The 112,526-nt window shown below is 70.7% G+C and carries 106 protein-coding genes and 1 pseudogene (1 of these 107 running past the window's edge); 47 read left to right on the top strand and 60 right to left on the bottom strand.

Translation table 11 applies throughout. The features are described from left to right. The 8 genes from AB0J91_RS06340 to AB0J91_RS06305 all read left to right on the top strand — a co-directional run. A protein-coding gene (locus tag AB0J91_RS06340; protein ID WP_363864722.1) for an ABC transporter substrate-binding protein crosses the window boundary here: on the top strand, nucleotides 1-117 show its 3' end. The gene continues 1,173 nt to the left of window position 1, outside the view; the window shows 117 of its 1,290 coding nt (coding positions 1,174-1,290); the start codon falls outside the window, past its left edge; it ends in the stop codon at nucleotides 115-117. A 58-nt stretch (nucleotides 118-175) separates the two neighbouring features. Then, nucleotides 176-1,186, top strand: a complete 1,011-nt coding sequence (locus AB0J91_RS06335; RefSeq protein ID WP_363864720.1) for a sugar ABC transporter permease — start codon at nucleotides 176-178, stop codon at nucleotides 1,184-1,186. Next, a complete protein-coding gene (locus tag AB0J91_RS06330; RefSeq protein ID WP_363864718.1) occupies nucleotides 1,186-2,028 on the top strand; it encodes a carbohydrate ABC transporter permease in 843 nt (280 codons plus the stop codon). Before AB0J91_RS06335 ends, AB0J91_RS06330 begins: the two co-directional genes overlap by 1 nt. A gap of 32 nt (nucleotides 2,029-2,060) precedes the next feature. Beyond that, nucleotides 2,061-3,701 carry a glycoside hydrolase family 13 protein gene (locus AB0J91_RS06325; protein ID WP_363864716.1) on the top strand — a complete coding sequence of 547 codons (1,641 nt, stop codon included), beginning with the start codon at nucleotides 2,061-2,063 and terminating at the stop codon, nucleotides 3,699-3,701. A gap of 557 nt (nucleotides 3,702-4,258) precedes the next feature. Beyond that, nucleotides 4,259-5,653 carry a LytTR family transcriptional regulator DNA-binding domain-containing protein gene (locus AB0J91_RS06320; protein ID WP_363864714.1) on the top strand — a complete coding sequence of 465 codons (1,395 nt, stop codon included), beginning with the start codon at nucleotides 4,259-4,261 and terminating at the stop codon, nucleotides 5,651-5,653. 22 nt (nucleotides 5,654-5,675) lie between these two features. After that, the gene (katG, locus tag AB0J91_RS06315; RefSeq protein ID WP_363864712.1) at nucleotides 5,676-7,874 is read left to right on the top strand and encodes a catalase/peroxidase HPI; all 2,199 of its coding nucleotides are present in this window, start codon (nucleotides 5,676-5,678) and stop codon (nucleotides 7,872-7,874) included. A 227-nt stretch (nucleotides 7,875-8,101) separates the two neighbouring features. After that, nucleotides 8,102-8,563, top strand: coding sequence for an MSMEG_3727 family PQQ-associated protein (locus AB0J91_RS06310; protein WP_363864711.1), 462 nt, complete (start codon nucleotides 8,102-8,104; stop codon nucleotides 8,561-8,563). 13 nt (nucleotides 8,564-8,576) lie between these two features. Continuing rightward, nucleotides 8,577-10,277, top strand: coding sequence for a PQQ-dependent dehydrogenase, methanol/ethanol family (locus AB0J91_RS06305; RefSeq protein WP_363864709.1), 1,701 nt, complete (start codon nucleotides 8,577-8,579; stop codon nucleotides 10,275-10,277). A gap of 132 nt (nucleotides 10,278-10,409) precedes the next feature. Here AB0J91_RS06305 and AB0J91_RS06300 read toward each other — a convergent pair whose 3' ends face one another. Next, nucleotides 10,410-11,081 carry a polysaccharide deacetylase family protein gene (locus AB0J91_RS06300; RefSeq protein ID WP_363864707.1) on the bottom strand — a complete coding sequence of 224 codons (672 nt, stop codon included), beginning with the start codon at nucleotides 11,079-11,081 and terminating at the stop codon, nucleotides 10,410-10,412. 352 nt (nucleotides 11,082-11,433) lie between these two features. Between AB0J91_RS06300 and AB0J91_RS06295 the strand changes: the two genes are divergently transcribed. After that, nucleotides 11,434-12,744, top strand: coding sequence for an MFS transporter (locus tag AB0J91_RS06295; protein ID WP_363864705.1), 1,311 nt, complete (start codon nucleotides 11,434-11,436; stop codon nucleotides 12,742-12,744). A 98-nt stretch (nucleotides 12,745-12,842) separates the two neighbouring features. Beyond that, nucleotides 12,843-13,352, top strand: a complete 510-nt coding sequence (locus AB0J91_RS06290; RefSeq protein ID WP_363787287.1) for a hemerythrin domain-containing protein — start codon at nucleotides 12,843-12,845, stop codon at nucleotides 13,350-13,352. A 31-nt stretch (nucleotides 13,353-13,383) separates the two neighbouring features. On the opposite strand, the gene AB0J91_RS06285 is transcribed toward AB0J91_RS06290, so the two are convergent. Beyond that, on the bottom strand, nucleotides 13,384-14,145 hold the full coding sequence (locus AB0J91_RS06285; RefSeq protein ID WP_363787285.1) for an IclR family transcriptional regulator: 762 nt from the start codon (nucleotides 14,143-14,145) through the stop codon (nucleotides 13,384-13,386). 138 nt (nucleotides 14,146-14,283) lie between these two features. Between AB0J91_RS06285 and AB0J91_RS06280 the strand changes: the two genes are divergently transcribed. The 7 genes from AB0J91_RS06280 (at nucleotide 14,284) to AB0J91_RS06250 (ending at nucleotide 21,062) form a co-directional block, all read left to right on the top strand. Beyond that, nucleotides 14,284-15,639 carry an NAD(P)-binding domain-containing protein gene (locus tag AB0J91_RS06280; protein WP_363864703.1) on the top strand — a complete coding sequence of 452 codons (1,356 nt, stop codon included), beginning with the start codon at nucleotides 14,284-14,286 and terminating at the stop codon, nucleotides 15,637-15,639. A gap of 48 nt (nucleotides 15,640-15,687) precedes the next feature. Beyond that, nucleotides 15,688-17,031, top strand: coding sequence for a TRAP transporter large permease subunit (locus AB0J91_RS06275; protein WP_363864702.1), 1,344 nt, complete (start codon nucleotides 15,688-15,690; stop codon nucleotides 17,029-17,031). 25 nt (nucleotides 17,032-17,056) lie between these two features. Beyond that, the gene (locus AB0J91_RS06270) at nucleotides 17,057-17,311 is read left to right on the top strand and encodes a hypothetical protein (RefSeq protein WP_363864700.1); all 255 of its coding nucleotides are present in this window, start codon (nucleotides 17,057-17,059) and stop codon (nucleotides 17,309-17,311) included. A gap of 160 nt (nucleotides 17,312-17,471) precedes the next feature. After that, nucleotides 17,472-18,386: an alpha/beta fold hydrolase gene (locus AB0J91_RS06265; RefSeq protein WP_363864698.1), complete on the top strand. Its 915-nt coding sequence runs from the start codon at nucleotides 17,472-17,474 to the stop codon at nucleotides 18,384-18,386. A gap of 17 nt (nucleotides 18,387-18,403) precedes the next feature. Next, on the top strand, nucleotides 18,404-19,279 hold the full coding sequence (locus AB0J91_RS06260; RefSeq protein ID WP_363787274.1) for a metal-dependent hydrolase: 876 nt from the start codon (nucleotides 18,404-18,406) through the stop codon (nucleotides 19,277-19,279). Between the two features lie 44 nt (nucleotides 19,280-19,323). Next, a complete protein-coding gene (locus tag AB0J91_RS06255; RefSeq protein WP_363864920.1) occupies nucleotides 19,324-20,343 on the top strand; it encodes a PDR/VanB family oxidoreductase in 1,020 nt (339 codons plus the stop codon). A gap of 101 nt (nucleotides 20,344-20,444) precedes the next feature. Continuing rightward, nucleotides 20,445-21,062, top strand: a complete 618-nt coding sequence (locus AB0J91_RS06250; protein ID WP_363864696.1) for a TetR/AcrR family transcriptional regulator — start codon at nucleotides 20,445-20,447, stop codon at nucleotides 21,060-21,062. 23 nt (nucleotides 21,063-21,085) lie between these two features. Here AB0J91_RS06250 and AB0J91_RS06245 read toward each other — a convergent pair whose 3' ends face one another. Genes AB0J91_RS06245 through AB0J91_RS06235 form a run of 3 tightly spaced genes read right to left on the bottom strand, consistent with a single transcriptional unit; the run spans nucleotide 21,086 to nucleotide 22,279 of the window. Beyond that, nucleotides 21,086-21,211, bottom strand: coding sequence for a hypothetical protein (locus tag AB0J91_RS06245; RefSeq protein WP_363864694.1), 126 nt, complete (start codon nucleotides 21,209-21,211; stop codon nucleotides 21,086-21,088). Continuing rightward, entirely contained in the window at nucleotides 21,208-21,963 is a 756-nt protein-coding gene (locus AB0J91_RS06240; protein ID WP_363864692.1) for an SDR family oxidoreductase, read from the bottom strand. The genes AB0J91_RS06245 and AB0J91_RS06240 overlap by 4 nt, the downstream gene beginning before the upstream one ends. After that, the gene (locus AB0J91_RS06235; RefSeq protein ID WP_363787266.1) at nucleotides 21,953-22,279 is read right to left on the bottom strand and encodes a hypothetical protein; all 327 of its coding nucleotides are present in this window, start codon (nucleotides 22,277-22,279) and stop codon (nucleotides 21,953-21,955) included. Before AB0J91_RS06235 ends, AB0J91_RS06240 begins: the two co-directional genes overlap by 11 nt. Before the next feature lie 84 nt (nucleotides 22,280-22,363). Here AB0J91_RS06235 and AB0J91_RS06230 point away from each other — a divergent pair, with 84 nt between their 5' ends. After that, nucleotides 22,364-23,293 (top strand): AraC family transcriptional regulator, encoded by a 930-nt coding sequence (locus tag AB0J91_RS06230; RefSeq protein ID WP_363864690.1) that lies wholly within the window; start codon nucleotides 22,364-22,366, stop codon nucleotides 23,291-23,293. Here AB0J91_RS06230 and AB0J91_RS06225 read toward each other — a convergent pair whose 3' ends face one another. From AB0J91_RS06225 to AB0J91_RS06205, 5 genes are read right to left on the bottom strand one after another with little or no spacing between them, the layout of a single operon-like run. After that, nucleotides 23,294-24,790: a sulfatase-like hydrolase/transferase gene (locus AB0J91_RS06225; RefSeq protein ID WP_363864689.1), complete on the bottom strand. Its 1,497-nt coding sequence runs from the start codon at nucleotides 24,788-24,790 to the stop codon at nucleotides 23,294-23,296. Beyond that, the gene (locus tag AB0J91_RS06220; RefSeq protein ID WP_363864687.1) at nucleotides 24,787-25,770 is read right to left on the bottom strand and encodes an aliphatic sulfonate ABC transporter substrate-binding protein; all 984 of its coding nucleotides are present in this window, start codon (nucleotides 25,768-25,770) and stop codon (nucleotides 24,787-24,789) included. The genes AB0J91_RS06225 and AB0J91_RS06220 overlap by 4 nt, the downstream gene beginning before the upstream one ends. Before the next feature lie 9 nt (nucleotides 25,771-25,779). Continuing rightward, a complete protein-coding gene (locus AB0J91_RS06215) occupies nucleotides 25,780-26,568 on the bottom strand; it encodes an ABC transporter ATP-binding protein (RefSeq protein WP_363864685.1) in 789 nt (262 codons plus the stop codon). Beyond that, nucleotides 26,565-27,368, bottom strand: coding sequence for an ABC transporter permease (locus AB0J91_RS06210; protein ID WP_363864684.1), 804 nt, complete (start codon nucleotides 27,366-27,368; stop codon nucleotides 26,565-26,567). The genes AB0J91_RS06215 and AB0J91_RS06210 overlap by 4 nt, the downstream gene beginning before the upstream one ends. Nucleotides 27,369-27,382: 14 nt before the next feature. Beyond that, nucleotides 27,383-28,594 carry an ROK family transcriptional regulator gene (locus tag AB0J91_RS06205; protein WP_363864682.1) on the bottom strand — a complete coding sequence of 404 codons (1,212 nt, stop codon included), beginning with the start codon at nucleotides 28,592-28,594 and terminating at the stop codon, nucleotides 27,383-27,385. Between the two features lie 165 nt (nucleotides 28,595-28,759). Between AB0J91_RS06205 and AB0J91_RS06200 the strand changes: the two genes are divergently transcribed. Further along, a complete protein-coding gene (locus AB0J91_RS06200) occupies nucleotides 28,760-29,332 on the top strand; it encodes a dihydrofolate reductase family protein (protein ID WP_363864680.1) in 573 nt (190 codons plus the stop codon). A 39-nt stretch (nucleotides 29,333-29,371) separates the two neighbouring features. Here AB0J91_RS06200 and AB0J91_RS06195 read toward each other — a convergent pair whose 3' ends face one another. From AB0J91_RS06195 to AB0J91_RS06135, 13 genes and pseudogenes are all read right to left on the bottom strand, one after another. Further along, nucleotides 29,372-30,946 (bottom strand): GMC oxidoreductase, encoded by a 1,575-nt coding sequence (locus AB0J91_RS06195; protein WP_363864918.1) that lies wholly within the window; start codon nucleotides 30,944-30,946, stop codon nucleotides 29,372-29,374. A 91-nt stretch (nucleotides 30,947-31,037) separates the two neighbouring features. Then, entirely contained in the window at nucleotides 31,038-31,595 is a 558-nt protein-coding gene (locus tag AB0J91_RS06190) for a TetR/AcrR family transcriptional regulator (RefSeq protein ID WP_363787250.1), read from the bottom strand. A gap of 58 nt (nucleotides 31,596-31,653) precedes the next feature. After that, nucleotides 31,654-33,591 (bottom strand): PIG-L family deacetylase, encoded by a 1,938-nt coding sequence (locus AB0J91_RS06185; RefSeq protein WP_363864678.1) that lies wholly within the window; start codon nucleotides 33,589-33,591, stop codon nucleotides 31,654-31,656. Next, nucleotides 33,588-35,822: a hypothetical protein gene (locus AB0J91_RS06180; RefSeq protein WP_363864676.1), complete on the bottom strand. Its 2,235-nt coding sequence runs from the start codon at nucleotides 35,820-35,822 to the stop codon at nucleotides 33,588-33,590. The genes AB0J91_RS06185 and AB0J91_RS06180 overlap by 4 nt, the downstream gene beginning before the upstream one ends. Further along, a complete protein-coding gene (locus tag AB0J91_RS06175) occupies nucleotides 35,819-36,250 on the bottom strand; it encodes a GtrA family protein (RefSeq protein WP_363864674.1) in 432 nt (143 codons plus the stop codon). Before AB0J91_RS06175 ends, AB0J91_RS06180 begins: the two co-directional genes overlap by 4 nt. Further along, nucleotides 36,238-37,281: a glycosyltransferase family 2 protein gene (locus AB0J91_RS06170; protein ID WP_363864672.1), complete on the bottom strand. Its 1,044-nt coding sequence runs from the start codon at nucleotides 37,279-37,281 to the stop codon at nucleotides 36,238-36,240. Before AB0J91_RS06170 ends, AB0J91_RS06175 begins: the two co-directional genes overlap by 13 nt. 411 nt (nucleotides 37,282-37,692) lie before the next feature. Then, nucleotides 37,693-39,165 carry an FAD-binding protein gene (locus AB0J91_RS06165; protein ID WP_363864670.1) on the bottom strand — a complete coding sequence of 491 codons (1,473 nt, stop codon included), beginning with the start codon at nucleotides 39,163-39,165 and terminating at the stop codon, nucleotides 37,693-37,695. 120 nt (nucleotides 39,166-39,285) lie between these two features. Next, nucleotides 39,286-39,663 (bottom strand): PH domain-containing protein, encoded by a 378-nt coding sequence (locus AB0J91_RS06160; protein WP_363787237.1) that lies wholly within the window; start codon nucleotides 39,661-39,663, stop codon nucleotides 39,286-39,288. 132 nt (nucleotides 39,664-39,795) lie between these two features. Continuing rightward, nucleotides 39,796-40,278 carry a hypothetical protein gene (locus AB0J91_RS06155; RefSeq protein WP_363864668.1) on the bottom strand — a complete coding sequence of 161 codons (483 nt, stop codon included), beginning with the start codon at nucleotides 40,276-40,278 and terminating at the stop codon, nucleotides 39,796-39,798. A gap of 448 nt (nucleotides 40,279-40,726) precedes the next feature. Next, on the bottom strand, nucleotides 40,727-41,551 hold the full coding sequence (locus AB0J91_RS06150; protein WP_363864666.1) for a fumarylacetoacetate hydrolase family protein: 825 nt from the start codon (nucleotides 41,549-41,551) through the stop codon (nucleotides 40,727-40,729). Between the two features lie 11 nt (nucleotides 41,552-41,562). Further along, complete coding sequence (gene gcl, locus AB0J91_RS06145; protein WP_363864664.1) at nucleotides 41,563-43,338, bottom strand: glyoxylate carboligase; 1,776 nt, start codon at nucleotides 43,336-43,338, stop codon at nucleotides 41,563-41,565. 24 nt (nucleotides 43,339-43,362) lie between these two features. Beyond that, nucleotides 43,363-44,250 (bottom strand): annotated as a pseudogene (locus AB0J91_RS06140) (2-hydroxy-3-oxopropionate reductase); the annotation flags it as partial. Nucleotides 44,251-44,274: 24 nt separating this feature from the next. Further along, nucleotides 44,275-45,087 (bottom strand): TIM barrel protein, encoded by an 813-nt coding sequence (locus AB0J91_RS06135; protein WP_363864662.1) that lies wholly within the window; start codon nucleotides 45,085-45,087, stop codon nucleotides 44,275-44,277. 130 nt (nucleotides 45,088-45,217) lie between these two features. Between AB0J91_RS06135 and AB0J91_RS06130 the strand changes: the two genes are divergently transcribed. Further along, nucleotides 45,218-45,904, top strand: a complete 687-nt coding sequence (locus AB0J91_RS06130; protein WP_363864660.1) for a dihydrofolate reductase family protein — start codon at nucleotides 45,218-45,220, stop codon at nucleotides 45,902-45,904. Here AB0J91_RS06130 and AB0J91_RS06125 read toward each other — a convergent pair. Next, nucleotides 45,885-46,565 carry a CDP-alcohol phosphatidyltransferase family protein gene (locus AB0J91_RS06125; protein ID WP_363864658.1) on the bottom strand — a complete coding sequence of 227 codons (681 nt, stop codon included), beginning with the start codon at nucleotides 46,563-46,565 and terminating at the stop codon, nucleotides 45,885-45,887. The genes AB0J91_RS06130 and AB0J91_RS06125 overlap by 20 nt on opposite strands. Nucleotides 46,566-46,592: 27 nt before the next feature. Between AB0J91_RS06125 and AB0J91_RS06120 the strand changes: the two genes are divergently transcribed. Together AB0J91_RS06120 and AB0J91_RS06115 are read left to right on the top strand one after the other, a co-directional pair. Then, the gene (locus tag AB0J91_RS06120) at nucleotides 46,593-47,564 is read left to right on the top strand and encodes a zinc-binding alcohol dehydrogenase (protein WP_363864656.1); all 972 of its coding nucleotides are present in this window, start codon (nucleotides 46,593-46,595) and stop codon (nucleotides 47,562-47,564) included. Further along, nucleotides 47,551-48,240, top strand: coding sequence for a creatininase family protein (locus AB0J91_RS06115; RefSeq protein WP_363864654.1), 690 nt, complete (start codon nucleotides 47,551-47,553; stop codon nucleotides 48,238-48,240). The genes AB0J91_RS06120 and AB0J91_RS06115 overlap by 14 nt, the downstream gene beginning before the upstream one ends. On the opposite strand, the gene AB0J91_RS06110 is transcribed toward AB0J91_RS06115, so the two are convergent. Genes AB0J91_RS06110 through AB0J91_RS06095 form a run of 4 tightly spaced genes read right to left on the bottom strand, consistent with a single transcriptional unit; the run spans nucleotide 48,166 to nucleotide 51,261 of the window. Next, nucleotides 48,166-49,104 (bottom strand): lysylphosphatidylglycerol synthase transmembrane domain-containing protein, encoded by a 939-nt coding sequence (locus AB0J91_RS06110; RefSeq protein ID WP_363864652.1) that lies wholly within the window; start codon nucleotides 49,102-49,104, stop codon nucleotides 48,166-48,168. The genes AB0J91_RS06115 and AB0J91_RS06110 overlap by 75 nt on opposite strands. Beyond that, on the bottom strand, nucleotides 49,101-49,874 hold the full coding sequence (locus tag AB0J91_RS06105) for a methyltransferase domain-containing protein (protein ID WP_363864650.1): 774 nt from the start codon (nucleotides 49,872-49,874) through the stop codon (nucleotides 49,101-49,103). Before AB0J91_RS06105 ends, AB0J91_RS06110 begins: the two co-directional genes overlap by 4 nt. Beyond that, the gene (locus tag AB0J91_RS06100) at nucleotides 49,871-50,866 is read right to left on the bottom strand and encodes a glycosyltransferase family 4 protein (RefSeq protein ID WP_363864648.1); all 996 of its coding nucleotides are present in this window, start codon (nucleotides 50,864-50,866) and stop codon (nucleotides 49,871-49,873) included. The genes AB0J91_RS06105 and AB0J91_RS06100 overlap by 4 nt, the downstream gene beginning before the upstream one ends. Continuing rightward, nucleotides 50,863-51,261, bottom strand: coding sequence for a 6-carboxytetrahydropterin synthase (locus AB0J91_RS06095; RefSeq protein WP_363864646.1), 399 nt, complete (start codon nucleotides 51,259-51,261; stop codon nucleotides 50,863-50,865). The genes AB0J91_RS06100 and AB0J91_RS06095 overlap by 4 nt, the downstream gene beginning before the upstream one ends. Nucleotides 51,262-51,344: 83 nt before the next feature. Between AB0J91_RS06095 and AB0J91_RS06090 the strand changes: the two genes are divergently transcribed. Then, a complete protein-coding gene (locus tag AB0J91_RS06090) occupies nucleotides 51,345-51,989 on the top strand; it encodes a GTP cyclohydrolase II (protein ID WP_363864644.1) in 645 nt (214 codons plus the stop codon). Here AB0J91_RS06090 and AB0J91_RS06085 read toward each other — a convergent pair whose 3' ends face one another. The 9 genes from AB0J91_RS06085 to AB0J91_RS06045 form a co-directional block, all read right to left on the bottom strand. Then, nucleotides 51,990-53,465 (bottom strand): MFS transporter, encoded by a 1,476-nt coding sequence (locus AB0J91_RS06085; RefSeq protein WP_363787209.1) that lies wholly within the window; start codon nucleotides 53,463-53,465, stop codon nucleotides 51,990-51,992. A gap of 155 nt (nucleotides 53,466-53,620) precedes the next feature. Next, nucleotides 53,621-55,117 (bottom strand): arylsulfotransferase family protein, encoded by a 1,497-nt coding sequence (locus AB0J91_RS06080; RefSeq protein WP_363864642.1) that lies wholly within the window; start codon nucleotides 55,115-55,117, stop codon nucleotides 53,621-53,623. A gap of 254 nt (nucleotides 55,118-55,371) precedes the next feature. After that, entirely contained in the window at nucleotides 55,372-56,028 is a 657-nt protein-coding gene (locus AB0J91_RS06075; protein ID WP_363864640.1) for a sulfotransferase family protein, read from the bottom strand. Between the two features lie 31 nt (nucleotides 56,029-56,059). Further along, nucleotides 56,060-57,328 (bottom strand): GTP-binding protein, encoded by a 1,269-nt coding sequence (locus tag AB0J91_RS06070; protein WP_363864638.1) that lies wholly within the window; start codon nucleotides 57,326-57,328, stop codon nucleotides 56,060-56,062. Continuing rightward, the gene (gene cysD, locus AB0J91_RS06065) at nucleotides 57,328-58,230 is read right to left on the bottom strand and encodes a sulfate adenylyltransferase subunit CysD (protein WP_363864636.1); all 903 of its coding nucleotides are present in this window, start codon (nucleotides 58,228-58,230) and stop codon (nucleotides 57,328-57,330) included. Before cysD ends, AB0J91_RS06070 begins: the two co-directional genes overlap by 1 nt. Next, a complete protein-coding gene (locus tag AB0J91_RS06060; RefSeq protein ID WP_363864634.1) occupies nucleotides 58,230-58,982 on the bottom strand; it encodes a 3'(2'),5'-bisphosphate nucleotidase CysQ in 753 nt (250 codons plus the stop codon). Before AB0J91_RS06060 ends, cysD begins: the two co-directional genes overlap by 1 nt. Next, complete coding sequence (locus AB0J91_RS06055) at nucleotides 58,979-59,860, bottom strand: sulfite exporter TauE/SafE family protein (RefSeq protein WP_363864632.1); 882 nt, start codon at nucleotides 59,858-59,860, stop codon at nucleotides 58,979-58,981. The genes AB0J91_RS06060 and AB0J91_RS06055 overlap by 4 nt, the downstream gene beginning before the upstream one ends. After that, the gene (gene cysC / locus AB0J91_RS06050; protein ID WP_363864630.1) at nucleotides 59,845-61,347 is read right to left on the bottom strand and encodes an adenylyl-sulfate kinase; all 1,503 of its coding nucleotides are present in this window, start codon (nucleotides 61,345-61,347) and stop codon (nucleotides 59,845-59,847) included. The genes AB0J91_RS06055 and cysC overlap by 16 nt, the downstream gene beginning before the upstream one ends. A gap of 443 nt (nucleotides 61,348-61,790) precedes the next feature. Then, nucleotides 61,791-62,732: a nitroreductase family protein gene (locus tag AB0J91_RS06045; protein ID WP_363864628.1), complete on the bottom strand. Its 942-nt coding sequence runs from the start codon at nucleotides 62,730-62,732 to the stop codon at nucleotides 61,791-61,793. 218 nt (nucleotides 62,733-62,950) lie between these two features. On the opposite strand from AB0J91_RS06045, the gene AB0J91_RS06040 reads away from it, so the two are divergent. Continuing rightward, nucleotides 62,951-63,349: a DoxX family protein gene (locus tag AB0J91_RS06040; RefSeq protein WP_363864626.1), complete on the top strand. Its 399-nt coding sequence runs from the start codon at nucleotides 62,951-62,953 to the stop codon at nucleotides 63,347-63,349. Between the two features lie 7 nt (nucleotides 63,350-63,356). Here AB0J91_RS06040 and AB0J91_RS06035 read toward each other — a convergent pair whose 3' ends face one another. Continuing rightward, nucleotides 63,357-64,574, bottom strand: a complete 1,218-nt coding sequence (locus AB0J91_RS06035; protein ID WP_363864624.1) for a cytochrome P450 — start codon at nucleotides 64,572-64,574, stop codon at nucleotides 63,357-63,359. Between the two features lie 113 nt (nucleotides 64,575-64,687). Here AB0J91_RS06035 and AB0J91_RS06030 point away from each other — a divergent pair, with 113 nt between their 5' ends. Beyond that, nucleotides 64,688-65,548, top strand: coding sequence for an alpha/beta fold hydrolase (locus AB0J91_RS06030; RefSeq protein ID WP_363864622.1), 861 nt, complete (start codon nucleotides 64,688-64,690; stop codon nucleotides 65,546-65,548). On the opposite strand, the gene AB0J91_RS06025 is transcribed toward AB0J91_RS06030, so the two are convergent. Continuing rightward, the gene (locus AB0J91_RS06025) at nucleotides 65,517-66,647 is read right to left on the bottom strand and encodes a class I SAM-dependent methyltransferase (RefSeq protein WP_363864620.1); all 1,131 of its coding nucleotides are present in this window, start codon (nucleotides 66,645-66,647) and stop codon (nucleotides 65,517-65,519) included. The two genes, AB0J91_RS06030 and AB0J91_RS06025, sit on opposite strands and share 32 nt — an antisense overlap. Nucleotides 66,648-66,889: 242 nt before the next feature. Between AB0J91_RS06025 and AB0J91_RS06020 the strand changes: the two genes are divergently transcribed. From AB0J91_RS06020 to AB0J91_RS06010, 3 genes are all read left to right on the top strand, one after another. Next, on the top strand, nucleotides 66,890-68,239 hold the full coding sequence (locus AB0J91_RS06020) for a sulfatase-like hydrolase/transferase (protein ID WP_363864618.1): 1,350 nt from the start codon (nucleotides 66,890-66,892) through the stop codon (nucleotides 68,237-68,239). A gap of 18 nt (nucleotides 68,240-68,257) precedes the next feature. Further along, a complete protein-coding gene (locus AB0J91_RS06015; protein ID WP_363864916.1) occupies nucleotides 68,258-68,638 on the top strand; it encodes a YchJ family protein in 381 nt (126 codons plus the stop codon). 83 nt (nucleotides 68,639-68,721) lie between these two features. Continuing rightward, the gene (locus tag AB0J91_RS06010; protein ID WP_363864616.1) at nucleotides 68,722-69,246 is read left to right on the top strand and encodes an isochorismatase family protein; all 525 of its coding nucleotides are present in this window, start codon (nucleotides 68,722-68,724) and stop codon (nucleotides 69,244-69,246) included. 59 nt (nucleotides 69,247-69,305) lie between these two features. Here AB0J91_RS06010 and AB0J91_RS06005 read toward each other — a convergent pair whose 3' ends face one another. The 5 genes from AB0J91_RS06005 to AB0J91_RS05985 all read right to left on the bottom strand — a co-directional run bounded on the left by AB0J91_RS06005 (nucleotide 69,306) and on the right by AB0J91_RS05985 (nucleotide 73,360). Then, the gene (locus AB0J91_RS06005; RefSeq protein ID WP_363787178.1) at nucleotides 69,306-69,851 is read right to left on the bottom strand and encodes a GNAT family N-acetyltransferase; all 546 of its coding nucleotides are present in this window, start codon (nucleotides 69,849-69,851) and stop codon (nucleotides 69,306-69,308) included. Between the two features lie 129 nt (nucleotides 69,852-69,980). Further along, nucleotides 69,981-70,460, bottom strand: a complete 480-nt coding sequence (locus AB0J91_RS06000) for a DUF4396 domain-containing protein (protein WP_363864614.1) — start codon at nucleotides 70,458-70,460, stop codon at nucleotides 69,981-69,983. Between the two features lie 411 nt (nucleotides 70,461-70,871). Continuing rightward, nucleotides 70,872-71,645, bottom strand: coding sequence for an aldolase/citrate lyase family protein (locus AB0J91_RS05995; protein ID WP_363864612.1), 774 nt, complete (start codon nucleotides 71,643-71,645; stop codon nucleotides 70,872-70,874). Between the two features lie 238 nt (nucleotides 71,646-71,883). Continuing rightward, nucleotides 71,884-72,057 (bottom strand): hypothetical protein, encoded by a 174-nt coding sequence (locus AB0J91_RS05990; RefSeq protein WP_363787172.1) that lies wholly within the window; start codon nucleotides 72,055-72,057, stop codon nucleotides 71,884-71,886. Between the two features lie 169 nt (nucleotides 72,058-72,226). Then, complete coding sequence (locus AB0J91_RS05985; RefSeq protein ID WP_363864610.1) at nucleotides 72,227-73,360, bottom strand: acyl-CoA dehydrogenase family protein; 1,134 nt, start codon at nucleotides 73,358-73,360, stop codon at nucleotides 72,227-72,229. Nucleotides 73,361-73,483: 123 nt separating this feature from the next. Between AB0J91_RS05985 and AB0J91_RS05980 the strand changes: the two genes are divergently transcribed. Then, entirely contained in the window at nucleotides 73,484-74,164 is a 681-nt protein-coding gene (locus AB0J91_RS05980) for a TetR/AcrR family transcriptional regulator (RefSeq protein WP_363864609.1), read from the top strand. 62 nt (nucleotides 74,165-74,226) lie between these two features. Here AB0J91_RS05980 and AB0J91_RS05975 read toward each other — a convergent pair whose 3' ends face one another. Further along, nucleotides 74,227-75,447 (bottom strand): cytochrome P450, encoded by a 1,221-nt coding sequence (locus tag AB0J91_RS05975; protein ID WP_363864607.1) that lies wholly within the window; start codon nucleotides 75,445-75,447, stop codon nucleotides 74,227-74,229. An 80-nt stretch (nucleotides 75,448-75,527) separates the two neighbouring features. Further along, entirely contained in the window at nucleotides 75,528-76,643 is a 1,116-nt protein-coding gene (locus tag AB0J91_RS05970; protein WP_363864605.1) for an amidohydrolase family protein, read from the bottom strand. A 190-nt stretch (nucleotides 76,644-76,833) separates the two neighbouring features. Here AB0J91_RS05970 and AB0J91_RS05965 point away from each other — a divergent pair, with 190 nt between their 5' ends. After that, entirely contained in the window at nucleotides 76,834-77,343 is a 510-nt protein-coding gene (locus AB0J91_RS05965) for an EF-hand domain-containing protein (protein ID WP_363864603.1), read from the top strand. On the opposite strand, the gene AB0J91_RS05960 is transcribed toward AB0J91_RS05965, so the two are convergent. From AB0J91_RS05960 to AB0J91_RS05925, 8 genes are read right to left on the bottom strand one after another with little or no spacing between them, the layout of a single operon-like run. Then, entirely contained in the window at nucleotides 77,307-78,923 is a 1,617-nt protein-coding gene (locus AB0J91_RS05960; protein WP_363864601.1) for a class I adenylate-forming enzyme family protein, read from the bottom strand. The genes AB0J91_RS05965 and AB0J91_RS05960 overlap by 37 nt on opposite strands. Next, the gene (locus AB0J91_RS05955; RefSeq protein ID WP_363864599.1) at nucleotides 78,920-80,413 is read right to left on the bottom strand and encodes a CoA transferase; all 1,494 of its coding nucleotides are present in this window, start codon (nucleotides 80,411-80,413) and stop codon (nucleotides 78,920-78,922) included. The genes AB0J91_RS05960 and AB0J91_RS05955 overlap by 4 nt, the downstream gene beginning before the upstream one ends. Further along, the gene (locus AB0J91_RS05950) at nucleotides 80,410-81,186 is read right to left on the bottom strand and encodes a methyltransferase domain-containing protein (protein ID WP_363864914.1); all 777 of its coding nucleotides are present in this window, start codon (nucleotides 81,184-81,186) and stop codon (nucleotides 80,410-80,412) included. Before AB0J91_RS05950 ends, AB0J91_RS05955 begins: the two co-directional genes overlap by 4 nt. Next, entirely contained in the window at nucleotides 81,183-82,766 is a 1,584-nt protein-coding gene (locus AB0J91_RS05945; RefSeq protein WP_363864597.1) for an AMP-binding protein, read from the bottom strand. Before AB0J91_RS05945 ends, AB0J91_RS05950 begins: the two co-directional genes overlap by 4 nt. Before the next feature lie 15 nt (nucleotides 82,767-82,781). Next, entirely contained in the window at nucleotides 82,782-84,074 is a 1,293-nt protein-coding gene (locus AB0J91_RS05940) for an NAD(P)/FAD-dependent oxidoreductase (RefSeq protein WP_363864595.1), read from the bottom strand. After that, entirely contained in the window at nucleotides 84,071-84,994 is a 924-nt protein-coding gene (locus AB0J91_RS05935) for a UbiA family prenyltransferase (RefSeq protein WP_363864593.1), read from the bottom strand. Before AB0J91_RS05935 ends, AB0J91_RS05940 begins: the two co-directional genes overlap by 4 nt. Then, nucleotides 84,984-86,102, bottom strand: coding sequence for a DegT/DnrJ/EryC1/StrS family aminotransferase (locus AB0J91_RS05930; protein ID WP_363864591.1), 1,119 nt, complete (start codon nucleotides 86,100-86,102; stop codon nucleotides 84,984-84,986). Before AB0J91_RS05930 ends, AB0J91_RS05935 begins: the two co-directional genes overlap by 11 nt. After that, nucleotides 86,102-87,238 carry a DegT/DnrJ/EryC1/StrS family aminotransferase gene (locus AB0J91_RS05925; protein WP_363864589.1) on the bottom strand — a complete coding sequence of 379 codons (1,137 nt, stop codon included), beginning with the start codon at nucleotides 87,236-87,238 and terminating at the stop codon, nucleotides 86,102-86,104. Before AB0J91_RS05925 ends, AB0J91_RS05930 begins: the two co-directional genes overlap by 1 nt. Nucleotides 87,239-87,489: 251 nt before the next feature. Between AB0J91_RS05925 and AB0J91_RS05920 the strand changes: the two genes are divergently transcribed. The 6 genes from AB0J91_RS05920 to AB0J91_RS05895 are packed head-to-tail and all read left to right on the top strand — an operon-like array spanning nucleotide 87,490 to nucleotide 92,972. Next, nucleotides 87,490-88,452, top strand: a complete 963-nt coding sequence (locus AB0J91_RS05920) for a Gfo/Idh/MocA family oxidoreductase (protein ID WP_363864587.1) — start codon at nucleotides 87,490-87,492, stop codon at nucleotides 88,450-88,452. After that, the gene (locus AB0J91_RS05915; protein WP_363864585.1) at nucleotides 88,442-89,281 is read left to right on the top strand and encodes a sugar phosphate isomerase/epimerase family protein; all 840 of its coding nucleotides are present in this window, start codon (nucleotides 88,442-88,444) and stop codon (nucleotides 89,279-89,281) included. The genes AB0J91_RS05920 and AB0J91_RS05915 overlap by 11 nt, the downstream gene beginning before the upstream one ends. Then, nucleotides 89,281-90,564, top strand: a complete 1,284-nt coding sequence (locus AB0J91_RS05910; protein ID WP_363864584.1) for a M20/M25/M40 family metallo-hydrolase — start codon at nucleotides 89,281-89,283, stop codon at nucleotides 90,562-90,564. Before AB0J91_RS05915 ends, AB0J91_RS05910 begins: the two co-directional genes overlap by 1 nt. After that, complete coding sequence (locus tag AB0J91_RS05905; protein WP_363864582.1) at nucleotides 90,548-91,615, top strand: Ldh family oxidoreductase; 1,068 nt, start codon at nucleotides 90,548-90,550, stop codon at nucleotides 91,613-91,615. Before AB0J91_RS05910 ends, AB0J91_RS05905 begins: the two co-directional genes overlap by 17 nt. Further along, a complete protein-coding gene (locus AB0J91_RS05900) occupies nucleotides 91,615-92,505 on the top strand; it encodes a Gfo/Idh/MocA family oxidoreductase (RefSeq protein WP_363864580.1) in 891 nt (296 codons plus the stop codon). Before AB0J91_RS05905 ends, AB0J91_RS05900 begins: the two co-directional genes overlap by 1 nt. Beyond that, on the top strand, nucleotides 92,502-92,972 hold the full coding sequence (locus tag AB0J91_RS05895) for a hypothetical protein (protein ID WP_363864578.1): 471 nt from the start codon (nucleotides 92,502-92,504) through the stop codon (nucleotides 92,970-92,972). Before AB0J91_RS05900 ends, AB0J91_RS05895 begins: the two co-directional genes overlap by 4 nt. 118 nt (nucleotides 92,973-93,090) lie before the next feature. On the opposite strand, the gene AB0J91_RS05890 is transcribed toward AB0J91_RS05895, so the two are convergent. Both AB0J91_RS05890 and AB0J91_RS05885 read right to left on the bottom strand, forming a co-directional pair. Beyond that, nucleotides 93,091-94,356, bottom strand: coding sequence for a nucleotide sugar dehydrogenase (locus AB0J91_RS05890; protein WP_363864576.1), 1,266 nt, complete (start codon nucleotides 94,354-94,356; stop codon nucleotides 93,091-93,093). Further along, nucleotides 94,353-94,664 carry a hypothetical protein gene (locus tag AB0J91_RS05885; RefSeq protein WP_363864574.1) on the bottom strand — a complete coding sequence of 104 codons (312 nt, stop codon included), beginning with the start codon at nucleotides 94,662-94,664 and terminating at the stop codon, nucleotides 94,353-94,355. Before AB0J91_RS05885 ends, AB0J91_RS05890 begins: the two co-directional genes overlap by 4 nt. Nucleotides 94,665-94,943: 279 nt before the next feature. On the opposite strand from AB0J91_RS05885, the gene AB0J91_RS05880 reads away from it, so the two are divergent. From AB0J91_RS05880 to AB0J91_RS05845, 8 genes are all read left to right on the top strand, one after another. Continuing rightward, complete coding sequence (locus tag AB0J91_RS05880; RefSeq protein ID WP_363864572.1) at nucleotides 94,944-95,540, top strand: hypothetical protein; 597 nt, start codon at nucleotides 94,944-94,946, stop codon at nucleotides 95,538-95,540. 124 nt (nucleotides 95,541-95,664) lie between these two features. Continuing rightward, nucleotides 95,665-96,456, top strand: coding sequence for a TIGR03084 family metal-binding protein (locus AB0J91_RS05875; RefSeq protein WP_363864570.1), 792 nt, complete (start codon nucleotides 95,665-95,667; stop codon nucleotides 96,454-96,456). Beyond that, nucleotides 96,453-98,159: an acyclic terpene utilization AtuA family protein gene (locus tag AB0J91_RS05870; RefSeq protein ID WP_363864569.1), complete on the top strand. Its 1,707-nt coding sequence runs from the start codon at nucleotides 96,453-96,455 to the stop codon at nucleotides 98,157-98,159. Before AB0J91_RS05875 ends, AB0J91_RS05870 begins: the two co-directional genes overlap by 4 nt. Further along, a complete protein-coding gene (locus AB0J91_RS05865; protein ID WP_363864567.1) occupies nucleotides 98,114-99,304 on the top strand; it encodes an acyl-CoA dehydrogenase family protein in 1,191 nt (396 codons plus the stop codon). Before AB0J91_RS05870 ends, AB0J91_RS05865 begins: the two co-directional genes overlap by 46 nt. Further along, entirely contained in the window at nucleotides 99,301-100,899 is a 1,599-nt protein-coding gene (locus AB0J91_RS05860) for a carboxyl transferase domain-containing protein (protein ID WP_363864565.1), read from the top strand. The genes AB0J91_RS05865 and AB0J91_RS05860 overlap by 4 nt, the downstream gene beginning before the upstream one ends. A gap of 11 nt (nucleotides 100,900-100,910) precedes the next feature. After that, nucleotides 100,911-102,905 (top strand): biotin carboxylase N-terminal domain-containing protein, encoded by a 1,995-nt coding sequence (locus AB0J91_RS05855; RefSeq protein ID WP_363864563.1) that lies wholly within the window; start codon nucleotides 100,911-100,913, stop codon nucleotides 102,903-102,905. Next, complete coding sequence (locus AB0J91_RS05850) at nucleotides 102,902-104,062, top strand: acyl-CoA dehydrogenase family protein (protein WP_363864561.1); 1,161 nt, start codon at nucleotides 102,902-102,904, stop codon at nucleotides 104,060-104,062. The genes AB0J91_RS05855 and AB0J91_RS05850 overlap by 4 nt, the downstream gene beginning before the upstream one ends. 28 nt (nucleotides 104,063-104,090) lie before the next feature. Next, nucleotides 104,091-104,699 carry a TetR/AcrR family transcriptional regulator gene (locus tag AB0J91_RS05845; protein WP_363864559.1) on the top strand — a complete coding sequence of 203 codons (609 nt, stop codon included), beginning with the start codon at nucleotides 104,091-104,093 and terminating at the stop codon, nucleotides 104,697-104,699. A gap of 72 nt (nucleotides 104,700-104,771) precedes the next feature. Here the strand turns inward: AB0J91_RS05845 and AB0J91_RS05840 are convergent, their stop codons facing one another. Further along, nucleotides 104,772-105,230 carry a L,D-transpeptidase gene (locus tag AB0J91_RS05840; protein ID WP_363864557.1) on the bottom strand — a complete coding sequence of 153 codons (459 nt, stop codon included), beginning with the start codon at nucleotides 105,228-105,230 and terminating at the stop codon, nucleotides 104,772-104,774. Nucleotides 105,231-105,391: 161 nt separating this feature from the next. Further along, nucleotides 105,392-106,426 carry an NlpC/P60 family protein gene (locus tag AB0J91_RS05835; protein WP_363864555.1) on the bottom strand — a complete coding sequence of 345 codons (1,035 nt, stop codon included), beginning with the start codon at nucleotides 106,424-106,426 and terminating at the stop codon, nucleotides 105,392-105,394. Nucleotides 106,427-106,893: 467 nt separating this feature from the next. Here AB0J91_RS05835 and AB0J91_RS05830 point away from each other — a divergent pair, with 467 nt between their 5' ends. After that, nucleotides 106,894-107,889 (top strand): chitinase, encoded by a 996-nt coding sequence (locus AB0J91_RS05830; RefSeq protein ID WP_363864553.1) that lies wholly within the window; start codon nucleotides 106,894-106,896, stop codon nucleotides 107,887-107,889. Between the two features lie 17 nt (nucleotides 107,890-107,906). Next, nucleotides 107,907-108,866, top strand: coding sequence for a chitinase (locus tag AB0J91_RS05825; protein WP_363864551.1), 960 nt, complete (start codon nucleotides 107,907-107,909; stop codon nucleotides 108,864-108,866). Nucleotides 108,867-108,905: 39 nt separating this feature from the next. Here the strand turns inward: AB0J91_RS05825 and AB0J91_RS05820 are convergent, their stop codons facing one another. After that, a complete protein-coding gene (locus AB0J91_RS05820) occupies nucleotides 108,906-110,021 on the bottom strand; it encodes a serine hydrolase domain-containing protein (protein ID WP_363864549.1) in 1,116 nt (371 codons plus the stop codon). Then, entirely contained in the window at nucleotides 110,018-111,334 is a 1,317-nt protein-coding gene (locus AB0J91_RS05815; RefSeq protein WP_363864547.1) for an NAD(P)-binding domain-containing protein, read from the bottom strand. The genes AB0J91_RS05820 and AB0J91_RS05815 overlap by 4 nt, the downstream gene beginning before the upstream one ends. 92 nt (nucleotides 111,335-111,426) lie before the next feature. On the opposite strand from AB0J91_RS05815, the gene AB0J91_RS05810 reads away from it, so the two are divergent. Further along, nucleotides 111,427-112,062: a helix-turn-helix domain-containing protein gene (locus AB0J91_RS05810; protein WP_363864545.1), complete on the top strand. Its 636-nt coding sequence runs from the start codon at nucleotides 111,427-111,429 to the stop codon at nucleotides 112,060-112,062. The last annotated feature ends 464 nt before the right edge of the window (nucleotides 112,063-112,526 follow it).

The following is a 112,526-nucleotide window of genomic DNA, read 5'->3' as shown; positions in this document are numbered from 1 at the left end:
GAGGTGACCGACGTGATCCAGGAGCACGTCTACGCGGCCTTGCACGGTGAGAAGTCCTCCGAGCAGGCACTGGCCGATCTGCAGGCCCGGCTCCAAGAGCTGACCGGACAGCAGTGAGCGCGCGGGGCGGCGCCGGTTCGCGGCGCCGCCCCCGGGACTCGCGGGGAGGTAGATGATGACGACAGAAGTGGAATCCGCCGCCGTGCCCTCGTCCGGGCGCCTCGCGGCGCGCGATCGCCGCAGGCGGAGATCACCCCAGGCCGCAGCCGTCGCGCGACTGGCCGGGATGCTGGTGTCGCCGACGTTGCTGGTGCTCGGTCTGGTGGTGGTCTACCCGATCGTCGCGGCGCTGCGGCAGTCGCTGTTCACCGAGGGCCAAGGCGTCGACGCCGAGGGGTTCGTGGTCGAGGGCGAGCAGTTCACCGGACTCGGCAACTACACCGAGGTCTTCACCGGTCCCGCGGCCGCGCGGTTCTGGAACGCCATGTGGAACACCACCTTCTTCACCACGACGACGGTGGTCCTGGAAGCGGCGCTCGGCGTGGTGATGGCGCTGATCATGCACCGGGCGTTCCGCGGGCGCGGTCTGGTGCGCGCGAGCGTGCTGGTGCCGTGGGCGATTCCGACTGCGGTCTCGGCGCTGCTGTGGCGGTGGATCTTCGCCTCCGATGGCGTGGTCAACGCGATGCTCGGAACTCAGGTGCTCTGGAGCGCCGACGGCGGACCGGCGAAGCTGGCCGTGATCGTGGCCGAGGTGTGGAAGACCGCACCGTTCGTGGGCCTGCTGGTGCTGGCGGGCCTGCAGGTGATCCCGCGCGACGTCTTCGAGGCCGCGCGGGTCGACGGCGCCACCGCCTGGCAGCGGTTCGCCCACATCACGCTCCCCCTAGTGCGTCCGGCGCTGCTGGTGGCGGTGCTGTTCCGGATGCTCGACTCGCTGCGCATGTTCGACCTGCCGTTCGTGCTGATCGGGCAGCAGAAGGAATCGGTGGAGACGCTGTCGATGCTGGCCTGGCAGGAGGCCACCAACGTGCGCTACGGGCCCGCGGCGGCCTACGCGACGATCATGTTCTGCTACGTCGCCGTCGTGGCCTTCGCCTTCGTCAAGCTGCTGGGCGCGGACCTGCTGGGTGAAGCCCGCTCGCAGGTGAAAGCCGCGCGCAAGACCCGAAAGGCGGTGGCGTGATGACCGGTTCGCGCTCGACCCGATCGTGGAAGCGCTGGTTGCCGCACGCGGGTGTCGCGGTGATCGTGCTGTACTGCCTGGCCCCGTTCTACTGGATGGCGGCCACCGCGTTCCGGCGTCCGTCCGACCAGTTCGACCTCAGCCCGCTGCCCGCGGTGTGGTCGCTGGAGAACTTCCGAGCCGTCTTCGCCCCCGACGTGGGGTTCGGCTGGGCGCTGCTGAACAGCTTCGTGGTCGCCTCGGTGACCACGCTGCTGACCCTGGTGATCGGCATGACGACCGCCTACGCGCTGGCCCGGCTGCAGTTCCGCGGCAAGAACGCGGTGCTGGCTCTGATCATCGCCTGCTCGATGTTCCCGGGGATCTCGCTGATCGTGCCGCTGCTCAAGCTGTTCACCGACATCGGCTGGATCAACACCTACCAGGCGATGGTGCTGCCGAGCCTGTCGTTCGCGCTGCCGCTGGCGGTGTGGAACCTGACGACCTTCTTCCGCCAGATGCCGGTGGAGCTGGAGCAGGCGGCGATGGTGGACGGGTGCACGCCCGGTCAGGCGTTCCGCAAGGTGATCGTCCCGCTGGCGGCGCCCGGCGTGTTCACCACGGCGATCCTGACCTTCATCATGGCCTGGAACGAGTTCATCATCGCGCTGTCCATGGTCAACGAGAAGGAGATGCAGACCGTCACGGTCGCCATCTCGAAGTTCGTCGGCGCGCAGGGGCACGAACAGCCCTTCGGCACCCAGATGGCTGCGGGCGTGATCGTCACCGTCCCGCTGGTCATCGCCGTGCTCATCTTCCAGCGCCGCATCATCGCCGGCCTGACCTCGGGCGGGCTCAAATGACCGAAGTGGACTCTGTCGGAGAGGGAGAACCGTTGCAGCACAATCGATCTGATGAGAATCCGTGGTGGCGCGACGCGGTGATCTACCAGGTCTACATCCGCAGCTTCGCCGACGCCGACGGCGACGGGATGGGCGACATCGAGGGCATCCGGTCGAAGCTGCCCTACCTGCGGGATCTGGGCGTCGACGCGTTGTGGATCAACCCGTGGTACTGCTCGCCGCAGGCGGACGCGGGCTACGACGTGGCCGACTTCCGCGACATCGATCCGCGCTTCGGCACCCTCGCCGACGCGGAGAAGCTGATCGCCGACGCGCACGAGCACGGGCTGCGCATCATCCCGGACATCGTGCCCAACCACACCTCCGATCAGCACCGCTGGTTCCAGGACGCGCTGTCGGCCGGGCCGGGCGCTCCGGAACGGCACCGCTACGTCTTCCGGTCCGGCCGGGGCTCCGACGGCGACCAGCCGCCGAACAACTGGCGGTCGGTGTTCGGCGGTCCCGCGTGGACCCGGGTCGCCGACGGGGAGTGGTACCTGCACCTGTTCGCACCCGAGCAGCCCGATCTGAACTGGGCGAACCCCGACGTCCACGACGAGTTCGCCGACGTCCTGCGGTTCTGGTTCGACCGCGGCGTGGACGGCTTCCGCATCGACGTCGCCCACGGCCTGGTCAAGGACCCGGCGTTGCCCGACCTGACCGGCGAGCCGGACGAGCGCCTCGCGCACCCGCACTGGGACCGCGAGGAGGTGCACGAGATCTACCGCCGGTGGCGCCGCATCGCCGACGAGTACCCGGGCGAGCGCAAGTTCGTCGCCGAGGCTTGGGCGCCGTCACCGGAACGACTCGCCCGGTACCTGCGGCCCGGTGGTCTGCACACCGCGTTCAACTTCGACTTCCTGAAGTGCCCGTGGAGTCCGGAGCGGATGCGCGAGGTCATCGACTCGACGATGGCGAGCTTGACCGCGGTCGGGGCACCACCGACGTGGGTGCTGTCCAACCACGACGTTCCCCGGCACGTGACCCGGTACGGCAGGGAGACGGCGTGGGTCCCGCACGACCAGCGCGCGATCGGCGAGGACGAGCTGGTCCTCGACGAACCGGACCTGGCCCGCGGGACGCGCCGGGCGCGCGCGGCGGCGCTGCTGATGCTCGCGCTGCCGGGCGGCGCCTACGTCTACCAGGGAGAGGAGCTCGGGCTCCCGGAGGTCGAAGACCTCCCCGAGGAAGCCCTGCAGGACCCGATGTGGGAGCGCTCGGGTCGCACCGAGCGGGGTCGCGACGGCTGCCGGGTGCCGCTGCCGTGGTCGGGTTCGACCCCGCCGTTCGGCTTCGGCCCCCGCGGGTCCGCGGAGTCCTGGCTCCCCCAGCCTGCTGACTGGCGAGACCTCACCGCCGAGGCGCAGGACGGCGATGCGGCCTCGACGCTGGAGCTCTACCGCGGGGCGCTGCGCCTGCGGCGCGAGCTCGACGCGCTGGGCGAAGGCGGGATGCGCTGGCTGGACTCCCCCAGCGGTGTTCTGACGTTCCGCCGCGAGCCCGGATTCACCTGCGTGGTCAACATGTCCAGCAACCCGCAGCCGTTGCCCGACCACGACCGGATCCTGCTCGCCAGCGGCGACCTGGCCGACGACCACCTCCCCACCGACACAGCGGTGTGGCTGGCCGACTGAGCGCGGCACCACCTCAGCCCCCACGGCACCACCCGGAAACCGCCGTAATCGGGTCCCCGAATACTCCTGTATTCCGGCACCTGATCACGGCGGTTTTCCGCAACCCGACGACCGCCGTGATCAGGCAACCCGTCCGGAACGCGACACGTCGTCCACATCCGGCCTCCACCAGCCCCCTGACCGGATTTCCACTGAACTCCGGAACCAGACTTCCACTGAACTCCGGAACCAGACTTCCACTGAACTCCGGAACCAGACTTCCACTGAAGTTCGGGACCAGATTTCCACTGAAGTTCGGGACCGGACTTCAGTGGAAATCGGGGGCCGGGCGGTGCCGAACCGCTGTTCGTTGGGAGGGGTGCACCGGGTTCAGGTTCGGGGTGCCTGGCTCGGGTTCGGGGGTGCTCGGGTGGGGTTCGTGGTGCTCGGGTGGGGTTTGTGGTGGTCTCTCATCGTGCTGGTCCGGGATTCGGGAATAAGCTGGAGGCAGACCCTGGAGCAGCGCGGAATCCGATGATTCCCCGGTCGGCTCGGTGGGAGACCAAAGGCGGTCTTGTATGGCAGAGGTGCACCGGCTGGACCCGATGTCCCGCGTCCCCGGCAACACCACCGTGTACGGGGCGTGGGAGCGCTTCGTGCGCGGAGAGGACGACGTCCGCGGCGTGCGGCCCGAAGTGGCTATCTCCTGGCACCGCTGCCGCGACCAGTACCGCGTTGATCCGGGCCTCACCAAGGCCCCCATCGCCGTGGCCGACGTCGACCACACGCTCGAACACGACGTCGTGTTCGCCGAGCTGGGCTTCCGCGCGGCGTCGGTGGCGCACGAGGTGAGCAACGGCGGCGGCGTGGTGACCGTCGCCGACGCCACGGGCCGGATCCTGGCCGAGTGGGGCGATCCGGCCACCCGCGAGATCGCCGCCGAAGCCAACCTGTCCACCTGGTTCTGCTGGTCGGAGCAGGCCACGGGCACCAACGGCATGGGCACGGCGCTGGAGTCGCACGCGCCGGTGGTGGTCCGCGGTGCCGAGCACTGGTGCCAGGCCTTCCACGACTGGACCTGCGCGGGTGTGGCGATCCGGGACGTGGTGACGCGCGAGCCGATCGCGGTGCTCAACATCTCGTGCTGGCGCAGCGAACCACCCACCTCGGCAGGCGCTTGGCTGAGCAACGCGGCCACGCGCACCCAGCGCACGCTGGTGCAGCGCGCCAAGGACGGCAGCGTCGAGCTGATCGCCGCCTTCCACCACGCCCGGTCGCGCTCCGGCGTGGCGCTGGCCGCGCTGGACCCAGCGGGACGCGTGGTGATCGCCGACGACACCGCCGGAGTGCTGCTCGGCGTGCCGAGCTCGACGCCCGCGACCGATCCGGCGGTGCGGTGGAACCCGAGGTTGCCCGAGGTGATCAAGGCCGCCCGCTACGCCGTCAAGCAGGCGTCCCGCGACCCCGACTGGGTCGGCACGACCCAGGTCCACACCCATCTCAGCGACGAGCCCAGCTCGGTCAGCATCCGGCCGGTGTTCCTGTCCGGGCACCTGGTCGGCAACCTGCTCTTCTTCGGCGTCGCCGACGGCGAGCAGCTGCCGCGCGCCGAAAGCGGTACGAACCACCGGGGCAGGCCGGACCGGATCGTGGCGATGCGGGAGAACCGGATGGTGCTGCTGCGGCTGTCCGAGGTCTCCTTCGCCGAGTCGGAGGGCAACGACGTCTGGCTGTCGACCGATCAGGGCCGGTTGCGGGCCGCTTCCGGCAGCCTCGACAAGCTCGAAGCCGAGCAGGGCGACGCCGGATTCCTGCGAGTGCACCGCCGGTACGTGGTCAACGTGGGACGCGTCCGCGAGGTCGAACGCCGGTGCAAGGGCGAACTGCTGCTGGTGATGGACACCGACGCGGACGCCATGGTGCCGGTGTCCCGGCGGAACGCCCCGGCCGTGCGGCGGGCGCTGGACATCTGAGGTTGCCGGGAGGGAGGTTCCGATGCCGGAGAACCCCGATGCCGTGGCGATCACCCGGAACTACGACCAGAGCCTGCGGCGGCGCGTTGAACGGGTCCGCAACCACCCCGCCGCGGGCGGGGACAACCGCGACTGGTGGCCGCACAGGCTCGACCTGAGGATCCTCGCCAAGCACCACCCCGCGGCGAACCCGTTAGGGCCGGACTTCGACTACCCGGCCGAGTTCGCGAAGCTCGACCTCGACACGCTGGCCCGCGACATCGACGAGGTCCTGACCACCTCGCAGGACTGGTGGCCGGCCGATTTCGGGCACTACGGGCCGCTGGTGCTGCGGATGGCCTGGCACAGCGCTGGGACGTACCGCGTCACCGACGGTCGAGGCGGTGCCAGCACCGGGATGCAGCGCTTCGCCCCGACCAACAGCTGGCCCGACAACCGCAACCTCGACAAAGCACGCAGGTTGCTGTGGCCGATCAAGCAGAAGTACGGCCGCAGCATCTCCTGGGCCGACCTCATGATCTTCGCCGGCAACCGCGCGCTGGAATCCATGGGCTTCACCACGCTCGGCTTCGCCGGAGGCCGCGAAGACGTGTGGGAATCCGAAGCCGACGTCTACTGGGGCCCGGAACGGGCCTGGCTCGCCGATGAGCGCCACACCGGCGTCCGAGACCTCCAGCAACCCCTCGCAGCCGACGAGATGGGCCTGATCTACGTCGACCCGCAGGGCCCCGCGACGCTGCCCGACCCCATCGCCGCGGGCAAGGCCATCCGCACGACGTTCGGGCGGATGGCGATGAACGACGTGGAGACCGTCGCGCTCATCGTCGGCGGGCACACCTTCGGCAAATCCCACGGCGCCGCCGACCTGCACCACGTGGCAGCCGAACCCGAGGCCGCGGGCTTGGAAGAACAGGGCATGGGCTGGCGGAGCAGCCACGGCACCGGCACGGGCGCGGATGCCATCACCAGCGGGTTGGAAGGGATCTGGACGCCCACCCCGACCCGGTGGGACAACTCCTTCCTGGAGACGCTGTTCGCCTACGAGTGGGACGTCGTGCTCAGCCCCGCCGGGCTGTGGCAGTGGGTGCCCCGCGGCGGCCAGGGGCAGGGAACCGCACCCGACCCCCACGACCCGTCGAAGACCCGCACGCCCACGATGCTGACCACCGACCTCGCGTTGCAGGAAGACCCCGACTACGCACCGATCGCACGCCGCTTCCTCGCCCACCCCGACGAGCTGGCCGACGCCTTCGCGCACGCGTGGTTCAAGCTCACCCACATCGACATGGGACCCCGCCAGCGCTACCTCGGGCCCCTGGTCCCGGCGGAGTGGTTGATCTGGCAGGACCCCGTTCCCGAAGCCGACCACGACCCCGTCGACTCCGACGACGTCGCCGAGCTCAAGACCCGGATCCTCGACCTCGGCATTCCGGTGCCGCACCTGGTGTTCACCGCGTGGGCGTCGGCCTCGACCTACCGCGACAGCGACAAGCGGGGCGGCTCGAACGGTGCTCGCCTCCGGCTGGCCCCGCAACGCGACTGGCAGGTCAACGATCCCGACATCACCGGGCCCGTGATCGCCGCCCTGGAAGCGGTCCAGGAGCGCTTCAACACCGAACAGACCGCTGGAAAACGGGTTTCGCTGGCCGACCTCATCGTCCTCGCAGGCTGCACCGCCATCGAACACGCGGCCGACGGCGTCTCCGTTCCCTTCACTCCTGGACGCACCGACGCCACCCAGGAGTGGACCGACGTCGACTCCTTCGCCGCGCTCGAACCCACGGCCGACGGATTCCGCAACCACACCAGCGCGCACGCCGCGCTGCCCGCCGAGCACCTCCTCGTCGACCGCGCCAACCAACTCACGCTCAGCGCCCCCGAGATGACCGCCCTCATCGGAGGGCTTCGCGTGCTCAACAGCAACCACCACCGATCACCACTCGGCGTCCTCACCACCCGACCCGGCAAGCTCACCAACGACTTCTTCACCAACCTCCTCGACATGAGCACCGAATGGACTCCTGAATCAGGCACTTTCGAGGGAAAAGACCGGGCGACCGGTCGCGTTCGGTGGTCTGCGAGCCGAGTCGACCTCACCTTCGGGTCGAATCCCGAGCTGCGCGCGATCGCCGAGGTCTACGCCAGTGACGAAGCGAAGTTCGTGCACGATTTCACCCGCGCCTGGGACAAGGTCATGAACCTCGGCAGGTTCGGTGTCTGAGCGGTAGTTCCGGCCGTGCGAACGGTACGGGCGCCCGGTCCGGCGGTCTCCGGTTTTGGCCACCCCGCACCCGGCGTAATGTCCGATTCGGTACGGGGAAATTGGTTCGACCCACTGCTGTTCTCCCGCGCACGCCTGACTTTTTCGAACCGCGTTCACGAATTCGGTTCGCAGCAAATCAACTTCGGGTGCCTTCGGGAGACGGATTCACGAGGAGGTGAGGTCCGATGACGACAGCGAAGGAACGCACCGACATGCTCCACTCGGTCGGCTTGGACGTCCAGAACGGGGCGACGATCGGCCGGGTGCTCGGGACCGGCAACATCGAACAGGCCACCGAACGGGCCGACGGCACGATGGAGGCGACGGTTCGCATCGAACCGGACGAGATCGCTTGGGATCCTTCGATCCTGATCCTCCCGCACGGCGGCGACCTCGAACTGACGCTCATCAACGACGACTTCAACACCCACTGCGCGCTGCTGCCCAGCAACGGCGACCGCAAGTTCATCTGGCTGGTCAACCACTCCAAGGGCAAGGCCAAGCTCAACCTGGACGGCCCCGGCTACTACTGGTTCAGCTCTCCCACCGGCAACGACGAGGGCCGGGGTCTGACCGGCGCCATCGTCGTGCTCGGCGAGGTGCCGCCGGAAGCCCGCCTCGACCGCCCCGACCAGCCGCGCCCGTAGGGAGGACCGAACCATGACCGTGGAATACGTGGACGCCGGTGAGGCGATCAACCAGGGCTTGCTGACCACTGAGCCCCGGAACGCACCCGACGTCGCCTTGAGCGTCGGATACGAACGGCTGATGGACGCGCGTTCCGAATCGCACAACTGGCTCACCTACTACGGCGCTTACGACGGGCAGCGCTACAGCCTGCTCGACGACATCAACACCGAGAACGTCAAGAGCATCGGCCCCGCCTGGATCTTCCAGGCGAGCACTGAAGGCATGATCGCGGGGGCTTCGACCTACGCGTTCGAGGCCACGCCGGTGGTCGTCGACGGGGTCATGTACGTGTCCGGCTGGGACGGCTGGGTGTGGGCGCTCGACGCCAAGACAGGCGGGCACCTGTGGCGCTACAAGCACGCCGTGCCCTACGACGTGTCGCTGTGCTGCGGGAACGTCAACCGCGGTGTCGCTGTCGCCAAGGGCAAGGTCTTCGCCGTGACGCCCAACGCCCACCTCCTCGCGCTCGACGCGGTGACGGGCGAGAAGCTCTGGGACAAGACCGTCGGCGACGTGCGGGCCGGGGAGAGCGCGACGATCGCTCCGCTGGTCGTCAAGGACATGCTCATCGTCGGAAGCTCCGGCGGCGAGTTCGGCGTGCGCGGCCACATGGACGCCTTCGACCTGGAGTCGGGCGAGCACCGCTGGCGCTGCTACACGGTCCCCAAGCCGGGTGAGCCGGGTTCTGAGACCTGGCCCGCCGACGGAGAGGCGTGGGCGCGCGGCGGCGCGAACCCGTGGGTCACCGCGACCTTCGACCCGGAGACCAACCTGCTGTACGCGGGCACGGGCAATCCGGCTCCGGACTTCGACGGCGCGGTCCGCGAGGGCGACAACCTCTTCACCGACAGCATCGTCGCGGTGGACGTGGACTCCGGCCAGATCCAGTGGCACTACCAGTGCACCCCGCACGACGTGTGGGACTACGACAGCACCATGGAGAACATCCTGTTCGACCAGGACGGGCGCAAGATGCTCGGCCACTTCGACAAGAACGGGTACTTCTTCGTGCTCGACCGCACCAACGGCGAGCTGATCTCGGTCACGCCCTACGTGGACCGGATCGACTGGGGCACCATCACCCGCGACGGCAAGGTGACGCCCAGGAAGTACCCGGACGCCGAAGGCGAACCGGTCCACTTCTACCCCGGCCCGGCCGGTGCTAAGGAGTGGACGCACGCCGCCTACAGCCCGCGCACCGAGCTGTTCTACGTCCCGGTGCAGGACGTCGGCGCCACCGCCACGCGACGTCGCCGCGAGTTCCGCGAAGGAATCCCCTACTGGGGCGCGGGAGTTCAGGTCGATGCTGACGACATGCGCGGCTCCATCAGCGCTTTCGACTCCAAGGGCGAGGAGAAGTGGCGCTGGCGCAACAGCCTGCCGATGTGCTCCTCGGTGCTGACCACGGCCGGAGACCTGGTCTTCGCCGGCACGCCCTCGGGCGAGTTCGTCGCCCTGGACGCCCGCAACGGCGAGAAGCTGTGGGAGTTCCAGTGCGGTAGCGGCCACCACGGCAGCCCCATGACCTACTCGGTCGACGGCAAGCAGTACGTCGCCGTGCCGGTCGGCTGGGGCGGCTGGATCGAGGGCTTCCTCCCGGGAATGCTCGGAGCGGGCCACGGCAGCGCCCTCATCGTCTTCGCGCTGCCGGACATCCCGGCCATGCGCTAGGCGATCCCGAACTCGGCCCCGGGGTGGGGGTTTCCGCGGAAACCTCCACCCCGGGGCCGAGTCGTGCCATGCTCACCGGCCCGCCGCGCGGATGCCCCCCTCGTGAGGCAGCGGTCCGCCGCCTCACGGAAGTCAGCCGGGGGCGACCGCCTGGCCGGTGCGCGGGGAGATCGCTCCCGGGCAGAGCCCCTTGTCCTCCAGGACCTCCGCGATCCTGGGGATCGCTTCGAGGGTGTTGGGGGCCCAGTCGTGCATGAGGATGACCTGGCCGTCGGAGAGACGGGCGTTGGCCTCCACGATCTGGTCGACCGTGGCGTTGTTCCAGTCCAGGGAGTCGACGTCCCAGATGATCTCGGTGAGGCCGTGGGACGCGGCGACCTCGCGCAGGGTCTCGTTGGTCTCGCCGTAGGGCGGGCGGAACAGGTTCGGGGTCCCGCCGCCCGCGCCGGCGATGGCCGTTTGGGCGCGTGAGATCTCATCGTCCATTTCGGACCGAGTCAGCTGAGTCATGTGCTGGTGGCCGTAGCTGTGGTTGCCGACCCACATCCCCGCGTCGACCTGCTCCGCCACCAACGCCGGGTGGGCGTCCGCGCTGTCGCCGCGGTTGAACATCGTTGCGCGCAGACCGTTCTGCCTCAGCGCGTTCAGCAGTTCCGCGGTGGTGTCGGTGGGCCCGTCGTCGAAGGTGAGCCCGACGTAGCCCGCGCACGCGGGCTGAGCGGAGGCCGCCGGAGGAGCCACCAGAACCGCCGCGACCAGCACCGCACCGGCGACGCAGCCGCGCGCCCTCGTTCTCGCTGACATGCCACCGCATCCTCTCGACCGCGCTGACGGGAGATCCGACCGGGACCGAGTATGCGGTGGCGTCCAGGCGGGGTCAAACATCGCCTTTCGAAACACTTTCGGGCTATCTCTCTCGAAAAGCCTGAACGACCTCGCACTTTCGTCTTGTATTGCGAGCTTTTCGAGTTGATCCAGCGGAAGAAGATCGGCCGGATGGCGCAGAGCGCAAGGCGGCTTTCCGAAAGTTTCCCTTCCGGAAAGAGTCGAGAAGTACCTCTTGTGATGATTCGCCCGGATCGCTACGGTCCCTAAAACTTACACCGTTAGTTATTTGGGTCACAGCCGCAGCTCAACACCCCCGGAGGTCGACCGAATGGCCGCCACCGCGACGAGCGCTCGGCGAGTAGCGCTCGCCAGCCTCATCGGCACCACCATCGAGTGGTACGACTTCTTCATCTACGGCACCGCCGCAGCGCTGGTGTTCAACCAGCTGTTCTTCCCCAAGTTCGACCCCGTCGTCGGCACCGTCGCCGCCTTCGCGACCTTCGCCGTGGGCTTCCTGGCCCGCCCCATCGGCGGCGTGCTGTTCGCGCACTACGGCGACAAGCTCGGGCGCAAACCCATGCTCATCGGCTCGCTGATGCTGATGGGCGTGGCGACGCTGCTGATGGGCTTGCTGCCGACCTACGCCACGATCGGCGTGTGGGCGCCGATCGTGCTGACGCTGCTGCGCTTCGCCCAGGGCATCGGCGTCGGCGGCGAGTGGGGCGGAGCCGCGCTCATGGCCGTCGAGCACGCGCCGAAGGGCAAGCGCGGCTTCTACGGCAGCTGGCCGCAGGTGGGCGTCCCGGCCGGCCTGCTGCTGGGGAACCTGACGTTCACCGCGCTGTCGGCGAACATGTCCGAGGAGACGTTCCTGGCTTGGGGCTGGCGGATCCCGTTCCTGTGCAGCGCGCTGCTGATCGTCGTCGGCTTCGCCATCCGGCTCAAGATCAGCGAGAGCCCGGTGTTCGAGCAGGCCATGCAGCGCAAGGAGCAGGAGCGCGCCGAGCGGATGCCGGTGATCGAGGTGCTGCGCAAGCACCCGAAGACGATCCTGCTGGCCGCCGGGTCCTTCCTAGCCACCAACGCGACGTTCTACGTCGGCACCACCTGGATCGTCTCGTACACCACCAAGACCCTCGACTACGAGCGCACCACGATCCTGAGCGCGAACGCGCTGCTGGCGGCCGTCGACATCCCGCTGATGCTGGCGTTCGGCCTGCTGTCGGACCGGCTCGGCAGGCGCGGCATGTCGCTGGGCGGGATGCTGGCGCTCGCCCTGTTCGCGGTGCCCTGGATCATGATGGTCGACAGCGGCTCCATCGGGCTGTTCCTGCTGGCCGGGCTCGTCGTGCAGGCGTGCCGAACCGCCGTCTACGGGCCGCAGTCGGCGTTCTTCTCGGAGCTGTTCAGCACACGGCTGCGCTACAGCGGCGCCTCGCTCGCCTACCAGATCGCGGCGATCCTCGGCGGCGGCATCGCTCCCATGATCTGCACCGCGCTGTTCGCGGCGACGGGAAGCTCCCTGTCCATCGCCGGGTACGTCGTGGTGCTGTGCCTGATCTCGTTCGTGTCGACCTACCTGCTCGCCGAGACCTACAAGCGGGACCTCAGCGACACCGCGGCCCCGGTCACGACCTGAGCCGGGCGCGAACCCGCGCGCATTTCCTTGCCAGGCACACGGTGATCCCCGATGATCCACAGGAACCCGAACTCCACCACAGGTCGAAGGGGACCACCGTGTCCGAGGACGTCGTCGAACTCATCCTGGCCGACCACCGCCGCTTCGAAGACCTGCTGCGCACCCTGCGCAGCTCCGCGGGAGACCGCCGGTCCGCGCTCGGCGAGATCGCCGCACTCCTGGTCGCGCACGCCGAGGCCGAGGAATCCGAGGTGTACCCGGTGCTGCGCAAGCTCTCCGCCGAGGACGCCGAGGACGTCGACCACGGGGCCGAGGAGCACGCGGAGGGCCACGAAGCGCTGCTGGCGCTCATGGAGTGCGACGAACCGGGATCCGAGCAGTGGGATTCCCGGCTGGAGGAGCTCAGCGAGTCGTTGACCCACCACCTCGACGAGGAGGAGCGCACCGTCCTCAACGACGCGCGGGCGAAGGTCGACGCGGACCACCGAGTCGAACTCGGCAGGGTGTTCACGGCCAAGCGCCGCGAGCTCATCGACGCGGACTGCGGACGCATCGACAACGTCCGAGCCCTCGTCCGGAGCAAGGGCCCGTCACAGCACCAGCACTGAAATGACGCGCGCACCAACGGGTTCCGGCAGCTCACCCAGCTGCCGGAACCCGCGCGCCGATCGCCTGAGCGGCGCGGCGGACGTCCCCCGGCAACGCGGAATCGCGGACGTCGCCGAATGACCTCGTCGCCCCGCTGAGCCCGAACGACCCCAGCACATCGCCCGCGTTGTCCGTGATCAGCGCGGCGATCGCGGTGGTGCCGAACTGCCGCTCGTCGACCGAGATCGCGCATCCCTCACGGCGGACCCGCTCCAGGTCCGCGCGGATCCCCGCCGCGTCGAGAACGGTTCCGCTGGCGAAGGTCACCGACCCCAGCCGTTCGGCCTCCGCGGCGAGGTCGCCCTCACCCGCCAGGAAGACCTTGCCCGCAGCGCCCGGGTAGAGCGGCAACCGCTCCCCGATGGGCAGTGAGTACTGCGGACGCCGCCCGCCCTCGACCCGGTCGATCAGCACGCGGCTCTCCTGCACCCGCACGTACAACGAGGCGGTCAGCCCCGTCGCGGTGGCGATCTCCTCCAACACCGGCCGGGCGACGAGGCGCAGCGGGCTGGTCATCGCGAACGCGTGGGCCGTCGACAGCGCAGCCGGGCCGGCGGTGTAGCCGTTGGCGTGCCGACTGGCGTAGCCGTGCTCGATGAGCACGGTGACGACACGTTGCGCCGTGGCCACGTGCAGTCCGCTCCGCTGGGCGAGATCGGTGAGCCGCAACGGCTGCTGCGCCAATTCCAGCACTTTCAGGACGTCGAACGCCCGGTGCACCGAACGCATCGGGTTGCTCTTCGCGGTCGTCAATGAACCTCCTGGAGACGACGCCGAATCTATCACTGCATGAGAAGTTTGCTCACTTCCATTGACAGGCCAGTGCCCTGGACGCACAGTTCTTCTCATCAGATGCCTGTTCTTATCATAGAGTGATACGGAGTTCGATCGATGAAGATCGCAGTGCTGGGTTTGGGCGAGGCCGGGAGCATCTACGCCGCCGGTTTCGCCGCCACCGGCGCGACCGTCACCGCCTACGACCCGGCGGAGCCCCCGCTCCCGGACGGGGTCACCGCCGCCGCGAGCATCGGTGATGCCGTGCGGGACGCCGACCTGGTCATCAGCCTGGCGACGGCAGCGCAGGCCGTCCGCGTCGCGGCCGACAGCGCCGCCCACCTGGCGAGCTCGGCCGTCTTCGCCGACCTCAACGCCGCATCGCCGCATCGCAAGGCCGAGATCGCGGCGGCGCTGGGTGATGCGGCGAACCGCTGCGCCGACGTCGCGGTCATCGGGTCGGTCCCGCAGTTCGGCGCGCGCACCGCCCTGATCGCCTCCGGCCCCGCTGCGGACGCGGTCGCCGCGAAGTTCCGGCTGCTGGGTGCCGAGGTCGACGCGATCGGCGGCTCACCCGGCGACGCGTCACGGCGGAAGATGCTGCGCACCGTCTTCATGAAGGGCCTGGGCGCGGTGATCACCGAAGCCGTCGACGCCGGAGCCGCCGCCGGGGAGTCGGAGTGGGTCCGGACCCAGATCGCCACAACCCTCGTCGGCGGTGACCGCACCCTCGACCGGCTCGACCGGGGGACCCGCAAGCACGCCGAGCGGCGGGCGCACGAGTCCCAGGACGCGGCCGACCTCCTCGCCTCGCTCGGCGTGACACCGGTCGTGACGACCGCGGTCGCCGACCGGCACCGGGCTCTGAGCCTGGACGCACCGCGCGACCTGACCGCACTGCTCAACGCGTTCGCCGAGATCCCCGCAGCGGCGATCGGCGATGCGCGGGACCGCATGGGCGTCGTCGCTTCCCGGGTGCGTTCGATGTGGCCCGGCGCGCACATCGCAGGCCGCGCGCTCCCGGTGCTGTGCCGCCCAGGTGACAACAAGGGCATCCACCAGGCGCTGGCCGTCGCCGGGCCCGGAGACGTCCTGGTCGTCGATGGCGGCGGTGACCCCTCGCGGGCCCTGATCGGCGAGCTCATCGCGCATCGCGCCATCAACCGGGGCGTGCGCGGAATGATCATCGACGGTGCCGTGCGCGACGTGGACGCGCTCGCGGAAGCCGGATTCCCGGTGTGGGCGGTGGGCACGTCCCCAGCCGGCCCCTACAAGAACGGGCCGTACCGGGTGGGAGAGGACGTCGCGGTCGGCGGTGTGGCCGTGCACCGCGGCGACATCGTGGTCGCCGACGCCGACGGCGCCATCGTCGTCCCGGTGGCCGAAGCGCACCGGACCCTCGCCGGAGCGCGTGCCGTGCTGGAGGATGAATCCTCCCGGCACCAGCGGATCCTCAGCGAACGCCCCGCCTGACCAGTCCCCCGTCCACCCCGCTCCAGTGCCGAAGAGGGGAACCGAAAGATGCCCACCGGCCTTATCGCGCTCGGCGCGTTCATCGCCACCATCATCGTCTGGAACGTCGGATTCAAGCGGAACATGGGCGAAGCCATGCTTTTCGGGCTGCTCGTCACCGCCGCGTTCGCCGGACTCGACGCACCCGAAGCCCTGCTGAACGGGATGCTCGGTGCGCTCGACGAAGAGGTCCTCTACGCCGCGATCGCGTTCGTGTTCATGGCCTACGTCGTCGACCGCACCGGCCTGATCCAGAAGCTCCTCGGGATCCTCAACTCGCTGGTCGGGCGGGTCCGCGGCGGACCGGTCGTCGTGGACACCGTCGGCTCGGCGGTCATGGGCGCGCTGTCGGGCTCCAACTCCGGCAACACCGCCGCCACCGGCGCCTTCACCGGGCCGTGGATGATCCGCACCGGCTGGAGTCCCGAACGCAGCGCGACCGTCCTCGCCGGCAACGGCGGGCTGGGCGCAGCCCTGCCGCCGAGCGCCTCGATGGTCATCATGATCGGCTTCGCCGGTTCGATGGTGACCACCGGCCAGATCTACCTCGCCCTGCTGTGCGCCGGGATCTACCAGGTGGTGTGGCGCTTGTTGCTGGTCTTCTACTTCGTCCGCAGGGACGGGATCCAGCGCTCGCCCGAGGCGGACCTCCAGCCCCTGCGCACCGCGCTGCGCGAGGGCGGTGCGGCCCTGCTCATCGTGCTGGGTGCGATCGTCCCGATCGGCATCACGGTCGGACCCGTCGCGGACTTCCTGACCAACCGGACGCCGATCGGTGAAGCGCTCGAGAACATCGAGATCCTGACCTGGATCCCGGTCCTGATCACCGTTCTGGCCCTGTTCGTGGGCCGACGCGAGCTCCCGCGCGGGGCGCGCGCCTGGCACGACTGGCTCGCCGGGGCGATGCCGCGCTTCACCAGCATCGGGGCGCTGCTGTTCTTCGCCGTGGCCGCCAGCGAGGTGCTCGGAGACCTGGGGCTGGCCCGGGACATCGACGGAATCCTGGCCGACCTGCAGCTCAACAAGTACGTGATGGCTCTCCTGGTCGGCGTGCTCGTGGCCGTGGTGGCGGGGCCGCTGTCCTCGACGGCGACGCTGACCGCCGTCGGGCACGTCGCGCTGCTGTCGCTGGTGTCGGTCGGCGTCGACCCGGTCCTGGCCGTCACGGCGATCCTCGTGTTCGCCTCCACCGAAGGCGCTTCTCCCCCGGCCTCCGGGTCGATCTTCGTCGCGGCGGGCATCACCGGCGCGAAACCGGAGAAGACGTTCCTCCCGCTGATCGCCTACTACATGGTCCCGATCATGCTGATCGGCTGCCTGATCGCCTGGGGCGCGCTGCCCGTCCTGCGCTGACGACCACCACGACGCAAGGAGTGCCATGTCCACCACGACGACCTCGGGCCGCACCCAGGCGACCTGCAGAGCCGCGTTCATCACCACCCTGCTGATCTTCCTGACCCTGGCCGCCGCGCTGGTGGCCGTCCAGCTCGCGGGGCTCGTCCTCGTGCGACCCGCGTGGATCACCTGGGCGTCGGAAGCCCTGCTCACCCCGAGCATCGCAGCGGCGGTCCTGTTCGGACTCGTCGCCTTCGCCAGCGGCTACTTCATGCCGAAGGCGACCTCCGAGGAATGAGGCCGAGGGGCGGTTTTGGCCTGAACTGTCCGGGCACAACCGACATCGATCACGGACGGTTCGGACCAAAACCGCCCGCGGCGGCAGAACCGGCGAGCACCGGCGTCGCTGCTGCGGGGAGCCCCTCAGCTGCTATTGACTTGTTGTCTATATTGACATCATGTCTCACAACGATGTGGCTCACGTGCGCACGCGGATGGTCACCAGCGCCGATGGGGTGCGGATCTCGGCGCAGGAGCGCGGTGACCCGTCGCACCCGACGTTGATCGCGGTCCACGGCTACCCGGACGACCACTCGGTGTGGGACGGAGTCGCGGCGGAGCTCGCCGAGCGCCACCACCTCGTGACCTACGACGTCCGAGGCGCCGGCGGCTCCGAGGCTCCGGCATCGCGGGAGGCGTACCGGCTGGACCGGCTCGAAGCGGACCTCGCCGCGGTCGTCGACGCCGTCGCACCGACCGGCGAGGTGCACCTGCTGGCGCACGACTGGGGGGCGATCCAGACGTGGCACGCCGTCACCGGTGAGCTGCTGCGCGGGCGGATCGCCTCGTTCACCTCGATCTCCGGTCCGTGCCTGGACCACGCCGGGCACTGGTTCCGGTCCCGACTGCGCCGCCCGTCCGCGCGCGGGCTGCGCGAACTGGTCACCCAAGCCGTGTGCTCGGGCTACATCGCGTTCTTCCAGATCCCCGGCCTTCCCGAGCTCGCCTGGCGAGCCGGCGTGGTGCCGCGCGTGCTGCGGGCGCTGGAGCGGCTGGACCGCACGAGCGGCGGTCGCACCGGCTCGCCGAGCGTCGCCGACGGCATCCACGGGCTGGAGCTGTACCGCGCCAACATGCCGGAACGCCTGCGCCGGCCGAGCGAGCGCCGCGCGAACGTCCCCGTGCAGTTGGTGGTGCCGACGGGTGACCCGTACGTCTCCGCTCCCCTGCAGACCGACATCGGCCGGTGGGTCACCGACCTGCGCGTGCGGCGCGTGCCCGGCGGGCACTGGTTGCCGCGCACCCGGCCCGATGTGGTGGCCCGCTGCGCGGCCGAATTCGTCGACCACGTCGAGGACAGCATCCGGGCATGAGAAGAGGAGGAACGCCCATGCCGACCCACGATGAACCCGATCGCGTGGTGCTCAACGCGCGCAACGTCTCCTTCGACTGGACCGAGCTGCCGCGCCACTGGGTCCCGGACGAACCGTTCGCCACGCACATGATCAACGTGCTGCACCTGCTCCTGCCCGAGGGCGAGCGCTGGTTCTGCCACGTGTTCAAGCAGGCCCTGCCGCTGATCCGGGACGAGCAGATCGCCGAGGACGTGCGCGGATTCATCGGCCAGGAGGCCATGCACGCCGAATCGCACCAAGGCGTGCTCGACCACTTCGACACCCACGGGCTGGACACCCGCCCTTACGTCCGGCAGATCGCGTGGCTGTTCGGCAAGCTCCTCGGCGACCGGGGTTACGGGGGCAAGCAGGGCAGCGAGTGGGTGATCGAGCGCGTCGCGCTGGTCGCCGCGATCGAGCACTTCACCGCGGTGCTGGGGCAGTGGATCCTCGACGCGGAGGAGCTGGACGCGGCCGGTTCCGACGCCACGATGCTCGACCTGCTGCGCTGGCACGGAGCGGAGGAGGTCGAGCACCGGTCCGTGGCCTACGACCTGTTCATCCACCTCGACGGCCGCTACTCGCGCCGCGTCCGCGCCATGGCCATCGTGACGCCGGTGTTCGTCTGGCTCTGGGCGCGCGGCGTGCGGTTCCTCATGAACCGCGATCCCGAGCTGCGCGGGCGGTCCAAGGCCCGCTGGCGGGATTGGCTGCGTTCCGGCCGGCTCGGTCTCACCCCGAGCGTCTGGGATCTGCTGCGGTCGCTGCCTCCCTACTTCCGGTCGCAGTACCACCCCTCCCAGCACGGCTCGACCAGCCAGGCCATCGCGTACCTGGCGAAGTCCCCGGCGGCGCAGGCGGCGGAGCTGTGAGCACCGTTCCACCCGACCTCTACGGGCGCGGTCACGCCGACCGGATGTACCGGTTCCTCGATCGGGCCGTGGCCCGCTACGCGCGCTGGGCGCACGCCAGCGCGCGCGGGCGGCCACCCGTCGAGGAGGTGCGGCGCGACCTGGACGTGGTCGTCGACGAGGTGCGGCAGGAGGCCGAGGACGTGGTCAGCCTGCGGCTGGTCGCCGCCGACGGTCGCCCGCTCCCCGAGTGGCAGCCCGGCGCCCACCTCGACCTCGAACTCCCCTCCGGCCGCAAGCGGCAGTACTCCCTGTGCGGTGACCCGGCAGATCGAGGCTCGTACCGCATCGCGGTGCGGCGCATCGCCGACGGCAACGGCGGTTCGGTCGAGGTGCACGAAGCGCTGCGGCAGCGGACGGCGGTGACGGTTCGGGGCCCGCGCAACGCCTTCCCGTTCATCACCGCCGAGCGCTACCTGTTCGTCGCGGGCGGCATCGGCATCACCGCGATCCTGCCGATGGTCCGCCTCGCCGCAGCGCGGGGAGCTGACTGGCGGCTGGTCTACGCGGGGCGCTCGCGGGCGTCGATGCCGTTCCTCGGCGAGATCGCCGAGTTCGACCAGCAGCGGGTGTCGATCCGCTCCGACGAGGAGCACGGCATCCCGGTCTCGGGCGCCGAGCTCCTCGAACAGGCACCGGAGCAGGCTGTGGTCTACTGCTGCGGACCCGTGCCGATGATCACCGGGGTGCGGCTGGACCTGCCCGCGAGCCGGGCGGATTCGCTGCACTTCGAGCGGTTCTCGCCGCCGCCGGTGGTCGGCGGGAGGCCGTTCCGGGTGGAGCTGGCCCGCCGCGGTGTGTCGCTGCGGGTACCGGCCGACCGCTCCGCGCTGTCGGTGATCCGCGAGCACGCGCCCGACGTGCCGTACTCGTGCCAGCAGGGCTTCTGCGGCACCTGCGAGGTCCGCGTGGTCTCCGGCTCGGTCGATCACCGCGACGCGCTGCTGACCGAGGAGGAACGCCGCGACCGGATGATGATCTGCGTCTCCCGAGCCGCCGGTGACCACGTCGAGCTCGACCTGTGATGCGAGAATCCCCGCGATGTCCACGACTTGGAGGGCGGATGGTTGACCACCCGGCCCGGTCCGCCCCGGAGGCGCGAGCGGGTGCTCGCCGCCCTCGTCGCATGGCGCCCGCGAGGCGCCGCGACCACCTCATCGCGACCGCGCTGCAGATCTACAGCCGCCGGTCCCCGCAGGAGGTGTCCGTCGACGACATCGTCGAGGAAGCCGACGTCTCGCGAGCGCTGTTCTACCGGTACTTCACCAACATCCGCGATCTGCACATCACGGCGCTGAGCAAGGTCGTCGACGAGCTGCTGGTCGAGCTCACGCTGCCGTCCAGCGGGGACTTCCGGGCCGATCTGCACACCGCGCTGGAACGCTTCCTGGAGTTCGCCGAGACCTACGCGGCCAGCTACACGGCTCTGCTGCGCAGCGGGTCCACCATCGCCACCAGCAACACGTCCACGTTGGTCGAGCGGGTCCGCAAGCACGTGGTCGACCAGCTCCGCGAACACCTCGGCCTCGACGAGGCACCGCGCGCGCTCGAACGCACGCTGCGCGGCTGGGTGGCGGTCGTGGAGACGACGTTGCTGTCCTGGTTGCAGGACCGGGACATGGGCAACGAGCAGCTCGAAGCGTGGCTGACCGATCAGCTCTTCGCCATGGTCGCCTCGACCGCGCGGCACGACCCCGCTTCCGCTGAGCGGTTGCGCCCGCTGCTCGATCCGCCGACCGCGTGAGAACGCCCCGCCCCCAGCGCGATTCACGCATCGAGGTCGTCCAGCTGGTAGCTCTGCTCGTCCAAGCCGCTGAGAGTCGGGTCGTAGGCGACTTCGCCGACCTCGCACATCGAGGTCATCCAGTGGTAGAAGTTGTCGCCGCCGGTCACGGGGTGGGGATGTTGCCTCCGTCGACGCGGTGCTCGGTTCCGGTGATCCAGGCGGCCCTGTCGGAGACGAGGAACGCGACGAGGTCGGCGACCTCCTCCGGGCGCCCGGGACGCCCCAGCGGGATTCCGCCGAGCCCGCGCATCAGCTCCGCGCGCGCCGCGTCCAGGTCGGTGTCGATCTGCTCCAGGAGGTGGCGGGCTCCTTCGGTCTCGACGAAGCCCGGCAGGACCGAGTTGACGCGGATGCCGTGCGGTCCCAGGTCGTTGGCCAGCCCCTTGCTGTAGGTGGCCAGCGCGGACTTGGCGCTGGCGTAGGGCAGCGGGGCCGCGGAGGGGATCCGGTGGGCGATCGAGGTGACGTGCACGATCGCGCCGGAACCCCCGTCCACCATCGACGGCACGAGAGCGCGGTTGATCCGCGCCGGAGCCAGCAGGTTCACCTCCAGCGCTCCGCGCCAGTCCTCCTCGTCGTAGTCCGCGCCGGGTTTGGTCCCGCTGGAGTGCCCGCCCGCGTTGTGCACGACGATGTCCACGCCGCCCAGTTCCGCCAGCGCCTCCGAAGCCACGCGAGCAGCACCGTCGGGCGTGCTGATGTCGGCGGCGATGAACACCGGGGCGACCGTCGGAGCCGTCGAGCGGGCCGTGGTGGCCACCGCGGCCCCCGCCTCGACGAGCCGTCGCACGATCGCCGCACCGATGCCCTTGGTCCCGCCGGTGACCAGGGCGCGCCGACCTTCGAGGTCACGCGTCATGGCGCTGCTCGTTCCGGACGATCAGCAGGGCGCCGATCTTCGGGCCCGATGACCTGAAGTAGTAGGTGAGCACGAGCGGGTCGGGCAGGCCGGTCTTGTCGAAGGTGCCGTCGACGGCCGCGGTCACGACCTCGATGCCGTGCACCTCCTCGCGTTCGCGCACCCGCATGGTCGCGTTCACGGCGTGCAGCTCCTCGTCGAGCCAGCGCCCGATGGCCGCCACGCCCCGGAACTCGCGACCGTTGTCGTGGACCAGTGCGTCCGGTGCGAACGCGTCGATCCCCGGTTCGTTGATGAAGTCGTCCACTGCTGTCATGCGATCCACGCTAGGGAGCCTGGACCAGACGATCCATATCTCAGAAGCCAGTCCTCATGTCCGATCGTCTGCTAGCCTCGATTCATGGACATCGTGGGCGAGGCCATCGCGTCGATGCGGGCGGGGGCGCCGACCGCGGCGCGCTGCGCCGTGCGGGCGCCGTGGGGAATGCGGTTCTCCCGCATCGGCGGCGCCGGTTTCCACGTGGTCCTGCAGGGCTCCGCGCTGCTGCTGCCGCCGGACGAGCAAGAGCCGATCCGGCTGAACGTGGGCGACGTCGCCTTCGTCTCGCACGGCCGCAGCCACGCGCTGGTCGACGACCCGGCGAGCCCCCAGTTCGCGATGCCCGAGACCGGCGACGACGATCTGCTGATCCCGCAGGGCGAGGGGGAGATGACCTCGATGCTCTGCGGCTCGTACTACCTCGACGACATCCGGCCGCACCCGCTGATCGCCGCGCTCCCCGAGGTCATCCACCTGCCCGCGCAGATCGGCGGGGAGGCTCGCGTTCAGTCCATCGTGGACCTTCTCGGGTCCGAGATGGACGAGCGCGCACCGGGTTCCAGCGCTGCCGTTCCCGCGCTGCTCGACCTCCTGCTGCTCTACATCGTCCGCACCTGGTACCGCAGGCAGGCCGAGCAGGGCCGCGGAGGGTGGGCCGCAGCGCTGCGGGACCCCGCGATCTCCACCGCGCTGGGCCTCATCCAGAGCTCCCCCGCCACGCCGTGGACGGTGGCCGGACTGGCCGCCGAGGCCGGGCTCTCCCGCGCCACCTTCGCCCAGCGCTTCACCGACCTCGTCGGCTCGCCGCCGCTGACCTACCTGACGTGGTGGCGGATGACCCAGGCCGGCCGGCTGCTCGCCCGCGACGACCAACCGCTGTCGGCGATCGCCCGCCAGGTCGGCTACCAGTCGGAGTTCGCCTTCAGCAAGGCGTTCAAGCGCGAGTTCGCCGTCTCACCCACCGCCTACCGGCGGCGGCAGGGGGACGCCGCTCGCATGGTGACGGCCTGATCAGCGCTGGTAGCTGTCCTCGTCCAAGCCGCTGAGAGTCGGGTCGTAGGCGACTTCGCCGACCTCGTACATCGAGGTCATCCAGTGGTAGAAGTTGTCGCCGCGTTCCCGGAGGATCTCGTAGAGCCTGCGCATCAGGCGGCCTCGGACCTCCGCCATCTCCGGGTGCGGGTAGCGGTTGATGAGCTCGTCGGGGTCGGTGTCGAGGTCGTAGAGCTCGTTGACCGAGTCCGGGTTGACCACGAGCTTGTAGCGGTCGGTGCGGAGCATGCGCTGCGGGTACGGGAAGTGGTGACCGTGGAACTCGCAGACGATCTCCTCGGCCCACTCCACCTCGTCCGGATCGGACAGCAGCGGCAGCAGGCTCCGGGAGTCCACCGCCGGTTCCGGGTCGATTCCGGCGAGTTCCAGGATCGTGGCCGTGCAGTCCAGCAGGCTGACGAACTCCGAGCGCACCACTCCCCCGGGCTCGCCGGGAACGCGCACGATGCCCGGAGTCCGGTAGATGTCCTCGTACATCGCCGGGCCCTTGTCGTGCAGCCGGTGGGAACCGGTGAACTCGCCGTGGTCGCAGGTGAACAGCACCGCCGTGTCGTCGGCCAGGCCCAGGCGCCGCATCGCGTCGAGCACCCGGCCGATCTCGTGATCGATGAGCGCCACGTACCCCCAGTACACGGCGATCAGCTTGCGGGTGGTCTCCAGCGGCATCGTGTCGAACGTCCAGTGCGCGCTGTAGTTCTGCTGCACCGGGGGTTTGCCGTGGAAGGTCTCGGCGACCGAGCGCGGCAGCGGCACCTCCTCCGGGTCGAACATGTCGAAGTGCTCGTCGGGGACGATGTAGGGCAGGTGCGGGCCGAAGAAGCTCAGCTCCAGGAAGAACGGCTTGTCGTGCTCGCGCACGTCGGCGGCGTAGCGCTCCATCAGCTCGATGGCGCGGGTCGCCAGGTAGTGCTCGAAGGTCGCCTCCACCGGCTGGTGCAGCCGCGCCGCCAGCAGGTTCCCCGGGCCGCCGTTGGGCAGGGTGCCGCGGATGCGGTCGCTGATCTCGTACGGCGGCAGGTCGTTGTCGGCGAGGTAGGCCAGGTAGTCGGGGTGGTCGACCGGGTTGTGCCAGCCCGGGAGGTCCGGCCCGTCGAAACCGAAGTCACCGGCGGACTTCCGCGTCCCGACGTGCCACTTGCCGATGAGCCCGCAGTTGTAGCCGCGGCCGCGCAACGCCTCCGAGAACGTGAACTGCCCCTCGGGCAGGTCCTCGATGTAGCCGACGTTGCGCTCGTAGTTGGCCAGCAGCTTGTGCCGGAACGGTGCCTGCCCGGTGAGCAGGCTGGCGCGCGCGGGCGTGCAGATGGCGGTCGGGGTGTACCAGCGGTCGAAGCGGGTCCCGGTGGCGGCCAGCTCGTCGAGGTTCGGCGTCGCGGCCATCGGGTTGCCGTAGGCGCCGAGGGTGTCGGTCCGGTGCTGGTCGGTCATCAGGAACAGGACGTTGCGCTGGTTCACGGTTGGCCCGCCGAGGTGAACAGGTCGCCGGTGTAGTAGTTCTCGGGCCCGGTGCTCCGCTTGAGCTGGCCGGTCCCGGCGAAGTAGGAGTCCATCGTGGACAGCCAGTTCCGCACGGTGCCGTCGGCCGTCATCCGGTCCAGCTCCTCGGCGCCCAGCACCTGCACGTTGGCGGCGTCGGCGCGCACCTGCGCCGGATCCTTGTCGAGCAGCTCGGCGGTCAGTTCGATGGTGCGCTCGGCGTTGGTCGAGCGGTACCGCATCGCCTCCCGCAGCACCGCCAGCACGCGCCGGGCCTTGTCCTGCTGACCGCTCACCACGTCGTTGCCCGCGACGAAGGCGGTCGGGAACTCCATCTCCCCTCGGAAGTCGGAGTTCTTGGCCAGCTCGACCAGCCCCGGAACCTGCTTCTTGATCGTGTCGATCGCCGGGTACCAGAACCCGGCCGCGTCGATGCGCTTGGCCGAGAACGCGGAGACGATCGTCGAGGCGTCCATCGGCACGACCTTGACGTCGTTCTTCGTCATGCCCGCCCGGCGCAGCGCGAGATCGAGGATCATCTCCCCGGAGGTGCCCTGCGGAACCCCGATGGTCTTGCCCCGCAGGTCGGCCACGCTGCCGGTGCCGGGCTGCGCGATGACGCGGTCGGCGTTGCCGAGCGTGTTCAGCGCGACGACCTTGGCCTGTCCGGAGGCGGGCAGCCACATCGCGCCCGGCCCGATGTAGCCGAAGTCCAGGTCACCGCTGCCCAGCGCCTGGATCTGCAGCGGTCCGTTGGTGAACACGCTGGCGGTGGCGTCGAGACCGTGCTTCTCCCAGAGCTTCTGGTCCTCGGCGACCGCGAGGAGGCTGGCGCCGTTGTAGTCGCCGATGTAGCCGAACCGGACCTCGTTGGACGCCTCCGAACCGCCACCGCACCCGGTGAGCGCCACGACGAGTCCGGCGAGCGCGCCGGCGAGCCATCTCTTCCTGCTGGTCATGGCGTCCTCTCAGTCCCGCGCCGGGAGGGCGCGGTCGTTGTCCTGGTGGTAGACGGAGTTCCAGACCCGGTTGCGCAGCGCGGTGAACTCCGCGCTCAGCCGGACCTCTTCGGTGCGCGGGTGCGGCAGGTCGACCTCGACGACGTCGTAGATGCGGCCGGGCCGGGAGGCCATCACGATCACCCGGTCGGCCAGGTACACGGCCTCGTCGACGTCGTGTGTGATGAACAGGACCGTTCGGCGCTCCTGGTCCCACGCGCTGAGCAGCTGGTCCTGGAGCTTGACCCTGGTCAGCGCGTCGAGTGCCCCGAAGGGTTCGTCCATCAGCAGGATCGCGGGGTTCACGGCGTAGGCGCGGGCGATGGCGCAGCGCTGACGCATCCCGCCCGACAGCGCCTTGGGCAGCACGTCGGCGAAGTAGGTCAGCCCGACGACGTCGATGAAGTGCTCCGCGCGCGCCCGCCGCTCGTCCCGGGGCACGCCCGCGATCTTGAGGCCGAACTCGACGTTGCCGCGCACGGTCAGCCACGGGAACAGCGCGTACTGCTGGAAGATCACCCCGCGATCCGGCCCCGGGCCGGAGACCGGGACGCCGTCGACGAGGGCGCGTCCCGCGGTCGGTTCCTCCAGCCCGGCGAGGATGTTGAGCAGGGTGCTCTTGCCGCATCCGGAAGGGCCGACGACGGTGACGAACTCGTTGTCGGCGATCTCCAGGGACACGTCGTCGAGCGCCACGAGCCGATCGCGGCCGAGGTCGAACGACTTGGTCACGCCGTCCAGGGCGATCTTGGGGTTCACCGCTGCTCCTGCCATCCGGTCAGCTTGCGTTCGGCGAGCAGCAGCAGCCGGTCCATGGCCAGGCCGAGGACGCCGATGGTGATCAGGCTGACGAAGATCGTCGGTAGGTCGTAGTACAGCTGGGCGTTCTGCATCCGGAAGCCGAGACCTTCTTGCGCGGCGATGAGCTCGGCCGCGACCACCGTCGCCCACGCCGATCCGAGGCCGACGCGCATGCCGACGAGGATGAACGGCGCGGACGCCGGCACCACGACCTTGCCGAAGATCGTCGCGTCACCGGCGCCCAGCACCCGCGCGGCGTTGATCAGCGTCGGATCCACCGTGACCACTCCCTGCAGCGTCGAGATGACGCAGGCCAGGAACGCGGCCAGGAAGATCACGAAGATCTTCGGGACCTCGCCGATGCCCATCAGCACGATCGCCAGCGGGATGATGGCCAGCGGCGGGATGGTGCGGAAGAACTGCACCCACGGCTCGGCCAGCGCGCGCACCGGCCGGTACCAGCCCATCAGGAAGCCCATCACGACCGCCAGCGCGGTGCCCAGCGCGAACCCGGCCAACACCCGCCCGAGGCTGGCCGCCGTGTCGTCGAGCAGGGTTCCGTCGGCGGCCATCTCGACCGCCCTGGCCGCGACCTCGGGCGGTGCCGGGATCTTGACGCCCAGCGCCGCCAGCGACCACCACACCCCGATGCCGAGCAGGATCGAGGCGGCGTTGAGCACCAGTGGTGCGCTGCGCCGGCGCGGCGCGGGCCCCGGGTCGGCCTTCGGCGCGGCATCGCGCTCGCTGAGAACTGCCATGGTCGGGGACTCCTTCAGGCCGGAAGAGCGCGGATAGGCGCCGGTTCCGGGTAGTCGGCGAGCAGGGGTGAGCTGCGGAAGAGCGCGGCCAGCGCCCCGGTGGCGCCGTCGTCGTCGGCGAGCCGCGCGCAGCGGAAGGCCGGTTTCGCGGCGACCCACGGGAACAGCTCGGCGCCGACGGTGTCGCTGGTCTGCTCGACGATCACCGGTGCCCGCCGGGCGATGTCGCCGCCGATCACGACCTCGGCCGGGTTGAACACCATCGCCACCGCCCCCACGGCCCGCCCCAGCGCACGAGCCGCGTCGCGCAGCACCTGCTCGACGGCGGAATCGGCGGAGCTCGCCAGCTCGTCGAGGGAATCGACGTCGGCACCGCGTTGCCTGCAGGCGGCCAGCATCGCCGGAACCGAGGCGACCGTCTCCAGGCAGCCGTCCTTGCCGCAGCGGCAACGGGCACCACCGGGGACGACGGTGACGTGGCCGAGTTCGCCTGCCAGGCCGGTGGCGCCGGGCACGAGCCGCCCGCCGATCACCAGGGCGCCGCCGACGCCGTCGGACAGGCGCACGTAGAGCACGTTCTCGGCGCTGGCGTCACCCGCGAGCGCTTCGGCCAGCGCCGCGAGGCGGGTGTTGTTGTCCACCATCACCGGAGCGCCGAAGCGCTCGGCGAAGGAGACGTCGACGTCGTCGCGCGCGGCGGCGAACCCCGGGCCGAACGCACCTTCCGGGGCGTGCGGGGCCGACGAGCGCGGATGCGGCCCGGTGACGCCGATGCCGATTCCCTGCAAGGCCCGGAAGTGCACGCCCCGCTCGGCGCTGAGGCGGTCGACGAGCTCGAAGGCGGTCTCTATGCGCTCCGGCCACCCGGTGCTGTCGTCGTAGGTCTGACGCCCGGAAGCCAGGATCTCGTGGGCGGCGTCGGCGATGGCCACGTGCACCCGGCGGTGCCCGAAGTCCACGCCCAGGAACTGCCCGGAGTTGGGGTCCAGCGCGAGCCGCTCGGCGGGCCGGCCGCTTCCCGCCCGCGACGCCGCATCGGTGTCGACCACGACGACGGCGCCGTGTCGCAGCAGGTCACGGGTGATCTCCGAGATGGTGGTGCGGGACAGTCCCACAGCCCTGGCGATCTCACCGCGGCTCAGCGCACCCCGCTCGCGGAGCGCGCGCAGCACCCGCTCCTGGTGGGTGTGCCGCACCAGCGCGTGCGCCTCGCCTGGCAATCGCATGTCGGACATGCTCGAACGACTCCATTTTTCCGGCAAGGGTCCGACAGAATCGTTCTGCGGAGTGGAACTCGCCCCGCTGAGCTGCACGAGCGCCCCGACAGATGAGTTTCGGCCCGGCCGGGAGTCCACACGTGCAGACATTCGAGATCAAGGAGAGTTCTTCAGATGCGCACCCTCATCAGCTCGGCTTTCGTCTCGCTCGACGGCGTCGTGGAGGCGCCCGGTGGCGAGCCCGGTTACCGCAACTCGGGATGGACCTTCAACCATTTCGAGTTCCTGCCGGAGGCGTTCGAGATCAAGGGCCGGGAGCAGCAGGAGGCCACCGCGATGCTGCTGGGCCGGGTCAGCTACGAGGCGTTCAGCCCGGTCTGGCCGTCGATGGAGGACTTCGCCGAGTACAAGGACATGCCCAAGTACGTGGTGACCACCGAGCTCACCGACGACGCGCTGGTCACTGACTGGGGACCGACCACGATCCTGCGTTCGGTGGACGAGGTCGCCGCGCTCAAGGAGACCGAGGGCGGGCCGATCATCATGCACGGCAGCGCGACCCTCAACCGCGAGCTCTCCGACGCCGGGCTCATCGACCGCTACCACCTGCTGGTCTTCCCGCTCCTGCTCGGCGCGGGCAAGCGCCTGTTCAGCAGCACCGACAAGGACGCCCAGAAGCTCCGGCTCGTCGAGCACGAGGTCTACTCCAACGGCATCCAGAAGAACGTCTTCGACGTCGTGCGCTGAAGACCGGTGGGCTCGGCCGGAGCCGAGCCCACCGGAGCTTCAGCGGATGCGGACGTCCTCGGCCAGCACGCGAGCGATGTTGCGCTCCGCGAGGGCCGTGATGGTGACGAACGGGTTGACGCCGGTGCTCCCCGGGATGAGGGAGCCGTCGGTGACGTAGAGGTTGCGGTACCCCTTGACCCGGCCGTAGAGGTCGGTGGCCTCGCCCAGGACGAGCCCGCCCAGCGGGTGGTAGGTGAACCGGTTCTCGAAGGCCCTGGTGTCGCCGAACAGGTCGTAGCGGTAGCTGGTGCCGTTGACCGAGTTGATCCGGTCGAAAAGCTGCTTGGCCGCGTCGATCGACGGCTGCCCCTGCTCCTCGCGCCACTGCAGGACGGCGCGGTCGGATCCGGGGTCGTAGCGGAACGAGCCGCGCTCCGGGTTGCGGGTGATCGCCAGGTACAGGCTGGCCCACGTCTCCAGACCGGCCGGAACCGGCGCGATTTCGGCGAACACCGGGTTCACCGGGTCTTCCCACGCGTCGATGCCCAGCGCCGGCATCCCCGATTCGAGCGGTCCGACCAGGTCCTGCATGTGGTTGGCGCGGCCGAGCATCACGTTGCCGTTGGTGCCCCAGCCCTCGCCGACGGCGTCGCCGAGGTTCGGCAGCTTGCCGGTGTCGCGGGCGCGCACCAGCAGTTCGGTCGACCCGAGGCTGCCCGCGCCGAGGAACAGGTAGTCGGTGGTGAGCTGGCGGACGTCGAGCACGTTGCCCAGCTCGTCGATCCGGCGCACCGACAGCGCGTAGCTGCCGTCCTGCTGCTGGGCGATGTCGCGGACCTCGCTCAGCGTCTGGATGGTGACGTTGCCGGTGCCCAGGGCCGCGGCGAGGTAGGTCTGGTCCAGCGAGCGCTTGCCGTGGTTGTTGCCGTAGATGACCTCCGACGCCAGCGCCGAGCGCGGCACCAGGCCGTCCTCCTCGCGCCGCATGTAGTCGAAGTCGTAGACGCTGGGCACGAACGTCGTCTTGTACCCGGCTTCGTGGGCGGCGGCGCGGGAAACGCGCGCGAACTGGTAGGAATCGCAGGTCTCGAACCAGTCCTGGTCGATGTGGTTGGTGCCGAGCATCGAGTTGGCCAGCGGGAAGTACCTGCCGTACATCTCATCGGCGTCGACCTCGGGCAGGATCTCCTCGAAGTACCAGCGCTTCGGGGTCACCGCCATCGCGCCGTTGACCAGCGAGCCGCCGCCGACGCCGCGCCCGACGTAGACCGACATGTCGCCGTGGTTGACGCGGTCGAGGACGCCCGCGTAGGGCTCGATGTCGCGGTTGGCGATGTCCAGCCACAGGAACGAGGCGAGCGGCGCTTCGGTGCGGTTCTTGAACCACATCGCCCGGCGGTCGGGGGCCAGCATGTCGGAGAAGATCTTGCCGTCCTCGGCCGGGGTGTTCCACAACCGGCCCATCTCCAGCATCACGGTGGGCACGCCCGCCGCGCCCAGTCGCAGCGCGGTGACCGCGGCGCCGTATCCGGTTCCGATGACCACCGCCGGGGAGTGCTCGGCGGCCTGGGCGGAGTGTCTTGTCGAGATGGTGGTCAGCCCGAGCGCTGAGGCGGAACCGAGGGCGGCCATGCCCATGAAGCGGCGGCGGGAGGTTGGAACGCGCACACCGGCCCTTTCTGTCGTTGACGCAGCCTTACAACTGTTGTCAACGATGTAAAGGTCAGGAAGTGACGCCCAACCCGGGAACGAGACGCCGGTGCAGGTAGGCGCGCAGCTTGGAGTCCGACCGCGATCGCTCGCTCTCGAACTGCACGAGCGAGACCAGCCATCGCAGGCAGGTCTCGGCGATCTCCTCCAGCTCCTCCTCCAACTCCGGCTGGAACTCCAGCAGCGGCAGCAGGAACGAGCGCGACAGCTCCAACGCCCCAGGACCGACCGCGTCACCGTCGAAGAGGATCGTGCCGCGCTGCGGGAAGGCGATCGGCGCCAGCGCGGGACTGCTGCGGAACTCCGAGCGCGCCGCGACCATGACCTCCACGACGTAGTCGGCGGCCGACGACGCCTCCTCGCGCGCCCGCTCTATCACCCGTGAGATCACCTGGACGGCAGCGGCTTCCAGCGCCTCGGCGACGAGCTGGTCCAGGGTCCCGAAGTGCGCGTAGATCGTCGGGCGGGACAGGCCGGAGAGCCGGGCGACCGAGCTGATCGAAAGACCCTCGTAGCCCGCGGTCGCCATCCGCTGGATCGCCGCGTCGACGATCCTCGTGTGGACATCCATCCCGGTAGTATCCGACGCCCGGATTCGCCGGGTGCTCCTGGTCGGTCCGGTTCGCCGGTCAGTCCGCCGCCGCGACCGAAGCCGCGGGCTGGACCACGGCAGGACGCCAGCCCGCGAACCGGAGACCGCCCGAGCCCTGCGCACCGGTGTTGACCACCAGCCCGCCGTCGAATCCTATGCCGATGAGCGTGATGGCGCCGTTGTGCTCGACGACCACGGCCGGGTGATCGGTGACCGCTCCGCCCACATCGGTCCACCCGGCTCCGGCCCGATCCGCGACGTGGACGTGTCCCCCACCGTCGCGAGCCACCCGGACGAGGTCCGCGAAGCCGCGCGGACCCGGCCCGGCCGCGACCGGATCACCGATCCCACCCGGTCCGGGCGACGTCGCCGGGGCGTCCCGCCAGCCGTGCGGGGTGAGCGTCCGCTCGACCAGCTCACCGTTCCGATCCGTGCGCACCAGCAGCCGGATCAAGCCGTCGCGGTCGCGCTCGGCCAGCGCGCCCGCGGGCCGGGCCGGACCGATCGGCACCACCTCGGCACCCGCTGCTCCGGCCCGCGGAAGCCGCCAGTGCAGCACCTGGCCGCGCGTGGCGGCGAACACGTGCTGCACACCGCCGTCGGGGACGATCGAGACGCCGTCCTGGACGTCGGCACCACCGAGATCGGTCCACGGTTCCCACCGCAGGCTCGCCGGCGAGAGCTCCCGGCGGATGCTGACCGCACCGGCGGCGTTCTTCACCGCCAGCACGATGCGGCCATCGGCGTCCACGGCCGCGGCGGGCGGACCGTTCTGAGCCGGGTCGACCGCGCCGGGGGCGTCCACCACTTCCCAACGCCGGGGCCAGTTGCCCGACCTGTCCGACCGCAGGATCAGGATTCGCGCACCGTCCTCGCTCTGGGCCACCAACACCGGCTGCCCCCGATCCTCGCCCAGCAACGAGACCTGCGGACGGAGCGGTTCCGGGTGCGGCATCGGCTCCGGGCCGCTCCAGACCCCCTGCGGAGTGCGCGTCCATCGCACGAGGCCGTGCGCTCGCACCGAGAACGCCTGCACCGCACCACCTTCGCTTCGGGCGGCCCAGCGCCCTCGGCGCGGCCACCGGTAGGCGCTGTTGTCGCTCCAGCTCCGGTAGATGGCGCCATGGGCGAACACGTCGTGAGGCACGTACGCGGCGAAGGCCTCGCGAGTCGTGCCCTTGTCCTCATCGGACAGACCCGAGGGGGTGTCGGCGACGTTGTAGTCGCGGTAGGTCACCACCACCGGTGAGAGGGCGCGCGGCCGGTGCGCGGCGAGCGCCTCCTTGGCCAGCGCCGCGCCCGCCACGTGGTCCGGGTGGTTGTTCACCCCGACCCAGTTGGCCTGGTAGCGCCCGTCGGGATGGTCGTCCTGCAGGCGCACCACGGTGGGCTGGAAGGCGTCGAACAGCGCGGTCATGGACTCGACCACCGCACGCCGATCGAACGGCTGCGGGTGCTGCACCGCCGCACCCGCCGGGACGGTCGTGGTGACGGTGAGCGCCGGGTCGCGCCGCAGCCTGGACAACGCGTGCGGCCCCTGCTGCGGGTTGGCGTCTTCCGGCAGGTTCAGGAACACCAGCTTGACATCGGGATCCGCGCGCAGCGCGTCGACCTCGGCCAGGCGCCCGTTCCCCACCGGCATCGTGCCGCGCAGCCACTCGTTGGGCTTGCGGGCCATCTGCGCGTAGGCGGCCCGAGTGCCCTCCTGCCTCGCCGCGCCGTAGCCGGCCTGGTCCGGTACGGCCGCCTCGCCCGCGGTGAGGTAGATGCCGGTCGTGGGGTTTCCGCTGCGCAGCCCCTCCGCCAGGTCCGGGTTCATGAACAGCAGATCGTCGTCGGGGTGCGCGGTCACCTGCGCGAAGTGCGCCTGCGGGGGCGGCGGCTCGGGCGCCACCGCACCGCGTTGCGGTGGCGCCTCGCAGGAGGCCACGAGCACGAGCGAGACCGCGAGGCCGAACGCGATCCTCCTGCTCATCGAGGCGCTCCCGCGGGTTCCCGGCGACGTCCCACGGCCTGCTGGATCCCGACTCCCGCGGCGAGCACCGCGCCACCCGCCGCGGCCGCCAACCCCAGGCGCATGCCCGGTGGCGTCCAGACGAGCTCCAACCGGCCCGGCCCGGGTCGCTCTTCCGGCAGCGCGACCTCCAGCAGGCCGGCGGGTCCGGCGTGAGCGGGGATCTCGGAGCCGTTCCACTTCGCGGTGTAACCGGGCCAGGCGATCCTCGCGAAGACCAACCGCCCGGCACCTCCCCCTGTTCGGCGGACGTCGACGCCTTCGGTACCCGGCCCGTCGGAGACGTCGGAGACCACGCGCAGGTGCGGCGAGGCCCAGCTGAGGTGTCCCGTTCCCGCCGAGGCCGGTTCATCCCGCCGCATGACGCTGATCCGGGGGTTCCGCTCGGCGAGGTGCCAGCCCTCCGGCACCACCGGTCGCGGGACGATCTCGTGCTGGACGGCGACCGTGTCCAGCAGGAGCAGGTCCGCGAGCCGGACGTCCGCGCCGGCCGGAGGACGCCACAGCGCGTCGTAGGCCGCCGGGCACGACGATCCGTCGTAGCCCAGGCACAGCACATCGGTGAACGCGCGGAAACCGATTCCGGTGTACGACCCGACGCTGTCCACATCGGACAGGAGGAAGGCGTTGCCCATGACCATGTCGCGCCACATCTCCCGCGACCCGTCGCCCGGTACCCGGTCGTTGAGCGCGGTGTCGGCGATCTGCAGCACCCGCCCCTCGTACCGCTCGGCGTAGTTCTCCCGCATCTGCTTCGGTGAGCTCGGGAAGTAGTACTGCAGGTCGGCGCCACCACCGATGAACCACAGGCACTGCGCGCAGAAGGTGAGCGCAGTGCCCACCTGCAGCACCACGACCAGCGGTCCGGTCCCGCGGGCGCGGTAGACCGCCAGCGCCGCGGCGATCAGCAGCCCGATCAGGGCAGCGATGAGCACCGCACGGCCCAGCGCCACCGACCCCGGAGAGCGCACGGCGCTGAAATGCACCGCCAGCAGCAGGAAAGCGACCGTGGCAGCCCCGCGAGCACGCGGGCGATCCAGCCGCAGCCCAGCGGCCAGCACCACCGCCAGCACCACCGCGAGGGCGAGGTAGCCGTAGTGCACCACCCGCAGCGGCCAGCGGAACATCCACACCTCGGACGGCCCGAGGGCGACCAGCAGGTACACGACCGCGATCGTCAGGGGTCCGGCGAGCTCGCGCCAACGGCGGCGCACCACCGACCAGTCGCACCAGAACGCCAGCGGGACCGCGAACCAGCAGAAGTACACCGCGGGCACGCCCACACCGGGAATGGCGGGGACGTAGGTCGGCATGCTGAGGTTGAGCAGGTCGTCCAGGTGCGGCGCGAGCGCTCCGCTGTCGTGGACGCCGCCCGAGGTGGTGCGCCAGGTCGTGTGCGCGGTGCGCACCAGCGGCAGGTACACCAGCGGTACGACCGCCCCGATCGCGGCCGACACCAGCACGAGCCGGCTGACACCCGCCCACCGCCGTTGCAACCCGGCCTCGACCAGCAACGCCGCGAGGACCACGCACACGCCGAGCAGGGCGTAGGGGTTTCCCGCCGTCACCGCGAGCGCGCCGAGGACGAAGACCCAGAAGGCGTTGGTGCGACCGCGAACCATGCGGCGCGCGGCCAGCCAGACGAGCGGAACCCACACGAACGCCAGCAGCGCGGCGGGCCACTTCGCGGCGTCGAAGTGCAGCAGGGACCCGGTCAGCGGCAACGCGGTGGCGAGCGCGCTGGCCGACCAGCGGGCGGCCCCGTACTCGCGGCACAGCAGGTAGCAGCCCAGCGCGACCGCCACGAGCGCGAAGGTCCGCACGACGATGCCGGCGATCCCCACGTCCCCGGCGAGCGAGACCCCCACCCACACGAGGGCGTTGAACGGGCTCCAGACGCCGAACAACGTCTCGGCGGCGACGTTCCCGCCCATCAGCAGGTCCGGGTCCAGCACCGGCGGCCAGATCCCGTTCCGAACCTGCTGCCCCAGGTGGTACCACATGGGCAGGACCTGGGTGGCCGAGTCGTCGGCGTAGTAGAACCAGCCCGGACGCAGGACCGGCAGCTGCGCCAGGACGGCCACGAGCAGGCAGGTGATCAACGGCGCCGACACCCGGCCGGCGCTGCGAGCCACGTCGGGCTCGCGGAGTTCCGCGTTCTCGCCCGGCGCGGCCACGAGAACTCGTGTCACGACATCCTCCCCATCGGCAACGACTCACCGGGGCCCGGGCGGAGCGGGCGCTTCCGGGAGGTCAGGATCAGGCGGCTCACGAGGTACGTGGCCGGGGTGGCCACCAGACCGCCGAGCACGGTGGCCAGCAGCGGGTGGACGCCGACCAACTCGACCAGCAGAAACATCGCCCCGGCGCTGAGGCCGAGGTTGACGCAGTTCGACGCCGGGTACAGCAGGAACGTCCGCAGCCGCGGCCGGACGCGGAAGGTGAACCGGCAGTTGAGCGCGTAGGACACCGACATCGCCGCGATCGTGGCGATGACGTGGGCGACCAGGTATCCCACGAGCAGCCACGTCGCGAGGTAGACCAGGTAGTGCACGACCGTGTTCACAGCCCCCACCACCACGAAGCGCGCGAACTTGCCGCTTTCGTTCAGTGCGCGCACTGCTGCCCTCCGCTGCCCGCCCCGGGTTCGGAGACCAGCGAGCTGTCGGAGGGGCGGCGGGGCGTGATCACCCGCGGGGCGCTGTGCCCGCCTTCCAGCGCAGGTCGCGCAACCGGTCCGCCTGACTCCTTGATGAAGTACGGCGGCCGCTTCTTCGACTCGAGGTAGATGCGGCCGACGTACTCGCCGATCACGCCCAGCAGCAGCAGCTGCATCCCGCCGAACCCGGTGATCCCCACCATCAGCGTCGCGTACCCCGGAACACCGGGGTAACCGGCCAACGCGCGGACGATCACGTAGATGGCGTACACGAAGGCCAGCAGCGTGACCGCCCCGCCGACGTACACCGCCGCGCGGAGCGGTTTGCTGTTGAACGAGACCACGCCGTCGATCCCGTAGTTGACGAGCTTGCCGAAGCTGAAGCAGGACCGGTCGTACTTGCGGGTGACGTTGCGGTACGGCACGGTCGCGGTCTGGAAACCCAGCCAGGCGAACAGGCCCTTGGAGAACCGGTTGCTCTCGGGCATGGCCAGCATCGCGTCGGCCGCCCGGCGGGAGAGCACCCGGAAGTCGCCCACCCCGTCTTCGAGCGGGACGTCCGCGAGCCTGTTCACCCCGATGTAGTACAGCTTCGACAGCAGCGATCTGACCAGCGGTTCCCCGTGCCGGTCGCGGCGTGCGACGACCTGGTCGTTGCCGGAATCGAGCAGCTTGAGCATGTCCGCGATCAGCCACACCGGGTGCTGCAGATCGGCGTCCATGAGCAGGACGCGGTCGCCGGTCGCCTCGCGAATCCCGGCGAGCATGGCCGCTTCCTTGCCGAAGTTGCGGCTCAGCGACAGGTACCGGTAGCGCGGGTCCAAGCCGCTCAGCCGGCGGGCCTCCTCGAGAGTCCGGTCGGTGCTGCCGTCATCGACGAGCACGACCTCGTACCGGTCCACGAGCGCGGGCAGCACCGCGTTGAGCTCATCGCGGAGCTCCTCCAAACCGCGCTCCTCGTTGAAGCACGGAATAACCACAGAAAGATCCATAATCGCACTCGCGCCTGGTTGGGAAATCGGAAATGATCTGTTCGAAGATCGATCAACCGAAAGGCTCGACCAAGCCGGCGCGAAGAATGTGAAAAACAATCCGCGAGCACCGGCCGAACTCGCGCTCCGGCTTTTCCCGCGAATCGCTCTCACGTCCGAGCGGTGCGCAAGATCGTCCGAACCCGTTTCGACGGACGATCTTTCGCCTGTCCGAGCCCCTCCGCGCCACACCTCCCGGACCGCGACACCCGCAGCCGGGCGTTCCCACCCGGCAAACCGGAACGCAGTTCGCGAAAATAACTCAAGAATCGATTTCGATCAGTCACGACCGACGTTAGGGGAAACGAATTCAGGACGCACAATACCGCGCCGAACGCTCACTCCTTAGCGTGGAATCGGCGGTCGACGCCTTCAGCCCCGCGCGGCCGCGGAGGTGGCGCTGCGGCCGGCACGACGGCCGAAGTAGGAGGCCTCACCGAGCTGGACGCCGGAGGCGTAGCCCTTGCCGTCGATGGCGATGTTGGACGCGCAGGCCCCCGCCGCGAAGACGCCGCGCACGACCGAACCGTCCTCGCGGAGCAGTTCGCCGTCGACCGTGACCCGCAGACCTCCGCAGGAGAAGCCGGCGTAGAAGCACTTCCCGGGCGTGAGGTCGTAGGCCCCCCACGGGCCTCGGTTCAGCGGAACCAGGTGCTCGGGCGCCTTGTGGAACTCGGGGTCCTCGCCGCGCGCGGCGGCCTCGTCGTAGGCCGCCATGGACTCGGCCAGCGCACCCGCGGGAATGCCGAGCCCCTGCTCCATCTCCTCGATGGTGTCCCAGCCGTCGATCAGCGGCTGGAACCGGTAAGCGGGTTCGACCATGGTGGCCGAGTCGAGGATCAGGTACGCGACCCGTCCGGGCTGTTCGAAGACGTGGGCGGAAGTGCGGGAGTGGTAGGAGTCCTCGTTGACGAAGCGCTTGCCGAGCTTGTTGACCACGATGCCGCGCAGCGCTTCGCCCGGCGGGTAGAATGGACCGGTCACGAAGACCTTGTCCAGGTGGTCGGCGACGCCGCCCACGGATTGGCCCATGCGGATCCCGAAGCCGTCGTCGTGCGGGTTGCCCAGCGCCATGCCGTTGCTCTCGACGGCCAGCAGGTCGGGCGCGTGGGCCTCGAGCATCTCGCGGTTGAGCACGAAGCCACCGGCCGCGATGATGACCGAACCGGCCTTGATCGCACCGACGCCGCCGTCGAGGTTCTTCCAGGTGGCGCCGACGATGTCGGTGCCGTCGACGATCAGCGCCGTCGCGCCGGTCTCCCAGCGCACCTCGACGCCCCGGGAATCGAGCGCGTCCAAGGCCAGACCGACGACCAAGGCGGCACCTCCGGTGTCGCCCGGCACCGGAACCTTGTGCCCGCGCGGTGCCGCCTTCACCACCGCCTCGACGTCGAGGCACTTCTCGTTCCCGGTGAAGCTCAACCCCTCGGTGCCCGGCTGCACGACCGCCTTGCCCGGGTAGAACTCGCGCTCGAACTCGAACCCGAGCGACTCCAGCCACCGGAAGTGCTCCACGCTGCCCTCGGCGTAGGCGCGGATCTTGGCCGGATCGCACTCGGGCGACATCAGGGCCAGGTAGTCCGCCATCGCCTCGGCGGAGTCGTCCCACCCGGTCGCGCGCTGGACCTCGGTGCCACCCCCGAGGTAGAAGTGCCCACCGGCCATCGCACTGGTGCAGGTCAGCCGCCCTCCGGCGTCGATGACCAGGACCCTCGCCCCCGATTCGCGGGCTTCGAGCGCCGCGCTCACACCGGCCATGCCGGCGCCGACCACGAGGACGTCGACTTCGTCGGAGAAGGTGTCAACCGACTCGACCGACACCGGATCAGGGATGTCCACGCCCATGAACCCACCCGCCGTTAGAACTCGTTACACCCGAGAGCTGCGCACCTGCAAAGCAGGATCAAGCGCAGACTGTAACACGTTCTAGGTTTGTCCAGAAGGTCGGCGGACGACCCCGGTGGATCAGCGCGCGACGAAAGTGCTCAGCAGGGCCTGCACCTCGTAGACGTCGACGCCCTTGCCGAACTGCTGCGACACCGGCTCAGCGGTGCTGGAGATCCAGATCTTGAGCTCGGCGTCGAGGTCGAAAGTGCCTGCGGTCTCGACGGAGAAGTGGGTGATGCTGCGGTACGGGATCGAGTGGTACTCGGTCTTCCGTCCGGTCACGCCTTGCTTGTCGACGAGGATCAGGCGCCGATCGGTGAAGATCAGCGAGTCGCGGATCAGCTGGTAGGCGGCGTGGATCTGCTCGTCCTGCGCCAGCAGCCGCCCGAACTCCTTCGCCGCCGCCCGGGGGTCGATCCCCGAGGCGTTTCCCATCATTCCGCCGAACAGACCCATGCCCCGCCCCTCGTTGACGATCTCTCCCGACCACCGTACCGAAGCTCGGCGGGGCCGGACCGAACCGCGGGCGCACACGCGAACGCCGGTCGGTCCGCGGATTCCGCGGACCGACCGGCGTCGTGGAGAAGATCAGCCGGTGACGGCCACGTGGCCTTCGGTCGCCTCGGGCGCCGGGGCCGTGGGCAGCTCTTCGGCGTCCTCGACCTCGTCGGAGTGCGACGGCGGCTGGTGCGCCGGCGGCTCGTGCGACGGGGGCTGGTGTCCCGGCGGCTCGTGCCCAGGAGGCTCATGTCCCGGAGGCTGGTGCCCGGGCGGCTCGTGCGACGGCGGTTCGTCGGTCGGCGGCTCTTCGGTGTCCGGCTTCTCCGGGTGGTCGACGATCGGTGCGTTGACGCACTCGACGTTCTGCGGCGAAGCGATCGGCGCCACCGCGCCCAGCACCGCGACGTTGTTGCCGCACAGCTGAACCGGCAGCACGCTGAGGTTGTTGTCGTTACCGAGGTTGACGCCGTCGTTGTCGGTGCTGTCGGCGGACGCGGGCGTCCCGATCAGCATTCCGGCGCCCAGGGCGAGAACCGCTGTCCAGTAGGCGGTTTCACGGAAAGTGCGCACCGCTACCCCACTTTCTCCAGTGGACACGCCCGAAACCCGGTCACGTTTCCACGAACGGTCTGAGATCAAATGCGGAGCGAACGCTAGCCCCGTCCCAGCAGTACCGCCACACGAGCGGATCAGCACCGGGCACAAGGACATTTCGCCTGACCTGCGACGATGCGGAAAAAGGAAGCAAAACACCCAGCGAACCATCCACTTGATCACCCGTTGGAGCTTCGTTGATCACCTGGCCGAGCGATGGAGATCGACCCTGAAAACACGGTCCGCGCCGACACCATCACGCTCCCAGGTCACGCAACCGAAGCGGAACACTCCTGAGTTCGGGGAGTTCGGGGAGTTCGGCGTTCGCACGGCGTTGGACGCGGCGGAATCCGGTTGAGGTGGTGGGTGCTCCCGAGGCGGGAGGATTGCGCCCGGCAGTGCGCTGGCCTCCCGCCTCGGGCCCCTATCCCCGCACCGTGGTGCGCTGGCGCCCGAGGTGCTGGACCTCGATGTCGACCACGTCGCGAGGACGGAGGTACGGGCGCGGCTCCGGGTGCAGAGCCGCGACTCCGGCCGGGGTTCCGGTGAGCACCAGATCCCCCGGCTGCAGCGTCATCAGGCCGCTGAGGTGCGACAACAGCTCAGCGACACCGAAGACCATGTCAGCCGTGCGGCCCCGCTGGCGGTGGGTCCCGTTCACCAGCAGGTCCAGGCGCAGTGCTTGCGGATCGGGGATCTCGTCGGCGGTGACCAGCCACGGGCCCAGCGGGCTGAAGGTGTCGTGGCACTTGCCGCGCACCCACGTCGGCCCGCTCTGGAGCTGCGCCCGCTCGGTGACGTCGTTGGCCGCGACGTAGCCGGCCACCGAGCGCAGCGCCTCCGCCGGGTCCGGGCAGGAGCGCAGCCGGGTGCCGATCACGACTCCCAGCTCCACCTCCCAGTCGGTGTGCGTGCTGCCGGGCGGCAGCACGATCTCGTCGTTCGGGCCGGTGATCCCGCTGCTGGGTTTGAGGAACACGATCGGCTCCGCCGGGGGTTCGGCTCCCGCGGCCGCGGCGTGGCACCGGTAGTTCAAGCCGATGCCCACGACCTTGCCCGGTGGCGCGATCGGCGGACCGAAGCGCGTCGCGGACAGCTCCGGAAGCGCCTCACGACCCGCGTCGATGGCCGCGAGGCGTTCGGGATCGGCCAGCAGGTCCCCGTCGATGTCGTGGGCGAACCCGGACACGTCGCGGACCAGGCCCGCAGCGTCCAACACCCCCGGCCGCTCGGCACCGGGTTCGCCCACCCTGACCAGTCTCACGACCGGCCCGCCACCGCGGTCGGAGCGTCGGCGCCGGACTCGGCCAGCGCCTCGAACTCGTTGACCGCGTCGATCTCGGTGCCCATCGACACGTTGGTGACCCGCTCGACCACGACCTCCACCACCACCGGGACCCGGTGTTCGGCGACGAGCTTCTTGGCCTGCTCCAACGCGTCGAAGATGCCCTCGGACTCAAAAACCCGCAGCGCCTTGCAGCCGAGCCCTTCGACGACCTTGACGTGGTCGACGCCGTAGCCCGCGAGTTCCGGCGCGTTGATGTTGTCGAAGGACAGCTGCACGCAGTAGTCCATGTCGAACCCGCGCTGCGCCTGCCGGATCAGCCCGAGGTAGGCGTTGTTGATCAGCACGTGCACGAACGGGATGCTGAACTGCGCGCCGACCGCGAGCTCCTCCACCAGGAACTGGAAGTCGTAGTCGCCCGAGACCGCGACCACTGTGGACTCCGGGTCGGCGGTGGCCACGCCGATGGCGGCGGGCACCGTCCAGCCCAGCGGACCGGCCTGACCCGCGTTGATCCAGTGGCGCGGCCGGTAGACGTGCAGCATCTGCGCGGCCTGGATCTGCGAGAGCCCGATCGTGGAGACGTAGCGGGTGTCGGGTCCGAACGCGCGGTTCATCTCCTGGTACACCCGCTGCGGTTTGATCGGTGCGACGTCGAAGTCGGTCTTGCGCAGCAGCTCCGCCTTGCGGTCCTGGCACTCCCGGCTCCACTCGCCGCGATCGGCGAGCCTGCCCTGCTGCCGCCATTCGCGCGCGACCTCGACGAAGACCTCCAGCGCGGCGCGGGCGTCGGACACGATGCCGTAGTCCGGCGCGAAGACCCGTCCGATCTGGGTGGGTTCGACGTCGACGTGGACGAAGGTCCGGCCCTTGCGGTAGGTGTCGAGACCTCCGGTGTGCCGGTTGGCCCAGCGGTTGCCGATGCCGAGCACGAAGTCCGACGCGAGCATCGTCGCGTTGCCGTAGCGGTGCGCGGTCTGCAGGCCGACCATGCCGGCCGCCAGCGGGTGGTCGTCGGGGATGGTGCCCCAGCCCATCAGCGTGGGCACGACCGGAACGCCCAGCGTCTCGGCGAACTCCACCAGCAGGTCCGAGGCGTCGGCGTTGATGACGCCGCCACCGGCGACGATCAGCGGCCGCTCCGCGGAGTTGAGCATCTCCAGCGCGTGCTCGACCTGCGCGCGGGTCGCTGCCGGTGTGGCGACCGGCAGCGGCTCGTAGGTGTCGATGTCGAACTCGATCTCCGCAAGCTGCACGTCCAGCGGGAGGTCGAGGAGCACGGGACCGGGCCTGCCCGACCGCATCAGCTGGAAGGCCTTCTGGAACGCGCCAGGGACCTGGGCCGGTTCCAGCACGGTCACCGCCCACTTGGTGACGGGCTGGGCCACCGCCTGGATGTCGACCGCCTGGAAGTCCTCCTTGTGCAGCTTGGCGACCGGCGCCTGGCCGGTGATGGCCAGGATCGGGATCGAGTCGGCCGAAGCGGAGTACAGCCCGGTGATCATGTCGGTGCCCGCCGGCCCCGAGGTGCCGACGCAGACGCCGATGTTGCCCGCTTCGGTCCGCGTGTAGCCCTCGGCCATGTGCGAGGCGGCCTCGACGTGGCGGGCGAGCACGTGGCGGATGCCGCCGTGCTTCTTCATGGCGCTGTAGAACGGGTTGATCGCGGCGCCGGGCAGCCCGAAGGTCTGCGTGGCGCCCTCCTTCTCCAGGATGAGGGCGGCGGCGTCGACGGTGCGCATGCGCGTCATGTTCGTCCTCGTTTCGGCTGGTGGTCAGGTGTCGCTGAGACCGGAGAGTCGTTCGACGCCGCGCAGCAGCGCGGAGTGGTCGAGCCCGCCGTCACCGTTGGCGCGAGCGGAGGCCATCAGCTGCGCGAGCAGCGAGCCCAGCGGCACGACGGCACCGGATTCGCGGGCGGCGGCGGTGACGATGCCCAGGTCCTTGTGGTGGAGGTCGATGCGGAAACCGGGGGCGAAGCTGCGGTCGAGCATGTTCCGCCGCTTCTGCTCCAGCACCGCCGACCCGGCGAGCCCGCCGCCGAGGACTTCCAGCGCGGCTTCGGTGTCCACGCCGTAGGACTCGACGAACACCACGGCTTCCGCCAGCGCCTGGATGTTCGAGGCCACGATGAGCTGGTTGGCGGCCTTGACGGTCTGACCGGCACCGCTCGGCCCGACGTGCACGACGGTCTTGCCGACGTGGTCGAAGACCTCCGCCGCGGCGGCGAAGTCCTCCTCGGAGCCACCGACCATGATGGACAGCGCCGCGTTCTTCGCACCGGCCTCACCGCCGGAGACCGGGGCGTCGAGCAGCCGGAACCCCTTCTCGGCGGCCGTGCCGGCGAGCTCGATGGTGACGTCTGGGCGGATGCTGGAGAAGTCGATGATCAGCGCGTCGGGCTTGGCGTTGGCGAAGACCCCGCTCTCACCGGTGAGCACGTCGCGCACGTCGGGGCTGTCGGGGACCATCACGCAGACGATCTCGGCGCCCGCGACGGCCTCGGCGATCGAGCCGGCCGCGCTCCCGCCGGCCTCCTTGAGCGGGCCGTACTTGTCGGGCGTGAGGTTGTAACCGGTCACGTCGTGGCCGGCGTTGGCGAGGTGCACGGCCATGGGGCTGCCCATGACTCCCAGGCCGATGAACGCGATCGAGCTCATGCTTGCTTCCTCCTCGGATCTCTTGGTTCAGCTGCGGCGTTCGCGCGGGAGCCAGTCGAAGGGGCCCGCCTGGCCGCTCGCCTTGTACTCCAGGCCGACCCAGCCGCGGTAGCCGCCGCGTTCGAGCGCGGCGAGCTGCTGCTGCAGCGGCAGCGATCCCGTGCCGGGTTCGTTGCGGCCCGGGTGGTCGGCGATCTGCACGTGCGCGATGCGGTCGACGTGGTCGGCGATGACCTGGTCCACGTCGTCGCCGTTGACCGCCAGGTGGTAGAGGTCGGCGAGCAGCCCGAGGTTGGTCACCCCGGCGGTGTCCCGTACCCGGTCGATGACCGCGAGCGCGTCGGCGGCGGTGCGCAGCGGGTAGGGCTGCGGGCCGCTGACCGGCTCGACCAGCACCGTTCCGCCGATGCGGGCGGCGGACTTCGCGGCGAGCGCGAGGTTCTCCACGGCCAGGCCGTCCTGCTCCTCGGTGGAGGCGTCGTCGACGCGGTTGCCGTAGAGGGCGTTGAAGGCGGTGCAGCCCAGGCGTTCGCCGATCTCGACCGTGACGTCGACGTTGTCGCGGAACTCCTGGCTGCGCGCCGGCCACGAGACGAGCCCGCGGTCGCCGCCGGGCATGTTCCCGGCGAAGAAGTTGAGCCCGACCAGCCGCACTCCCGCGTCCTCGACGGCGCGGACGAAGGCGTCGACGTCGCGCTGCGCGGGCACCGCGGTGTCGAACGGCCACCAGAACTCGACGGCGTCGAAGCCGGCTTCCTTCGCGGCGGCCGGTCGCTCCAGCAGCGGCAGGTCGGTGAGCAGGATCGAGCAGTTGACCTCGTAGGGCAGTGCGTGACTCATCGCGACCGTCCTATTTCCGTATCGTGGATCTTTGTTTCCGTTCCACAGAATAGTGGCGGCCATCACCGGCTCTTGTCAACACTTTGTTTAAGGGAGTCGAGTCCGATCACGACTGGGTACCGTGGCGGACGTGTCGCGCCCGTACGTTCTGCTCAGCGTCGCCGTCAGCGCGGACGGCTACATCGACGACGTCGACCCGCAGCGGTTCCCGCTGTCCAACGCGACCGACTTCGACCACGTCGACCAGGTGCGCGCCGAGTCCGACGCGATCCTGTTGGGCGCGGGCACGGTGCGCCGGGACGACCCGCGACTGCTCGTCCGCAGCCCCCGCCGGTGCGCCGAACGGACCGCGCGCGGCCTGCCGGAGCACCCGCTGAAGGTCGTCGTGTCCGGCAGCGGCGACCTCGACCCCGCCTCGCGCCTGTGGCAGCGCGGCGGCGACAAGCTCGTCTACACCACCGACGACGGTGCGCGGGCGGCGCGCGACTCCGTGGGCGAACTGGCCGAAATCGCTTCCCTGGGAGCGGAAATCGACTTCGCCGCGCTCGTCGACGACCTCGCCGACCGGGGCGTCGAGCAGCTCATGGTCGAGGGCGGGACCTGCATCCACACCGAGTTCCTCAAAGCCGGCCTGGCGGACGAGATCCGGATGGCGATCGCGCCGATGCTCATCGGACAGGCCGGAGCGCCGCGATTCCTCAACCCGGACAGCTTTCCCGGCGGCCCGGCACGCCGCTTCCACCTCGAAGACGTGATCCGGCTCGGCGATGTCGCCGTGCTGCGCTACTTCCCGAAGATCACGTCCGAGAACGGCTGAGCCACAGCACGTCTCGTCCGAAAGACCACACGAGGGCCAGCAGCGCGCAGGCGACCAGCTCGCCCGCGTGCGGGACGATCCCCGACGACGCCGCGACGAGCACGATCCCCTGCACCGCGGCCACGGCCTTGCGGGCGGGGCTCGGCGGCAGCTCCCCGCGAAGCCGCGGCAGCACCCACGACGCGGCCACGAACAGGTAGCGCATCAGCCCGATCGACAGCACCCACGCCCCGAACGCCACGGCGACGTGCGCGCTGAGCACCAGGATGAGGAACGCGTCGACCTCCATGTCCAGTCGCGCCCCGAACACCGACGCCGTGCCGGTGCGCCTGGCCAACCGGCCGTCGAGGAAATCGCTGATCAGCGCGAGGACGCCGAGGGTGACGATGATCGCCGGCCCCGCCCCGTCGACCACCAGCGCGGCGATCACCGCGGTCAGCGCGGCCCGCACGAGCGTGATGCGGTCGGCCGGGCCGAGCGAGGTCCGGTCGTGCCGCCGCATCGAGCGGCGCAGCAGCACCAGGGTGACGACCGCGCAGCCGATCCCGGCACCCCAACCGGCCGGTCCCAGACCGGTGCTCGCGGCGACCGCGCCGAGCGCCCCCACCTGGACGGCCGCCCACGTCAGGTGCTCGACTGTGTTGCGGTGGAGTTCGATCATCGCCACTCTGGTTCTCGGAGGTCGTCCATGGCAGAGGCCACGCGAGCATTGTGGGTCACGGCGGAGGGCGAGTGCGAGATCCGGCGCTCCGCGCTCCCGGAGCGTTCGCCGGATCAGGTGCAGGTGCGCACCCTGCACTCGGCGATCAGCAGGGGCACCGAAAGCCTCGTGCTGCGCGGGCGAATCCCCGAGTCCCAGCACCAGCGGATGCGGGCGCCGTTCCAGGAGGGCGATTTCCCGTGGCCGGTCAAGTACGGCTACCTCAACGTCGGCGTGGTCGAACGCGGGCCGGTCGAGCTGGAAGGCCGCACCGTGTTCTGCCTGTACCCGCACCAGACCCGTTACGTGGTGCCCGCCGACGCGGTCACCGTCGTGCCCCCGCAGGTCCCGCCCGAGCGGGCCGTGCTCGCCGGGACCGTGGAGACCGCCGTCAACGCCGCGTGGGACGCGGCCCCGCTGGTTGGTGACCGGATCGCGGTCGTCGGTGGCGGGATGGTCGGGTGCGCCGTGGCCGCCATCCTCGCCCGCGTCCCCGGCGTGCGGGCGCAGCTGGTCGACGTCGACCCCGCCCGCGAGACGACCGCGCGCGCCCTCGGCGTCGACTTCGCCATCCCAGAACACGCCCGCGAGGAGTGCGATCTCGTCGTGCACGCCAGCGGCGACCGGCGGGGCCTGGTGCGCTCGCTGGAACTGCTCGCACAGGAGGGTCGCGTCGTCGAGCTGAGCTGGTACGGGGACGCGGAGGTGGGCTTGCCGCTGGGCGAGTTCTTCCACTCCCGGCGGCTCACGATCCGCAGCAGCCAGGTGGGCGTGGTCGCGCATCCGCGCCGCGGTCACGCCGAGCGGATGTCGTTGGCGCTGGACCTGCTCGCCGATCCGTCCTTCGACGCGCTGATCACCGGTGTGAGCTCCTTCGACGACCTGCCCGAACTGCTCTCGGGTGAGCTTCCGGCGCTGTGCCACCGGGTTGACTACCGTGCGGGTCATGCTCGTCCGTGACACGACCGACGACGTGCGCGACCGGCGAGCCGATGTCGCGGTGCTGCCGATCGGCAGCCTCGAACAGCACGGCTCGCACCTGCCGCTGGTGACCGACACCGTCATCGCCTGCACCATCGCCCGGGAGGTCGCCGCCGCCCACCCCGTGCAGCTGCTGTCGCCGGTGACGATCTCGTGCTCGCAGGAGCACGCCGCCTGGCCGGGAACCGTGAGCATCTCCGCGAGCACGCTGCACCTGGTGGTCACCGACGTGTTCGAGTCGCTGCGGCGCTCGGGCGTGCCGAAGCTGGTGCTGATCAACGGCCACGGCGGGAACTACGTGCTGTCCAACGTCGTCCAGGAGGCCGGTGGGGACATGGCGCTGTTCCCGGCGGCGCGCGACTGGGACGAGGTGAGGGCGGCCGCCGGCGTCGAGACACCGGCGCGCAGCGACATGCACGCGGGCGAGGTGGAGACCTCGATCCTGCTGCACGCCCAACCCGACCTGGTCCGTCCCGGTTACGAGTCGGGCGATCACCTCGCCGACGACCGCAGGCACCTGCTCACGACCGGGATGCCGCACTACTCGGAGTCGGGCGTCATCGGCAGGCCGTCGCTGGCCTCAGCGAGCAAGGGCCGAGACCTGCTCGCCGGTCTCGTCGCGGCGTTCGGCGACCACCTGGCGGCGCTCGGCTGAACGGCCGACCAGCACGAACACGCCGGGCAGCGCGGCGATCACCGCCAGCACCCCGTAGGCGACCGAGGTCGCCAGGCCCTGCGCCGGGTCCCACCCGGTGGCGGCGAAGGCGACCGCCAGGAACGCTTCCCTCGGTCCCCAGCCGCCGACGTTGATCGGCAGCGCCATCACCAGCAGCGCGAGCACCAGCAGCGGCAGCAGGGTCGCGACCGGGACGTCCGCGCCCGCGACCCGCGCGGCGACCAGGAACAGCGCCAGGTGCCCGGCGACGGTCGCGACCGAGGAGACCGCGACCGGTGTCAGGGCCCGCCGGGTCAGCACCCCGCGACGCGCGTCGCGCCAGAACGTCACGGCCGCGCGGCGCACCGCCGGGACGAGCAGGCTCAGGCCCGCCGCCACCACCGCGACGACCAGCCCCGGAGCGAGCGCGAACGGCAGCGCCGGACCGGTCAGCAGCACGACGGCCGCGACGGTGATGAGAGCGATCTGCCCGGCGCAGCGTTCGAGCACGACGGCGCGAACACCACCGCCGAGGTCTCCGGAGCGGTGCCCGTGGCTGACCGCGCGGTGCACGTCTCCCAGCACCCCGGCGGGCAGCAGGGCGTTGAGCAGCAGGGCGCGGTAGTAGTCGGCGACCGCGGTGCGCAGCGAGAGCCGCAGTCCGAGACCGCGCGCGACCACGCACCACCGCCACGCGCTGCACACCGTGGTGGCCAACCCGATGGCCAGCGCCGCGAGCGCGGTCGTGACGTCGATGGCGCGCAGCCCGTCGAGGAAGGCGTCGGTGCCCAACCGCCACGCCAGCAGCGCGAGGATCCCGGCCGCGACGAGCACGCGCAGCCAGGGCCACAGCCGGCGGATCATGCGCGCTCCCCCGGAATCGCGAGCAGGTCGGCGTGGTGGACCAGGACCCGCAGGTCACCGGATCGCCGCCGCAGGTAGTCGGGTGCCGCCGCGGCCAGTTCGGGTTCCTGCTCGCAGGCCGCGCCGACCCAGCCGCGCAGCCACTCCTCGGCCAACGGGCCGGGGCCGAGCCGCCAGGGGCTCGGGCGGGTGAGCACCCGCGCGCCGAGGTCCTCGAACGCCGCGACGGCGGCGGGCACCGCGTCGGGCCCGAGCAGATGGCGGCGTTGGTGCTGGTTGAACGCCGCTTCGAACCGCGCGTCCAGCGGCTCCGGCGGCTCGAAATCGACGCGCCCGACCACGGTGAGTGTCAGCAGGGCTGGGCAGCGGGCTTCGACGCAGGCGGCGGCCAGCGAGCGGACCTCGCCCTCGGTGAGCACGTCGAGCAGCGCGGAGGCGGTGACCAGCGATGTTCCGGCCAGGTCTGTTGCGCGCAGTCCGGCGAGCTCGGCTCGTCGGGTTTCGACGGTGACGTCCTCGGTGGCCAAGGCTGCTTCGGCGAGCGCGAGGAGCCGCGGATCGCGGTCGTGCAGGACCCAGTGCTGCGGGCGGTGGAGCCGCCCGGCCAGCCACCGCCCCATCGAACCGGTGCCGCACCCCAGGTCGCGGATCACCAGCCGGGAGGCCGGCAGCGACTCGCGGAGAGGTCCCAGCAGTTCCGCTGCGCGGGCCTCGGCATCAGCGCGTTCGCGGAGTGCCAGCCACTCCGGGGCGAAACCGGCGGCGGTCATGCTTCAAGGCTAGTCAGCGCGGCGGCCAGCTGCCGCGCGGTCGCCTCCCAGGTCGGCAGCTGATCGCGGCGGCGCAGCGCCGACTCGCGGAGCCGGGACCGGAAGTCCGGGTCGTCGGACCAGCGCCGCAGGGCGTCGGCGAGGGCCGCGGTGTTTCCGGGCGGCAGGAGCAGGCCGCCGTCGCCGAGCGCGTCCGGGACGGCGCTGGCGATCACCGGGATCCCGCGTGCCAGGGCTTCGGTGACGGCCATGCCGTAGGTCTCGGCGAGGGAGGGCTGCACGAGCAGGTCGGCGGAGGCGTAGGCGTCGGCGAGCTCCGCGCCGGCCAGCGGGCCGCGCCAGCGGATCCCCGCGTGGTGCTCGATCAGCCGCCGCACGCGATCGGGATCGCGGGCCGGGCCGACGAAGTCGCAGGTCAGCGGGAGGTCTGCGAGGGCTTCGACCAGCAGGTCGTGGCCCTTGCGCGGTGTCAGCGAACCGACGCACAGCAGTCGCGACACCCCGTCGGTTCCGGGCGCGAGCGCTGCGGGTTCGGTGCCCGGAGTCGCGGTGCGGACGCGGCGAAGACCGTGGTGGCGGGCGATCCGCTGCGCGGCCTGCGGGCTCGTGGCGATGACGAGGTCGGCCGCGCGCAGCGTCGCGCGCTCGGCGGTGTCGAGTCGCGCAGCGGTTGCCGGGTCCAGCCCGGTCTCGTCGGCCAGCGGCAGGTGCACCAGGACCGCCGTGCGCAGCCGGTCGGCGCGGGACCCGATGATCTCGGGAACGCCGCAGGCCACGAGCCCGTCGAGAAGCACCGCTCCCCCGTCCGGCACCGCTGCGAGCACGTCGGCCAACCGGTCGCGCGCGTCGTCGTCGGGCTGCGGCCAGGTCCCCGCGAGCGCGGTCGCGCGCACGTCGAAGCCCAGTGCCGCCAGGCCCTCGGTGGCGTGGCGGTCGTAGACGTTGCCACCGCTGGGCCGGTCGTCGGCGGGGACGACGAAGTGGACCCTCACAGCGCGCGTTCGTAACCGGCCCAGGCCACGTGCGATTCGTGCAGCGCGACGCGCAGTCCGCTGAGCCCGCGCGCGGATTCGCCGAGAGCTCCCTCGTGGACGCGGTCGGCGAGGCGATCGGCGATGACCTTCGCCAGGAACTCCGTCGAGGTGTTGACCCCGGCGAACTCCGGTTCCTCGTCGAGGTTGCGGTAGTTCAGCCCGGCCAGCACCTCGCCGAGCTGCTCGGTGGCGCGTCCGATGTCGACGACGATGTTGTCGGCGTCCAGCTCGTCGCGGGTGAACGTCGCGTCCACGACGAACGTCGCGCCGTGCAGGCGTTGCGCGGGTCCGAAGACCTCGCCCCGGAAGCTGTGGGCGATCATCACGTGGTCACGAACCGTGACGGTGAACAAAGGTGACCTCCGGTGGTCTGCCGGTTACTGTCGAGACTTCGACCGAGCGTAAACACAGCTGGACGAGGTGACGAGAGGGCCGGATGCACGAGCGAGCCGCCAGGCGCGAGCACACCATCCGTGACGAGGACGTCGCCGAATCGCAGTTGGCGACGCGACGCGCGAACTTCCGCTGCATCGCCTTCCGCGACCCGGTCGACGGGGTCGAGCACCTGGCGCTGGTCCTCGGTTCGGCGAGCGAGGACGTGCTGGTGCGGGTCCACTCGGAATGCCTGACCGGCGACGTCTTCGGCGCTCTGCGCTGCGAGTGCGGTGATCAGCTCCGCCTGGCCCTCGACCGGATCGCCGACGAGGGCTCTGGGGTGCTGGTCTACCTGCGAGGTCAGGAGGGGCGCGGGATCGGCCTGGTGGCGAAGGTGCGCACCCAGGTCCTGCAGGACTCGCGGGGACTGGACACCGTGGACTCGGCGACCGCCCTCGGCTATCCCGTCGACACCCGCGACTACGGTCCGGCGGCGAGGCTGTTCCGGCGGCTCGGGGTGCGCTCGGTCCGGCTGCTGTCGAACAACCCGGACAAGGTCCGCGCGCTGGAGACCTCCGGCATCGCCGTCGTTCGTCGCGTTCCGCTGCTCGCCCCGGCCAGCGAGCACAACGTCGGCTACCTCACCGCCAAGCGCGACCGGCTCGCCCACGACCTGCCGCACATCGGCGCGCACGTCCTGGAGTGATCAGCGCGCCCGCCACGGGCCGCCGCGCGCCAGCGACAGGACGAATCCCGCCAGCGCGGCGAGGCCGGTCGCGGCCACGGCCACCGCGAAACCGGTGCGCACGGCCGGGTCGTCGGCGTCCGCCGCGTAGGAGGCCACGCCGGAGGAGCCCAGCCAGGTGGTCAGGATCAGCAGCGCGACAGCGGTTCCGGCGGCCTGGGCGCTGTTGAACAGCATCGAGCGGATCCCGTTGGCCACCGCGCGGCGGTCGCTGCTGACACCGGCCATGATCGAGCCGGTGTTGGGGGCGGTGAACAGTCCCGTTCCCCCTCCGATGAGCCCCAGCCACAACGCCATCAGCACCAGCGGCGCACCGGGTGTCGCCAGCTGACCGGCCAGTCCGGCGGTGCCGAGCACGACCAGCAGCGCGCCGAGGCTGGACAGGGTTCGCGCCGACCAGCGAGACGACAGCCGTCCGCTCAGCGGCGCGCACAGCATCATCAGCAGCGCCAGCGGCATCACCACGAAGCCTGCTTCCAGCGCCGTGCGGTGCTCGACCATCTGCTGGTGCAGGCCCACCAGGACCACGACTCCCGCGCGGCAGAAGGAGTTGAAGAACGCGGCCCCGTACGCCTGGCCGCGTCCAGGTCGGCGCACCAGCTGGAAGTCCAGCAGCGGAGCCGAGATCCGCAGCTCCACCAGCACGAACGCCGTCAGCAGCGCGATGCCCAGCAGGATCGCCGCCGGTACGCGGAGGTCGGTCGCTCCCCACGGCCCGATGCGGTTGATGCCGAACAGCAGCACCGCCAGGCCCGCGCTGGAGAGCACCGCCCCGGCGACGTCGAAGCGCTCCCTCGGGCCGCGTGCGCGCGGGATCTTCGGCAGCAGCCTCGCTCCCAGCACCACGGCCAGGATTCCGATGGGCACGTTGACCAGGAACAAGGCGTGCCAGTCGGCGAAGGTCACCAGCAACCCGCCCAGTGCGGGCCCGATCATCTGGGCGATCGAGGCGGCGGTGATGTTGAGGCTCAGGCCGCGCACGAGGCGGTCCGGCGGGAAGACGTCGGTGAGGATCGCGGTCGTGTTGGTGACGGTGGTGGCCGCCGCGATGCCCTGCAGCACCCGCAGCAGGATGAGCACGGTGGCGTTGGGCGCGAGCGCGCACAGCAGGCTGATCACGGTGAAGCACACGAGACCGGCGAGGTAGATCGTCCGCCGCCCCAGCATGTCGGAGATGCGGCTGAACACCAGGATCGACGCGGTGTTGCTGAGCATGAACGCCACCAGGAACCAGTCGGCGGTGGCGGCGGGAACCTGGAAGGACGCCGACAACGCGGGCAGCGCCAGGTTCAGCGAAGTGGCGTTGACCAGCACCAGCATCAACCCGAGCGTGGTCACGCCGAGCGCCCGCCGGCACCGGCGGCGAACCTCCCGGTCGTCGTCGGCCTGTGGAACCGCCGCATCGCGTCCACTCGCGTCCTGTCCGCGCCTGGTCACGATCAGCACTCCTTCGGGTCTAAAGCATCCTAACCCTCCTCTCGATTCATCCTGGTCACGGTCATCTCCTGGGGCACCACCCGGCGGTTTTGGTCCGAACCGTCCGCTATGCGCGTCCGTTTTGCCCGGTCAGTTCGGACCAGAACCGCCTTCGCTCAGGCGACCTGAACGGCGGCCGACCTGCCGAGCACCGCTCCGCTTCCGTCGAGGGCTTCCACCGCGGCGAAGGCGTGGGAGCCCTGGAAGTCGATCTTGGTTTCGAAGCCGGCCTTCGGAGCGTCCAGGACCGGGGCGAGGTTCTGCTCGTCCGGGCCCGCGAGGACTCGCCAGCCGGTCACCTCCGTGGCGCCGTTCCAGCTGGCGTAGACGCTGGTCACTCCGTCGCCCGGCTTCCCAGCGACCGCCGGGGCGTCGGTGGGCTTGCCGACCCACTGGGAGCGGTAGGCGCGGTAGGAACCCATCGACTCCGCGAAGCGGCCGTGGAACAGCACCTCGTTGTTCGGGCCGAACTCGCTGAAGTACGGCTTGCCGCCCCAACCCACGAACATGTGACCGTTGGGCAGCATCTGGGCGTTGCCCTGGTTGGGCGCCAGCAGCCCCTCCGGGCTCTCCGCGCTGCGCAGCAGCGTCGCCGTCTTGGCCGACTCGTCGACGTTGAGCGTCATGCCGCGCGACTTGCCGCGCCCCGCCGCGTCGGCGTTGTCGAACAGGCTGATCGAGCCGTCCGCGTGCCGGCGGACGTCGTGCTGCCAGGCGAAAGCCGCGTCGTCACCCATCGCGAAATCGCTCTTGCGCCCGCACAACCGCCACTTCACGTCGCCGCTGCGGCGGTCGATGCGGTAGACGGCGTGCGTGCAGCGCGCCGAGACCAGCAGCGCGTCGCCGTCCTCGCAGATCGCGTTGAGGTGGATGTAGTCGTGGAACTCCTCAGGGTCCTTGGGGACCGGGTAGAACGACTCGTCCAGGCCGACGTGCGCCAGGCTGTTCCACTCGAAGACCAGCTCACCGGAGGCGATGTCGATCTCCTGCACGACGTTCTCGAGGACCTTCGAGTTCGGCTGCCCGCCAACGGAAGTCGTGTCCGAACGCACCTCGCGGTAGGCGAGGAGCAGGGCCGTGCCCTGCGGGGTGATGATGAACTCGTGCAGGTCACCGGTCAGCCCGTTGACCGGGGCGACCTCGGCGATGCGCGCGTAGGTCTCGTCCAGGACCACGAACTTGCCGTGGCCGAACCCGGGCGGCACCACGACCTGGCCCTCCCAGAACGTCAGCACCGGTTTTCCCTGGTACTGCTGGACCTTCAGGTCGAAGTTCACGCCCTCGGTCGCCGGGCCGAACCAGACGGCCTGCCCGGTGTCGTCCATCAGCATCGAACCCGGCTGGATGGGCGCGCGCGGGGCGGGCGCGTTGACGTCCATCGTGCTCGCACCGGTGGGCGTGAGCAGCACGTGCCCCGGCTCGGTACCCGCGGCCGGGGTGATGATCTCCATCAGCGGCGGGTGCAGATCAGGACGGCTGACCAGATCGGCGCCCAGGACACCGGCGGACGGCCGGGGCGCGGCCTGCGCCGTGCCCGATAACGCCGCAGGAACCAGAGGCGCTGCGGCAAGCATCCGCAGCACCGATCTGCGGTCCAATTCGTTGGCGGACATGGATCTCCTAAGAGAGAGACTCGAAACTGTTCAAAAATTCGGCGGAGCCACTGCTTCAGATGTGGGACTCAACTCGCACCGCCGCGGGTTCTGAGCGGCTTCGTGGCGAGCACGCCGCGACGCCGATGTCCACCCCCTGGGTAAGCGGAATACATCAGGAGTGGCGCACGGAGACCACGAAGCCGCTGCGCTTTCCCCTTCGGGGGTTTCCGCCACCCGCACCGCCAAGCAGAGAAATCCTCAAACGGTTTTGATCAGGACTCGAACGGTGAGGTGAACTTGCCCTCGCGTTGGGTCTTCTCGACGAGGTCGCGAATCGAGCCGGAGTCGTTGACGTGCGGGAACGCCTGCTCGGGGACCGGGACGTCGAGGAACTCGCACAGCCGGTCCCAGCCCTCGCCGACCTCGTAGACCAGCAGCCGGTCGGCCGGAACGGCTTCCTGCACGGCGGCGTTGTGGGCCTCGAAGACCTTGATGGCGTGCTCGCGGTCGTCGAAGCGGCCGTCGAAGGTGCCGTTCCAGATCATCCGCTCCACGGTCGGCCGCATCCTGGTGCTGAAGTCGTCGTCGGCCGGGGGATCCTGCACGAACTGGTAGATCGTGTTGAAAACGCTGTCGTACCAGCGCTCCGGGTCGCGGACGGTGAGCAGCACCTTCGCGTCCGGGTAGAAGTCCATGAGCTCGCGCCAGAACGTGCAGCCCGGCCAGTCCACTGTGGACTCGAAACCGCCGAGCACGGTCTCCCAGTCGTCGACCTCCCCGTCCAGAGCGCGGTCCCAGTCCTTCGCGCGTTCGGGTTGCGCGATGACCTCGAACATGTGGTAGCACGGCGCGAAGCCGAGGTGCTCCAGCGCCGCCTTCATCGACGCGGTTCCGGTCCGGCCGAAACCGGCTCCGATGATCTTGACCATTGTCACTCCTTCGTCGTGCTGTTCAGGTCTTTCAGCGCGCGTCGGTGATCAGGACGGCACCGACCGTCGCGTGGCCGGACTCGTCGATGAGCACAGCTCCTCCGGTGAACCTGTTGCGCTCGTAGGGATCGCAGAACACCGGTTGCGCGAGCCGCACGGTGATCTCGCCGACGTCGTTGAGCCCCAGCGAATCGGCCGGGCCGCGCTCCAAGGTGGTGACGTCGAGCCGTTCGCGGACCTCGGTGACGATCGCCTTGACCACGCGAGTGGTGTGCTTGAGCAGCAACCGGGTTCCCGGGGTGAGCGGGGTCTTCGGCGACATCCAGCACACCGACGCCGTCAGCTCCTCGGCCGCGGCCGGGGGCTGGTCGACCGCGCAGAGTAGGTCGCCGCGACCGACGTCGATGTTCTCGGCCAGCCGCAACGCCACCGACTGCGGCGCCTGACCGCGTTCCAGCTCCCCGTCGGCGGTGTCGACGGCGACCACGCGGCTGCGCATCCCGGAAGGCAGGTGCAGCACCTCCTCGCCGGGCGCGATCGATCCGCCCGCGATCTGGCCCGCACAACCCCGGTAGTCCTGCTCCTGCGCGCGGATCGCGTACTGCACCGGCAGCCGGAACGGGCCCGCCTCGTCGGCGACCTCGACCTGCTCCAGGTGCTCCAGCAGCGACGGCCCGTCGTACCAGGGCATCGCCGCGGAGCGGTCCACGACGTTGTCGCCGCGCAGCGCCGAGATCGGGATGGCGGTGACCTCGCGCAGGTTCAGCCGCTCGGTGAAGGCCGCGAACTCCTCGGTGATGGCGCGGAAGACGGACTCGTCGTGCTCGACCAGGTCCATCTTGTTCACCGCCAGCACCAGCTGCGGCACGCGCAGCAGGCCCGCCAGGACCGCGTGCCTGCGGCTCTGCTCGGTCAGCCCGTTGCGGGCGTCGACGAGCACGATCGCCAGGTCCGCGGTGGAGGCGCCGGTGACCATGTTGCGGGTGTACTGGGCGTGGCCGGGCGTGTCGGCGATGATGAACGCCCGCCGCGCGGTCTCGAAGTATCGGTGCGCGACGTCGATGGTGATGCCCTGCTCGCGCTCGGCGCGCAGCCCGTCGGTGAGCATCGCCAGGTCGAGCTGCTCGTCCCCGCGCTCCTTTCCGACCACCTCCAGCTGTTCGAGCTGGTCGGCCAGCAGCGACTTGGAATCGTGCAGCAGCCGCCCGATCAGGGTCGACTTGCCGTCGTCGACGGCGCCCGCGGTGGCGAAGCGCAGCAGGCTGTCGGCCGGGGCGAAGACCGGTTCGGTGGTGGTCATCAGAAGTATCCCTCCCGCTTGCGGTCCTCCATCGCCGCCGCGCTGGTGCGGTCGTCGGCGCGGGTCTGGCCGCGCTCGGAGATCCTGGTCGCGGCGATCTCGGCGATCACCTCGGAGACCGTCGCCGCCGTCGACTCCACGGCACCGGTGCAGGTCATGTCGCCGACGGTGCGGAACCGCACGGACCGCTCGACCAGCTGCTCGTCGGCGTCGCGCGGCAGGAACGGGTTGTCGGCCAGCAGCATCCCGTCGCGCTCGAAGACCTTGCGGTTGTGGGCGAAGTACAGCGACGGCAGCTCGACGTCCTCGTGGTCGATGTAGGTCCAGACGTCGCGCTCGGTCCAGTTCGACAGCGGGAAGGCGCGCACGTTCTCCCCGGGGTGGATCAGCCCGTTGTAGAGGTTCCACAGCTCCGGGCGCTGGTTGCGCGGATCCCACTGGCCGAAGGTGTCGCGGAAGGAGAGCATGCGCTCCTTGGCGCGGGCGCGTTCCTCGTCCCGGCGGGCGCCGCCGAACAGCGCGTCGAAGCGGTGCTCGGCGATGGCCTCCAGCAGCGAGGCCGTCTGCAGCCGGTTGCGGCTGGTCAGGCCCTCGGGTTCGGTGGTGCGGCCGGCGTCGATGGACTCCTGCACCGAGGCCACCACCAGCCGCACGCCGAGTTCGGCGGCGCGGCGGTCCCGGAAGTCGAGGACCTCTTCGAAGTTGTGACCGGTGTCGACGTGCAGCACGGGGAACGGGATCGGCGCCGGGGCGAACGCCTTCTCCGCGAGCTTGAGCAGCACGGCGGAGTCCTTTCCGCCGGAGAACAGCAGCGCAGGGCGGTCGCGCTCGGCGACCACCTCGCGGATGAGGTGCACCGCCTCGGATTCCAGCAGGTCCAGACGAGACAGCCCGGCGGGCATCAGCGACTCCCCTCGATTCGGTCGGACAGGGCGGCGAGCAGGTCCACGGCCAGCTCGCGGCGGCAGACCAGCAGGTCGGGCAACCACGGGTCGGGGCGGTCGTAGACGAGTTCGGTGCCGTCGAGCCGACTGGTGTGCAGACCTGCGGCGCGGGCGATGCCGACGGGAGCGGCGCTGTCCCACTCGTACTGGCCGCCGCCGTGCAGGTAGGCGTCGACCTCGCCGAGGACCACGGCGGTGATCTTGGCGCCCGCCGAGCCCATCGGCACCAGTTCGGCACCGATCTCGGCCGCGATCGCGGCGACGAACTCCGGCGGCCTGCTGCGGCTGACCGCGATGCGCGGGCGATCGATGGCGCTCGTCGGCTGCTTCGGGGGTGCGCCGGTGTCCAGCACGATGCCCTGGGCGGGCAGCGCGACGGCTGAGGCGATGACCTCGTGGCCTTCGGCGAGCGCGACGTGCACCGCCCAGTCGGCGCGACCGGGTTCGGTGAACTCGCGCGTCCCGTCGAGCGGATCGACGATCCAAACACGTTCGCCCGGAACGCGTTCCGGTCCGGCCACACCGTGCTCGGACAGCACCGGATCAGCCGGGCGTTCCTGCGCGAGCGCGTCGACGAGCAGCCGGTGGGCCGCGGCGTCACCGGCGTCACCGAGCGCCCGGGGCACCGCTGCGGATCCCTCTCGCAGCTCGACCAGGCGCTCGCCCGCTCGCCGCGCCAGCCGCGCGGCCAGCTCGTGGTCGTCGCTCACCCCACTACCTCCCTGTGATCACTCGCGACGGGCGCCCGCCGCGACGACATCGCGTTGCGCAGCGGTGGGATCACCGCGCCGAGCAGCACGACCAGCAGTCCCGCCGACACTCCCGGCAGGACGTCGGTGCCGATCATCATCAGCCCGGTCGTCACCAGCATTCCACCGAGCAGGACCCGCACCGGCCGGTCGGGAACCCGCGCGGAGATCAGCGATCCCACCAGCACGCCGGGGATCGATCCGGCCAGCAGCGAACCGACCAGTCCGATGTGGACATCACCGGCGAACAGGTGGCCGATCGCCGAGACCAGCACCAGCGGCACCGCCTGGACGAGGTCGGTGCCGACCAGCCGCGCCGAGCTCAGCCCGCGGTTGAGCAGCAGCAGGACCACGATGATGATCGATCCGGAGCCCACCGAGGTCGTGCCCACCACAAGACCGGCGACCGCGCCGAGCAGCACCGTGGGCACCGGGCGCACCCGGGTTCCGTCCGATGTGGAGGGTCGGCGGGAGAGGAGCATCCGGGCGAACAGCGTGATCGCGGCCAGCAGCACGGCGCCGCCCACGATCTCCTTGAGCACCGATTCGGCCCCGCTGCCCAGCGATCCCGCCAGCAACGACCCGGCCGCCGCGGACGGCAGCGAACCCAGGCACAGCCAGCCGACCAGCTCGGGCTGCACCGTGCGACGCCGCAGGTGCACCGCCGCGCCCAGCGGTTTCATCACCGCCGCGGCCACCAGGTCCGAGGACACCGCGGCCAGCGGTGGCACGCCGAAGACCAGCGTCAGCAGCGGCATCGTCAGCGCACCGCCGCCCATGCCGGTCACGCCCACCATCAGGCCGGTGAGCAGCCCTGTCGCCGCTACACCGAGGTCCACGACCGCACCCAGCCCCGTTCGCGCAACAAGGCCACGACGCGTGCCACGGCCTCGTCCTGCGACAGCTCGGAGGTGTCCAGGACGAGGTCGGCGTCGTCGGGGACCTCGTAGGGAGCGGAGACGCCGGTGAACTCCGGCAGCGACCCGTTGCGCGCCTTGCGGTAGAGCCCCTTTCGGTCGCGCCGCTCGCACTCCCCCAGCGGCGTGGCCACGTGGACCAGCACGAACCCGCCCGCCTCGTGGACCATGCGGCGCACCGCGTCCCGGTCGGCGTGGTACGGCGCGATGGGCGCGCAGATCGCCGCGCCGCCGTGGCGGGTGACCTCGGCTGCGACGTAGCCGATGCGGCGGACGTTGCGGCTGCGGTCCTCGGCGGAGAAGCCCAGCCCCTCGCACAGCGTCCGGCGGACCACGTCGCCGTCGAGCAGCGTGACCGCGCGGTGATCGTGCCTGCTGAGCTCGTCGCGCAGCGCCCGCGCCAGCGTCGACTTGCCCGCACCGGACAGACCGGTGAACAGGACGGTGAACCCGCGCGCGGTCAGCGGCGGGTGGAGCCTGCGCTGCTGCTCGGCGATGGCGGGCGTGGTGAACCAGTCGGGCAGTTCCGCGCCGCGGTCGAGGAGTTCGCGCAGGCCCTCGTCGCTGAGACCGGGACGGCATTCGGCGGGGGCGACCTGCGCGGCGGGACGCCAGCGGTCGGCGTGGTCGCGCACCACCTCCGGCGGTTCGAGCACCTGGACGGGAGCCTGTTCGAGAGGGCTTTCCGAGATCAGGTGGGTGGCGCCGTAGGCGACGGCGACGTGCGCGGCGAGCAGGGCGTCGCGCTTCGGGTCGGCGCGGCGCGCCAGCGGGACCGGGACGATCGTGGCGCCCTCGGGCAGTTCCGGGCGGGCGGCCATTACCGACTGGACCAGCGCTTCGGGCCGCGGGCCGGTCATGCGCGGCAGGATCAGGACGTGCGCGTCGAGCTCGCCGGCCAGCTGGCGGATCTGGGCGAGCTCGCGGTGGTGCAGCGGGGCCTCGGGCAGCACGCCGAGCACGGGTGCGGCCGGGAGCGCGGCCCGGACCTGCTCGGCGGGCGGCCGCATCCGGCGGAGCACTCCGGCGGGCTCCTCGGCGGCCACGAGCGGGCCCGCCGGGTGCGCGCCGGTCTCGTCGGACCACGGGGTTTCGTTGCGGAGCACCGCGACCGGGGCGCCTTCGACGTCGCGCAGCTCGATCTCCTCGGCCGCGGCGACCTCCTCCGGGACCGTCAGGGTGATCGGCTCGGGCCAGGGCACGTCGACGTCGAGGCGTTGGCGGGTCCGCACCGACTCGACCTCGTCGGCGGTGAGGAATCCGCGCAGCGGCGGGAACGCGCCGTCCAGCAGCAGTTCCACATCGGACAGCTCGGCGGGTTCGGGCACCCAGATCGCGCGGCGTTGCGGACCGGCGGAGACCTCCGTGCTCCCGCCCGGACGATCGGCATCCGTTCCGTTCGCGCTCACAGGCACCTCTGTCCTCTGATCGAGGGACGAATCGGTCCATCCCGTGGGACATCTGGATCCATACGGTGACCGACCCGCCCCCGGACGGAGAAGCCCGGTGACCAATACTCGCCAGTTCTGATTTTTCCCAGGAGGAGAACCGAATTCAGGCCGCGCGACCTGCCACAACCCGACAAAGCTCGCCCTCCGGGACAGCAACGGAACCAGTGGACGCGCGCGCACGGAGGAACGCGCACCGGCATGCAGCGGACGTCAACGGAGGGTCATCTCCCGTTAACGGAACAGGCGGATTTTCCCGTTTTCACGCCCGGGACTCGGGCCCGGCGTCGAGGCTCTCGGCAGCGGGCGGTTTTTGATCCGCACCGACCGGGCGAAAACGACATCGATCGCGGGCGGTTCGGACCAGAACCGCCCGCGATCGTCGACCCCGAACCGCGGTGCGCTCAGGACTCCTTCGGATAGCCGAAGCGCATGATCGCCTGGGGGATGAGGGACGTGCCGAGGCGTTCGGCGAGGCCGGTGCGGATCTCCGGCACGTGCAGCGGCTGGGTCATCATCGACACCGACAGGCCGGATCCGGCGGCCTCCAGCCACGCCCGCTCGACGGCTTGCCCCGCGCGCAGGTGGTCGATCGCGCGGTCGCCGCGCGTGCCCACCAGCAGCACCGCCTCCTCGCGGAGGAGCCGCGCCAGGACGGTTTCGTCGGGCAGGTGCGTGGTGATGGCGGTCAGCCCGGCCGCAGCCAGGCCGCTCAGCCCCTCGGACTCGCTCCGCAGCCGCTTGCCCCCCGGCGTCACCCACCCGGCCAGCTCGCGGGTGTAGCCGGCATCGGCCTGGAACGCGGTGGCCGATCGGCTCAGCATCCCCGCGACCTCGGCGGCCTCGGCGTCGGAGTTGATCCAGCGCCCGCCGCAGCGGGTGCCCGCGGCGGCGTCCCAGATCTTCTCGCGGAGCAGCTCCGGCACCGGTTTGCCCGAGAACGGCGCCCGGTGGCTGCGGCGCTCCGGGATCGCGCGGGCCCAGCTCGCCTCCCGCGGGCTCGGCTCGGCGGGCTCACCGGCGTTGACGGCCGCGGAGACCAGACCCCCGGAGGCCCCGAGCTCGACCTGCGCGCTCCACCCCAGGCTCCGCACCGCCAGCACCAGGTTCATCAGCGCCGCACCGCACGAGATGCGCTGGTCACGGCCCTCCGGGTCGTGCTGCATCCGCCTCGCCGGGTCCTCGCGCAGCACGGCGGTGCGGCGGTGCAGCGTCAGCGACCAGGGCCGGCTGTTGTGCACCGACGGAGCGCGCGAGACCGCCTCGCCGAGCTCCCCGATCTCGGCTGGCGACCACTCGACCTCCGGTGCCCGAACGCCCGTGCGAGCCGTCTGCGCGACGCCCATCTGATTCCTCCCCCGACTGGATCCGCCCTGGTCAGGACGGCACGGTCGCCGAGCGCACCGCGCCCCGACCGACTCCGAGACTCCCGGCCACCAGGCGTCCCGCACAGGGGACAAAGTCCCGACCATCCGGACACCGCGCCCCGTTCAGCCGGGGTGTGGGCGGTTGGTGTGACCTATCTCGTCCCTCGCACCGGGCCAGGTCAACTATGTTCGGCGGCATGACCTCACGCCCGGCACCGCTGGACCTCCCGATCGTCGGACTCGCCGCGCTGTTCGCCACCTCGGGGACGTTGCACCTGGTCAGACCCCAGATCTTCGAGCCGCTGATCCCGTCCGCGCTGCCCGCTCCCCGCCGGGTCGTGGAGATCTCCGGAGTCGCCGAGCTGGCGTGCGCCGCCGGGCTGCTGCACCCGCGCACCCGCGGCGCCGCAGGGCTCGCCAGCGCCGCGCTGCTCGCCGGCGTCTTCCCCGGCAACGTCAAGATGAGCGTGGACGCGGGCAAGCGCGCGAAGCGCAAGGGCGGAGCCGCGCCGGCGGCGTTCTTCGCCGGCACCGTCGCCCGGCTGCCCTTGCAGTGGCCGATGATCCGCACCGCGCTGCGCGCGGCCAAGCGCTGAACCGGGCTCAGAACGCGCAGGGAAGCTCCAGCACCCCGTTGACGAAGCTGGTGCGCTGGCGGACCGGCTCGGCGGTGGCGTGGATGTCGGGCACCCGGGTGAACAGCTCCCGCAGCATCAGGTCGATCTCGCGTCGCGCCAGGTGCGCGCCCAGGCAGAAGTGCGGCCCGCGCGAGCCGAAACCGAGGTGAGGGTTGGGATTGCGCGTGATGGTGAACCGGTTCGGGTCGACGAAGACGGTCTCGTCCCGGTTGGCCGACACGTAGTACATGATCAGCCGGTCACCGGCGCGGAAGCGGTTGCCGAGCAGGTCCACATCGCCGGTCGCGGTGCGCCGCATCCAGTTGACCGGTGTCGCGTAGCGGACGACCTCCTCGATCGCGGCGGGCATCCGCTCGTCGAGGTCGGACAGCAGCAGGTCGCGCTGTTCCGGGTGCTCGGTGAACAGCGCCAGCGCGTGCGAGAGGGCGTTGCGGGTGGTCTCGTTGCCCGCGACGACCAGCAGCACGAAGAACTTGCCCAGGTCGGCGTCGCTGAGCGCTTCGCCGTCGACGTCGCCGTGGACCATCGCGGTGACGATGTCGTCGGCCGGGTTCGCCCGGCGGTCGCGGGCGAGCTCACCCATCAGCTCGTGCATGAACCGCACGTTGTCGACCAGCACCGCCGTCCGGGGCTTGCCGCTCGGGTCCTGGTGGTCCGGGTCTCCGATGCTGGAGATGAGCGCGTTGGTCGCCTCGACGACCTCGGGCCGGGCGGATTCGGGAACGCCCATCATCCGGCACACGATCTCCAGGGGCATCGGCATGGCGACCTCGGCGACGAAGTCGCACGGCCCCCGCTGCACCAGCGCGTCGACGATCTCGGTGGCCAGCCGGGCGACGTCTTCGGTCGCCCTGGAGATCATCCTCGGGGTGAAGGCGCGGGCGACGATGCGGCGCAGCCGCGCGTGGCGCGGGTCGTCCGTGCTCAGCATCGACCCCAGCAGCCCGGCCACCTCCGGCGGCGGGTCGTCGAGGCTGGCGGCGATGGGCTCCGAGCTGAACGCCTGCGGGTTCCGGCTGGCCTCGGCGATCTGGTCGTAGCGGGTGATCGCGTAGAAGCCGGGGCCGTCGTCGCGCGGGCAGAACACGGGTCCGTCGGCCGCGCGGAGCGCCGCGAACGTCGTGTCCCGTTCCGAGGGCGGTTGGGCCCAGAAGTCGAGAGCGGAAAGATCGATCGTGGTCATCGTGTCTCCCAAGTCGATCACCAACGCTAGGCGCACCCGCTTGCACTCGGCTTTCACCGGCGGGATCGATCCACCATCGCAGCGGGGGCTCCCAGCGGTTAGCGTCGCGAGGCATGACCCCTCGCGAGCGCACCGTCTCCCTCCCGACGCACGACGTCGGGGTCCTGGAGTGGGGGCCGGTGGACGGTGAACTCCTGGTGGCGCTGCACGGTTTTCCCGACACCGCGTGGACGTGGCGCGCGGTCGGGCCGCTGCTGGCCGAGGCCGGGTACCGGGTGGTGGCGCCGTTCCTGCGCGGCTACGTGCCCTCGGACGCGCCGATCGACGGCGACTACTCGGTGAGCGCGCTCGCCGCCGATGCCGTCGCGCTGCACGAGCGCCTCGGCGGCGACTCCTCGACCGCGCTGATCGGCCACGACTGGGGTGCGATCACCGCGGGTGCGCTGGCCGCCGACCCGTCCTCGCCCTACGCGCGCGTCGCCCTCCTGGCGGTGCCTCCGCTGGCCTGGATGAACCCGACCCGGGCGGTGGCACGGACCTGGCTGTCGGGGCTGGTCAGGCAGCCGCTGCACTCCTGGTACATCGCCTACAACCAGGTCCCCGGCCTGGCCGAGCGGAACTTCACCTGGCTGGCCCGGCGCCTGTGGCGGACGTGGTCACCGGGGTACGACGCGACCGACGACCTCGCCCACCTCGCGCGCGCCGTCCCCGACCAGGCCCGGGCGAAGGCCGTCGTGTCCTACTACCGAGCCCTGGCCTCGCGCGGCAGCCGAGCGGCTCTCGCCGAACCCCGGAGCCCGCTGCTCTACCTCCACGGCGACCGGGACGGCGCCATCGACCCGCGTTTCTTCGCGGTCGCGCGGTCCCGCGTCGCACCGCCGTCGCGCGCCGCGCTGCTGTCTGGGGCGGGGCACTTCCTGCAGCTGGAGAAGCCGGCCGAGGTCACCGGCCACCTGCTGGACTTCCTGCGCTGAGCCGCCACAGCGACGTGATCTCCTCGCGCCGGGCCTGGTGGAGCGGGTCGGTGGTGTCCGACGCCTTGGGGTGGCTCGGCGCGGTGTCGTAGCGGGCTCGCACGTCCAGTCCCGCCGCGGCTATGCGGTCGAGCAGCTCGGCGCGGGTCCGCAGGCCCAGCCTTTCGGCGAGGTCGGAGAGCACCAGCCAGCCCTGGCCACCGGGGTTGAGGTGCTCGCGGAGACCGTCGATGAACCGGTGCAGCATGTCCGAATCCTGGTCGTAGACACCGAGTTCCAGCGCCGAGGTGGGTCGCGCGGGAATCCAGGGCGGGTTGCACACGGCGACGTCGGCACGTCCGCTCGGCCACAGGTCGGCCTCCTCGACCGTGACCCGCTCGGCGAGGCCGAGCCGGTGGATGTTCGCGCGGGCGCACACCACGGCTCGCGGGTTGATGTCGGTGGCCACCACGCGCGCACCGCGCCTGCCGAGAACCGCTGCGAGCACACCGGTTCCGGTACCCAGGTCGAACGCGACCGGGGGCTCGGCCGGAAGCGGCGCCTCGGCGACGAGAGCGACGTACTCGCTCCGGACGGGTGCGAAAACGCCGTAGTCGGGGTGGATCCGCTCGCCGAGCGCGGGAACGTCCACGCCCTTCTCGTGCCACTGGTGAGCGCTGATCACCCCGAGCAGTTCGGGCGCGGACACGCACATCGGTTCGCCGGTGGGCGGGCCGTAGGCGTGCAGGCACGCCTCGCGCACGTCGGGTGCGCGTTGCAGCGCCAGCGCGTGGTCGGGCTCCAGCACCAGCAGCACCCGGCCGAGCAGTTCCGCCCGCTCGGCGCGCGCGGCGCGGTGCGCGCGGAACAGCGACGCGGTGTCGCCCTCGGGCGCGGGGCGGCGGCGCAGGCGGCGGTCCAGGTCCTGCACGAGGCGGCGTGCCGCGTGGAAGTCACCGCGCCAGAGCATGGCCGTGCCCGCTTCGGCGGTGCGGTGGGCGGCTTTGGCCGTGGTGCGGTCGTCGACGACGACAACGCTGGTCGGCGCGGGGGCCGAGTTCTCGGAATGCCAACGGGCGGATTTCGGTGATCCGTTCTCGGACCAGCTGATCGTGGCCATTGCCTGCTCCTGCGGGGACGAAGGTGCCTCGGGTCGGGCAGCTCTTCGTCGCAGGAGCGGCGATCACCTCGAACCATGTCCGTGACCACGGCCGATCCCTCGTCGAGTCGGGCAATTCTCTCACACCCGCGCACCGCGCTGGGCCAGACGATCGGTTCTCGTGCGCCGACCGGGTGGCAACAACGGGAAAACCGCGTCTTCCAGGGAGAATCGGAGCCGCGACCGCGTCAGGGGGTGCTGACATGTCCGGTGCGCTTTCGGGGTCACGACCGAACATCGTGCTCATCGTCCTCGACGACCTGGGCTACGGCGATCTGAGCCGCTACGGCTCGCCGGTCGGCACGCCGCGCATGGACGCCGTCGGCGGCGCCGGGATGACCTTCCGGCAGGCCTGCTCCGGGGCGCCGATCTGCACCCCGTCGCGGGCCGCGCTGATGACCGGCCGCTACGCGCAGCGCGTCGGTCTGCCGCAGGTGTTGTGGCCGGAGGAGGATCGCGGGCTGCCGGAGTTCGAGCACACGGTCGCCGAGGCGATGCGGGCGGCCGGGTACGCCACCGGGATCTTCGGCAAGTGGCATCTGGGGGATCCGCGGCTCACCGGCAACCCGTGGGACGCGCGGCCCCGGTTCCTGCCGTCCTCGCACGGTTTCGACCACTTCTGCGGGATTCCCTACAGCAACGACCAGGGGTGGGGAGACCGGCAGCGGCTACCGCTGTACCGGGGCGATGCGGTGGCGGTGGACGACGTCAACACCGAGCAGGGGCAGGAGCGCCTGGCCGGCGAGTACACCGACGCCGCGATCGCGTTCATCCGGAGGAGCGTTGCGCGGCAACGGCCCTTCTTCGCCTACGTCCCGCACAGCTCCGTGCACCAGCCCTTCCACGTGCCGGAGGAGACCGGTGGTGCCGACGGCCACTACCCCGACGTCATCCGCGAGGCCGACCGGCAGGTGGGCAGGTTGCTCGACGAGCTGCGCGCGCTGGAGCTGGTGGAGTCCACGCTCGTCATCGTCACCAGCGACAACGGGCCGTGGTTCGAGGGCAGCACCGGCGGGTTGCGGGGCCGCAAGACCGATCCGTACGAGGGCGGCCTCCGGGTGCCGTTCATGGTCCGCTGGCCCGGCCGGGTACCCGTCGGCGAGAACCGGTACCCGATCTCGTTCGTGGACCTGCTGCCAACGCTGATCGACCTGGCGGGGGCTCCCGCACCTCCGTCCGATCGGCCCATCGACGGCATCAGCATCGCGCCCGCGCTGGCGGGCGAGCCGATGCCGCGCGGCCGCACGCTGTACTACTTCGGCGACCTGGAGGAAGGCCCGACGGGCGAGGTCGACCCGGACTGGGTGTGGAACGTCGCCGCCGCGCGCCAGGACCGGTGGAAGCTGCTGTGGCCCGCGACGGTCTGGCCGGATCTGGGTCGCGAGATGCTGGTCGACCTCGACATCGACCCCGCCGAGACCACCGACGTCGCCGCCGCTCACCCGCTGATCCGGGATTCGCTGGCCCAGCGCGCCCGCATCTTCAACGACGAGATCCTGCGCAACCGCGCCGCCGCGATCGAGCGCACCCGGCAGCACCGGGGAGGCGGATGAGAAACTTCCCAGGTGAGCGTGAAGGATCTGTGCCCCTGCGGACTGGGCGAGCCCTACGGCGAGTGCTGCGGACCGCTGCACGCCGGTGAGCGCGAAGCGGCCACGGCCGAGCAGCTGATGCGCTCGCGCTACTCGGCGTTCGCGGTCGGCGACGCCGACTACCTGCTCCGCACCTGGCACCCGACGACGCGCCCGGAGGAGCTCGACCTCGACCCGTCGCAGCGCTGGCTCCGCCTGGAGATCCTGAGCCGCACCGGCGGCGGGCCCTTCGAGACCGAGGGAACCGTGGACTTCCGGGCCCTCTACCGCCTCGACGGTGCGACCGGGTCGCTCACCGAGCACAGCCGCTTCACCCGCCGCGGCAAGACCTGGCTCTACGTCGACGGCGACCACGACTGAGCGTCGATTCAAGATCCACCGCGTGGGAATCCTGATTCCCCGCCCTCCCACCACCAGGCCGGTTCATCGGGGACGATTCGGGCATGGCGAACGGCTCACACGCGATTCTGGCGCTGCACTGGCAGGTCAACGTGATCAAGCCCGAGGGGTTCTTCGGCGGCATGCTCGCCGAGCCGGTGGCCCGCAGCGGCGTGGTCGAGCGCGCGGCGCGCTTCCACGCCGAGGCCGCGGCGCCGGTGGTGTTCACCCGCTTCACCGTTCCGGAAGACGAGGGGCAGCTGGTGCGCAACACCGAGTTCATGCGCGCGGTCGGCGAGGCCCAGGAGCTCTTCCGCCCCGACTCCCCCGGCGCGCAGCTGATCCCGGAGATGTCCGGCGCCCTGGACGTGGTGGACAACCAGAAGCTCTCCGGCCTCGCGGGCAACGACCTGGCCGACCGCTTGACCGCCCGGGGAATCGACACGCTGTTCATCACCGGCGTCGCCACGAACCTGACGGTCGAGCAGACCGCCCGCCACGCCACCGACCTGGGTTCACCGCTCACGTCGTCACCGATTGCACGACGGCGGCGGACCCGGCCGTGCACGAGGCGGCCGTCGCGAACCTGAACCTCACGACAGCAGGTTGCCTGACCGGCGCCGAGGCCCTCGCGCGCCTCGGCGGGTGATCACCTGGCCGGTCGGGGGCTGAAGTCCGCCGGGGTGAAGGTGAAGACCGTGTAAGCGCGGTCGTCGAGGGTGAACCGGGTGTGCTTCTTCATGCCGAGCGCCCGGTGCACCTTCAACCCGCGCTGGTTGGTGTTCTCGACGAACACGGCGGCGCTGGGGTACCGGTCGCCGAGCATCAGGGCCATGCCCGACAGCAGCATCCGGACGACGCCCTTGCCGCGGTACTTCGGTGCGACGACCACCGGGCCGCAGTGCAGGACGGGACCTTCGAGGTTCTTGGTCAGCTCCGCGGTCCGCTGCGCCGGTCCGGGCAGCGCCCCGGCTTCCGAGGTCAGCACGACGCCGGCGAGCTTGTCCTTGTCCTCCACCAGGAACGTGCCGGGACCGCCGGTGAAGGCCTCCAGCGCCTCCTCGTCCCACTCGCCCTGGACGAACCCCTGTTCCCCGCGCTTGGCCTCGGGCACCGCGCTCTCCTGCGCGGACTGGAGCAGTTCGAGGATCGCGGGTCGGTCCTCCTTGGTGGCGAGACGAACAGACATCGGCATGGCCCGAGCCTAACCGGGCCTGTCACCAGCGGCGTTGGCCGGTCACGGAGTCCACGGAGCCGCTGCGCTTTCCCTTCGGGGGTTTCTGCCACCGGCACCGCCGAGCAACGCACCTCCCAACATCTCCCACTAGTGGTACTGGTGCGCCACCGCGTGGCCCTTGCCCCGGCTGATCAGAACCCGGTTGACCGGGACGGTGAGGACGAAGGCGATGGCCAGGGCCGCGGCCAGCGAGAGCCAGAACAGCCAGCTCGTCAGGCCTGCGTCCATGGCACCCGGGATGAGCACCATGAACAGGTTGTCGACGATCTCCATGACGGTGATCGACAGGGTGTCGGCGGCGAAGGCGACGCCGATGGCCGCGCCGAGGCCGACGCCCGCGCGCAGCACGGGAACGATCGTCATGCTGTAGCCGAACAGGAACGCCAGCGCGATCGCGAGGACGATCGTGGCCAGGTCCCCCCAGCCCAGCGCGGTTCCGATGACCATGCCGAGGACTTCGCCGATGGCGCAGCCGGTCAGGCAGTGCGCCGTGGCGCTGATCGCTGATCGGGTCAGCGCGCGGCCGTCCTGCTGCTCGGCGGCGGCGTGGTGGTGCTCGTGGTCCATGATGCCCTCCCCGCAACGGTCCACCTTCATCCTGAAGGCGAACATACCCCTAGGGGGTAGGGGTGTCAACGGTCGGCATCGAGGCCCGAACGAGGCATCTGACCTGCGATTTCCGAACCGGAAAAAATCTGTTGCCGAAGGAACCGGACGCGGCATAGCCTGCGGGCACACAGGAAAGGAGGTGGTCCGACGTTGAATACCAACAGGACTTGTGAGGTGGCTGTCCGCTAGGACCGCCCACGGCACAACAGCCGACCCGACGTGCGCGAATCCCCAATCCTGTGGATCCCGACGCGGGAGAGCGGTCGGCGAATACCAGGCAGCTACCCGGCCCCGGAGCCCCGAACTGCGTCCGGTTCGGCCTTCTCACCGAGGAGGAAACGGCTCCGGGGCTGCTGCGTGCTCAGGGCCTCAGCGCTGCGCCGATCCCTTGGCCGCGCGCAGATGGCCGGCTGCGGCGGCCTCCAGGTGCACCAGATCGCAGGAGATGCTGGCGAAGGTGTAGCCCTGGGCGAGTCGCGGCCCGGCCCCCTCGCCGTCGGAAACGTGGAACCCGGCGGCGATGCCCGCCTCCGCCGCCGCGCTCTGGATCTTCTCGACCGCGGCCTCGAACTCCTCGGCCACGTCGGGATCTCCCGGGTGGGCGCCACCGACGGCCAGGCACAGGTCGGCCGGGCCGACGTAGACGCCGTCGAGCCCGGCGGTCGCGCAGATCTCGCGAACGTTGGCCAAGCCCTGCGCGGTCTCGATCATCGCGATCACCACCGTCGACTCGTCCGCTTCGATCGGCCGGGGACCCACACGCAGGCCCGACCGCATCGGACCGTAGGAGCGGCGCCCGCGCGGCGGGTAGCGGGTGGCCTCGACCGCTACGGCCGCGTCCTCGGGCGTGTCGACCAGCGGGACGATGACTCCGGCGGCTCCCGCGTCCAGGGCGTGGCCGATTCCGCTGGGCTCGTTCGCCGCGACGCGGACCAGGCCTTTCGCCCCACCGGCGGCATCGATGGCGAGCAACGCGTTGATCATCCCGGAATGGCCGATGAGCCCGTGCTGGACGTCCACGACCAGGTAGTCGTAGCCCACCCGCGCGATCCGCTCGGTGGCCGCCGGCGCGTCCAGCGCGATCCAGTACCCGACGAGCTCCTCACGAGCGCGCAGTTCGCGCGCGAATTCGGCTGCGGACACAGCGGTTCCTCCTGGCGGTGGTGATCACGGGCGAGACGCGGCATCGCGCTCGCTCCCCGTTCCTACCGATCCGCACACCGCTTTCCAAACGCGCGCGCGGCAGCGCACTCCCGCGGGACACGTTCGAAGGCCGGGACCGTGGGCGGTTCTGGCCCGAGTTGACCCGGCAACGCGGACGAGATCGTGGGGCGTTTCGGACCGAACCACCCTCCGCCGCGTCAGCTCGCGAGCGGGCGGATCACAGCCCGAAGAGGGAGACGACCGAGACGAGCGCCAAGCCCGCTACAGCGAGTGCACCGGAGGTGATCGCGAGCCGCTGCGCCACGACCTTCCGGCCTGCCATCACCGCGGCGGTGCCGACCAGCAGAGCGAGCGGGATCAGCACCGCGCACAGCAGGTCAAGAGGCGCCATGGCCCGATCCCTCCCCGTAACAGCGTCGTTAACTCGGTCGGCGGCCACCAAACTAACGATCAGGAGAGCCACCGTCCACACCTCACGGTGGGTGACTTCGGGCACTCGGCGTGAAAACGCCGGTCCGGCCGCGCCGAAGATCGGGGCGGCCGGACCGGTGCGAGACGGGTCAGCTGGGCGTCGGCAGGGACCGGCTGATGATCTCCTTCATGATCTCGGTGGTGCCCGCGTAGATCTGCTGCACGCGCATGTCGGTGAACACCCGGGCCACCGGGTACTCCTCCATGTAGCCGTAGCCGCCGAACAGCTGCAGGCACTGGTCGGCGACCTTCATCGCGCGTTCCGAGCACCAGTACTTGACCATCGCCGCGGTCGGGATGTCGAGCTCGCCCTCGACGTGGAGCTCGATGCACTCGTCCAGGAACGACCGCGCCACGCGGGCCTCGGTGGCGATCTCGGCCAGCTCGAACTTGGTGTTCTGGAACTTGAAGATCGGGCGCCCGAAGGCCTCGCGGGAGTGGACGTACTGCAGGGTCTCCTCCAGCACGAACTCCATCGCGGCCACGCAGGCGACGGCGACGATCAACCGCTCCTGGGGCAGCTGCGTCATCAGCTGGATGAAGCCGTCGCCCTCCTTCTCGCCGAGCAGGTTCGAGGCGGGCACGCGGCAGTCGTCGAAGAACAGCTCGCAGGTGTCCTGCCCCTTCATGCCGATCTTGTCCAGCACCCGGCCGCGCTTGAAGCCGGAGGTGTCGGTCGGCACGATGACCAGCGAGATCCCGGACGCGGCCTCATCCGGGTCGGTCTTGGCGGCCACCAGCACGACGTCGGCCTGGTAGCCGTTGGTGATGAAGGTCTTGGCACCGTTGACCACGTACTCGTCGCCGTCGCGGATCGCCTTGGTGGCGATGCCCTGCAGGTCCGAACCCGTTCCCGGCTCGGTCATCGCGATGGCGGCCACGGACTCGCCGCTCGCCAGCTTCGGCAGCCATTCCCGCTTCTGCGCCTCAGTCCCGTAGGCGAGCAGGTAGTGGGCGACGATGCCGCTGTGCAGGGACGCGCCCCAGGAGCTGTCGCCCACGCGGCCCTGCTCCTCGATCAGCACGGCCTCGTGCGCGAAGGTCCCGCCGCTGCCGCCGTACTCCTCCGGGATGGACAGGCACAGCAGTCCGATCTCGCCGGCCTTGGTCCACAGCTCGCGGTCGACCTGCTTGTTGGCGATGAACCGCTCGACGTTCGGCTTGATCTCCTTCTCGGCGAAGGTGCGGGCGAGACCGCGCAGGTCGTCGAGCTCCTCGGTCATCCAGGGAGAGCGGCGAGAGGGCACAGCGGATCCTTCCGTTGCGGAACGACGGAGTACTGGATACAGGTTGTAGCACGGCGCGGGAGCTGGGTACAAGGTGTATCAGCAGGTACGGTGTCGGCCGTGGTGAATGTGGCGCGCTGGGTCGACTCCACGGTCCGGCGCAGGACGGTGAAGCAAGCCCTCGACAGCGATTCGCGGCGCGCGCAGATCGTCTCGGCCGCCGCCGAGGCGATCGACGAGATCGGACCGCAGGCCGGGATGGCGCAGATCGCCGACCGCGCCGGACTGCCCCGGCCCAACGTCTACCGGCACTTCGCGAGCAAGGATCAGCTCGACGCCGAGGTCACCCGCTTCGCCGCCACCGAGCTCATCCGCCGCGTCCGGCCCCACCTCACCCGCGCCGGAACGCCGTTCGAGGTGATCCGCGGGGTCGTCGCGGCCAGCATCGCCTGGGCCTCCGAGCACCCGAACCTCTACCGGTTCATCGCCGCCCAGCAGCAGACCAAGGCGCTGCACCGCGCGCGCATGGGCCGCACCCGATTCCTCAACGAGATCGTCGAGGCGATGCGCGCCTACCTGGACGCCGCCGAACTGCCCGCGTCCCCGCCGGACGGCGTCCTCGCCGGCCTGATGGGCATGGTCGACGCCAGCATCATCTGGTGGCTCGACCACCACGACGAGACCGAGGACCTGCTCGCCGACCGGGTCTCCCGCCAGATCGCCGTGGTCCTCATCGAACTCCTCGCCCAACTCGGCATCGAGATCCCCGACGACCAGATCTTCCGCCCCAGCAACGACTGACAGGCCCACGGGGATGGCGACGACCCACCGCTGCCCGCGCTCGGGGAAGCACCCTGCGAGCGCTACCCGGCGGGGGTGGCTTCACCGCGGAGGAGCACCGGGAGTGCTTCGAGCTCGTTCTGCGTGAGGACCGGGCTGTGGCGGAGCTCGTCGTCCGCGACCGCGAGGCGGAGGTGCGGGAATCGTTCGAAGAGGGCGGGAAGGGCGGTGGACGCTTCCAGCCTCGCCAGCGCGGCTCCGGGGCAGATGTGGGGGCCGTGACCGAAGGCCGTGTGCCTGGCGCGAGTCGGCCGGGCGGGATCGAAGACGTCGGCGTCGGAACCGTGCTCGCGCCGGTCGCGACCGATCGCCCGGTACGACATCACCACTCCCTCACCCTCGCCGACGGTGCTGTCACCGACCGCGATGTCCTCGGTGGCGAAGCGCATCAGCAGGTGGGTCACCGGCGGATCCCAGCGCAGCGTCTCGTCGATGACCGCGTTCCAGGTGAGGCCACCGTCCAGCACCCGGCTCAGCAGCCCCGGATTCGCCAGCAGCGCCCGCACCGCGTTGACGATCAAGCTGACCGTGGTCTCGTGACCGGCGGCGACCATCGCGGTCAGGTTGCCGACGACCTCCTCCTCGCTGAGCGGTTCGCCGCCGTCAGTCCCGAGGAGCGCGCTGGTCAGGTCGTCGGCCGGCTCGGCCGATCTGGCCCGCACCATGCCGGTGAACACGGCGTTGAGCTCCGCGATGACCGCCAGCCGCTCGTCCTGCGGAGTGCGCAAGGAGAAGAACGCCGACCAGAGCTCGTGCTGGCGCGGGCGCAACTCCTCGTCCACGCCCATCAGGACGCTCACGACGGCCATCGGGAGCGGCCCTGCGAAGGAGGCTTTGAGGTCGACCGGACCGTCCGCGCGCAACCCGTCCAGCAGCCGAGCGGTGACTCCCTCGATGACCGGCCGGAGCCGTTCGAGCCTGCGCGGCGTGATCGCCTGGGCGGTCTTCGACCGCAGCCTGCGGTGCTCCGGTCCGTCCACTGTGAACATCGAGCGGCCGGGGTCGACCATGCCGATCAGCGGCCACTCGCGGGTGACCGCACCTGACCGCCACTCGCGCCACCGGCCGATGTCCTTGACCAGGCGCGGATCGCTGAGCAGACGTCGCGCCTCGTCCTGCCCGGTCACCGCCCACACCGGGACGCCGAGCAGGTCGACGCGCGCCAGCGGTCCGGCCGCGCGCAGCGCGCTGGTCTCGCCGTCGAGGTCCCGCACGAGCGGATCGATCGCGAACGGGCAGTTCATCACCCACCTCCCCCAAGGCGTTTCGCACCCCAGCGGAGCGCAGGTCGGGTGCGGGTGTCAAGCCTCGCCACTCGTTCCGCTCAGCGCAGGCCGTAGACGCGTTCTGCGTTGTCGCGACCGATCATGCGCGCGATGCGGAGGGCGTCCTCGGCGGTCCAGTCGCCGGACTCGACGTGGTGACCGAGGGTTCTGCTCATCCCCCTGCGCCACAGCACTGCTCCGAGGTGGTGCAGCTCCGGCAGGCCCCAGGCGTCGGAGGAGTAGAGGACCTTGGCGAACGGGGCGAGTTCCAGGGATTCGGCGATCACCGCCTCCGAACGCGCTCCGGTGTGGTTGATCGCCAGTCCGACGTCGAAGTGGACGTGCGGGAAGACCTGGGCGAGGTAGGCGGCGTTGCGGTGGAACGGGTAGCAGTGCAACAGCAGCAGGTCCACGCCGCGCGGCTCGACGTTCTTGATGAACCGGGTCAGCAGCAGCGGATCGCAGCGGTGCAGCTCCAGGTCGGGATCGCCGTAGGCGGTGTGCAGCTGGATCGGCAGCCCGCGCTCCACGCCCGCCCACAGCGCGAACCGCAGCAGCACGGGGTCGGAAACCCGGAACCCACCGTCCCGCAACCAGGAGCCGGCCGCCCGGACCACCTCGGCGTCGCCGGGCGGTTCCGGGTCGAAGTCGAAACCGTGCCGGTAGGCGATGATGCTCTTCAGCCCGACCGCGTCCGCAGAGCGGACCGCCAGCGCCTCCCGGAACCGCGACGGCAGCTCCGCCGCGGGCACCCCGGACCGGGCGACCTCCTCCAGCACCGATTCCAACCGCACGACCTCGTGCACCGGCTTGCCCGACACCTCGGCCATCTCCGCCACCCCGAGACCGCCACCGAGGCCGGTCTCCAGCAGGAACCGGCCCACTCCGGACGCCGAGAGCAGTCGCCGGGTCACCTCGCCGGAGCCCAACGACTCCCGAGCGGTCAGGTACTCCTCGGGCGACGCGTGCGGCGGCAGTCCCAGCACAGGTGCGCACCACCGCCGCACCGCGAACCCGAGCGGCGAGTCGAACTGCGTCATCCACCCCGGCACGGCCCGGTCGGACTCGGTCAGCAACCCCTCGAACTCGCCCCGGTCGACCTCACCCCGCACCACCCCGTGCACGTGGTGATCCACCAACGCGATCCCCGCGATCTCCGCTTCCAAGGACTCCACGACGATCACCTCTCCGAGCAGGTGTGCATGTCGCGCGAAATGTACCCGCCTCAGCCCGGAAGATGCCCTCGGGCTGAGCTTCCCCCGTCCGGCGTGGAGGTGAATCTCGGGGTATTCTCGCTGTGCTGCACTGCATTTCAGAGTCTAGTGTGGATGGTGCTGGGTGGATCGCTGCGTTGCTCAGGGGCGGATGAAGACTCGGTTCGACCGGTGGGATCGCGACCGGAGCGGAGGGCTGGACCGGGGTGACTTCGAGAACGAGGCGCTGCGGATCGCCGAGGCATTCGGGGTGGCTGCGGACGCCCCCGCGGCGATGCGGCTCCGCGCGGCGCTGCGCGGGCTCTTCGAGCTCTGCGCCGATCACGCCGGGGTGCCGGCCGGCGAGGCCATCAGCGAGGTGCAGTTCGTGAAGGTCTCCGAGGACCTGATCTTCGAGCAGGGCGAGGCCGCGTTCAACCGGGCGCTGCGTCCGGTCGTGGCGGGCGTGATCGGGGTGTGCGACCGGGACGGGGACGAGCGGGTCGACCGCGAGGAGTTCGTCCGGTGGCTGACCGCGCTCGGCCTCGACGACACCGCGGCCGAGGAGGCCTTCGAGCACATCGCCCCCGACGGCGCGGAAGCGCTGTGCCTGGACGAACTCCTCGCGGCGATCCGCGACTACCACTACGGCCGGCTGGAAGTCGAGCTCATCGCGGGCTGACCTGCTGCGAAGCACTCGGCGGCGAGCGCGGTGACGGTGCGCCTGCACACCTTGCCCGTCGGCGCCAGCGGCAGCTCGGGCAGTCGCAGCAGGTACTCCGGGAGCTTGCTCCGCTCCAGCCCCCGGTCGCGCTCCAGGAACTCGACGACCTGCTCCAGCGACAGCTCGTCGCTCCCGGCCGCCTGGCTGATGCAGGCGCACAGCCGCTCCCCCAGGTCGTCGTCCGGAACGGGCACGCACGCCACGTCCACCACGGCCGGATGCGCGACGATCTCCCGCTCGACCTCGGCCGGGCTGATGTTGAGGCCGCCGCGCAGCACGACCTGCTCCAGCCGGTCGAGCACGTGCAGCCGGCCGAGCTCGTCCAGCACTCCCAGGTCGCCGCTGCGCACCCACCCACCCCGGGTGCGGCGGCGCGCGTCGAGCTCGGGGGCGGCGACGTGGCACAGCGGCGTCATCGGTCCGCGCGCCCAGATCTCGCCGGGTTCGCCCGTCCCGGCGTCGCGGCCGAGCTCGTCGACGACGCGGATCTCGGCGACGGCCGGATCAGGCCGCCCAGCGCCCGTTCCGTTGCCGGTGCCGGTCAGCGCGGTGTGGCAGTTGACGCCGTCGGAGGAGCCGTAGACGGTGATGACGCGGGTGCCGAACCGGCGGGTGCAGGCGCGCGCGGTGACGTCCGACAGCGGCGCGGCGCTGGAGACCACCGCGTGCAGGCTCGACAGGTCCTCGCCCGTCTCACCCGGGTGTTCGGCCAGCCTGCGCAACATCGTGGGCACCCCGAACAGGTGGGTGGGCCGGTGCCGGGTGATCGCGCGGAGCACGTGACCCGCGTCGAAGCCGCGCTGCAGGATGATGGTCGCTCCGAGCGCGGCGATGCCCACGTGCGTGACGAGCGAGCCGTAGGACGACGAGAGCTTCATCAGCACCAACGCGCGCATCGGATCAGCGCCGCAGCTGAGCTCCCGGACGTAGTTGGCGCGTCCGCCCGTCATGGCGTTGTGGGAGTAGGCGATCATCTTCGGCTCCGACTGGGAACCGGAGGTGACCAGGATGCGCACCGGCGCTTCGGGATCGAGTTCCGGCGGGTGCCAGTCGGCTCCGCTGTCGAGGTCGTCGAAGACGAACGAGCGCAGCGCGGGCAGCCCGGCCGCGACCTCGACGTCGGATGGATCGGCGACGACCACCGCTGCGGCGCGGGATCTGCGCAGCAGGCTGATCACGTCCTTGGTGCCGCGGCCATCGGGGCAGGGCAGGGTGACGGCGCCGATGGCGGCGACCGCGAGCTCGGCGACGACCGCCCGCCAGCCGTTGGGCATCCGGACGCCGATGATGTCGCCCGCGCCGAAGCCTTCCGCGCTCAACGCGGCGGCCACGCGCCGCACTTCGTCGTCGAGATCCCGGTAGTCGAGCACAACCTCGCCGTCGATGACGGCCTCGCGGTGCGGGTGCGCGCGCACCCGGTCGGCGAACAGGCCGTAGACCGAGCGGTCCGGGCACAGACCCTGCTCGACCCAGTTGCGGCGCAGTTCGGCGGGCACCAGGTCGCGGATCTCGATGCCGTTGCGGGACGTCCAGGTCATGCGAACTCCCAGGGAGGCTGTGGTGAGACGTGCGTCGTGTGGTGGAGGGCTCGTTTGAACCGCGGGTCGGCCGCGAGCTCCCGCAGGTCGGTGCACACCGGTGTGCCGTCGGGCAGCACCGGACGGTCGTCGCGCAGCACGAACCGGCTCTGGCCCGTCGACGACCGAGGGATCACGCCCGCCGCCGAGTACAGGGAGCTGTCCACGCGGGCGCCCAGCCCGGTGCGTTCCCGGCGCAGCAGGGCTCCGAGAACGCCTGCCGCGCAGACGAGCCCGCCCATGACGTCGGTGAGCGTCATCAGCGAAGGCGCGCCCTGCGGGTCGACCGCCGCCGCCAGCCCGCTGTGCGCCTGGACCAGGAAGTCGGTTCCCAGCGGCGGGTCCGGCCAGGGCAACGGCGACCAGCCCGACGCCCAGGCGAACACCAGGCCCGGCCTGACTCGGGCGAGCACGTCGGCATCGAGTCCGCCGCGCTCGGCGCGGCCCGGTGCCCAGTTGTGCGCGAACACGTCCGCACCGGCGACGAGTTCGCGCAGCGCTTCCCGCCCGGATGGGCTTTTCAGGTCGATCTCGATGGTGCGCTTGCCGTCGTTGAGCGCCCGGAAGCGGGCCGAAAAGCCTCCCGAGATCGGTGGGACGCCGCGCATCGGGTCACCGCCCGGTGGTTCGACGCGGATGACCTCGGCCCCGAGCATGCGCAGCACGTGCCCGGCCATCGGCCCCTGGATCCGGCGCGTCGACTCCACGACGACGATCCCCTCCAGCGGTTCCCCACAGGTCCAGGGACGCGCTCGCGCGGTTCCGGGGAGGTCGCGGAAGGTGCAGGCGGGAACGATGTTCGGCTGCTCGGGCTCGTCGCGGACCGGCAGCACGCTCACCCCCGCCTTCTCCCCGACGCGCAGCAGGTCCCGGAGCGGAAACCGGCGCGCGCACGCGAACAGCGATGCGGGCAGCGCGCAGGAGGCGGTGGCGAAGCGCTGCTGGAACGGCCACCAGCCCGCCGCGACGTCCGCGGCGTCCGCGCCGAGGTCGTCCCAGAAGCGTTGCCATCCTTCGGGATCCAGCGATTCCACCTCGAACCGGAGACCTTCGCGCGACCGGAACGGTGGGCGCGGGCCGGATTCCCACCGCTCCGCCCAGTCGTCGTCGGTGGTGGCGACCGCGAGGTGCTGGGCGACCGACAGCAGCGCCGCTTGGGCGACCGAGGTGCGCACCGACTCGATCCGCGCGCCGCGCGCCCGCGCCAGCTCCGCCGCCAGCACCCCCTGCGCGGCGAGGACTCCGGCGACGGCGGAGGCGTAGTCGACGCCGAGCCGCCGCGGCCCTCCCGACGCGCGACCGTGGACGTGCATGATCCCGCAGGCCGCCTGCACCGCGGACTCGTCGCGCAGCAGCATCTCCACCGGCCCGGACCAGTCGACGTCGCACCAGACGGCGGGGGCTTCGCCGAGCTCGCGGAGCAACCCCGCCGCCACGCGCTCGGCGATCACGAGCGCTTCCTGCCCTGCACCGAGTGCAGCACGCTCGACGTGGCGCGGAATTCCGGGTCGGTCATCACCTCGCGCACCCGGGCGAGCTCCGCGTCGGTCATCCCGGCCGCCAGCAGCCCGTCCCGCAGCTGGTAGGTGTGGTTGAGCTGCAGGCCAAGCTCGGGCGAACCGGCGTGCCGCGAGCCGATGTGCGGACGCGGGTCGATGTCGACGAGCCCGGCGGCGCGCATCGCACCCGCGACCTTGCGACCCCACTCGGGATCACCGCCCTGGGAACGCATGTGGCTGGTCTTGGCGGCGAGGAACTTCTCGTACAGCGCCGCGTCCGCGGCCAGCAGCACCGGCTCGTAGGCGGTGTCCACCTCGTCGATCTGCAGCCAGCCACCGGGTTTCAGCGCGTCGACGAGCTTGCGCAACGACTCGTCCCGCTGCGGGACGTGCTGAAGCACCATGCGGGCGACGATCAGGTCGAAGCACGCGGCGGGCAGCGGGTCGTGGGCGATGTCGTGCTTCGCGGCGGTCAGGTTCGGGTGCGAAGCGATGCTGTCGGGCTCGATGTCGGCGGCCAGCACGCTGCCGGTGGGAGCCACGCGCTGAGCCAGCCAGCGGGCGATGCTGCCGTGCCCGGCGCCGACCTCCAGGCAGTGCCAGCCGTCGGTGACCCCGGTGGAGGCCAGGCGCTCGGTGGTGATGCGGTCGTAGGAGGCCGCCAAGCACCGGTGTTGCTCGGCGCTGTGCGCGCCGTAGTTGGTGAAGACGTAGGTCTGGGTCATGTCCACCGCCCGGTTCCGTAGGTGTTCGCGCTGCCGGTGAGCCGGTTCAGCAATTCGAGCCTGCGCACCTTTCCGGTGCCGGTGCGCGGAACGTCCTCCCAGTTCAGGACCACCGGTTCGGACATCGCAGGCAGACCGCGGGTGGCGTGCCGCCAGGCGTGGCCGGACATCTCACCGTCAGCGGTGACCACGACCGGCAGCGGCGGCCGGTCCGCGCGGGACAGCAGCACGCATTCCAGCGCCCGCGGGAGTCGTTCTTCCAGGAGGCCCTCGGTGGCCACGCAGCTGGCCTCGGGCGCGCAGTCGATCTCGCGATCCACCAGGTGGACGCTGCCGTCCCGGCGGCGGATGCCGAGATCACCCGTGTTCCACCAGGTTCCGACCTTCTTGTCCTCGAAGCGCTCGGACTCGCCCAGGTAGTCCAGGCACAGCGCCCGGGTCCGGGCGAGCACGAGTCCCGGTTCACCGGGCCGGACGGGCTGGAAGGTACCGGGATCGACCACCTTCAACCGGGTCTTCACCGGTACGGGTCGTCCCACCGGATGTGCCTGGAGGCGGCGCCGCCGCACCGAGCCGCGGTGGTGCAGCCGGAAGGTCAGCGGGCCGGTCTCGGTCTGCCCCCACCCGTCCATCCACAGTGGATTGTCGCACTGGCTCGCCTTGAGGTAGGCGCGCAGCGTGGCCGGGTGAACGGCGTCGTAGGTGCTGATGAACAGGCGGACGCGTCCGAACGGGTTCGCCAGCCTCCTGGTCAGCGGTTTCAGCCGCACGAACGCCGAAGGCAGTCCCTCCACCACCGTCGGCGGGTGCCGCCGCAGCAGCGGATCCACCTGGTCCGGCTCCTGGGAGGTCAGGACGACGATCTCAGCGGGAGCGGTGCTCATGACCACGGCAGTCCAGCAGAACGTGCGGCCGTGCGCGTAGGCGCTGGCGGTGGCCACGACGTCGTCCCGGCGCAGGCCCACGACAGGCGTCGGGAGCGCTTCGAAGCGGGCGAGGTTGCCGATGATGGTCCGGGTGGAGTGCACGACGAGCTTGGGCACGCCGGTGGTGCCGGAGGTGTGGGTGATCACCAGCGGCTGGTCGTCATCCCGCCGGTGCGGGTCCGGCGGTGCGCTGCCGCGCAGCTCGTCGAGGGCGACCGCTCCCGGCGCGGGCCCGGTGCTCACGGTCGTGCGGGCGAACGCCGCCAGGTCCACGCCCTCGGCGGTCGCGCGTTCGAGCACGCCCGGCGTGGTCACCAGGACGTCCGGTTCGAGGCGCTTGAGCAGCGTCGACGCGGTCTCGGCGGGCAGGTGCGCCGAGAGCTTCGCCGGGACCGCGCCGACGCGGACGGCGGCGCAGGCGAGCAGGTCGATGTCCCAGTGGTCGTCCTTGAGGATCGCCACCCGGCCACCCGGGAACGCCCCGGCGGCCGACCACCAGCCGGAGGCCGCCCGCACGAGTTCGGCGAGCGCGGGCACGTCGTAGGTCGTGCCGCCGCCGGGCGCGATGTCGAAGGCCCGGTCCAGGTGCACCCTGGTCGGATGTCCCCGGGCAGCGGCTCGGTCGAAGAGCACGCCCATGTCGTGCGGTCGCAACGCGAACTCCTTCCGTCAGACCGGGATCGGCGAACCGAGCCTGCTGAGCGTGCGGGACGCGGCCAGCGCGCCCGTGCGGACGGCGCCCTCGCTGTAGGGGCGCAGCTCCACCCAGTCCCCGGCGTAGTCCACCGGCCCGAGCTCCCGCCCCCGGAAAGCCGGTAGGGCGGCGAGGGCCGCCGGGGTGCACTCGGGCAGCGCACAGGTGTGGCGGTGCACGTGCGCCGCGCCGCCGACCGGCAGGTACCGCCGCGCGGCCGCGGTGACGCGGGAGGCCACCTCGTGGTCGGGCGCGGCGAGGAGTTCCGGGGTGGATTCGGCGTTGACGACCGCCGTCACCATCCCCTTGCCCGCCGGCACGCGGTCCGGGTGCTTGAGGTGGTCGAAGAGGATCGCCGCCAGCAGGTCCTCCTCGGCGCGCGGGGTGATCAGCAGGTAGGGCCAGCCGCGCAGCGCGACCGGGAAGTCGAGCGGGACGGCCACCTTGATCGCCGAGGTGAAGGTGCACGCGGTCAGGAATTCCGCCTCCGCGGCAGGCGGGTTGGCGTGCAGCGCTGCGGCGACCGGAGCCGGCACGCACAGCAGCACCTGCCGCGCGGTGATCACGTCCTCACCCACCCGAAGCCGCGCGGAGGCACCGTCGGAGACGACCTCGGTCACCGGCTGCCCGGTGACCACGTCCAGCTCGGCGGCCATGCGACGGCAGGGCTGGTCCATGCCCTCCCGGTAGGTGCGCCAGGTCGAGGTGTCGCCGACCGCCCGCTGCATCCCGAGCAGCACCGCGGCCGAGGACCGCCGCGGATCCCAGAGGCAGAACGACGCGGCGGGCTGGAGCAGGTAGTCGTGCACGTCGGGGTGGTGGCGGGAGGCGAGCTCGGTCACCGTGGCATCGCCCAGGCTCGACCTCTCCGGGCGATCCAGGTCGATGCGCGTCGGCAGCCGCAGCACGTCCAGTCGTGCGCGCGGGGACAGCCCCGCTCCGGTGAGCAGGCCGCGGGCGGAACCGAATCCGAGGTGGGCCTGGCCGTTGCGCCACATCGCGATGGGTCTGCCTATCGGCGGCACGTCGTCCGTGCGGAAGTCCAACCGGCGCAGCAGGTCCCAGGTCGCCGGGTAGCCGCGCGGGGAGATCTGCTCGGCGCCGGTGTCGATCGCGTACCCGTCGACGCGGGCGGTGGCCATGCGCCCGCCGACCCGCTCGGCCGCTTCGTAGACCCGCACGTCCAGCCCGGCGCGGCGCAGCTCGCGGGCCGCGGTGAGACCGGCGATGCCCGCTCCCACGACGGCCACGTCGACGTCGGGGGTCATCCGATCGCCACCAGGACGTTGGCCAGCACCAGCAGGGCCACGCACGTGCGGTGCGCGGTGAAGCCGAGCTTGCGGGCCCGCATGATGTCCCCGACCACGAAGCCCAGGTGGTACTGCCGCGCTCGCAGCGCGGTGGCGGGCAGCACCAGCAGCGCGAACCACCACGGCGCGACCCCGGTCAGCGAAGCCAGCGCTACCAGCAGGAACTCGCCCACCGACAGCGCGCCGATGAACCGGGCGTTGCCCCGTTCGGTGGTCAGCGCGGCCACGGTCGGGCGGCCCACCGCGCGGTCGCCGTCGACGTCGTTGGTGTTGGAGTACACCCCGAACATCAGCGGGCCCATCCCGAACAGCACCGCCTGCACCAGCACGAACCCGGAGAACTCGCCGGTGATCAGACCGTGCGGCGCCAGCACCAGGGTCATCCCCAGCACGACCAGGAACGCCTCCTGGAAACCGCGGTAGCTGAGCTTGAGCCCGTAGGAGTACTGCAACGCCGCGGCGAACACCACGACCAGCAGCACCACGCTCCACATCGGACGGTGCGGCGCGGTCAGCACCGCGGCCGTCCAGAGGGCGGCTCCGAGCGCCGCCGCGCCCCAGGCGAAGCGGAGCGCCTGCGACTCGGTCAGCGTTCCGGCGACCAGCGGTTTGCGGAGCTTCTTGCGCAGCCGGTCGTCGGGTCCGTAGTTGACCAGGTCGCTGCCGTCGCGGTAACCGGTGACGTCGTCGAACGCAACACCGGCCACGATCACCGCGACCTCCCCGAGCAGGAACAGCAGCAGCGTCACCGGTTCCGCGGGTGCCGCGGAGGCGACGATCAGGATGCCCAGGTAGTAGTCGTAGACGTCGAACTTGCCGAGCCGCAGGTAGTCGCGAACACTGCCCGTCGCGCGGTTCTCAACGATCTCAGCGGACATGCGGGCCCTCGCTGAACTCGCGCACGGCGTCGACGACGCGCTCGACCTCGTCGTCGGACAGGTGCGGGTAGACCGGCAGCGCGAGGCTCCTCGCGCACGCGCGCTCGGCGCCCGGCCACTCCTCGCCCACCGGGGCGTGCGGCGCGAACGCGGGCTGCTCGGGCAGCGGACTCGGGTAGTACACGTGCGAGCCGATCCCGCGCGCCGCGAGGAACGCGCGCAGCTCGTCACGCCGGTCGCTCTGCACGCAGTAGACGTAGTAGCACCGCCCGTCGCGACCGGGCGGCGGTGGGACGACGTCCGGCAGCGAGGCGAAGCACGCGGTGTAGTGGTCGGCGATGTCGGCGCGGCGGGCCAGGCGTTCGGCGAACCCGGCGTAGCGGTAGGTCTGGAACGCGGCCTGGATCTCGTCGAAGCGGCTGTTGGTGCCCACCACCTCGTGCACGAACCGGGTCCGCTGACCGTGGTTGCGCAGCATCCGCACCTGCGCGCCCAGCTCGGCGTCGCGGGTCACCACCGCGCCGCCCTCCCCCGGCATGCCGAAGGACTTGACCTGCACGAACGAGTAGACGCCCGCCTCGCCCCACAACCCGGCGGGGGTTCCGGCCATGACCGCGCCCTGCGCGACCGCGGAGTCCTCGACGAGCCGCACCCCGCGCGAGGCGGCGATCTCGGCCAACCGCGGCATGTCGGCCATGACCGAGAACATGTGCGCGGGCATGATCGCCTTGGTCCGGTGGGTGATCCGCGCGGCCACGTCCTCGGGGTCGACGACCGCGGTGCGCGGGTCGACGTCGGCGAACACCGGCTGCGCACCGGCCTCCAGAACAGCGGAGGCCAGCGGAGCGCACCCGAAGGCGGGCACCACGACCTCGTCACCGGGACCGATCTCCATCGCGCGCAGCACGAGGCCCAGCGCGCTGGTGCCGCTGCCGCAGGCGACGACGTCGGCCGCGCCGAGGTCATCGCGCAGCATCTCCTCGAAGACCCGGGTGCGCTCGCCGAGGATGAACTTCTGCTCCGGCGCCACCCCGATCTCGCGGATGAGGTCGAGCATCACCTTGCGGTCGTTCTCGAACAGGTCGGGCGGGAAGAACGGGATCTCCATCAGGGCCTCCCGGTGTAGAACTCGCGGATCGTCGCGCACACCCGGTCGACCTGCTCGGGCTCCAGGTCGGCGTGCAGCGGGAGCGCGAGGGCTCGGGCGCTGGCGGCTTCGGCACGCGGGAAGTCACCCGGGCGGTGGCCGCGCGCGGCGAAGCACGGCTGCAGGTGCAGCGGCGCCGGGTAGTAGACCTCGGTGCCGATGCCCCGCTCGGCGAGGTGCGCGGCCAGCGCATCGCGGAGCTCGACCTCGATCAGCTGCACGTAGAACACCGGTGCGTCGCCGGGATCCGGCAGCCGCACGACTCCGTCGAGGCCGGCCCGGTAGCGCTCGACGAGTTCGGCGCGGCGGGCGATGTCCTCGTCGAGGTGCCGCAACTTGGCCAGCAGGATCGCGGCCTGGATGTCGTCCATCTTGCTGTTCGTGCCCGCCATCGCGGTCTCGGTGGAGATCGCTGGGAAGTCGTTGAGGGTCCGCCCGGCTCGCCCGTGGTGGCGCAGCGCCGCGACGGTGTCGGCCAGGCCGTCGTCGTCGGTGAGCACCGCGCCCGCGTCACCGAGCGCGCCGAGCGTCTTGGTGGGGAAGAACGACAGCACACCGCCCGCTCCGTGCAGGCCCGCGTGCACGCCGCCGTGGCGCATGCCGATGGCCTCGGCGCTGTCCTCGACCACCGTCAGCCCCAGGTCGCGCGCGACCTCGTTGATCCCGTCGACGTCGGCCATCCGGCAGAACAGGTGCGCGGGCATCACGAAGCGGGTGCGGGGTGTGGCGACCCGGGCGATCTCGGTCGGGTCCAGCGCGTACGTGTCGGGGTCGATGTCGGCGAACACCGGTGTGCCGCCGGCGAGGACCACGGCGGTGGCGGTGGCGATGAAGGAGTAGGCGGGGACCACGACCTCGTCGCCGGAGCGGACGCCGAGGGCCCGCAGCAGCAGGACCAACGCGTCTGTTCCGCTGTTGACGCCGACCACCCGACGCGCGCCGGTATATTCCGCCAGCGCGATTTCGAGCTCACCGACCTGCTCTCCGTGGGAGAACTTCCCGTTGTCGAACACGTCGCAGATGCGGGCGCTGATCTCCGGCCAGAGCCTTTCGAAGGCGCGCGCCTGGGAGAAGAACGGAACGGGTCCTCCCGCCACTCCCCCAACGAATTTCGTCCCGAGGGACACCGTCGACCAACCCCCTGTGCAGCGCTGCCGGACCTAGATCGAACCTAACGACTCCTGATCGCCGCCGACGGCTGGAAGAGCCATCTTCACTCCTTCCAGTGAGACACCGTTTCTCCGTCCGCAGAACGACTTCCGGCTCCCGCAGTGGTCTGTACAGTCAGCCTGAGCCGGGATCTCCGGCGCTCCCACTCCACTCATCGGTCCACAAAGGACGTCGTGCGATGCTGCAACCCTTCGTGATCGGGCTCGGCCGTGCCGGATCGGGTCTGCACCTGCGGGTGCTGGCGCAGGCCCGCGAGGTCGCCTCCGGGCTGTTCGCGCCGGGCCCCGTGGTGGCCTGCGACCCCGACACGAGACGGCACCGGCCGGACGTCACCGCGACCGACTCGATCGCCACCGCGGCCGCGCTGCTCGACCCGAACCGCACGGTCGCCCACGTCTGCACGCCGCCGCAGGGGCGCGCGGCGGTCCTCGCCGAACTCGCCCAGCACGGCTTCCGCCGCATCATCGTCGAGAAACCGCTGGCCACCGACCTGGACGAGCTGGCGGCGATCAGCGCGTTGCGCGACCGGCACGACCTGGACGTCGCGGTGGTCAGCCACTGGCTCGATTCCCGGCTCACCGAGCACCTCACCGGGCTCGTCGGGCGCGGCAGACTGCGGTCGATCACCTTCGACCAGGACAAACCCCGCTTCACCCGGTCGTGCGCGACCAGCGGCCACCCGACCGCGTTCGACGTGGAGCTGCCGCACTCGCTCGGCGTCGTGCTGCGGCTGGCCGGTGCGGCCGAGCTCGCCGAGGCCGAGTGCGCCGACATGCGCTTCGCCGACACCGTGCTGCCCAGGCTGGGCAGCGCCCGGCTGGCGCTGACGCACGCGAGCGGCGTGCGCAGCGAGATCCGGTCCGACCTGACCGCGCCGATCCGGCGCCGCCGCATCACCCTCGAACTCGACGGCGGCCGGATCGTCGGCCACTACCCGATCGGGGCCGACGACGACCACGCACAGCTCGACATCAACGGCCGCAGAGCGGTTTTCCGCGACGACGCGCTGACCCGCTGGATGGTCCGCACCTACCTCCACCACCTCCGGCCGGCGGGCGAGCACGGCACCTTCGGCCTGCACGCCGACATCATCCGCCTGCTCACCGCGGCCAAGGAGAGGACGCTCGCGCATGCACGCTGACCAGCTCGCCGGGATCGGGGACGAAGCCGCCGCCGCGCTGCCGGAGCAGATCGCCGCGATCACCGAGCTCGGCTGGCGCGGCATCGAGCTGCGCGCGGTCGACGGCCTCGCGCTGGCCGACCTGGACTCGTCGCGCTTCCTGCGGGTGCACCGGGCGGTCCGGGCCGCCGGGCTGCGCGTGGTGTGCCTGGATTCGCGCGTCGGCAACTGGTCACGTCCCATCACCGCGCCCCCGACGGCGGATCTGCGGGAACTCGACGTGCTGGCCGAGCGGTGCGCGAGCCTGGGCACCCGCTACATCAGGATCATGTCCTACCTCTCCGACGGTCTGGACGAACCGGAGTGGCAGGCGCGGGTGCTGGACCGGATCGCTCTGCTGGGCGACCGAGCGGCCCGCCACGGCGTGGTCCTGCTGCACGAGAACTGCTCGGGCTGGGCGGGTTCGGACCCCGAGCGGATGCTGCGGCTGGTGGACGCCGGCGGGCCGTGCCTGCGGCTGCTGTTCGACGTCGGCAACGGCGTCGATCACGGCTACGACGCCGTCAACGTGCTCCAGCGGATCCTGCCGCACGTCGAGCACGTGCACGTCAAGGACGCCGTCGGCTCTCCCGGCCACGCCGAGTACGTGCTCCCCGGTGACGGGAACGCGCGCGTGCGGGACTGCCTGCGGATGCTGCTCGACCACGGCTACACCGGCGCGTTCTCCCTCGAACCGCACCTGCTCACGCGGCCGCACGAGGGACTGGCCGCCTCCGATCCCGCCCCGTTCCTGCGGGCCGGGCGACGGCTGGAGGAGCTGCTGCAGGCCGCACCCACCGGCGCCGCCTGATGCCCTTCACGGAGGAGGACTGCGCGCTGCTGCTGGAGCTGCTGGGCACGCCGACGGTCAGCCCGCTGGAGACGGCGGAGACCCCGCAGCTCTGGCAGGCCCAGCGCCGCTACGCCCGAGCCGCCGAGGAGATCGGGTTCCAGGTGCTGCACCACGGCCCGCCCGATCCGAGGGTGATCGACCGCTCCGACGTGCCCGAGGTCGTTCGCCGCGCGGGTCCGGGCTTCCTCGACGCGCAGCCGAGCCTGCTGCTGCGCCTCGGACCCGCCCTGCCCCGATCCGCGACGGTCATGTTCAACGTGCACCTGGATACCGTCGCGGGTCTCGAACCCGCCGGTCTGCACGCGGGGCGGTTCACCGGACGAGGCGCGATCGACGCGAAAGGTCCTTCGGTGGCCCTGCTCTCGGGAATTAGAGAGGCCCTGGCCGCCGAACCCGCGCTGGGACGGGACGTTTCCGTGCTGCTGCAGGTGGTCTCGGGCGAGGAGGGCGGCGCGATGGGCACCTTCGGCACCCGCCCGCTCGTCGAGCGGGGTCACGTGGGCAGGCTCAACATCTGCTGCGAACCCACCGGCCTGCGCTACCTGCCGCGGTCCACGGCGTCGATGACCGCGCGGGTGCGGGTCGACGGCCACGGCTCGATCGACGACCGGCCCGACGCCGGCCACAACGCGACCGTGCTGCTCGGGTTCCTCGCCCAGCACCTGGCCAACAGGCTCGATCCGGCCGACCGCCCCGGGAGGTTGTGCGTCGCCGGACTGCGCACCGGCGACCTGCACAACCGCGTCTACGGCTCCGGGGAACTGCTGCTCAACCTCTCCTACGCCACCACGGCCGAAGGATCCGACGCCGAGGTCGCGCTGCACCGCGAGGTCGAGGACGGGCTCGACCGGTTCCGCGAGCTGTTCGCCGGGAGCCGGGAGTTCGCCCGCACCGCGCGGGACGCGGCGGCGATCACCCGCGTCGACTGGCTCAAGCGCGGCCTGCCCTGCTTGGACAACAGCGACCCGTGGGCCGAAGACCTCCTCGCCCGCTCCGGCGCGCAGCGCTGGCCGGACGACGAACCGGGCTTCACCTGCGACGCGATATGGCTGCACGACCTGCCCGGCAGCTACACCGCCGTGCTCGGGCCCGGTCGCCTGGACACCAACAACGCCCACGCCGAGGGCGAGTACGCCGACCGCGCCGAGCTGGAGGAGTTCGCGGCCGTCGTCTCGGCCGTGCTCACCGGATTCGCCCGGCAACGCACCGGAGAGGAACACCACGATGAACCCGCAGCCTGACGTCGTGCAGGTCCCGCACGAACGACTGCACCGCCTGGTCAGCGAGCAGTTCCGCGCGCGCGGCGTGCCCGACGACCGCGCCCGGCTGGCGGCCTCGGCGCTGTGCCACGGCGACCTGTGCGGCTTCGACTCGCACGGCGTGTTCAACCTGCCCCGCCTGTACCTGCCGCTGTTCGACGCCGGACGCGTCGACCCGCGCGCCGAACCGGTCACCAGGACGGATCTGGGCGCCTGCGCGACGATCGACGCCGGACGCGCGCTGGGCCTGTGGGCGGCGTCGGAGGCGATGGACGACGCGATCGAACGCGCCCGGCAGCACGGGATCGGCCTGGTGTCGGTGCACGGCGCCACCCACTTCGGCTGCGCCGGTTTCCACGCGGCGCGCGCCGCCGAGCAGGGCCTGATCGGTGTCGTCGCGAGCAACTGCGGCGGTCAGCGCATCGCCCGTCCACCGCGGGGTGCGGTGCGGCTGCTGGGCACCAATCCTCTCGCGGTGGCCGCGCCCGCGTTGCCGGATCACCCGTTCCTGCTGGACATGAGCACGACCGTGGTCCCCACCGGCAAGGTTCGGGTCGCCGCCGGTGACGGTGCGGCGATCCCGGGCGGATGGTTGGCCGACGACACCGGGCGCCCGGTCACCGATCCGAGCGCTTTCGACGACGGCACCGCCCATCTGCGCTGGCTCGGCGGGGACCCCGACACCGGCGCCTACAAGGGATTCGGGCTCGGGCTGGTCGTCGAACTCCTCGCCGCCCTGCTCTCCGGTTCCGCCCTCGGCCCCACCCGGGAGGCGCTGCTCGGCGACGCCGGGCGCGACGACGACATCGGCTACTTCGTGCTGGCCATCGACGGCGAGCGGCTGCGCCCGGACTTCACCGAGGCCGCGCGGGCGATGTTCGGCGCGGTGCACGACTGCCCACCCACCGGCGAGGTGCACTACCCGGGCTGGTGGGAGGCGGAACGGGCGATGGGACGGCGGCGGGACGGCGTGCCGGTCCGTCGGGGCCTGCTCGCGCACCTGCTCGAACTGGACGAAGCGGTGGTCGGCTGATGCGCCGCGTCGCGGTCGTCGGACTCGGCGCCATCTCCGCGTACTACCTCGCCGCCATCGAGACCTCGCCGGAGTGGCGGCTGAGCGCGGTGTGCGACGTGCGCCCCGAGAAGCTGCGCGGGTTCCCGCCGGACGTCCGCGTTTTCCAGGATCACCGGGAGCTGTTCGGACGCGTCGAGCTCGACGGTGTCATCGTGTGCGCCCCCAACGACGTTCACGCCGAGGTGTGCCGGGACGCGCTGCGGCACGGTGTCGCGGTATGCGTGGAGAAACCCCTCGCGGTCGCCTTGGACGACGCCCGCGAGCTGGTGGGTCTGTCCACTCGGCTGGGAGTTCCGCTGCTGACCTCCTTCCACCGCCGCTACAACGACAACGTGCTCCGGCTGCGCTCCGAGGTGGCCGCGCGCGGCCCGGTGTCGGCGATGCGGGTGCGCTACCTGGAGCGCATCGAGGATCACATCGGCGGCGACACCTGGTACCTCGACCCTGTGCGATGCGGAGGCGGGTGCGTGGCCGACAACGGGCCCAACGCCTTCGACCTCGTCCGGCTGTTCCTCGGTGACGTCGACCTCGCGCACGCCGTGATCAAGGAGGAGCGCGGAACCGACCGGCAGGCCGTGGTCGAGCTGGAATCGGCCTCCGGGGTCCCGGCCGTCGTCGAGCTGGACTGGTCGCACCCGGGTGAGACGAAGGACGTGGAAGTGCTGCTGGCGGACGGAACTCGGCTGCGCGCCGACATGCTGGCCGGGCATCCGGGGTTCAAGGACTCGCTGTGGCACGAGTACTGCGGTGTGCTCGACGCGTTCGCCTCCACGACCGGCGCCGATCCCGGCGGGCAGGCCGCGCTGGAACTCGTGCACGCGGTCTACCGAGAGCAGGAGGCGCGGTGAACCCCGAGGAGGACGGCCCGAAGAGGACGTTGACGGCACGGGTCGTCAAGGTCTTGGTGCATCACCGCCACGAGCGCGGCATGTCGCTCGAACCGCACGCGAGCCGCTGCGTCCGGGCCGGTGACGTGCACGAACTCGTCACCACAGACCACGTCGAGACGGAGTCGGGGGCGCGCATCGACCGGGTGGCGTTCCTCGGCTTCGCCGAGTTCGACCGCGGCGGCGTGATCGACCGCGGCGATCGGCTCCGCATCGGGGACCACTTCGTCGGCACCGTGCTCGGCTTCGACGCCTGCCACTTCCCGAACCACTACAACATCCTCATCCACGCCGAAACCCCGCTCAGCGGAAGAGATCTGGAACTGCAACCGGAGACGGAGCTGTCCTTCGCCCAGCATCCGGAATCCGCCGCTTCAGGTGTGGGACTCAGCTCGCACCGCCGCGGGTCTGAAGCGGTCCTCCTGTGAGGATGCGCCGACGTGGTGCATTGGTCATACATGAGTCGGTGCACCCGGAGCAGGAGGATCGCAGCGCTTTCCCCTTCCGGGGTTTCCGCCACCCGCACCGCCAAGCAAACGCCCACACTCAGAGATGACGAACGTTCTCGCCGGCGAGTTTGCCTCGGGTGTCCAGGAGCAGGCACTGCGAGGCAACCAACCGCACCGGGTCGTAGCAGGAGTGGTCCTGCAGCACGATCGCGACGTCGGCGTCCCGAAGCCCGTCGTCGAGGTGCTCCACGCGGTTCAGCGGCCGGCCCACGACCTCGAACCCGGGCACGTGCGGATCGTGGTAGACGACCTCGGCACCGGCGCGCAGCAGTCCGGCGGCGACCGGAACCGCCGGTGTCTCCCGGATATCGGCGATGTCGGGCTTGTAGCTCACCCCCAGCAGCAGCACCTTGGCACCATCGACGTGAGTTCCGCTGTCGCGCAACAGCCTTTGAGCCCGGGACACCACGTGCTCGGACATCCGCTCGTTCACCTCGCGGGCGGCGACCAGGGTCCGGAAGGCGAATCCGGCGCCTTCGGCCGCGCTCTGCAGGTAGACCGGATCGACCGGGATGCAGTGGCCGCCGACACCGGGTCCTGGCTGGAACGGGGCGTAGCCGAAGGGTTTGGTGCCCGCGCAGTGCAGCACGTCCCACACGTCGATCCCGATCCGGTCGCAGAACAGCGCCACCTCGTTCACCAGCGCGATGTTGACGTAGCGGTAGGTGTTCTCCAGCAGCTTGGCCATCTCCGCTTCGCGCGTCCCGCGTGAGACCACGAGGGTGTCGATGAAGCGGCCGTAGAACGCCACGCCGTACTTGGCGCACAGCGGCGTCACGCCCGCCACCACCTTCGGTGTGTTGCGCACGCCGAACTGCGGGTTGCCGGGATCGATGCGCTCCGGCGAGTAGGCCAGGTGGAAGTCCTCGCCCGCGCGAAGTCCGCTGCCGCTCTCCAGGATCGGGCGCACGACGTCCTCGGTCGTCCCCGGGTAGGAGGTGGATTCCAGCACGACCAAGGTGTTCGGTCGCAGGTTCTCCCCCACCGAGCGAGCGGCCGCGCGGACCGAGCTCAGGTCGGGGGCGCCACCGGTGAGACCGGTGGGCACGCACAGCACGACGGTGTCGGCGTCGGCGATCACCGACGGGTCGGTCGTGGCCCCGAACCCCGTGGCCACCATCTCGGCGACCACGGAGTCCAGGACGTCGGCCACGTGCGAGCGGCCCGCGTTCAGCCCGGCCACGACCTCGCCGGAGATGTCGAAACCGGCGGTGCGCATGCCGGTTTCGTGCGCGCGGACCAGCAGCGGAAGCCCGACGTAGCCCAGCCCGACCACGACCAGGTCGAGACTCAGATCCGTCATGCCTTGAAGCTGCCCAACGCCGGGATCTCGTGGGCGCCGTGACCGGCTTCCAGCGGAACTCCCAGGCCGGAGCAGTCGGGCGAGGCGTACAAGGTGATCGCGCGGCCGGTGTCGTTGATGACCACGTGCGTGCCCAGCGGCAGCGCCTGACATCCCTTCGGGCTCTGGAACTTCTCCACTGGCACGAGGGCGTCGGCGATGAAAACCAGCACCTGCTCCGACGGCGCCTGCGCGACGGCCGTGCCCGCGACTCCCGTCGCCACCGCACCGGAGGCGAGGAGCGCAGCAGCGAAACGCGCAATTCTCATGGCATATTCCCTTTCTGATCTTTTCGATCGCGACACCCCCCGCGATCGGACAGGAGGAGACCGGGAGCGATCTGCTGAATTCCCGGAGAACAACGGGCCGGACTGTAGCAACGGCCGAAAAACCGTGCAGTGAGATGACATCCGGATTCGCGAAAGAACCTCGATAGTGCGCTCGATCGTGCGACACGGGCTGCCGCCGGGACGGAACCGTGCTCCCATTTTGAACTGAAGGGCGAAAGATGTCCTTCATCCTCTTGTGAACGAAGGAGTTCAATCCGCATGCTTTCCAAACTCGGTACGAAGTCCGGCATTTTCGGTGCGGCCGCCGTTCTGGCTGCCGCTCCGCTGCTCGCGGGTGCCCTGACCGCGCAGGCCGACCCCTCCCCCGCGCCTGAGGCCAAGACACTGCTGACGTGCGAGCTGAAGGGATCGTCCTCGTTCGCCCCGGCGCTGTCCGGGAACCCGTTCGGCGCGAACACCCAGATGAAGGTCGACGGCCAAGCGGCCAACTGCAAGCCGGCCAGCAAGGCCGCCGAGGGCGTCGTGAGCGCGACGTTCACCGGCGACCTGTCGGGCAAGATGTCGTGCACTTCGCTGCCGCGGGATGTCGGCGGTGACGTCGACATCACCTGGAAGTACGAGGACGGCAGCACGAAGACGAGCAAGGCCAACTTCAGCCTCAACATGCAGGGCGACCTCAGCAACCCGGGTCAGCCGGTCACCGGTTCGTTCACCGGCAAGACGGTCAACGGGGAGTTCACCGACGCCCAGCACAAGGGCACCGGCCAGTTCGACATGGCCTCCGCGGCGGGTGGCTGCCTCGGCGGCGGACTGTCGTCGCTCGACTTCGCCGGCAAGTACGAGCTGAGCCAGTGATCTCACCGCGCTGGTAGGACCCCACGAGTCGATGGGCGGGGCCGGGAGGCTTCGCCCATCGTCTTGTCACAGAATCAATCAATCGTGCTTGATTTTTCCTCGCGGCAGGCCCACCCTGGTCGGCATGGCCAACGTGGGCGCTCTGCTGGATGACATGTGTGCGGAAGGCGATGAGCTCGACGAGCTCGTCGCCGGACTGGACGAGGAGCGGTGGTCGCTGGCGACGCCCGCCGAGGGATGGACGATCGCGCACCAGATCGCCCATCTGGCCTGGACCGATGACGTCGCGCTGCTGTCGGCCACCGGCCCCGACGGCTTCGCCGCCGTCGTCGAGCAGGCGATGCAGGACCCGTTCGGCTTCGTCGACGCAGGCGCCGAGGAACGCGCCCGCGCACGGCCCGCCGACCTCCTCTCGAGCTGGCGGATCGGCCGCTCACAACTGGCCGAAGCCCTGCGCCGGGTCGAGGACGGCCGCAAGCTCGCGTGGTTCGGCCCGCCGATGGGCGTCGGTTCGATGGCCACCGCGCGGCTGATGGAGACCTGGGCGCACGGCCAGGACATCGCCGACGCGCTCGGCGTCACCCGCGCCCCCACCGCGCGGCTCCGCAACGTCGCGCACATCGGCGTGCGCACCCGCGACTTCGCCTACGCCACCCACGGCCAGACCCCGCCGGCCGAACCGTTCCGCGTCGAACTGGTCGGTCCCGGCGGTGAAGCGTGGGAGTGGGGCCCGGCCGACGCCGCGCAGCGGATCACCGGTCCCGCGCTGGACTTCTGCCTGCTGGTCACCCAGCGGCGGCATCCCGACGACCTCGCCGTCGAGACCGTCGGAGCCGACGCCGCGCACTGGCTGACCATCGCGCAGGCGTTCGCCGGAGCGCCCGGCGAGGGCCGGAAGCCGGGGCAGCACTCGTGATCGGCTCCGACCCCGAACTCCTCCGGGTCGGCAACTGCTCCGGCTTCTACGGCGACCGGCTCTCGGCGATGCGCGAGATGCTCACCGGCGGCGAGCTCGACGTGCTCACCGGTGACTACCTGGCCGAGCTGACGATGCTCATCCTCGGCCGCGACCGGCTCAAGGACCCCGATCTCGGCTACGCCAAGACCTTCCTGCGCCAGCTGGAGGAGTGCCTCGGCCTCGCCGCCGAGCGCGGGGTGCGGATCGTGGCCAACGCCGGGGGCGCGAACCCCGCCGGTCTCGCCGCGCGGATCCGCGAGCTCACCGAGCGGCTCGGGCTGGACGTGTCCGTCGCACACGTCGAAGGCGACGACCTCACCGCGCGTGCCGCCGAACTCGACCTCGGTTCGCCCCTGGTCGCCAACGCCTACCTCGGCTGCTGGGGCATCGCGGAGTGCCTGAACGCCGGTGCCGACGTGGTGGTCACCGGCAGGGTCACCGACGCATCGGTCATCGTCGGACCGGCCGCCGCCCACTTCGGCTGGGACCGCACCGACCACGACGCGCTCGCGGGAGCCGTCGCCGCGGGTCACGTCATCGAGTGCGGAACGCAGGCCACCGGCGGCAACTACGCGTTCTTCACCGAGATCGCCGACCTCACCCGACCCGGGTTCCCGATCGCCGAACTGCGGCGGGACGGGTCGAGCGTGATCACCAAGCACCCCGGCACCGGTGGCGCGGTCACCGTCGACACCGTGACGGCGCAGCTGATGTACGAGGTCCAGGACGCGCGCTACGCGGGCCCTGACGTCACCACCAGGCTCGACACCATCGAGGTCGGCCAGGACGGCACCGATCGGGTTCGGATCAGCGGCACGCGCGGCGAAGCTCCGCCGCCGGAGCTGAAGGTCTCGCTCAACGGCCTCGGCGGGTTCCGCAACGAGATGGCCTTCGTCCTCACCGGTCTGGACGTCGAGGCCAAGGCCGAACTCGCGCAACGCCAGCTGGAGGCCGGACTCGCCCGGCGACCGGCCGAGCTGACCTGGACGCTGTCCCGCCTCGACCGGCCCGACGCCGACACCGAGGAGCGGGCGAGCGCGATCCTGCGCTGCGTGGTGCGAGATCCCGACCAGGACGTGGTGGGACGCGCGTTCTCCGGTGTGGCCGTGGAGATGGCGCTGGCTAGCTACCCCGGGTTCAGCCTCACCAGCGTCCCCGGCAAGGCCTCGCCGTACGGGGTGTTCACCGCGGGGTGCGTCGACCAGGACCAGGTGCCGCACGTCGCGGTCCTCCCGGACGGCGAGCGCGTGGACGTGCCACCTGCATCGGAGACGCGATCGCTGGAAACCCTGCCCGATCCGGCTCTGCCGCAACCGCTTCCGGACGGACCCAGCAGGCGGGTCCCGCTGGGCACGTTCGTGGCCGCGCGCAGCGGCGACAAGGGCGGCAACGCCAACGTCGGCGTGTGGGTGCGCACCGAGCAGCAGTGGCGCTGGCTGGTTCACGCGCTCACCGTCGACCGCCTGCGCGCCCTGCTCCCGGAGGCCGCCGAGCTGCCGATCACCCGCACGGTGCTGCCCAACCTGCGGGCGCTGAACTTCGTCGTGGAGGGAATCCTCGGCGAAGGTGCGGCGGCCCAAGCCCGTTTCGACCCCCAGGCCAAGGGACTCGGCGAATGGCTGCGGTCCCGGCACATCGACGTTCCGGAGGCGCTGCTTTGAACCCGTGGGACGACGACGAGCGGCGCGTGCTGCGGGAAACCGCGCGCCGGTTCGTCGAGACCGAGGTCCTGCCGCACCAGGATGAGTGGGAGCGCGGGGGCGAACTACCGCGTTCGCTGCACGAGAAGGCCGGTGCGCTGGGGCTGCTCGGCGCCGCGCTGCCCGTCGAGGTCGGCGGAGGCGGCGGTGATCTCATCGACGCCGCGGTCATCGCCGAGGAGATGCACTACGCCGGCTGCTCCGGCGGCACCTTCGCCTCGCTGTTCACCTGCGGAATCGCGGTGCCGCACATGGCTTCCGCCGGTGATCCGCGGCAGATCGAGCGCTGGGTGAAACCCACGCTGGCCGGGCACAAGATCGGGTCGCTGGCCATCACCGAACCCGGCGGCGGATCCGACGTCGGTCATCTGCGCACCCGCGCGGACCGCGACGGCGACCACTACGTGGTCAACGGCGCCAAGACGTTCATCACCTCGGGCTGCCGCGCCGACTACGTCGTCACCGCCGTGCGCACCGGCGACGACGGCGCGGGCGGGGTGTCGCTGCTGGTGGTGGAGAAGGACGCACCGGGCTTCACCGTCTCCCGCAAGCTGGAGAAGATGGGCTGGCACGCCTCCGACACCGCCGAGCTCTCCTTCACCGACGTGCGCGTCCCGGCGGAGAACCTGGTGGGACCGGAGAACTCCGGATTCCTCCACATCGCCCAGGCATTCCTCAGCGAACGCCTCTCGCTGGCGGTGCAGGCCTACGCCAGCGCGCAGCGCTGCCTGGACCTGGCCGAGCAGTGGTGCCGCGACCGCGAGACCTTCGGCCGCGCGCTGATCACCCGGCAGGCCGTGCAGAACACGCTCACCGAGATGGCCCGCAAGATCGACGTCGCCCGGGTCTACACCCGGCGGCTGGCCGAACGCGCCGTGGCCGGTGAGCAGGACCTGACCGTCGAGGTGTGCTTCGCCAAGAACACCGCGGTGGAGACCGGCGAGTGGGTCGCCCACCAGGCGTTGCAGCTGTTCGGCGGGCTCGGCTACATGCGCGAGTCCGAGGTCGAGCGCCAGTACCGGGACATGCGCATCCTCGGCATCGGCGGCGGGACCACCGAGATCATGACCGGACTGGCGGCGAACCGATTGGGGTACCGAGAATGACGATCCTGCGATCCGCGCTGGACACCGGTTCCGGGGAGTACGCCGAATCCGCTCAGGCGATGCTCGACAAGATCGCCGAGGTCGACGAGGCGCACGCGACGGCGGTCGCCGGTGGTGGCCCGTCGAAGGTCGAGCGGCACCGCAAGCGCGGCAAGCTCACCGCCCGCGAACGCATCGAGCTGCTCATCGACGAGGACTCGCCGTTCCTGGAGCTGTGCCCGCTGGCCGCGTGGGGCAGCGACTTCCAGGTGGGCGCGTCGGTGGTCACCGGCATCGGCGTCGTCGAAGGCGTCGAGTGCATGATCGTCGCCAACGACCCGACCGTGCGCGGCGGCACCTCCAACCCGTGGACGCTGCGCAAGTCGTTGCGCGCCAACGAGATCGTGGAGCGCAACCGGCTGCCAGTGATCTCCCTGGTCGAGTCGGGCGGTGCGGACCTGCCGACGCAGAAGGAGGTCTTCATCCCGGGCGGGGCGCTGTTCCGCGATCTCACGCGGCTCTCGGCGGCCGGGATCCCCACCATCGCGCTGGTCTTCGGCAACTCCACGGCCGGCGGCGCCTACATCCCGGGCATGTCCGACCACACGGTGATGGTCAAGGAGCGCTCGAAGGTGTTCCTCGGTGGCCCGCCGCTGGTGAAGATGGCCACCGGTGAGGACGCCGACGACGAGTCGCTGGGCGGCGCCGACATGCACGCGTCCGTGTCGGGTTTGGCGGACCACTTCGCCGTCGACGAGCCTGACGCGCTGCGCATCGGCCGCTCCATCGTCAAGCGCCTGAACTGGCGCAAGAAGGGCCCTGCCCCGCGCGCGGAGGTGCGCGAGCCGTTGCACCCGGCCGACGAGCTGCTCGGCGTGGTGCCCGCGGACCTGAAGGTGCCGTTCGATCCGCGCGAGGTGATCGCGCGCGTCGTCGACGGCTCCGACTTCGACGAGTTCAAGCCGCGCTACGGGTCGAGCCTGGTCACCGGGTGGGCCGAGCTGCACGGATATCCCGTCGGCATCCTCGCCAACGCGCGCGGCGTGCTGTTCTCCGAGGAGTCGCAGAAGGCCACCCAGTTCATCCAGCTGGCCAACCGCGCCGAGACTCCCCTGCTGTTCCTGCACAACACCACCGGTTACATGGTCGGCGCCGAGTACGAGCAGGGCGGCATCATCAAGCACGGCGCGATGATGATCAACGCGGTGTCCAACAGCAAGGTCCCGCACATCTCGCTGCTGATGGGCGCCTCCTACGGCGCCGGCCACTACGGCATGTGCGGCAGGGCCTACGACCCGCGCTTCCTGTTCTCCTGGCCCAGCGCGAAGTCCGCCGTGATGGGCCCAGCCCAGCTCGCCGGGGTGATCTCGATCGTCGGCCGCGCGGCCGCGGAGGCCAAGGGCCAGCCGTTCGACGAGGCCGGCGACGCGGCGATGCGGGAAGCGGTGGAGAACCAGATCGAAGCCGAGTCGCTGCCGATGTTCCTGTCCGGACGGCTCTACGACGACGGCGTCATCGACCCGCGCGACACCCGCACGGTGCTGGGGATGTGCCTGTCGGCCATCCACAACGCCCCGATCGAAGGCGCCGAGGGCTTCGGCGTCTTCCGGATGTGAGGTCCTCAGCGATGATCACCCATGTTCTGGTCGCCAACCGCGGTGAGATCGCCCGGCGGGTCTTCGCCACCGCCCGCCGCATGGGCCTGTCGACCACGGCGGTCTTCTCCGACAGCGACGCGTCCGCGCCGCACGTCGCCGAGGCCGACGTGGCCGTCCGGCTACCCGGCGAAACCCCGGGCGAGACCTACCTGAGGGCCGAACGGCTGGTGCGGGCCGCGAGGTCCGCGGGCGCCGACACCATCCACCCCGGGTACGGCTTCCTCTCGGAGAACGCCGCGTTCGCGCAGGCGGTGTGCGACGCCGGGCTGCGCTGGGTGGGTCCGCCGGTGCAGGCCATCGAGTCGATGGGCTCCAAGGTCGAGGCCAAGAAGCTGATGGCCGACGCCGGAGTCCCGGTGCTGGCCGAGCTGGACCCCGATTCCGTCACCGAATCCGAGCTGCCGGTCCTGGTCAAGGCCTCGGCAGGCGGTGGTGGTCGCGGCATGCGGGTGGTGCGGACGCTGGCCGAGCTGCCGGAGCAGCTCGACGCCGCGCGCCGCGAAGCCGAATCGGCCTTCGGCGACCCGACCGTGTTCTGCGAGCGCTACCTGGAGGCCGGGCGGCACATCGAGGTGCAGGTCCTCGCCGACGCGCACGGCACGGTGTGGGCGCTCGGCGAGCGCGAGTGCTCGATCCAGCGCAGGCACCAGAAGGTCGTCGAAGAAGCACCGTCTCCACTGGTCGAGCGCATCGGCCCGAAGATGCGGGAGCGGCTGTTCGAGTCCGCGCGGCTGGCGGCCTCCGCGATCGGCTACGAGGGCGCGGGAACCGTGGAGTTCCTGGCCGACGAGCGGGGCGAGTTCTTCTTCCTGGAGATGAACACGCGCCTGCAGGTGGAGCACCCGGTCACCGAGAACACCACCGGAGTCGACCTGGTTCGGCTCCAGCTGCAGATCGCCGACGGCCACGCGCTTCCCGCCGAACCGCCCGCCTCCCGCGGTCATTCGATCGAGGTCCGGCTCTACGCCGAAGACCCCGCGCACGACTGGCGTCCGCAGAGCGGAACCCTGCAGCGCATCGAGTTCGGCGACACCGCAGCGGAGTTCGCCGTCCTGAGCTCCCCGGGGGTCAGGCTGGACTCCGGCTTCGCCGACGGTGACGCGGTGAGCATCCACTACGACCCGATGCTGGCCAAGGTCATCTCCTTCGGCGAGAACCGGGAGGAGGCCGCGCGGCTGCTGGCTGCGAGCCTGGCTCGGGCCGAGATCCACGGCCTGATCACCAACCGGGACCTGCTCGTGCGAATCCTGCGCCACCCGGCGTTCCTGGCCGGTGACACGGACACCGCGTTCTTCGACCGCCACGGCCTGGCCGCCCTGTCCCTGCCGCTGGCCTCCGACGACACCGCCGACCTCGCCGCGGTCGCCGCCGCGATGGCCGCGGCCGCCGAGAACCGGCTCACCGCGCGGGCCAACGCCCGGATCCCGTCCGGGTGGCGGAACCTGCCGTCGGTGCCGCAGACCAAGACCTACACCTGCGGGAACCGCGAGATCGAAGTGTCCTACCTCGCCAAGCGCACCGGCGTCGAGATCGCGGACCACCCGGGACTCGCGCTGGTGGAGGCGACCCCGACCCGCGTCGTGCTCGACGTTCCCGGTGAGCACGGCCCGGTCCGCCGGAGCTTCGACGTCGCGCGCTACGACGACCGCGTCCACGTCGACTCCCCGCTCGGGCCGGTCGCGCTGGCGCGCGTGCCGCGCTTCACCGACCCCGCCGACCTGGTCACCGAGGGATCGCTGCTGGCGCCGATGCCCGGCAAGGTCATCCGCCTCGCCGCCACCACCGGGGACCGCGTGACCGCAGGTCAGCCGATCCTGTGGCTGGAGGCGATGAAGATGGAGCACACCGTCGCCGCCCCCGCCGACGGTCTGGTCAGCGAGCTCAACGTGGTCGCGGGACAACAGGTCGAGGTCGGAACCGTGCTCGCCGTGGTCGACACCCCGGACACCGAGGAGAAGGCATGAGCTTCATCGAAACCGACGAGCAGAAGGAACTGCGCGCCTCCGTCGCCAAGCTCGCCCAGCGCTACAACCACGTCGACTACGTGCTGCCCAAGGCACGACTGCGCGAACCGCTCACCGAGCTCTGGTCCGAGGCGGGCCGGCTCGGCTTCCTCGGCGTCAACATCCCCGAGGAGTACGGCGGCGGTGGTGCCGGGATCTACGAACTCGCGCTGGTGCAGGAAGAACTCGCCGCCGAGGGCGCCGGGCTGCTGCTGGTCGTGGTCTCCCCCGCGATCTGCGGCACGATCATCACCAAGTACGGCACGCCCGAGCAGAAGCAGCGCTGGCTCCCCGGCCTCGCCGACGCCACCACCACGATGGTCTTCGCCATCACCGAACCGGACGCGGGCTCGAACTCGCACCACATCACCACCACCGCCCGCCGCGACGGCGACGACTGGATCCTGCAGGGCCAGAAGGTGTTCATCTCCGGCGTCGACCAGGCCGACGCGGTGCTGGTCGTCGCGCGCACCGAGGACTCCCGCACCGGCAAGCTCAAGCCCGCGCTGTTCGTCGTGCCCACCGACGCGCCGAACTTCGTGGCGCAGCCGATGGAGATGGACATCATCGCCCCGGACCGGCAGTTCACGCTGTTCCTCGACGACGTGCGGCTGCCCGCCGACGCGCTGGTCGGTGAGGAGGACGCCGCGCTGATGCAGCTGTTCTCCGGTCTCAACCCGGAGCGCATCCTCGGTGCCGCCCTGGCCACCGGCATGGGCCGCTACGCGCTGACCAGGGCCGTCGAGTACGCCAACCAGCGGCAGGTCTGGAAGACCCCGATCGGCGCGCACCAGGGCATCGCCCACCCGCTGGCGCAGCACAAGATCGAGGTGGAGCTGGCGAAGGTGATGATGCAGAAGGCCGCCACGCTCTACGACGCGGGCCTGGACGTGGAGGCCGCCGAGGCGGCGAACATGGCCAAGTACGCGGCCGCCGAAGCCAGCATCGCCGCGCTGGACCGCGCCATCCAGACCCACGGCGGTTCCGGTCTGACGGCCGAGCACGGTTTGGCCGCGATGCTCGGCGCAGCACGCATCGCCCGGGTCGCGCCGGTCAGCCGTGAAATGATCCTCAACTACGTGGCCCAGCACAGCCTGGGTCTGCCGAAGTCGTACTGAGCCGGATCCGGTCAGCACCGGTGGGGGGATGAGGAGAATGTCGTCGCGCGAGCCGAAGCAGGATCGCAGCCGGGCGACGCGGCAACGCCTGCTGGAAGCGACCATCGACTGCCTGGCCGACCAGGGCTGGGAGGCCACGACGGTCACCGCCGCGGCACAGCGCGCCGGTGTGTCGCGCGGTGCGGCGCAGCACCACTTCCCGGCTCGCGAGGACCTCATCACCGCAGCCCTGGAGTACATGTTCGACGCGCGGATGGCCGAGATCCGCGCGGAGAGCACCCGCCTGCCCGAAGGGCCGGGACGCACCGAGTTCGTGGTCTCCAGGGTCGTCGACCACTACACGGGTGAGCTGTTCAAGGCCGCTCTCCAGGTCTGGACGGCGGCCGCCGCGGACCCGGCCCTGCGGGAGCGGATCGTGCCGCTGGAAGCGAAGTTCGGCCGCATGGTCCACCAGACAGCGATCGAGCTGCTCGGCGCCGACGACACCGACCCGACCACCCGCCGTCTCGTCCAGGCCACCCTCGACCTCGCTCGGGGACTCGGCCTCGCCGACGTCCTCACCGACGACTCCGCGCGCCGCGCGAACATCGTCACCCAGTGGGCGGCGACCCTCCACGCCGCCCTCCCGCAGTCCTGAAGAAAGGCGAAGGGCCGTGACTCCCGCGCACGTGGTGCGCGGGGGGTCGCGGGCCCGTCACGGGTTCTTCGCTTACGGGACGACCTGGACCTCGTCGCCGACCTGGAGCTTGTCGAAGAAGACCGCGGAGGACTTCTTCGACAGGTGCAGGCAGCCCGCGGAGCGCTCGGTGAGGCTGCCCTGGTGGAACGCGACGCCGGTGTTGGTGAAGAACACCGAGTTCGGCATCGGCGCGTCGAATTCCTTGCTGTGGTGGTCCTTGTTCTTCCACGTCACGTGGAAGACCCCGGCCGGGGTGGGGCTCTCCGGACGTCCGCCGAGCGCCGAGGCTTCGCCGTAGTAGACCTCGCCGGCGCGGATCAGCCACGCGCGGTTCTGCGAAAGGCTCACGCACGCATGCGCGGTCGCCGTGCACGGCGTGCCCGGGACGAGCTCTGGGGCGGACGCGGGTTCGGCCGCCGCGCTGCCCGCGCCGATCGGCAGCGCGGTGGCCGCAGCGGTCACCGACACCATCGCGATCCTGCTTAACATGGGGTCTCCCAACGTTCTCCGCCTCGCCCGGAACCTCGGTTCACGCGAGTACGGGACCAGGAACCTGGCTTTCCGTGATCATGTCGGCACACACTGTAGCGGAACCGATTTCGGCGCGGTCACGAAATGCCGGAACATCACCCGCTGCGCGCAACCGGCCGTCAGCCGGCGACGCGACGCACCGAGTGGACCTCACCCATGTACTCGACCTCTTCGACGGAGACGTTCTGACCCTCGGTCGGCGCGTGCACCATCTTGCCGTTGCCGATGTAGATGCCATCGTGGCTGGCGGAGCTGTAGAAGAAGATGATGTCGCCGGGCTTCATATCCGACTGCGACACCGAACGCCCCACCGACACCTGCGAGCGCGTCGAGCCCGGCAGGTCGACACCGGCCTGCTTGTAGGCCCACTGCACCAGACCCGAGCAGTCGAACTCCTCAGGTCCCTTGGCTCCGAACACGTACGGCGAACCCTGCTTGCTCAAAGCGGCGTTGACCGCCTTGATCGCCGAACCGGAACCGGTGAGCTGACCCACGGCGCTCTCCACGCCGGACAGCGCGTCCTTGTCCTGCTCGCTGAGCTCGCTGTACTGCTGCTTGACCTTGGCGACCTGGGAGTCCATCTCCTTCTTGCGGCCGGCGATGTCGCCTTCCAGCCGCGCGGCGTCGGCCTCGGCCTTGGCGGCACCGGCGCGCGCGTCCCAGGCCTGGCGGCGGGCGCTCTCCGCGCGGTGCGTGGCTTCGGCGTAGGCGTGCACGGACTCGGAGTTGTGCTGCGCCATCAGGTCGAGCGTGGAGGCCCGGTCCAGGAACGCGTCCGGGGTTTCGCTGCCGAGGACCGCGGCGATCGAGTTCATCTGCGAACCCTTGTAGGAGGCCTTGCTCAGCCGGTCGACCTGGCCGCGCAGCTGCTCCTCCTGCACGCGCGCCTCGCCGGCGACCCGGTCCGCCTGCTGGGCCTCGGCGTTGAACCGGTCGAGGTCGTGGCGCTTGGCCGTGTGATCGTCCTGCGCCTTCTTGTAGTCCTCGGTGATCACCTCGGCCTGCCGCGACAGCTCGCGCAGCTTCTGCGCCGCCTGCGACGCCTCGCCCGACTCGGGCTCGGCCGTGGCCGGGGTGCTGCCGAGCATCACGGTCGAGAGCGCGGCGGCCGCCACCAACGCGGTGCGCCTCGGAGTTGGGTTGGCGTTCGACATGGGGAGCCGATCACTCCTTCGAGTGGGTACTGCGGCAATGGGCGGTCACCCTAGATCCCCGCCGCCGGACCTCCCGGAACCGGGCGCAGCACCTTCGTACCGCTCGTGCGCAGGAGAAACGGGCGAAGTGGCCGACCATCGTCCGCGCGGCGAGGACCGCTGGCAGATCGTGATCCTTCGCACCGCTGGAATCCGCTAACGCCGGACACCTCCGGAACGACGTGGCGCGGCGTCCGGCGGAACGCGCTGCGGCACGGGGACGCTGCCGATGGCGCGCCCGGGGCAGAGTCGTTGCGCAGTCTCGCCAAAGTGGTCTAGACCCATTGACTCCGTGGCGTGGTGCACATACTTTCTGCCGCGCCGGTAGCGGAGATCTCCGCAGTGCGAATCCGGGGCCGAGCGCGCCGCGCTTCCGGATCGATTCACGACCCGACCGATCGGCCGGGTCGCCATGAGGGGAGAACCCTGTGACGAGGAAACCGATCCGATGGGCGGCGCTGGCCGCCGGCCTGCTGATGCTGCCGATCGCCGGAGCCATGACGGCGCAGGCCGCGCCCGGTGAGCTCAAGGCCGCGCCGTACTACATGCCGCTGGACAACGAACCGCAGGACATCGCCGAGGCGATCCAGGCCAGCGGCCAGAAGGACTACATCTTCGCCTTCGCCCTGGCCCCCTCCACCGACTCCTGCACTCCCACCTGGGACGGCAAGGTCGGCCAGGAGGTCGCCACCGACACCGCCGTGAAGGCCAAGGCCGACGCGGTTCGCGCCGCAGGCGGCAACATCTCGGTGTCCTTCGGCGGCTACAACGGCATCGAGCTCGCGACCGCGTGCGCCGACGCCACCGCGCTGGCGGACGCCTACCAGCAGGTCATCGACAAGTACGAGTTGACGCACATCGACCTCGACATCGAGGGCGACGACCTCGGCGACGTGCCCAACGAGACCAAGCGCTTCGAAGCCATCAAGATGCTCAAGGAGCGCAACCCCGACCTGCACGTCACGCTGACGCTGCCGATGACCACCGTCGGCCTCAACGAAGCGGGCAAGGCCGAGATCCAGCGCGCCAAGGACATGGGCGCCGAGATCGACCTGTTCAAGATCATGGACTTCGACTACGGCGGCCCCGGGCAGGACATGGCCAACAGCGCCATCTCGGTCGCCGAGGCGTTCCACGAGCAGCTGCGCGAGCTGCACCCCGAGTTCGACGACGCCGCGGCCTACGCGCGCACCGGCGTGATCCTCATGAACGGTCACACCGACCAGCCATCCGAGCTGTTCACCCCGGACACCTTCCGCGCGCTGCTGGACTACGCCGAGCAGAAGCAGATCGGCCGCCTGTCCTACTGGGCGCTCAACCGCGACCGCGTCTGCACCCAGCCCGGCGGATGGGCCGACGGCAAGTGCAGCAGCGTCGAGCAGCAGCCCTACGAGTTCACCAAGATCATCGCCGAGTTCCAGTGAGCCCCCGGAGTAGCACCATGCGAATCCCCCGAAAGCTCGTCACCGCCCTGGTCGCAGGCTCGATGCTCCCGCTGGCAGCGGGTTCCGCGCTCGCACAGGAAGCGCCCGCCGAGATCAAGTCCGCCCCCTACATCGACGTGATGCAGGAGAAGCCCACCCTGGCGGAAGTCGCCAAGGCCACCGGGCAGCAGCACTTCACGCTCGCCTTCGTGCTCGGCAGCGCCGCCGGCTGCACCCCGATGTGGGGTGGCGAACGAGCCGTCGACGACCCGGCCATCAAGGGCCAGATCGACGAACTGCGCGCCATGGGCGGCGACGTCATCGTCGCCACCGGCGGCGCCATGGGCCCGTACCTGGAGAGCGTGTGCGGCACCGCCGACGAGCTGCTGGGCGCCTACAAGGCGATCCTCGACGCGACCGGCGCCAACCACCTCGACGTCGACGTCGAGGCGACCATCCCGCACGACGTCGTCAACGAGGCGCTGGCCAAGCTCCAGGCCGAGCGCGGCACCAAGGTCAGCTACACCCTGCGCGTCCAGGCCGATGAGACCGGCCTCGACCCGTACTCGCTGCAGGTGCTGCAGAGCGCCGCCGCGCACGGGGTCGACGTGCTGGTCAACCCGATGGCGATGGAGTTCGGCTCCAGCAAGCCGTGGGGCGACGCCGTGATCGCGGCGGCCGAGAGCACGCTGCGCCAGATGAAGGAGATCTGGCCGAACCTCAGCGACGCCGACCTCAAGGCCCGTCTGGGAGTGACGCCGATGATCGGCCGCAACTTCAACGGCAACATCTTCACCCAGGACCACGCGCGTCAGCTGCTGGACTGGGCCAACGCCAACGGAATCGGCCTGCTGTCGTTCTGGTCCGCGGGCCGCGACAACGGCGACTGCCCGGGTGGCGCGGTGTCGCCGACGTGCAGCAGCATCGAGCAGCAGCCCTTCGAGTTCACCACCATCTTCAAGGGCTTCGGAGCCTGATCGGCGCGACGCCGGCGGCCCAGCGGGTCGCCGGCGTCGTCATGCCCTCGCCGGAGAGACGCACTCGTAGGTCGTGCGCACGTACTCGCGGGTCTTGGCCGCCCCGACGAGCTCGGCGGCCATCTTGTTCATCGTGTAGGCCATGGTCATCCGCCGGTCGAGATCGTTGACCACCACGGCACCTCCGTGCCCGACCCACCAGCAGATCCGCCCGGACGGCGTGGGCATGAGATCCGGCGTGGGCAGCGCGTACCCCATGCCGAAGGGGATCCGGTGGCCCAGAACCCGGTCCGGGGAATCGGATTGGACCTCGAAGATCCGCTCGACGGTCTCCGGCGACAGGTAGGTCCTGCCGTCGATGGTGCCGCCGTGCGAGACCAGCGACTGCAGGCGCGCGACCGAGCGGGCGTTGCCCTGACCGTTGAACCCGCCGAGCTCCGCGCCGAGGAACTCCCGCGTGGTCGTCAGCTTCATCGAGAACAGCGGGTTGAGCAGCGCCCGCTGCCCGAACTCGCCGAGGTCGGGGGCGTGCGGCGGCGACTTCAGGATCGCGACCCGCTCGTCCGCGGATTCCGGCGCGCCGAGCCAGTAATCGGCACTCAGCGGTTCGGCGTACTCGGTGCGCAGCACGGTTCCGGCGGACCGCCCGGTGACCCGCTCCACGAGTTCGCCGAGCAGGTGGCCGTGGCTGATCGCCTGGTAGCCCGACCCGTCCCCCGGCTCGAACCACGGCCTCTGCGCGGCCAGCAGCGCCGCCGCCCGGCGCGTGTCGTAGAGGTCCGCCACGGTCATCTTCTCGTCCCAGCCCGGAAGCCCGCTGGTGTGCCCGAGAACGTGCCTGACCAGCACCTCGGCCTTGCCCTCCGCGGCGAACTCCGGCCAGTAGCGGGCCACCGGCGCGTCCAGGTCGAGCTCCCCCGCATCGGCCAGACCGAGCACGACCAGGGCGAGCATCGTCTTGGTCACCGAGAAGGTGTTGACCAGCGTGTCGCTCTCCCACGGCACGCCCTCGCGGGCTTCGCCGCCCCAGATGTCGACCACCGTTTCGCCGTCCTGGACGACGCAGATCGAGGCGCCGCGTTCCTCGCCTTCGCCCAACCGGCGTTCCAGGAGGTCGCGCAGCGGCGCGAAGCGGGGTGCGCAGTGACCGTTCATCGGGTGGCTCGCTTTCTGCCTGCGGCGATCTCGCGGTGGAGATCGCGCACGTACCGGGCGAAGTCGAGTTGGATGGTATGCCGAGGAGCGTCGTAGTACTGCCGCAGATGCTTGCGCTCGTCGTGCGCCATCATCCGCTTCATCTCCGCCTTCGCTGGCGCCCGGTACTCGCCGGTGAGGTGCGCGGCGATGAGCTTGCTCTGCTGCTCGGCGAGGTTGACGATCGTCGGCGACGCCTGCGCGAGACCGGCGAAGTACAGGTTGTCGATGCCCGGCTTGAGGATCCGCTTGAACAGCGGGAACCGGTGCTCAGCATCGGGTTGCAGCTCGGGGTCGTCGAAGAACGGGAAACTCATGTTGTAGCCGGTGGCGAACACGATCACGTCGGCCTCGATCCGGGAGCCGTCGGTGCACCGCACCCCCGAGCCGTCCAGCCGCTCGATCCCGGGAACGCAGGTCAGATCCCCGGAACCGGCCTTGGCCAGGAAGTCGACGCTCACCGACGGGTGCGCGGCCAGCGGTTCGTGGTCGGGTTCGGGCAGGCCGTAGTCCCGCATCGCGCCGACGTTGCTCTTGATGGCCTTGCGCGCCAGGCGGAGGGCGAGCCGCTTGGGCATCCACGGCGGCATCATCAGCTTGTCGGCGGGCTTGCCGCCCCGGTACTTCGGCAGCACCCACACGCCGCGACGTGCGGAAACCCAGACGTGCTCGGCGATGGAGCGGTGCGACAGCTCCGCGGCGATGTCCAGCGCGGAGTTTCCCATGCCCACCACCACGACCCGCTTGCCGCGCATGTCCACCGGCGAGAACGGGCTGCGGTAGGAGTGGCTGTGCAGGGTCGTTCCGCCGAACTCGCCCGGGTACTGCGGGGTTCGCGGGTCCCAGTGGTGACCGTTGGCGACCACCAGCGCGTCGTACTCGCGCGTCTCGCCGCTGCTCAGCCGGACTTCCCAGCTCCCGCCGGGGGTTCGCCCGGCGGCCTCGACCCGCGTGTTGAAGGTGATGGTCTCGCGCAGGCCGAAGTGCTCGACGTAGTCCCGGAAGTAGCGGTGGATCAGCGTGTGGTGCGGGAAGTCCGGCCACTCACCGGCCGCCGGGAAGTCCTCGAACTGCAGGCGGGTGGTCGAGGTGTCGATGTGCAGGGATTCGTAGCAGGCGGAACGGCCGTTCGGGTTGTCGAAGTACCAGTTCCCGCCGACGTCGTCGGACTCTTCGAAGCAGTCGTAGCGGACCCCGGCGTCGCGGAGCCGCTTGGCCGTGGTGAAGCCGGAACAACCGGCGCCGATGATGCAGACCACCGGATCGGAACCCATCGGCAACCTCCTCGTCGCGATGCGATCGGCGATCGACTCTGCCATTTCGCTGACGTGGTGTCCAGTGAGTGGTCAGCTGTATGGTCGGGACCGTGACCGACACCGAGCGCCTGACGCTGCGACAGCAGCAGAAGCAGCAGACCCGCGCCGCACTGCTGGAGGCGGCCCGCCGACTGTTCGTCGAGCGCGGCTACGCGGCGGTCACCGTCGACGACGTCACCTCCGAGGTCGGGTGCAGCCGAGCGACCTTCTACCTGCACTTCAACGGCAAGCCCGACGTCCTGCGGCGGATCGGTGCCGAAACGACGCGGCAGCGCGCGGTCTCGGTCTACGCCGACCTGGACGCGGTGCTGGCCAGCGGCTCGCGGGAGCGGTTCACCGAGTGGCTGCGCAACGCCCTCCACTGGTTCGAGGCGAACCGCGACATCCTGCCGGTGTGGGACGAGGCCGTGGCCCTGGAGCCCTCATTCCGGCCGATCGCGACGGCGGCGGTCGCCGAGCTGCCCGCCGCGATGCCGCGATACCTCCAGCGGTGGGGTCCCTCGCGCGGCGACGAGGCGCGCTTGCGGGTCGGACTGCTGGTGACGCAGCTGGAGCGCTTCTTCACCCGCTGGGCGGTTCAGGGCACGTTGGACATCACCGACACCGACCCCGCGGCAACGCTCACCGACATCTGGTACCCGGCGCTGCTGCCTCCCGAGGAGCGTCACTCCGCAGAGCAAGGCTGAAACGCGTTACCAGCCAAACTGTTTCACTGAGTGACCATCTCGATCACCCCATCTAGCGATGCGCTTTCGCTCGCATCTTCGAATGGCGTCGGGCAGAATTTAGCACATGAGTTCGAAGCCGACTTTCCCCATGACCACTCGTTTCGTCGCCTGCGGTAGACCGTCCACAGTGCTCATCCGCCGGACGAACCCGTCCAGGTTCGGCTCGTTGAACGCATGCTCGGCAGCGCTCGATGAGCCACGCGGATCGCGAGACCCGCCATTCCCGGGCGGATGAGCCCACCCGGCCCCAGGGTCGGTTATCCCAACGCGCCTGTGAGGCTTGTTGTTTGATAAGTGCAGAGTGGGAAAACCCAAGGCAGCTGGGGCAACCTGCCCGCACTCCTGCTGACCGCGGTACTGCCAGAAGCTCCACGGCGCGTCGAGCACGACCAGCTCCAGGCCCCGATCGATGTCGCCGATGA

This window comes from Saccharopolyspora sp. NPDC049357 (assembly GCF_040677225.1).
In the GTDB taxonomy this organism is placed as follows: domain Bacteria; phylum Actinomycetota; class Actinomycetes; order Mycobacteriales; family Pseudonocardiaceae; genus Saccharopolyspora.
This window is presented reverse-complemented; position numbering and strand designations above follow the sequence as displayed.

Bases quoted from the DNA above. Each gene is read 5' to 3' on its own strand.
- AB0J91_RS06335 (WP_363864720.1), top strand. From the start codon at position 176: ATGACGACAGAAGTGGAATCCGCCGCCGTGCCCTCGTCCGGGCGCCTC.
- AB0J91_RS06330 (WP_363864718.1), top strand. From the start codon at position 1,186: ATGACCGGTTCGCGCTCGACCCGATCGTGGAAGCGCTGGTTGCCGCAC.
- AB0J91_RS06320 (WP_363864714.1), top strand. From the start codon at position 4,259: ATGGCAGAGGTGCACCGGCTGGACCCGATGTCCCGCGTCCCCGGCAAC.
- katG (WP_363864712.1), top strand. From the start codon at position 5,676: ATGCCGGAGAACCCCGATGCCGTGGCGATCACCCGGAACTACGACCAG.
- AB0J91_RS06310 (WP_363864711.1), top strand. From the start codon at position 8,102: ATGACGACAGCGAAGGAACGCACCGACATGCTCCACTCGGTCGGCTTG.
- AB0J91_RS06305 (WP_363864709.1), top strand. From the start codon at position 8,577: ATGACCGTGGAATACGTGGACGCCGGTGAGGCGATCAACCAGGGCTTG.
- AB0J91_RS06300 (WP_363864707.1), bottom strand. From the start codon at position 11,081: ATGTCAGCGAGAACGAGGGCGCGCGGCTGCGTCGCCGGTGCGGTGCTG.
- AB0J91_RS06295 (WP_363864705.1), top strand. From the start codon at position 11,434: ATGGCCGCCACCGCGACGAGCGCTCGGCGAGTAGCGCTCGCCAGCCTC.
- AB0J91_RS06280 (WP_363864703.1), top strand. From the start codon at position 14,284: ATGAAGATCGCAGTGCTGGGTTTGGGCGAGGCCGGGAGCATCTACGCC.
- AB0J91_RS06275 (WP_363864702.1), top strand. From the start codon at position 15,688: ATGCCCACCGGCCTTATCGCGCTCGGCGCGTTCATCGCCACCATCATC.
- AB0J91_RS06270 (WP_363864700.1), top strand. From the start codon at position 17,057: ATGTCCACCACGACGACCTCGGGCCGCACCCAGGCGACCTGCAGAGCC.
- AB0J91_RS06265 (WP_363864698.1), top strand. From the start codon at position 17,472: ATGTCTCACAACGATGTGGCTCACGTGCGCACGCGGATGGTCACCAGC.
- AB0J91_RS06260 (WP_363787274.1), top strand. From the start codon at position 18,404: ATGCCGACCCACGATGAACCCGATCGCGTGGTGCTCAACGCGCGCAAC.
- AB0J91_RS06255 (WP_363864920.1), top strand. From the start codon at position 19,324: ATGTACCGGTTCCTCGATCGGGCCGTGGCCCGCTACGCGCGCTGGGCG.
- AB0J91_RS06250 (WP_363864696.1), top strand. From the start codon at position 20,445: ATGGCGCCCGCGAGGCGCCGCGACCACCTCATCGCGACCGCGCTGCAG.
- AB0J91_RS06240 (WP_363864692.1), bottom strand. From the start codon at position 21,963: ATGACGCGTGACCTCGAAGGTCGGCGCGCCCTGGTCACCGGCGGGACC.
- AB0J91_RS06235 (WP_363787266.1), bottom strand. From the start codon at position 22,279: ATGACAGCAGTGGACGACTTCATCAACGAACCGGGGATCGACGCGTTC.
- AB0J91_RS06230 (WP_363864690.1), top strand. From the start codon at position 22,364: ATGGACATCGTGGGCGAGGCCATCGCGTCGATGCGGGCGGGGGCGCCG.
- AB0J91_RS06220 (WP_363864687.1), bottom strand. From the start codon at position 25,770: ATGACCAGCAGGAAGAGATGGCTCGCCGGCGCGCTCGCCGGACTCGTC.
- AB0J91_RS06210 (WP_363864684.1), bottom strand. From the start codon at position 27,368: ATGGCAGTTCTCAGCGAGCGCGATGCCGCGCCGAAGGCCGACCCGGGG.
- AB0J91_RS06205 (WP_363864682.1), bottom strand. From the start codon at position 28,594: ATGCGATTGCCAGGCGAGGCGCACGCGCTGGTGCGGCACACCCACCAG.
- AB0J91_RS06200 (WP_363864680.1), top strand. From the start codon at position 28,760: ATGCGCACCCTCATCAGCTCGGCTTTCGTCTCGCTCGACGGCGTCGTG.
- AB0J91_RS06195 (WP_363864918.1), bottom strand. From the start codon at position 30,946: ATGGCCGCCCTCGGTTCCGCCTCAGCGCTCGGGCTGACCACCATCTCG.
- AB0J91_RS06190 (WP_363787250.1), bottom strand. From the start codon at position 31,595: ATGGATGTCCACACGAGGATCGTCGACGCGGCGATCCAGCGGATGGCG.
- AB0J91_RS06185 (WP_363864678.1), bottom strand. From the start codon at position 33,591: ATGAGCAGGAGGATCGCGTTCGGCCTCGCGGTCTCGCTCGTGCTCGTG.
- AB0J91_RS06170 (WP_363864672.1), bottom strand. From the start codon at position 37,281: ATGGATCTTTCTGTGGTTATTCCGTGCTTCAACGAGGAGCGCGGTTTG.
- AB0J91_RS06165 (WP_363864670.1), bottom strand. From the start codon at position 39,165: ATGGGCGTGGACATCCCTGATCCGGTGTCGGTCGAGTCGGTTGACACC.
- AB0J91_RS06160 (WP_363787237.1), bottom strand. From the start codon at position 39,663: ATGGGTCTGTTCGGCGGAATGATGGGAAACGCCTCGGGGATCGACCCC.
- gcl (WP_363864664.1), bottom strand. From the start codon at position 43,338: ATGACGCGCATGCGCACCGTCGACGCCGCCGCCCTCATCCTGGAGAAG.
- AB0J91_RS06135 (WP_363864662.1), bottom strand. From the start codon at position 45,087: ATGAGTCACGCACTGCCCTACGAGGTCAACTGCTCGATCCTGCTCACC.
- AB0J91_RS06125 (WP_363864658.1), bottom strand. From the start codon at position 46,565: ATGATCGAACTCCACCGCAACACAGTCGAGCACCTGACGTGGGCGGCC.
- AB0J91_RS06120 (WP_363864656.1), top strand. From the start codon at position 46,593: ATGGCAGAGGCCACGCGAGCATTGTGGGTCACGGCGGAGGGCGAGTGC.
- AB0J91_RS06115 (WP_363864654.1), top strand. From the start codon at position 47,551: ATGCTCGTCCGTGACACGACCGACGACGTGCGCGACCGGCGAGCCGAT.
- AB0J91_RS06110 (WP_363864652.1), bottom strand. From the start codon at position 49,104: ATGATCCGCCGGCTGTGGCCCTGGCTGCGCGTGCTCGTCGCGGCCGGG.
- AB0J91_RS06105 (WP_363864650.1), bottom strand. From the start codon at position 49,874: ATGACCGCCGCCGGTTTCGCCCCGGAGTGGCTGGCACTCCGCGAACGC.
- AB0J91_RS06090 (WP_363864644.1), top strand. From the start codon at position 51,345: ATGCACGAGCGAGCCGCCAGGCGCGAGCACACCATCCGTGACGAGGAC.
- AB0J91_RS06080 (WP_363864642.1), bottom strand. From the start codon at position 55,117: ATGTCCGCCAACGAATTGGACCGCAGATCGGTGCTGCGGATGCTTGCC.
- AB0J91_RS06075 (WP_363864640.1), bottom strand. From the start codon at position 56,028: ATGGTCAAGATCATCGGAGCCGGTTTCGGCCGGACCGGAACCGCGTCG.
- AB0J91_RS06070 (WP_363864638.1), bottom strand. From the start codon at position 57,328: ATGACCACCACCGAACCGGTCTTCGCCCCGGCCGACAGCCTGCTGCGC.
- cysD (WP_363864636.1), bottom strand. From the start codon at position 58,230: ATGCCCGCCGGGCTGTCTCGTCTGGACCTGCTGGAATCCGAGGCGGTG.
- AB0J91_RS06045 (WP_363864628.1), bottom strand. From the start codon at position 62,732: ATGGGCGTCGCGCAGACGGCTCGCACGGGCGTTCGGGCACCGGAGGTC.
- AB0J91_RS06040 (WP_363864626.1), top strand. From the start codon at position 62,951: ATGACCTCACGCCCGGCACCGCTGGACCTCCCGATCGTCGGACTCGCC.
- AB0J91_RS06035 (WP_363864624.1), bottom strand. From the start codon at position 64,574: ATGACCACGATCGATCTTTCCGCTCTCGACTTCTGGGCCCAACCGCCC.
- AB0J91_RS06030 (WP_363864622.1), top strand. From the start codon at position 64,688: ATGACCCCTCGCGAGCGCACCGTCTCCCTCCCGACGCACGACGTCGGG.
- AB0J91_RS06025 (WP_363864620.1), bottom strand. From the start codon at position 66,647: ATGGCCACGATCAGCTGGTCCGAGAACGGATCACCGAAATCCGCCCGT.
- AB0J91_RS06020 (WP_363864618.1), top strand. From the start codon at position 66,890: ATGTCCGGTGCGCTTTCGGGGTCACGACCGAACATCGTGCTCATCGTC.
- AB0J91_RS06010 (WP_363864616.1), top strand. From the start codon at position 68,722: ATGGCGAACGGCTCACACGCGATTCTGGCGCTGCACTGGCAGGTCAAC.
- AB0J91_RS06005 (WP_363787178.1), bottom strand. From the start codon at position 69,851: ATGCCGATGTCTGTTCGTCTCGCCACCAAGGAGGACCGACCCGCGATC.
- AB0J91_RS06000 (WP_363864614.1), bottom strand. From the start codon at position 70,460: ATGGACCACGAGCACCACCACGCCGCCGCCGAGCAGCAGGACGGCCGC.
- AB0J91_RS05990 (WP_363787172.1), bottom strand. From the start codon at position 72,057: ATGGCGCCTCTTGACCTGCTGTGCGCGGTGCTGATCCCGCTCGCTCTG.
- AB0J91_RS05985 (WP_363864610.1), bottom strand. From the start codon at position 73,360: ATGACCGAGGAGCTCGACGACCTGCGCGGTCTCGCCCGCACCTTCGCC.
- AB0J91_RS05975 (WP_363864607.1), bottom strand. From the start codon at position 75,447: ATGAACTGCCCGTTCGCGATCGATCCGCTCGTGCGGGACCTCGACGGC.
- AB0J91_RS05965 (WP_363864603.1), top strand. From the start codon at position 76,834: ATGAAGACTCGGTTCGACCGGTGGGATCGCGACCGGAGCGGAGGGCTG.
- AB0J91_RS05960 (WP_363864601.1), bottom strand. From the start codon at position 78,923: ATGACCTGGACGTCCCGCAACGGCATCGAGATCCGCGACCTGGTGCCC.
- AB0J91_RS05950 (WP_363864914.1), bottom strand. From the start codon at position 81,186: ATGACCCAGACCTACGTCTTCACCAACTACGGCGCGCACAGCGCCGAG.
- AB0J91_RS05940 (WP_363864595.1), bottom strand. From the start codon at position 84,074: ATGACCCCCGACGTCGACGTGGCCGTCGTGGGAGCGGGCATCGCCGGT.
- AB0J91_RS05935 (WP_363864593.1), bottom strand. From the start codon at position 84,994: ATGTCCGCTGAGATCGTTGAGAACCGCGCGACGGGCAGTGTTCGCGAC.
- AB0J91_RS05930 (WP_363864591.1), bottom strand. From the start codon at position 86,102: ATGGAGATCCCGTTCTTCCCGCCCGACCTGTTCGAGAACGACCGCAAG.
- AB0J91_RS05920 (WP_363864587.1), top strand. From the start codon at position 87,490: ATGCTGCAACCCTTCGTGATCGGGCTCGGCCGTGCCGGATCGGGTCTG.
- AB0J91_RS05915 (WP_363864585.1), top strand. From the start codon at position 88,442: ATGCACGCTGACCAGCTCGCCGGGATCGGGGACGAAGCCGCCGCCGCG.
- AB0J91_RS05910 (WP_363864584.1), top strand. From the start codon at position 89,281: ATGCCCTTCACGGAGGAGGACTGCGCGCTGCTGCTGGAGCTGCTGGGC.
- AB0J91_RS05905 (WP_363864582.1), top strand. From the start codon at position 90,548: ATGAACCCGCAGCCTGACGTCGTGCAGGTCCCGCACGAACGACTGCAC.
- AB0J91_RS05900 (WP_363864580.1), top strand. From the start codon at position 91,615: ATGCGCCGCGTCGCGGTCGTCGGACTCGGCGCCATCTCCGCGTACTAC.
- AB0J91_RS05890 (WP_363864576.1), bottom strand. From the start codon at position 94,356: ATGACGGATCTGAGTCTCGACCTGGTCGTGGTCGGGCTGGGCTACGTC.
- AB0J91_RS05885 (WP_363864574.1), bottom strand. From the start codon at position 94,664: ATGAGAATTGCGCGTTTCGCTGCTGCGCTCCTCGCCTCCGGTGCGGTG.
- AB0J91_RS05880 (WP_363864572.1), top strand. From the start codon at position 94,944: ATGCTTTCCAAACTCGGTACGAAGTCCGGCATTTTCGGTGCGGCCGCC.
- AB0J91_RS05875 (WP_363864570.1), top strand. From the start codon at position 95,665: ATGGCCAACGTGGGCGCTCTGCTGGATGACATGTGTGCGGAAGGCGAT.
- AB0J91_RS05865 (WP_363864567.1), top strand. From the start codon at position 98,114: ATGGCTGCGGTCCCGGCACATCGACGTTCCGGAGGCGCTGCTTTGAAC.
- AB0J91_RS05860 (WP_363864565.1), top strand. From the start codon at position 99,301: ATGACGATCCTGCGATCCGCGCTGGACACCGGTTCCGGGGAGTACGCC.
- AB0J91_RS05855 (WP_363864563.1), top strand. From the start codon at position 100,911: ATGATCACCCATGTTCTGGTCGCCAACCGCGGTGAGATCGCCCGGCGG.
- AB0J91_RS05850 (WP_363864561.1), top strand. From the start codon at position 102,902: ATGAGCTTCATCGAAACCGACGAGCAGAAGGAACTGCGCGCCTCCGTC.
- AB0J91_RS05845 (WP_363864559.1), top strand. From the start codon at position 104,091: ATGAGGAGAATGTCGTCGCGCGAGCCGAAGCAGGATCGCAGCCGGGCG.
- AB0J91_RS05840 (WP_363864557.1), bottom strand. From the start codon at position 105,230: ATGTTAAGCAGGATCGCGATGGTGTCGGTGACCGCTGCGGCCACCGCG.
- AB0J91_RS05835 (WP_363864555.1), bottom strand. From the start codon at position 106,426: ATGTCGAACGCCAACCCAACTCCGAGGCGCACCGCGTTGGTGGCGGCC.
- AB0J91_RS05825 (WP_363864551.1), top strand. From the start codon at position 107,907: ATGCGAATCCCCCGAAAGCTCGTCACCGCCCTGGTCGCAGGCTCGATG.
- AB0J91_RS05820 (WP_363864549.1), bottom strand. From the start codon at position 110,021: ATGAACGGTCACTGCGCACCCCGCTTCGCGCCGCTGCGCGACCTCCTG.
- AB0J91_RS05815 (WP_363864547.1), bottom strand. From the start codon at position 111,334: ATGGGTTCCGATCCGGTGGTCTGCATCATCGGCGCCGGTTGTTCCGGC.